This window comes from Pseudomonas piscis, from assembly GCF_009380155.1.
GTDB classification, from domain to species: Bacteria; Pseudomonadota; Gammaproteobacteria; order Pseudomonadales; family Pseudomonadaceae; genus Aquipseudomonas; species Aquipseudomonas piscis.
Genome location: NZ_WHUV01000005.1, coordinates 230687 through 340973 on the forward strand (window position 1 = coordinate 230687; position 110287 = coordinate 340973).

Here is a 110287-nt window from a genome sequence, read left to right on the forward strand (position 1 = left end):
CGATCGCGCGCCTCCAGCAGGCCCCGGGTCCAGGCGCTTTCATAGCCCTTGGCCGCCTCCAGGGCCAACAAGCCCTGGCCGTCGAAACGCAGGCTCTGCCCCGCCGTCGCCACTTGCCGGGTGCCATTGGCCGTCAGCACCTCCACCTGGGAATGCAGCATCACCAACTGGGTCGAGGCTTCGTCGCGACGCACCAGGAAACGGGTCCCCAGGGCACGCATGCGACCATGCTCGGTCTGCACCACGAACGGTCGCGACGGATCCCTGGCCACGTCCACCTGCAACTCCCCACTGCACAGTTCAAGGTGGCGCTGGGCCTGGTCGAAATGCGCCAGCACCCGGGTCTGGGCATCGAGCAGCAGCGCACTGCCGTCGTCGAGGGTCAGGCTGCGACGCTCGCCCACGCCGGTGTACAGTGCGCCGGCGGGCGGCCACCAATCCAGCTGGCGCCCCAGCAGCCCCGTTGCCAACGCCGCGCCCAGCAGGCCCAGGCTGCTGCCGAGGAAGCGCCGCCGGCTCGAGGGGGCATTGAGGCTGTGCAGCAGGCTGTCGCGGCTCAGCTGGCGCAGGGCATTGTGTTGCAGGGCCGCGAACCCGCCGCCCATCAGGCCGATGACCTGCTCATGCTCAGGGTCGGCGCTGCGCCAGGCGGCGAACGCCTCGGCTTGCACCGCGCTCATCTGCCCCGACTGCAACAGGGCCATCCACTGGGCGGCCTCGTCCACCACCGCCGGGTCGATCCGCGAGCGGCTCATGTTTCCACCAATGCCAGGTAGCAACGCTTGAACGCCTCGGCCATGTACTGCTGCACCCGGCTGGTGGACACCTCCAGCAAGGCGCCGATCTGGGCATAGGTCAGGCCGTCCAGTTGGTGATAGAGGAAGGCCGCCTTGGCCTTGGCCGACAGGCCATCGAGCAGACGGTCCACCGCCAGCAACGCCTCGATCAGCAAAGCCCGTTCTTCGGGCGACGGGTGCACCGGCGCAGGCGCCAGCGCCAGGCTTTCCAGGTAGGCGCGCTCCAGGTCCTGACGGCGCCAGCCTTCGTAGACCAGGCGCCGGGCGATGGTGGTCAACAACGCCCGTGGTTCACGAATGGCGCTCGGATCGGGCAACGCCAGGACCCGCACGAAGGTTTCCGAGGCGATGTCCTGGGCGCTGTGGTGACAGCCCAGGGCCCGGGCGACGGAGGCGCACAACCATTGGTAGTCCTTTTTGAACATCTGCCCGATCAGCGGGTAATGAGGGTTCGGATTCGTACCCATGCCTTGCTCCCTCGGCAGGCGCTCGAGCGCCTGGCACACCGATGATTGCGCCGGGCCAGTCCCGGTCCCGGATTGAGGCAGCGACTGTGCAACAGCGTCGACCTTGTTTTGAAGTAATTAAAAATTCTCTGGCGATAACTAAAAAACATAAGCCATCCAGCGGCCTCTGCACCCTGGGTGCCGCTTGATTGATCTCGGTCAGCAGGTGGTTGCCTGTGCCCCCCTACTCTTGCGCCTCCATCACGGCCACGGACGGCTCAACGGGAGCCGCCAGCCCCATCACTCAAGGAAGAGTCTTGTCATGCGATCACTGAAGATCATCCTGCTGTCCACCGCTTTCAATGGCCTCACTCAACGCGCCTGGCTCGACCTGCGCCAGGCCGGGCATCGTCCCAGCGTCGTGTTGTTCACCAGCGAAGAGGAAGTCTGCCGGCAGGTCGAGGACGCCGGCGCCGACCTGGTGATCTGCCCCTTCCTCAAGGACCGGGTGCCGCAGCAGCTGTGGAGCAACCCCAAGCGGCCGGTGGTGATCATCCACCCGGGCATCGTCGGCGATCGGGGTGCCAGCGCCCTGGACTGGGCCATCAGCAAGGAACTCAAGCGCTGGGGCGTCACTGCCCTGCAGGCGGTGGAAGAAATGGACGCCGGGCCGATCTGGGCCACCCACGAATTCAACCTGCCGGCCGGGATGCGCAAGTCCGAGCTGTACAACGGTCCGGTCAGCGATGCGGCGATCCACTGCGTCCGCGATGTGGTGGAAAAATTCCGCAACGGCTACACCCCCGAACCACTGGACTACGACAAGCCCTCGGTGCTCGGCCGCCTGCAACCGAACATGAAGCAGGCGGACCGCACCTTCAGCTGGCATGACTGCGCCCAGTTCATCAAGCGCAGCATCGATGCCGCCGATGGCCAGCCCGGAGTCCTGGCCAGCCTCGCCGGTGGCCAGTACTACGTTTACGACGCGCACCTGGACCCGCGCACCGGTACCCCGGGGGAACTGCTGGCGGTACACGACGACGCGATACTGGTGGCCTGCGGCGACAGCAGCCTGTGGATCGGCTCCCTGCGGCTCAAGCCCCAGCCCGGCGAAGAGACCTTCAAGCGTCCGGCGCGCCATGTGCTCGGCGAACGCCTGGCCGCAGTGCCGGTACTGGACTGGTCGGTGGCCAGCACGCCGTTCAGCGCCGAGGCCTACCAGCCGATCCGTTATCGCGAATCCGGCAAGGTCGGCGAGCTGACCTTCGAGTTCTACAACGGCGCCATGAGCACCGAGCAATGCCAGCGCCTGGTCAGCGCCCTGCAATGGGCCAAGGCCCGCGACACCCAGGTGTTGCTGGTGCGCGGCGGCCGTGGCGCATTCTGCAATGGCGTGCACCTGAACGTGATCCAGGCGGCAGATGAACCGGGCCTGGAGGCCTGGGCCAATATCCAGGCCATCGACGATGTCTGCCGCGAGCTGCTCACCGCCCGCCAGCTGGTGGTCAGCGGCCTGACCGGCAATGCCGGCGCCGGCGGGCTGATGCTGGCCCTGGCCGCCGATGTGGTCCTGGCCCGGGCCGATACCGTGTACAACCCGCATTACAAGAGCATGGGCCTGTTCGGTTCCGAATACTGGACCTACAGCCTGCCCCGCGCCGTGGGCCAGCCCCTGGCCCGCCAGTTGACCGAGGCCTGTCTGCCCATCAGCGCCCTCCAGGCCCTGCAGATGGGCATGGTCCAGGAAGTGGGTCCACGGGATCCCGAAGAGTTCGGCCTGTGGCTGCTGCAACGGGCCAACGCCGTGCCCAGCGACCCGCGCTACCAGCACCTGCGCCAGCGCAAGCTCGACGCCGACCCGCAGTTGATGCAGCACTGCCGCAATGCCGAGCTGGAAGAAATGCACATGGACATGGTGCAGAACCGCAAGGGCTTCGCCGAGAAATGCCGCAATTTCGTGTACAAGCGCAAGACCTGCTGCACCCCCGAGCGCCTGATCGAAAGCTGGGCCAAGCCCCAGGACATCGCCCTGGTGGGTTGAACCGCGTTCCCCTCCTGAGCCGTCGCCCGGCTTGCCGGGCGGCGACTTCAGGCCCCCGGCTGCAACAGCAGCGCCACCAATGCGGTCCAGCCGGTCTGGTGGCTGGCCCCCAGCCCGCGTCCGTTGTCGCCATGAAAGTACTCATGGAACAGCACCAGGTCACGATCCCGGGCATCGGCCTGCAACTGCGGGTAGCCGCTCATGGACGGCCGCCGCCCGTCTTCGTCCAGCATAAACAACCGGGTCAGGCGCTGGCCCAGGCTGTCGGCCACTTCTTGCAGTGACGCCAGGTAACCCGAGCCCCGGGGATATTCCACCGAGAAGTTGACGTCGTAGTAGCGATGGAATTCGCGCAGGGATTCGATCAGCAAGTAATTGATCGGCATCCACAGCGGCCCGCGCCAATTGGAGTTGCCGCCATACAGGCGCGAACCGGACTCGGCCGGCTCGTAACGGGCGCACAGCTGCTTGCCGTCGACCTGCAGGGCGAATGGCTGCTCGAAGACCCTGGACAGCGAACGAATCCCGAACTCCGAGAGGAACTCGTTCTCGTCGAGCATGCGCTTGAGCAAATCCTTGGTTCGTTCCCCGCGCAGCAAGGCCAGCAGCAGGCGGTTGCCCTTGCCCGGCTCGTACCAGCGCGACACCAGGTTGGCCAGGTCCGGCCGATGGTGCAAAAAGCCCAGCAGGCGCTGGGCCAGCCCCGGCAGGCATTCATGTTCGTGCTGTTCCAGCACCTGCACCGCGAACAACGGCAACAGGCCGACGATGGAGCGCAGGCGCAGCGGCTCGCTGCGGCCGTCGGGACGTTGCAGCACATCGTAGAAGAACTGGTCCTGTTCGTCCCACAGGCCCTCGGCGCTGTCGTCCACCCGGTTGATGGCCCCGGCGATGTACAGGAAATGCTCGAAGAACTTCACTGCGATATCCACGTATACCGGGTTGCGCCGGGCCAGTTCCAGGGCGATGCGCATCAGGTCCAGGGCATAGGCCGCGACCCAGGCGGTGCCGTCGGCCTGGTCCAGGCTGTACCCCGGCGGCAAGGGCGCGGAACGATCGAACAGGGCGATGTTGTCCAGGCCGAGAAAACCACCCTGGAACAGGTTGCGGCCCTCCGAGTCCTTGCGATTGACCCACCAGGAGAAGTTCAGCAGCAGCTTGTGCAGGACCCGTTCGAGAAAGTCCATGTCGCCCTCGCCCGTGAGGGCCTTCTCCTGCTGGTAGACCCGCCAGCAGGCCCAGGCATGCACCGGCGGGTTGGCGTCGTCGAAACGCCATTCGTAAGCCGGCAACTGCCCATTGGGGTGCATGAAGCGGTCCTTGACCAGCAACAGCAGTTGCTGCTTGGCGAACCCCGGGTCGATCAGGGCGAACGCCACCGCCTGGAAGCCCAGGTCCCAGGAGGCGTACCAGGGGTATTCCCAGGTGTCGGGCATGCTGACGATGTCGCAGTTGGACAGGTGTCGCCAATGGCTATTGCGCAAGTGCTGGCGCGATTCGGGCGGCGCCGGTTGCCCGGGGTCGCCGTCGAGCCACTGGTTGACGTCGAAGTAGTACAGCTGCTTGGACCACAGCAGCCCGGCCAGGGCCTGGCGCTGCACATTGCGCGCATCGGCGTCGGTGATGCCCTGCTGCAAGGCCCCGTAGAACTGGTCGGCCTCGGCGCGGCGCTGCTCGAACAGGCGACGGGCATTGACCGGCCCGCTGCCCGCCGGGGCGAAGCGCAGGTACAGGCTACGGCTCTGGCCGCCGGCCAGTTCCAGGGCGAAATGCGCGGCGGCCTTGGAGCCGGAGTCGAAGGTCACCGCCGTGGCTTGGCCGTGCACCAGGTAATCGTTGATCCCGTCCTTGAACGGCCCCGGGCAGGCCAGGCCCTCGAGCCGCTGGAAATTGCTCTGGTTGTGGCAGAACAACCACTGGCAGGGCTCGGCTCCCCAGGCGCTGACCTCACGCTCGGGCAGCTTGGGATGCCGGGCCAGCAGTCGCTCACCCTCCAGGCGCAGGCTCGGCCGGGGCTGGTCACCACCCCAGCTCCAGGTGTTGCGCGCCCAGACCTGGGGCAAGACCCGCAGGCGCGCCGGCTGGTGGTAGCGGTTGTGCACCGTGACCCGCATCAACAGGTCGTCTACGGTGTGCTTGGCATACTCCACCGTCACATCGAAGTAGCGGTCGTCCTCGAAGATCCCGGTGTCGAGGATTTCGTACTCGGCATCATCCAGGCCACGGCGGGCGTTTTCCGCGACCAGGTCGGCATAGGGAAAGGCTCCCTGGGGGTACTTGTAGAGCATGCGCATGTAGGCATGGCTGGGCACGCCGTCGAGGTAGAAGTACAGCTCCTTGACGTCCTCGCCATGGTTGCCCTCGGCATTGTCCAGGCCGAACAGGCGTTCCTTGAGAATGCCGTCACGCTCGTTCCACAACGCCAGCCCCAGGCACCAGTGCTGGTCCTTGTCGGAGAACCCGGCCAGGCCATCCTCGCCCCAGCGATAGGCGCGGCTGCGGGCGTGGTCATGGGGGAAGTACTTCCAGGCTTCGCCGTCGGCGCTGTAGTCCTCGCGGACCGTGCCCCATTGCCGTTCGCTCAGGTAAGGCCCCCACTGACGCCAGTGTTCGGCGTCCGGTCCGTGCAGGCGCTGGCCTTCGGGGGTGTCGAGGATGCTGCTCGGGGATCTTGCCGGCATGGGGAATGTCCTTGGCCACGGGAACCCATGGCAGTGTAGAAGCAGACGCACCCGGGGCCGGTGACAAATCCTTCATGTTCGAGCCCGGAGCAAAGCGGTTAATTGCCCGGCGCCTGCTTCGTTATAATCGGCAACCCCTTTTATGGCAGTGCGAAATCGATGATGTTCAGTTGCAAAGCGTTTTTCCCGGGACTGTTGTTGGCGGCGCTGGCTGTCCCGGCCCAGTCCCAAGGGCTCGACCTCAAGTATCCCGAACCGCCACTGGCGGCTCCCAACGCCCGGCCCCAGGCCCCGGAACCGACCGTTCCAGGCCTCAAGCTGTCGGTCAAACCTTCGGTGAGCTACGAATACAAGTGCAGCGGGCAATGCACCTACGAAACCGATATCGACCAGTTGCACGACCGCGAGACCCGCCACAGCACCAGCATCGGCTTCGACTGAGCACCAGTGACTGGCCCGATGCACCGCGCCACGCAATCTTGCGGCCGCTACGCGCCCGGGCGCAGTCTCGACAGCGGCTACGGGTGGGAAGTTCGGCATTGATCTGTGGGGCTCGCGTGCCTACGCTGCTACACAAACCCGCTTGCCCGCCCGAGGATCACCCATGCTCCCCCTGCCCCGCACTGCCCTGCTCATCACGCTCGCCGCCAGCCTGCTCGGCGCCTGTACCAGCGTGACCCGGGAAATCGAAAGCGAACCCACGGTCACCTCCGCCGGGATCCTGGCCTTTCGCGATATCTGCCTGAAATCCGCTCCGTCCTTCAACGGCGCCGCCACCGCTGCTCGCGAGCATGGTATCGGGGAGTTGAACGACGCAGGGTTCGCCAGGATGGGCATGAACCAGGACCAGAGCGTTGGGGTCCAGGTGCGGGCCAACCAGGAATGCGCCGTCACCACCCCGAGCCAGAACGACAGCTCCCTGACCCGGCAATTCCTCAGCGTTGCCGGCAAGTTCTCCAGCACGCCGGTGGCACAGACCCTGCCCGCCAAGCTCACCATCGACGGCAAGGTATTCCTGTTGATGCACGATCGGCGTGGCGGCGAAGCCTATGTGATGCTCAAGGCGCCTTGAGCAAGCCGCCTGGCCCTGGCGTCTCCTGGTGCAATCCCCGAGGGGCCATATCCTCCATGGCCAGCAAGCGCAGCAGGCTGGCGCCATCCATGGGCTTGTGGAACAGGTAGCCTTGGGCCGCGCCAACCCCCAGGCGCCGCAAGTGTGCCCGCTGCCCCGGGGTCTCGACACCTTCGGCCACCAGTTCCAGCTCGAGGGATCGGGCCAGCCTGACCACGGCCTCGATGATCAGGCTTTGCTTGGGCCCCAGGGCATTGCCGATGAGCCCTGCATCGAGCTTGACCTGGCTGAAGGGAATGTCCGCCAGGCGGGTCAGCGAGGAATACCCGCAGCCAAAGTCATCGAGGGACAGGCGTACCCCGCTTTTCACCAGGAGGCTGATGTTCTCGATGCTCTGCATATCCAGGACCAGGGCCCCGCGCTCGGTGATCTCCAGGGTCACCTGGCTGGCCGGCACCGCGGCGGCCTCGATCCGCTGCAGAATCTGCGGGGCGAGTCCTGGCTCGCGTAACTGGCTGGCCTCAAGATTGTAGGAAAACACCAGCCCAACCCCCTGACCAGCCGGCAACCGGCGTTGCAAGTCCAGGCCCTGTTGCAACAGGTCATGGAACAGCTGGAGCTGTTGCTCGGGTCGCTCGAACAGAGCGAGAAAAACACCAGGCCCCAACACGCCCCGGCTCGGATGCAGCCAGCGCACCAGGGTCTCGGCCCCGGTGATGCGTTGGGTCTTGAGGCACACCTGGGGCTGGAAAAAAGCCACGATCTGTCGTTGTTCCAGGGCCAGCAGCGCCTGCTCTTGCGTGAGCGGCTCGCGCGGCGCCAACTGCCAGTAGTCCTGGCCGGCCCTCCTGGACTTGAGAGCCAGGGCCTTGAGCAGCAACTCGCCAAGCTGGGAGGCGTCCGGCTCATCGAAACTGCCCAGGTCGTGCTTGCCCGAATACTCAAGGAAATTCGCCAGGCCCCAGCGGATCGAGGTCTCCAGGTTAGTGCTCGCGACCATCGAGAAGAATGGGTAGTGCTCGCAGAGCCGACGTAGGTAATGGATAGCCCTAGTGGCTGGCAGGGAGTCGCAGATCACCAGGTCCGGGGCCTGCGTACAAGGCGGAAAGCAGGTCCAGTCGTCGTCGCTACAGACCACCTGGAGTTGCACGAAGGCAGCGCTGTCGAGTATCCGGGCAAAGCGCCGGACCCTGAAGGTGTTCGAACACAACAGCAATACGTTCAGGGTCTTCATGGACTGCGGCTCCGGGTAAAAACCCATGCTAGCCAAAGCGCCCTCGAGCTGAATTCAAGATACATCCTGAATAGAAGTAGGAAAAATCTCTGGCCTGGACTACACAGGCAAGCCCCGTAAAGGGCGACGCTAGCTGCCAGGCCCCTGGCTCGCCAGAGCCCCGATCTCGCCACGCAACCATTGCAGCCCCGGCGCATGTTGCTGCTGGCGGTGCCAGATCAGGCTGACCTGCACCGGCGCTGCCAGCAACGGCAAGCTGGCGATGCGGATCGGCAGCAACGCGGCGAAATGTTCCGCCAGGTGCCGTGGCACCGTGCCCAGAAGGTCGGATTGCGCCACGATCAGCGGGATGCTCAGGTAGTTGGGTACGAACAGCTGCACCTGGCGCCTGACCCGCGCCGAGCCCAGCACGATCTCCAGCGGCGAACCACGCCCGCCTCGATCGGGAATCGCCACATGCTGGCAACCCTGGTAGGCCGCCAGGTCCAGCTCGGGAACGAAGGCCGGATGGCCGGCGCGACCGATCACCACCAACTGCTCCTCCAGCAATGGCTGGTAGCACAGGTCCGGGTTGTCGAAATACAGGTAGTCCACCGCCAGGTCGAGCATGCCCGCACTGAGCCAAGCCGCCAGCGAGTCGGCGCTGTCGCTGCGCACCGCCAGCCGTACCCGCGGCGCCACCTCCTGCAAGTGCCGCGATAGCGCCGGCAACAGGCGAGCCTGGGCGTAGTCGTTCATCGACAGGGTGAACAACTGGTCGGCCGCCGCAGGATCGAACTCGGCAGCCGGGTCCAGGCCCTGTTGCAGCAGATGCAGGGCCTGGCGCACCAGCACATGCAGGCCCTGGGCCCGGGAAGTCGGTTGCATGCCCCGGGCCGTGCGGACGAACAACGGCTCGTCCAGGTGCCGGCGCAGGCGCGCCAGGGCATTGCTCACCGCCGGCTGGCTGAGATTGAGCCGCAAGGCGGCCCGGGACAGGTTCTGCTCCTGCATCAAGGCATCGAACACCCGCAGCAGGTTGAGGTCCAGGCGCTGGATATTCAGCTTCATGAATAATGCTCATTCCTACTATCCATTGGCTGGATAATTCTCCCGGAGCTAGGCTGCAGTCAATAAAAACAACAACGGGAGCAGCGCCATGCGCGACACCACCCAGCACTTTCGCCAGCAATACCGGGCCGCTGTCAGCCCGCGCTACAACCCATGGCTGCACGGCGGCTTCGTCCTGGCCTACGGCCTGCTGTGCATCGGCCTGCTGTGGAGCACCCTGGACCGGGTACAGCCGCTGGAATGGCTGGCGATACCGCTGGCGCTGCTGTTCTTCAACCTGTGCATCTATGTGGTGCACCGTTGGCTGGGGCACCACAAGCGGCGCCTGGGACGCCTGTTCTACGCCCGGCATACCGGCGATCACCACAGTTTCTTCACCCCGGGGCTGATGGCCTACGAAGGCTTGCGGGATTGGCGGGTGATCCTGTTCCCAGCCTGGCTGATCGTGCTCCACAGCCTGCTGTTCGCCCTGCCTCTGTGGGGGCTGCTGCGCCTGTGGAACGCCAATGTCGCGGCCTTGTTCGCCAGCTGCACGCTGATCGGCTACCTGGCCTACGAGATCTTCCATGCCTGCGAACACTTGCCGGCCGGCCATCCCCTGGCGCGCCTGCCCTGGATCCGCCAGATGCGGCGCCTGCACGAACTGCATCACCGCCGCGAGCTGATGCAGGAACGCAACTTCAATATCGTCCTGCCCTTGATGGACTGGCTGTTCGGCACCCTGTACTGGCAGCCGGAGCAAACCCCGGCACAGTCCCACAGCGTGCCCAGTTCCACGCCCCTGACCCGCATGCAGCATCAGGTCGACATTCCCCGTAGTAGCGCCAGCACCCTGGCCTATGCCGCCAGCCCAAGGTGCTGGCCGCAATGGCATCCCTCCTCACTGCGGGTCGAGGGCGCCGCAGGCCCCCTGGCCGGCGGCCAGGGCTTCGAGGAGGACATCCACGCCGGCGGGCGCAGCGGCCACCTGAGCTGGCGGGTCGAGGAGTACCTGCCGGGGCAGCGCTGGCGCGCCACGGCCCGGGGCGATCATGGTCTATGGTTGCAGGTCACCTACCAATGCCAGCCCCTGGCAGGCGGACACACCCGTTTCGTGCGCACCCTGGAATATGGCTTCGACAACCTGCTGATGCGCCTGGGTAATCGGTTGCTATTCAAACGACGGATAGAACGGGAGTCCGCGGCCTCGATGCAGGCATTGTGCAAGATGGCCCAACAAACCATCGCAGCGCAGCCCGCCGCGCCGGCTGCCAGCCCGTCCTGAACCGCACACCGACAGGAGTCATTGCATGAACCAGATCGCCCCTCGCCGCTTCGGCCTCGGCCGGATCATCCTGCTGCTGGTAATCGCCATCCTGGCCTTCCTGCTGCTGGCGCCGACCAAGGTCCAGCCAGTGGCCTGGCAGCCCTCGCCTGCGCCATCGATGAGCCAGGGCCCCTACGCCGAGAACCAGAAGCTCAAGGCCGTGCAGGCGGTCGGTGCCCGGGATATCGCCGGCCCCGAGGCGCTACTGCTGGAAAACGACCAGTTGCTCACCGGCCTGCATGATGGCCGGGTGATCCAGACCAGCCTCGACGGCACGGCCCTCAAGGTACTGGCCAATACCGGTGGCCGGCCCCTGGGCCTGGCCCGGCATCCGGACGGCCGCTTGATCATCGCCGACGCCATCAAGGGCCTGCTGGCCCTGGACGGACAGGGCCAGATCCAGGTCTTGAGCGACACGGCCAATGGCCTGAAATTCGGCTTCACCGACGATGTCGCGGTGGATGCCGCCGGTCGCTACGCCTATTTCAGCGACGCCAGCAGCCGTTGGGGTTATGGCCACGACGGCGAGGCGGTGATCGAACATGGTGGCGATGGCCGCCTGTTGCGCTACGACTTCCAGAGTGGCCGGACCGAGGTCCTGCTCGACGGCCTGGAGTTCGCCAATGGCATCGCCCTGGGCCCGGACGAGGCCTTCGTCCTGGTCAACGAGACCGGCGCCTACCGCATCAGCCGCTACTGGCTCAAGGGCGACAAGACCGGCCAGCACGACCTGTTCATCGATAACCTGCCGGGGCTGCCGGACAACCTCAGCTTCAATGGCCGTGATCGTTTCTGGGTGGCCCTGTATGCGCCGCGCAATGCCCTGCTGGACGGCACCGCCGCCTACCCTTTCGTGCGCAAGATGCTGGTGCGGGCCATGCAGGTATTGCCCAAGCCGGTGGAAAAACGCGGCTTCGTGCTGGGCCTGGACACCCAGGGCCGGGTGATCGCCAACCTGCAGGATGGCAGCAGCGGTAACTATTCGCCGATTACCACGGTGCGCGAGTACGGCGATGCGTTGTACCTGGGCTCCTTGAGTGCCCGGCACATGGCGCGCTTGCCATTGCAGCAAGCGTTGGAGCACTGAGGCCTGGAGGCCGCCCCGTGGGGTCAGCCGGACGCGCTGAATTGCGGGTCGCTGAAGGTCCTGCGGGCCTTGGCCCGGCCCCGCAGGCTCAGCGGCTGCAGGCAGGGGCCCTCTCGCCGTTGCCGCAGGGATACAAGGAAATGGAGGTCGGTTATCGGCGGCCTGTGGTCGAACCACAGGCGCCAAGGGCGGGAGGTCAGGAACGGGCGGTGAGTTTCTGGGAGATCTCATCCTTGATCAGCAGGCGTTTTTCCTTGAGCTTCCTTACTTCATCGTCTGCAGCGGCCGCTGCTTCGGCCTTGAGCACCTGGTCGTCGATACTGTTGTACTTGTCGAACAGTGCATTGAGGTGGGGATCCTTGGCCCGACGCTGTTGAATGTCTTCTTTGCTGCAGCTCAGGTCCTGGTAAAGATCGTGGGTCACCGGCATGGAACACCTCCGTGGTTGATCGGCAGCAGGGGCGTCCTCACGCCCCTGCCAGCCATCAGCATGGCCTTGGCTCCCCGGGTCTGTCGACCGCCAATCAGACCAGCGGTAACCGTTCGTCGCCCTCGGCTGCCCTGGATCAATTCCCGCCCAGGGCCGCCGCCAGGAACGGCGCGGTACGGCTTTCACCCTGCCTGGCCACCTGCTGCGCAGTGCCGCAGGCCACCAGGCGACCACCCTGGTCGCCCGCGCCCGGGCCGATATCGATGACCCAGTCGGCCCTCGCCACCACGCGCATTTCATGCTCGACCACCACCACGCTGTGTCCTGCGGCCACCAGCTTGTCCAACTGCTCCAGCAGCCGGTCCACGTCCCTGGGATGCAGGCCCGTAGTGGGCTCGTCCAGCACATAGAGGGTGGCGCCACGGGCATTGCGTTGCAGTTCGGTGGCCAGCTTGATGCGCTGCGCCTCGCCACCGGACAGCTCGGTGGCCGGCTGGCCCAGGCGCAAGTAGTCCAGGCCGATGTCGCTCAGCACCTGCAGGGCCCGCAGGATCGCCGGCTGCTCGGCGAAGACCGGCAAGGCCTGCTCGACGTTCAATTGCAGGACCTGGGCGATGTTCAGGCCCTGCCAGGTCACTTCCAGGGTCTGCGGGTGATAACGCGCGCCATGGCAGGTCGGGCATGGCGCGAAGACGCTAGGCATGAACAGCAGCTCGACGCTGACGAAACCCTCGCCCTCGCAGGCCGGGCAACGGCCCTTGGCGACGTTGAAGGAAAACTGTCCGGCGTCATAACCCCGGGCCCGGGCCTCGGGGGTAGCGGCGAACAGTTTGCGCACCTGGTCGAACAAGCCGGTGTAGGTCGCCAGGTTGGAGCGTGGAGTACGCCCGATGGGCTTCTGGTCCACCTGTACCAGGCGCTTGACCCGCTCCATGCCCGCCACCACCCGCCCGCCGCTGGCAACGGGAACCTCGTCCTCCAGGTCCAACTGCGCGGCCTCCTCAGCGGCAGGCAGCTTGCCCAGCTGGGCGCCGACCAGCTCCAGCAGCGCCTGGCTGACCAGGCTCGACTTGCCGGAACCGGAAACCCCGGTCACGGCGGTGAAGCAGCCCAGGGGAAACTCGACATCCAGGTCCTTGAGGTTATTGCGGGTGATGCCGGCCAGGCGCAACCAGTCCCGGGGCTGGCGCGGGGTATGCGCCACCGGGGCCTGCCCGGCGAACAGGTAGGGCCGGGTTTGCGAAGCCTCGATGGTCGCCAGCCCCGCCGGTGGCCCGCTGTACAGCACCTGGCCACCGCGCTCGCCGGCCGCCGGCCCGACATCCACCAGCCAGTCGGCCCGGCGCATGGTCTGCAGGTCGTGCTCCACCACGAACAATGAGTTGCCCGCAGCCTTGAGGCGCTGCAAGGCCGCGAACAGGGCCTCGGCATCCGCTGGATGCAGGCCCGCGGAGGGCTCGTCCAGCACATAGATCACCCCGAACAGCTGCGAGCCCAGCTGGGTCGCCAGGCGCAAGCGCTGCAACTCGCCGGGGGACAGGGTCGGCGTGCTGCGCTCCAACGCCAGGTAGCCCAGCCCCAGGTCCACCAGGGTGGCGACCCGTTCCAGCAGATCCTGGGCGATGCGCTGCGCCGCCAGGAGCTTCTCCGGCGACAGCTGCACAGCGTCCTGCGCTACCTGCGTGCCGGCGGCCACCGGCGCAAGCACCTCGGCCAGTTGCAGCAGCGGCATGCGCGCCAGCTCGCCGATATCCAGCCCGGCGAAAGTCACCGCGAGCGCCTCGCGCTTGAGCCGCTTGCCGTCGCACAAGGGGCACTGGCTGCCGCGCATGAACTGCGCCACGCGCTTTTTCATCAAGGCGCTCTGGGTATGGGTGAAGGTGTGCAGCACATAGCGCCGGGCGCCGCTGAAAGTGCCCATGTAGCTGGGCTCCTGCTGGCGCGCCAGGGCCTGGCGAGTCTGTTCCGGGGTGAGCCCGGCATACACCGGCACCGTCGGCGTGTCTTCGGTGAACAGGATCCAGTCGCGCTGCTCCCTGGGCAGGTCGCGCCAGGGAATGTCCACGTCGTAGCCCAGGGTCACCAGGATGTCCCGCAGGTTCTGCCCCTGCCAGGCCAGGGGCCAGGAAGCCACCGCGCGCTGGCGGATGGTCAGCGATGGGTCGGGGACCATGCTCGCCTCGTCCACCTCGTACACCCGGCCCAGGCCATGGCATTGCGGGCAGGCGCCCTGGGGGGTGTTGGGCGAGAAGTCCTCGGCATACAGCATCGCTTGCCCGGGCGGGTAGCTGCCGGCCCGGGAGTACAACATGCGTACCAGGCTGGACAAGGTGGTCACGCTGCCCACCGAGGACCGCGTACTGGGGCTGCCGCGCTGTTGTTGCAGGGCTACCGCCGGGGGCAGGCCGTCGATGCGGTCCACGTCCGGCACCCCGACCTGGTCGATCAAACGCCGCGCATAGGGCGCCACCGATTCGAAATAGCGTCGCTGGGCCTCGGCATACAGGGTCGAGAACGCCAGGGACGACTTGCCCGAACCGGACACGCCGCTGAACACCACCAGCGCATCCCGGGGAATGTCGACGTCGACGTTGCGCAGGTTGTGCTCGCGGGCGCCACGCACCCGCACGAATCCGGAACTGTGGGTTGCTGCGGTGCTGTCCGGGGAATCAGCGGAACGATCGGACGAAGAAGTCATGGACCTGCCTTGTCTGGGGAATCATGAAATGCGAGGAGCGCGACCACCGATCATCACATATCCCCCAGGGCCCAGGGCAAGCCCGGTGGCCAGCGGCTACTCAGCGCCGCAGCGGTTGCCCGGTGCCCTGCTCCGCCGCCAGTCCGGTGTGCCGCAGGTCGTAGCGCAGTTCGGTGATCAGCTCGCAGATGGCCCGGGAGCTGGTCAGGGAACGAGTGGAGATACCGGTCACGAACAGGTCGACGCGGCCAGAGGCCGGATCGCAGATACGCACGGTCATGGCGCCGTCATGGCCGATGGTGCATTGGCAGTGCAGGGGCAGGAAGCTGGTTTCGATGATTCTGCGCAGTTCGAGGGTAGAGATCACGGGCAGAGGATCCAAAGAGGTTGAAAGGAAAAAACCGCGCAAGACAAGCATTGTTGTTGTGGGATCAGGCGGTCGGTGCCCCTGTCCTTGGTCATCGGCCAAACAGTACAAGTTCATTCAATTCGGTACAGACTAGAAGCCTGGCGCCAGTTTGTCGTCAGGCCGATTGGATTTTCATGCGCCGCGTCACACTGGCGCCGTCAGGTCCCCAGCAGCGAGCGCACCATGGCGCTCAAGTCCTCGGGTCCGTAGGGCTTGCTCAACAGGTAAGTGTCCGGGCTGAGCAAATGGTCCCGCGAGATCAGGTCGCGAGTGTGCCCGGAGGTGAACAGCACGGCGATCGGCGGGGCCTGGGTCTTGGCCCAGGTGGCAAGTTCGGTGCTCTTGATCAGGCCGGGCATCACCACGTCGGTGAAGATCAGATCCACCTTGAGCCCCTCCAGCAACATCTGCATGGCGGCATCGCCGCTGGCCGCGGTACTGACCCGGTATCCCTCGAGCCTGAGCATCTCCACTGCGGCGCTGCGCACATCGACGTTGTCCTCCACCACCAGGATGCTCTCCTGGCCGCCCGCGCCCTGGCCATGGGGCTTGCGTGCGCTGACCACTTCGCGATCGGGGCAACGGGCGAAATACATCCGGACCCGGGTCCCCTGCTCGGGGCTGCTGAGGATCTCCACATGGCCGCCGCTCTGCTTGACGAAACCGAACACCATGCTCAGGCCCAGGCCGGTGCCATGGCTATCGCTCTTGGTGGTGAAGAACGGCTCGAAGGCCTGCGCCAAGACCTCGGCCGACATGCCTCCACCGCTATCGGCCACGGTCAGGCACAGGTACTGGCCCGGCTCGATGTCCTTGCCCAGGCATTGCTCGCGCTCCAGCACCAGGTTCTCGGCGCGGATCAGGATGCTGCCCTCGCCGCCCATGGCATCCCGGGCATTGAGCACCAGGTTGAGCACCGCATTCTCCAGCTGGTTGCGGTCGACATGGATGCACCAGGGGTCTGCGGGCAACTGCACTTCGATGCTGATGGTTTCCCCCAGGGCGCGTTGCAACAGTTCGCCCAGGTCTTCATACAGGTGGCGCGGATCGTAGACCGCCGGGGACAACGGCTGGCGCCGGGCGAAGGCCAGCAGCTGCGCCGACAGCTTGGCCCCGCGCTCCACCGCCGCCAGCGCGGCCCCGGTCCGTCGTTGCACATTGGCGTTATCCGGCTCGTGGCGGGCCAGCAGGTGCAGGTTGCCGGAGATCACCTGCAACAGGTTGTTGAAGTCATGGGCCACGCCACCGGTGAGCCCGCCGATGGCCTCGAGCTTCTGCGCCTGGCGCAGGCGCTCCTCGGCGCTCAACCGCGCGTCGACCTCCTTGAGCACCCGCTGCTCCAGGTCGCGGGTCAACTGGCGCAAGGCTTCTTCGGCGAGCTTGCGCTCCTGGATATCGATCAGCACCCCGGGAAAGCGCAAGGCCCGGCCCTGGTCGTCGAGCTCACAACGACCGCAGGCCAGCACCCAGCTGTAGCTATCGTCGGCGCGACGTATCCGATATTCCGCGTTGTACGCGCCGCCATGGGTCAGGCTGTAGTCCACCAGTTCGCGAATGCGTGGCAGGTCATCGGGATGGATGCGGCTTTCGGCGACGGCGATCGGCAAATCGTCCAGGGCTTGCCCGGCCGGGTAGGAAAAGGTCCGGGCAAAACGCTCGTCGCTGGAAAACCTGTCGTGCTGGATGTCCCACACGAAGGAACCGAGCAACGCCCCGGCGTTCAAGGCCAGCTGGACTCGCTCGTTCTCGGCGCGGTAGGCCGCCTCGGCAGCCTGCCGGCGCTGCTCGGAAATCACATGGGCGGTGGTTTCCACGACAACGGCGATGACCCCGGCCGGGGCCTGGTCATCATCGGCCACCGGGCTGTAGTAGAGGTCCAGCCAGACACTCTCCGGCGCCCCGTTGCGCAGCAGCACCAGATCCTTGTTGTGGTAGGTCAGGGTGCCGCCGCTCAGGCAGGTGTTCATCACCCCGCGATTGAACTCGGCCACCTCCGGCCAGCCGCGCTCCACCGCGCAACCGAGCAGGTAGGGATGGCGTCCGCCGGCGAAGACCGCATAGGCGTCGTTGTAGATCATGTAGCCCAGGGGGCCCCAGAGCATCACCATCGGCACGGGCGAACCGAGCATCAGTTGCACCGTGCTGCGCAGGCTGTGGCTCCAGTGCTGCAACGGGCCGAGGCTGGTCAGGGACCAGTCGAAGGCGCGGATGCGACTGGCCATCTCGCCTTTCCAGCCCTGACACCCGTGATGATCGGATAAGAACGGCATGAACGGACTCTGTGAAGAACGTGGCACGGCATGGATTGGCAAAGGGCTGCACACCGCCCTCGAGCCTTGGAGGCCTGGCCGGGACAATGGTTTCCGGATTTCACCTGGACCTGCGCACCCGGCAAGACTGAACAGACAGGATAGGCGATGCCGGCCAGTCCAGGCGGACGCTCGCGGCGCCGCCTGGCAGGGGCGGATTGCCCGCCCCGGGTGAATCAGTCGGTGCCGTATTTCGGCGAATGCGGACCGTACAGCAGGCCGTTGTGCTGCCCGGCCGACAGCAGGCGCTGGCTGGTGACACCGGCGATCGGATGGCCGGCGTCGGTGGAGGTGTTGACGATCTGCTTCACCGCGGCGGTGATCAGCATGCCCACCAGGCCCCCGCTGTTGTTGTTGCCTTCCTCGCTCGAAGCCCGGGCGCTGCCGGTCCACAGGGTGGTGCCGGTCTTGAGGTCGACCAGGGTGGCGCTGGCGGTCACCGCGGTCTCGCTGCTGATCAGCATGTAGCTGGTGCCGTACTCCTTGACGGTGATGTACAGGCCGGCATCGGCGCCGAAGATTTCGTTGAGCTTGGTGGGCGGCAGGCCGTGGATATCCGCCGGGTTGGTCAGGCCGTTATGACGGAAGGTTTCGTCCACCACCGCGATCGGCATCACGTAGTAACCGGCTTCGGCCAACGGCAGCGTCACCTGGGACAGCATGCTGTAGGTGGCCTTGACGTCCGGCGACTCGTTGAGCGGCGGCAGCACCAGGATCGACTTCGGCCTGGCTTGTTTGTAGGCCGCGTAGTCCACGGTCTTGGGGGCGGCGCAGCCCACCAGCAGGCTGACCGTCAGCAGGCCCAGGAGGTTGCGCAGGGTCGACAGGTTCATTGCGCGGCCCCCTGCTTGGCGTTCTTGAGCAGGAAGTCCATGTACTTCGCCGACTCCGGAAACAGCGCCTTCTCGGTGTTGAACTGCTGCACCATCTGGTCATCCTTGCCCAGGCCGGCGTAGAGCATGCCCAGGTGTGCGTGGTAACCCGGCGGCACCGCCTTGCCGGTGGACTTGATTTTCTGCAGGTCGCGCTCCAGCGCCTCGACCTGGGCCTCGCGGGCGCCCTCGCCCTTGAAGTACTCGTAGGTCTGGGACTGGTAGCTTTCCCACTGGTACAGCGTCTTCGGCCCGCTGCAGCCGGCCAGCAATACGCTGCCCAGCACGACAGCGGCCAGCGCTGGCCGGGCCATCATGATCTTGAACATATGTGCACTTTCCCTGTTGGCAGTGGTGATCAGCGACCTGGTTTCCAGGCGCCGGCGTCGATGGCCTCGACCATGCGGTTGACCGCCTCGCGCATGGCCAGGTCCAGGACCTTGCCGTTGAGGGTCGAGTCGTAGGAGGCCGTGCCGCCGAAGCCGATCACTTCACGGTTGGACAAGGCGTATTCGCCGGCGCCCTGGGTGGAATAGACCACTTCGGAGGTGCTGATATTGACGATGTTCAAGGCCACCTTGGCGTAGGCCACCTGGGTCTTGCCACGGCCGAGAATGCCGAACAGCTGGTGATCGCCGGTTTCCTTGCGGCCGAACTCGGTAACGTCGCCGGTCACCACGAAATCCGCGCCCTTGAGCTTCTGTGCCTGGCCCTTGATCGCCGCTTCCTGCTGGATCTCGCCCATGTTGTCGCGATCCAGCACGTTGAAGCGGTTGGTCTGCTGCAAGTGAGTGATGAGGATGGTCTTGGCCTGGCCGCCGAGGCGGTCGACACCATCGGAGAAAATCCCGCGCATGTAGCTGGAGCGGTTATCGAACTTGCCCACCGCCATCGGCACCCGGGTACCACTCCAGGCCTGGCTGGCGCTCTGGACCTTTTCCACCGGCAAGGCCCGGGAGCTTTCCGTGGCACAACCGCTCATACCTGCCAGCACCGCCACTGCAGCGCCCGACAACATCAACTTCGAGATCACTCTCACTCTATGTTCCTTTTTGAGTATCCAACTGCTCTTGCACCCACCAACCACCGCGAATCCGTATAGGCACGGGTTCGAAAAAGACGGTTCGGATGTTCTGGATCTTGACGCGGGGGGCGTCACCGGCGGCGATTATGCCAAAGCGCTATCATCGCGAAAAGGAATAAAAAAGCCTTGGCGCCAATGGATTGGCAGAGCATTTCCAGGTATTCAAGCAAGCCCTTGATCGTTCAACGAAAATCCCGGCTGGGCACCTTGATCCCGGCCAGCAGCGGGGTCAGGTCGCTCAGGCGCCCGGCCACCAGGTGGCGTACCTCGCCCTCGGTCTCCAGGGTGCCGTCGACCCGCAGCAACTGCGCGCCCACCAGCACCCGGCGCTGGCGTTCGGCCAGATCGCGCCAGACCACCACGTTGAGATTGCCGAACTCGTCCTCCAGGGTGACGAAGGTCACCCCGCTGGCGGTGCCCGGGCGTTGGCGCCCAGTGACCAGCCCGGCCACGCTCACCGCCCGCCCATGCTCCAGCCCCTGCAAGTCCCGGGAGCTGCGGCAGCGCCGGGCCGTAAGCTGCGGCCGGAGCAAGGCCAGGGGATGCGGCCCCAGGGTAGTGCCCAGGCTGTGGTAATCGGCATACAGGTCCTCGCCGACACTGGGCCGGGGCAGGTTCACCGGCGCCTCCTCCTGGCCTGGCAAGCCGGCGAACAGCCCCAACTGCTGCTGCACCCCGGCCACCTGCCAGCGGGCCTGGAACCTATTACCGGCCAGGCCCTGCAGGGCCCCGGCATCGGCCAGCAATTCCTGGGCCCGCAGATCGAGCCGGGCCCGCTCCCCGAGGTCGGCGATATCGGCAAAGGCCCGCTGGCCCCGGGCCTGCTCGATACGCAGGGCGTCCTCCTGGCGAAAACCCTTGATCATCCGCAGCCCCAGGCGCAGGGCCGGCTGGCCAGGTACACGGTCCTGCGCAGCGCCTGCCGCCCCAGCGCTGGCGCCCTGCTCATCACGCCCGGAGCGGTGGACCGGCTCCAGGCTGCAATCCCAGTTGCTGGTGCGAATATCCACCGGGCGGATCTCCAGGCCATGGCGGCGAGCATCCTGGAGGATCTGGTCCGGACTGTAGAAGCCCATGGGCCAACTGTTGATCAGGGCGCAGGCGAAGGCCGCCGGCTCATGGCACTTAAGCCAGCAGCTGGCATAGGTCAGCAGGGCGAAACTGGCGGCATGGGACTCGGGAAAACCATAGCTGCCAAAGCCCTTGATCTGCTCGAAGATCTGCGCCGCAAATTCCTCGCTGTAGCCCTTGCCCGTCATGCCCTTGAGCAAGCGCTGGCGATGGGGCTCCAGCCCGCCATGGCGCTTCCAGGCCGCCATGGAACGACGCAGCTGGTCGGCCTCGCCCGGGGTGTAGTCGGCCGCCACTACCGCGATCTGCATCACCTGCTCCTGGAACAGCGGCACCCCCAGGGTACGCACCAGCACCTCTTGCAGTGCTGGCGAGGGATAGGTCACTGGTTCCTTCTTATCGCGCCGGCGCAGGTACGGGTGGACCATGCCGCCCTGGATCGGCCCGGGGCGGACGATGGCCACCTCGATCACCAGGTCGTAGAACTTCTTCGGCTTGAGTCGGGGCAGCATCGACATCTGCGCCCGCGACTCGATCTGGAACACGCCGATGGTATCGGCCCGGCCGATCATCGCGTAGGTCGCCGGGTCTTCGCTGGGAATGCTGGTGAGGCTATAGCGCTGGCCGCGATAGTCATGGATCAGATCGAAACAGCGGCGGATGGCGCTGAGCATGCCCAGGGCGAGGATATCCACTTTGAGCAGGCCGACCATGTCCAGGTCGTCCTTGTCCCACTGGATCACCGTGCGCTCGGCCATGCTGGCATTCTCCACCGGCACCAGGCTGTCCAGGGGCTGCTCGGAAATCACGAAGCCACCGGGGTGCTGGGACAGGTGTCGGGGAAAGCCGATCAACTGCCCGGTCAGGCTCAGGACCCGGCGCAGCAGCGGGTTCTCGGGGTCGAAACCGGCTTCGCGCAGGCGCTCAAGATCAGGCGCGCTATCGCTCCAGCGGCCACAGCAGGCGGCCAGGGCATTGACCTGGTCCGGCGGCAGGCCCAGGGCCTTGGCCACGTCGCGCACCGCCCCGGCGCCGTGATAGGTACTGACCACCGCCGTCAACGCCGCACGATGCCGGCCATAGCGCCGGAACACGTACTGCAGCACCTCTTCGCGGCGCTCGTGCTCGAAATCGACGTCGATGTCCGGCGGTTCGTTGCGCTCCCTGGACAGGAACCGCTCGAACAGCATCACCGAACGATCCGGGTCGATCGCGGTGATGCCCAGGACGAAACACACCACCGAGTTGGCCGCCGAGCCGCGCCCCTGGCAGAGAATGTGCCGCTCGCGGGCGAACGCGACGATGTCATGCACCGTGAGGAAGTAGCTCTCGTAGCCCAGCTCGCCGATCACCTGCAACTCGTTCTCGATCTGCGCCAGCACCTCGGGCCGGGCCCCGGCGGGCCAGCGTCGGGCAATCCCCTCGCGGACCAGGACCCGCAGCCAGGAACCGGCGTCGTGGCCCTCGGGCACCAGCTCCCGAGGGTACTGGTAGCGCAACTGGCCAAGGTCGAAGTGGCAGCGCTCGGCAATCACCAGCGACTCATCGAGCAGCGCCTGGGGGTACAGGCCTTGCAGCACCGGCAGCGGCCGCAGGTGGCGCTCGCCATTGGCGAACAGGCGCTGCCCAGCCTCGGCCACCGGCAGGTGGTGGCGGATCGCGGTCATAGTGTCCTGCAGGGCCCGGCGTCCACGCACATGCATGTGCACATCACCGCAGGCCACCGCTGGCAGGCGCAGTTGCCGGGCCAGGGCCAAGCGTTGCTGCAACCGCCGGGCATCGTCCTGGCCGCAATGCAGTTCCACCGCCAGCCACAGCCGCTCGGGGAACACCTGGCGCAACCAGGACGCCGCATCGGGGTCGTCCTTCTCATCGCCTTTCTCATCGACCAGCCACAACGCCAGCAACCCGGGCAAGGGCTCGGCGAAATCCTCCCGCAACAGGCGATAACACCCCTTCTCGGCCCGGCGCCGGGCCCGGGTGATCAGCCGGCACAGGGCCTGGTAACCGGCCAGCTCTTGCACCAGCAGCACCAGGCGCGGGCCCTCCTCGACCTGCATTTCACTGCCGACGATCAGCTTCAAGCCAGTCTCGCGGGCGGCCTGCCAGGCCCGCACGATACCGGCCAGGGTGCATTCGTCGGTGATCGCCAGGGCCTGGTAGCCCAGGGCCTGGCCGCGCTCGAACAACTCCCGGGCACTGGAGGCGCCACGCTGGAAGCTGAAATTGGACAGGCAATGCAGCTCGGCGTAGCCGCTCATGCGAACCAGCCTTGCAGCAACAGCGGCCCGGGTTCGCCTACCTGGCGATAAGCCCAGCCCTGCTGGCCGGCGCGAGTCTGGACCAGGTAATAGTCGCGGCGCACATCGGCACCGTCCCACCAACCGGACTCGATGCGTTCCGGGCCCATGACGATTTGCACCGAACCTTCGCCCAGTGGCTGGGGTTCGGTCAGCAGCCAGCCTGGGCGGCGCAAGCCCGGGTTGGCCGGACACGGACGCGGATCGGCCTGGGGCTGCCAACTGAGCTCCGGGCGGTGGTCGGCGCGATAGCCCAGGCCCTGTACCGCATCGTCCCCCAGGCGCGCCCGCAACCGTTCGCGCAATTGCTCCCAGGGCAGGTTCTGCTGTGGCCGCTCCTCGAACAGCTCCGTATGCCGGGGCACGAACAGTGGCAAGTCCTCGGCCACCAGGCGCAGGTTGCGCACCGCAGCGGGCACCTGGATCTGCTCCAGGCGCCCGCGGGCCAGCTCGAAGAGCAGCGCCGGGTCGCGCTCGGCACCCAGCAGCCCTACCGGGACCAGGGTGTTAGCGCCTTCGGCGTGCTCCAGGTGCAGGACGAAGCGCTGCACGCCACTGTCGCGACCACAGAGAAAAGCCGCCAGGTCGGCGGTCAGGCGACGCAGGGGAAACAGCAGCGCCTGGTGGGACTGCACATCGAAGTTCAGCTCGATGCGCAGGTCGAAACGATCCGGCGGCAGGTAGAAGGCCAGCCCCAGCGCACGTTCGCCAAGCAGGGTATCGAGTTGCTTGAGCAAGCTGGCGTCGAAGCGCCGGGCCAGGCTCTGGCGCGGCAACTGCCGGAGCTGGGCGAAGCTGCGCACGCCCATGCGCGACAAGGCCGTGGCCTGCTCTGCTGCCAACCCCAGGCGCTCGATGGGCATCGGTCCCAGGGCCTGGTGCAGGTCCTGCTCGCCGGCCACCGCCAGGCCATCGTAGGCATTGGCCAGGACCCGGGCCGCCGCCGGGTTCGGAGCCGCGACGATGCGATGGCGAAAGCCCAATGCCTGCAGTTCCTGGCGCAGGCGAGCCTGCAACTGTGGCCAAGGCCCGAACAGGCCCAGGCTCGATTCGATTTCCAGCACCAGGGTGCGTGGATAGGCCACGCTGACCTGGGAGCTGAAGCCATAGGCCCAGGCGGCAAGGAACTGCTGCCAGTGATCGATCTGCTGGGGGTCGTACTCGGCACAGGCGAAATCCTGGGTCAGGGCCTGGGCGGCCGTCAGCGATTGCCCGGGACGCAACCCCAGCTCGCGGGCGGCGTCGTTCACCGCCTGGATCACTCGACGTTGCGGGCTGCCGCTGAGCAGCGCCAGCGGCGCCTGGGGCTCGGCGCGCTGGCGCAGTACCGCGTCCAGCGCCAATTGCGGGAACAGGATGCACACCCAGCGCATGTCGGCCTCAGTGCCCGGCCTGCAGGGCAATCGGTTGTGGATGGGCCAGGCCACCCCGGCACTTGAGAATCCGCAACTGCGCAGGATGGCCCTGCAAGGTCAGGCGCAAGGCCGCTGGCGACGGATTGTGCGCGGCCTCCAGGGGACGGTAGGCGAAGGCCAGGGTCTGGCCGCTTTCGGCCGCCACCTGCAAACGCCGCAGGGCCCGGTCGTCGGCCTGTTGCGGCCAGCACAACACCGCGCCGCAACTGCCCGAACGCAGGCACTGTTCGGCGGCCCACAAGGCATCGCGCTCTGCGGCCTGGATGATCGACAACTGGCGCAGATCCACCCCGGCGTTCTGCCAGGCCAGGGGGAAAGGCACGAACGGCGGCGCCACCAGCACAATGCGCTCCCCCGCCGCCGCCAGCCGCGCCAGGCTCGGCCAGAGCAATTGCAACTCGCCCAGGCCCTGGGCGGCGACAAGGATTTCCGTCAACGCCGCTTCCGGCCAGCCGCCACTGGGCAGCACCGCATCCAGGGCCGCGTGGCCGGTGGCATGCACACTGGCGGGCACGGCCGCCGGGCGGCCCTTCCAGACCCGCCCGGCATTGAACAGCGAGTCCAGTGCGACCACGGCGCCCATCAGCCCTGCCTCACCAGGCCACAGAACACGCCTTCGATGAACAGCTCGTGGTCGGCCGTGACCTCGATCGGCTGGTAGGCCGAGTTGCGTGGCAGCAGGCGAATGCCCTGGCCCTTGCGCTCGAAGCGCTTGATGGTCACCTCGCCATCGAGCCGGGCGATCACCGTCTGGCCATTGCGTGCCTCGGCGCTGCGGCGTACCGCCACCAGGTCGCCGTCGAAAATGCCGTCGTCGATCATCGAGTCGCCCTGGACCCGCAACAGGTAGTCGGGCGTGCGTGAGAACAACCCCGGGTCCAGCAGCAACTGGCCGTGGATCTCGGCATCGACACCGATCGGCGCACCGGCGGCGACCCGGCCCAGCACCGGGATCTCCAGCAGCTCGGGGCGTGGCGCCTGGTTGAGCAGGCGGATACCCCGCGCCTGATGCGGGTTGACCTCGATGAAACCGGCCTCGGTCAAGGCCAGTACATGCTTGCGCGCCACGCTGCGCGAGGCGAAACCGAAGGCCTCGGCGATCTCGGCAAGGCTCGGCGGCTGGCCGCGATCGGCGATGCGTTCGCGGATAAAGGTCAGGATGGCACTGCGCCGGGGAGATAAAGTCGTCATGGAGTACATTTGTACTCCTCTCGGAATTTTCTGACAAGAATCGTACGAAATCTCTGTACGCCACTCGTCCGATCGAGCGCCGGGCAAGCAGCGGCGGCCCTTGGCAAACAGGGCGCTGCGCGAATCCTGGCCAAGCACAAGATGGCACTGCATTTGCTGCCAATACCGACAGCAACCCAGAACACGCGAACGGGGGGATACCCATGCAACTGACCAAGGCGCTGGCGAAGTGGGAAATGGCCGACTGGCACCAGATGCTCGCCAGGTTGCTGGAGAACAGCGCCCACCCGGGGTTCCCGGACTTGCTGTCGTACTCCCTGCAGTCCTTGCTGGCCCATGACAACGTGGTCATCAAGTCCTATCGCGCAGGCTGCCGTCCGCAGATCCTCTACGAGGACTATCCTGCCCAGCACCACGAACGCTACATCGCGCGTTACCTGGACGACATCTACCGCCTGGACCCGGTGTCCTGCTCCATCATCGATGGCCGTACCAGCGGCATCCTGCGCATCAACCAGCGCACCTGCCAACTGCGCGACACCGATTACTACCGGCACTACTACCAGGAGCTGGACCTGGCCGATGAAATCGGTGTGCTGGTGCCCGTCGATGCCCAGACCACCCTGGTCATGTCCATCGGCAGGCGTTCGCGCTGCCTGGCCAGCACCCAGGAGTTGCAAGCACTGCACAACATCTACCCGATCCTCCAGCACCTGTTGCGCAGCTACAGCGACCAGCATCGCGCACCGCCAAGCGCCACCAGCCCCCTGGAGCAGGCTCTGGCGACCTTTGCCGAGCAACTGCTGACCCCACGGGAGCGGCAAGTGGTGCGCCTGATGCTGCAAGGCAACCCCGGCAAGCTCATCGCCCGGCACCTGGGCATCAGCCCCGGTACGGTCAAGGTGCATCGGCGCAATATCTACGCGCGCCTTGCGGTGTCCTCGCAGATGCAGCTGTGCGACCTGTTCCTCAAGCAAGCCTCACTCCCACCTGCCCTGGCGTGACGCTCGCCCCGGCCAAGGCTGTTTCCGAAGGAAACACTTGCCCTGGGGCTCGGCCAAGGATCGCCTGTCGCCCCTACCTCCTCGGGTGTATTTATCGATTGCCCCAGCCTTTCTAACCTCGGCTCGCACCCTCCCCGATAGCATCCCGAGAACCGGCGTACTTCCGTGCGCCAGAGAGGCAATGACTCCATGCAAACGGCACTTGTCTGGCACGAGCTCTACATGTGGCATTCCACCGGCAACCATGCCGGCTTGTTCGCCCCCGGCCTGCAGATCCAACCCGGCCTGCACTTCGAGAACCCGGAAAGCAAGCGGCGGCTGAAGAACCTGCTGGATATCAGCGGCATCACCGAACAACTGCTGCCGATCAAGCCCAGGCCCGCTACCGATGAACAACTGCTGCGCGTGCATGGCGCCGACTACCTGCAATACCTGCAAGGCCTCAGCGACCGGCAAGGTGGCGACGCTGGCGACAATACTCCGTTCGGCAGCGGCAGCTTCGAGATCGCCAAGCTTGCCGCCGGCGGGGTGATCGAGGCCGTCAAGCAGGTGCTGCGTGGCGATGCGCGCAATGCCTACGCATTGGTCCGACCACCTGGACACCATGCCGAAGCCGACCGTGGACGTGGCTTCTGCCTGCTGGCCAATGCCGCGCTCGCCGCCCATGAAGCACTGGCGGTGCATGGCCTGGAACGGATCGCGGTGGTGGATTGGGACGTGCACCACGGCAATGGCACCCAGAGTATTTTCTGGGACGATCCGCGGGTGCTGACCATCTCCCTGCACCAGGACGGCAACTATCCGCAGGATTCGGGCAAGGTCGAGGAACAAGGGGCAGGGGCCGGCCTGGGTTTCAATATCAATATCCCGCTCCCCCCGGGCTCAGGGGAAGGCGCCTACCTGCATGCCTTCGACGAAATAGTGCTGCCGGCCCTGGCCGCCCACCGTCCGCAACTGATCCTGGTGCCCTGCGGGTTCGATGCCGGGGCCCACGACCCGTTGGGCCGCATGCTGCTGCACAGCGAGGCCTACCGCAAACTGACGGCCCGGCTGATGCTCGCCGCCCAGCGCCTGTGCGATGGGCGCCTGGTGCTGTGCCACGAAGGCGGCTACGAGGCCAACTCGGTGCCGTACTTCGGCCTGGCGGTGATCGAGACCCTCAGCGGCCTGCAAAGCGGCATCGCCGATCCCCACCTGAGCGCCATGCGCGCCCTGCCGGGCCAGGAACTGGCCGAACACCAGCGGCAGTGGATCGCCCAGCTCAAGGCCAGCCTGCATTCACCGCTGCTGGAGCAGCCGGAGCGCTACTCATGAGCGTGCCATCCGCTCCAGCCCTCGACATGGCGCAAAGCCGCTACAGCCTGCGCCTGCTGGCGGTGATCCTGTTCTCCGCCATCGGGCCGCTGGTGCTGCTGACGGCACCGGCCCTGGTCAGCCGCTACATCGTCGAACTGGGCATGGATAACCGCCAGGTCGGCTGGCTGTTCAGCCTGGAGTTGGGCGCCATGGCCATCTCCACCCTGCCGACCTACCTGTGGATGCGCCGCTACGACTGGCGCTGGATCGCCGGCCTGGCCGGCAGCCTGTTCCTGTTGGGCAACCTGTTCAGCGCCTGGCTGATGAGCGAGCCGAGCCCCGGCTTCGGTCTCCTGGCCGCCCTGCGTTTTCTCACGGCCTTCAGCGAAGCCGCGCTGGTGCTGGTGTGCCTGGGCACCGCCGGAACCTTGCCCAACGCCACCCGCGCGTTCGGCCTGTGGGTCACCGGCCAGCTGGTACTGGCGGCGCTGTGCCTGCAGTTCATGCCATGGCTGTTCGAGCACTGGGGCGTTTCCAGCTTCTTCCTGCTGATCGCGCTGTTCACCGCCTTGATCCTGCCGCTGGTGCTTTCCCTGCCCACCGGGAGTCACGACGATAACCGCCCGCTGCCGCCACGCGAGGCCCAGGCGATGCGGCTCAAGGTCTGCCTGGGCATGCTGGCGATCTTTCTTTTCTACTTGAGCCTCAGCGGCATCTGGACCTTCGCCGGCGAACTGGCACGCCTGCGCGGCATCAGCACCGGCGACAGTGCCAGCGCCCTGGCGACGGCTTCATTGATGGGCGGGCCAGCTGGATCGGAGCCCGGGGCCGGCGTGCCTGGCTGCTGGCCCTGGGTTACCTGGCCATGACCGCGGGCTTGTGCGGCCTGCTCGGCGAGATCTCCACCTGGCGCTACCTGCTGGCGGCCTGCGCCTTCAAGTTCGCCTGGACCTTCGCCCTGCCCTTCCTGCTCTCGGCGATCAGCGACTACGACCGCCAGGGCGGCAAGCTGGTGGTGCTGGCCAACCTGGCCATTTGTGGCGGCCTGGCCGTGGGCCCGTCCCTCGCCGCCTGGCTGCTGGGCGACACCCTGGATTTTGGCCTGCTACTGCTGGCCTCCATGGCGATCTGCGCGCTGTCGTTCCTGGCCATCCTGCCGCTGGCCGGCAATCGGCGTTAGCTGCCATGCGCCCCTGGGCGGCGGGGTGGAGTGCCGGTCAGGCCGCTTGCAGGGCGCGCAGGTCGAGCTTGCCGTCCAGCAACGGCGGGCACCAGTAGTAGCCACCGGTGATCGGCCGGCTCATGCGGTACAGGCCATCGGTGATGCCGTCTTCCAGGCCGCTCATGCGCCGCAGCTGGGCTTCGAAGGCACTGAAGGAGTGGCCGAAGGCGAGGAACATCAGGCCGCCCTTGTCACCTTCCAGCCACGGCATCGAACGCCGGACGAGGAAGGCTTCAGGGGCGAAGCTTTCCTGGGCCGTGCGCTTGACGTGGGCCGAGACCGGAGCGTCGTCCAGTTCCTCGTTGTCGCTCAGGCGCCGGCCCATGATGTTGTCACGCTCTTCGGGCTGCATCGCGGCAAACCCCTTGAAATCATGCTGCCACTGCTGGATCGCGGCGAAGCTGCCACCGCGCAGCCCGGCCTCGCCAACGGCCAGGGCCGCCGTGGCTGCTGCCTCGTCCTGGGGGTTCTCGGTGCCGTCTTCGTAGCCGGTCAGGTCATGGCCGGTCTTGTGGCGGAAGGCCTCGTTCATCTGCACCAGGCGAAAGGCCGGGGCCAGCGCGGCCTCCAGTTCATTGCTGCGGTGCATCAGCTCGCCTCGCTCGTCGCCATGCAACCAGACCCACAGGGCGTGCTGGGTCGAAGGGTTATCGACGCCGACCCCGGTCAGTCCGGGGAAGGCCTTCAGTCCTTGCACACGAGCCCCCAGGGCCTTGACCAGCGAGGCACCGAACCCGGCCACGGCGCTGGCGCCATCGATCCGCGCCAGCAATTGGTCGAGCGCCTGGGGCAACGCCGCGATGGACTCGAGGGCGAAAAACAGGTGGCGGGCCTGGGACGGAACGGGGGCAGCGAGGATGCCGGACTGGTAGTAACTCATGGGAACTCCTGAATGAAAGCGCGGAGTTTACCGCCGCCGCAGGCCGTGCGCGACCCGCAGGATCACCTGGATCTTGCGATTGCTGAAGGGCCTGTGGCCCTTGACGCAGCCTCGCCATGGCTCGACAACGGCTACACCGGATTCGCGTAGCCGCTGCCGCAGGCTGCGTACGGGCGCGCAGCGTCCACAGGAAAACGCCAAGCCTGCTCAATGCAGCGCGGCGTCTCCGCGAAAAGCGCTGGGGCTCAGGCCGGTCCAGCGCTTGAAGGCCCGGCGGAAGCTGCGCACGTCGCTGTAGCCCACCTCTTCGGTGATGCGCTCGATGGACAGCTCGGGGTTGCCCAGCAGGTTCAGGGTCCGCGCCTGGCGCACCCGCTCCAGTAGGGTCTCGAAGGTCAGGCCGTGCTCGGTCAGACGCCGACGCAAGGTGCGCCCGCTCATGTTCAGGTCCCCCGCCACCTGCTCGATATGGCTGCCGGAGCGCAAATCCCGGGACAAGGCCCGCTCCACCGCCTGGATCAGGTCCATCTTCTGGTGCACCTGGGCGCTTTCCAGCTCCAGCAGCTTGAGGGCCTGGCGCAGCGCCACCGGATGGTGGTTGGGCAACCGCGCCTGCAACCAGCGGGCCTCGATCACCATGCGCGCGTGCAGGCAACCGAAGTGCACGTTCGGTCCCAGCAACTGGGTGTAGAGCCCGGCATAGGCCGGCGCGGCATGCATGAACTCCACCCGCAACGCCTGGAAGTCGGCGCTCAACAGCGCCCGGCCATAGATCAGCAAGCTGGCGAAGAACTCCTCGGCGGCGAAGATCTGCACCTCGCCGTAGGGCAACCGGCATTGCAGCTCGACGAAGAACTCCTCGCCCTGGCGCCCGATATCGGCACTGACGATGGTGCCCGAGGTGTGCTGGTGGCGGATGCCCAGTTCGAAGGCGTCGCCCAGGGTCCGGCACAGGGACAGGGCATGGCCCAGCAGGCCCAGGGTGCCCAGCACGTTGCGGCTGCCGACCCACAGCCCCAGCCCTTGCTGGGGCAACGCGTCCAGGGCCCGTTCGATCATCGCCACCGCCTGGCGGTAGGAGATGCGCAGGGTCGGGTCCTGCAGGTCGTCCAGGGTGAAGCCCAGGCCACGGCACAGGCGCTCGGCGCTGATGCCCTTGTCGTTGGCGACATCGGCCAGGGTCTGCAACAGAAAAGGAGACACCAGTGCCAGCTGGTCATGGGGATCGACGGCTTTGTTCATGGAGGCGATTCCGGGCCGCTAGGGCGGCTGTTCTTATTGTCGGGACAACACCGCTGCCAAGGCTGCACCGGCCAGGCCAAGCATATCCCTTCCCACAGGCTTTGGCGGAGGAATGTAACAAGGCATTGCAAAGTGTCCGACAAAGTCCCCCTGAGTGGCCGCCAATACCCTGCCCCGCGGGCCGGCCAGGGCTTATTTCTATGGGGCGGCCGGTGCCCCCGCCGCAGCCCTCCTACTAACAATAAGAATGAGCCCAACCATGCACCCGACCCGTCCCAGTTTTCCCCTGCGCCCAGGCCTGGCCCTGGTCCTGGCCACTTGCTGCGTGAGCGCCCAGGCCACCGAGTCCGGCGTCGACAACATAGGTCCCGGCACCGACGGTTTCTACGTCCTGCCGCTAGGGTCCGACCAGCTTCCGGACCACATGTTCTCCTTCAACCTCTACTACAACCACTACCAGGCGAAGAAGCTCGACATCAGCTCCATGGGCGGCAAGGTCCCGGGGGTCAAGATCACCTCCGACGCGATCATCCCGCGCCTGGACTACCTCAGCCCGATACGCATCTTCGGCGGGCGCCTGGGCGGCTACGCGGCCCAGCCCTACCTGCGCCAGCAAGTGGCGATGTTCGGCCAGAGCGACCGCCGCGAGAGCATGGGCGACACCACCCTGGCGCCGATCATCCTCTGGGACATGGGCCCCGACCTGACCCTGGCCGCAGCCGTGGAGGTGACCCTGCCCACGGGGGAATACGACAAGGAGCGGATGGCCAACACCAGCAACAACTTCACCACCTACAAGCCGCTGTTCTCCATGACCTGGCTGCCCACCGAGCGCACCGAGCTGTCGCTCAAGAGCACCTACAGCTTCAACAAGGAGAACCACGCCACCCACTACCGCTCCGGGCAGATCTTCCACTTCGACTACTCGGCCAGCTACCGGGTGACCGATGACCTGAGCCTGGGGCTCAACGGCTACTACCTGAAGCAGACCACCGACGACAAGCAGTTCGGCAAGACCGTGACCTTCATGGGCGAGGACGTCAGCGACGGCGTGCGCGGCCAGGTATTCGCCATCGGCCCGGCGCTGCACCTGCGGTTTCTCAAGTACGCCAGCGCCGAGATCCGCTGGGCCAAGGAGTTCGACGTGCAGAACCGCCCCGAGGGCGACATGTTGTGGGCCAAGCTGACCATTCCTTTCGCCTTGTAAACCCGCGGGCGGCTACAGGTTTCGTGTAGCCGCTGCCGCAGGCTGCGCATGGCCCGCAGGGCCACGGCGGTCTTGGCATCGCTGAAGGTCCTGCGGACCTTGGCGCAGCCTCGCCGTGGCTCGATAGCGGCTACAGGCTTTGTGTAGCCGCGCCATGGGGGTCAGGCGTAGACCGGCCAGCGCTCGACGATGCGCCCGCCGCGCAGGGCCAGCAGGTCGCCGAACTGCAGCAGCACCGCTTCGCTCTGGTGCGGGCGCAGGAAGATATGGTCGTCCACCGCCAGGCCCACGGAGCTTGAGCCATTGACCATTTCCTGGTTGGAGCTGCGACCGAACAGGCCGTTGCTCTGCAACCCCGCTGGCGATTCGAAATCCGCCAGCCAGTGCCCGCCGTAGATGAAGAAGGTCTCGCGCTGGTTACTGTCCCACCAGGACAACAGCCGTGACTTGTCATCCAGGGCCGGGATCCGCACCGGCCCGGTGCTCTTGAGCACCGGGGTGGCGATGAACGCCGCCGGCTGGTGCTGCTCCAGGGATGGCAGGTCGTAATGGCTGGGTTTGAGCATCGCCGTGCCCACCGAGACCTCGGTGCTCAGGGATTCCTGCTCGTGCCGCCGATAGCTGGGGCTACCGGCAGTGTTCAGGGTCAGGCCCGCGTGCCATAGCGCCGGATACTGCTGGCGAGTGAAATCGACGAAGCCTGTGTAGATCGCCATGACCTTGGCGAACAGACTTTCCGGCGAGCCGAGAATCCCCGGCACGCCCATGTCGACGAACGGGTCGTACCCCATGAACCCGGCGAATTCCAGGTGCTGCGGGTGAGCGGCGATCAACGCCAGCATCCGCCCCAGGGCCGCGTTGTCCGCCACCCCGCCACGGTGCAGGCCCACATCCAGCTCGATATTGATGCGCATCCTGGTGCCCAGGCCCTGGGCCAGCGCCAGGTATTGCTGCAGGCGTTCGGGAGTATCCAGCAGCCATTGCAGTTGCCGGGCCGGATCGAACGGGCCCTGGTGCTGCTGGTAGAACAATTCGGCGGCGCGCACCGGCAGCGGCTTGCCCAGGAGGATGTCGGCGTCGGCGAAGACCTGGGCATCGTGGTTGAGGAACGGCTGGTGGAACGACATCAAGCGCCGGGTCCCGGCACGCTGGGCGATATAGGCCAGCAGCCCGGGCGACGGCAGTGATTTCTCCACCAGGCGCAGTTGCTTGCCGCCGCGCTGCACCGATTGCATGACCACGTCGATGTTGTGGTCCAGGCGATCGAGGTCGATCAGCATCACCGGCTGCATCGGCCCGTTGGCCTTGAGCTCGCGATTGAGCCCGGCGAAATAGGCATCGTAGGGCGCGCCCCGCTCGCCCGGCCGCAGCCAGGCGCCGACACCCGCCAACAAGACGCCGGCACCCAGGGTGCCGGCCATGAAACGACGACGGTTCATGGTTCTGATCTCCGCTTCATGCCACCCCCAGCACCGAGGCCAGGTGGGCGTTGATGAATGTGCCGCGTGGGTCCAGCTCCTGGCGCACCTTGGCGAAAGCCTGCCATTGCGGGTACAGCGCCTGGAGGTTGCGGGCGTTGAGGCTGTGGTGCTTGCCCCAGTGTGGGCGCCCCTGGTACTTCCAGAAGATCGGCTCCACCGCGGCGAAGAAGTTGTGGTGGTCCATGCTGTAGTGCTGGTGCACCGAGATCGAGCAACTGTCGCGACCCTCGAACATGCTCAGGGGAATGTCGTCGGCCTTGACGTAGCGGTACTCGATGGGAAACCAGGTGCGCAGGTCTTTGTCATGGATCAGCGCGAGGATCTCGCGCAGGCAGGCCGGCCCCAGGTGCGCAGGCACCGAGTACTCCATCTCGTTGAAGCGCACGCTGCGCACGTTGGCGTAGACCTGGTAGGAATCGCCCACCCGTTCGTCGAAGCTCGCCAGCCAGCGCAGGCTGTTGAGCAGGTGGCGCCGGGTGTCGGGAAAATCGCTGACGTACTTGTCCAGGTTCTCGATCAGGCTGACGAACTCGTTGCCGCCCTCCTCGGCCGGATCGCGAGGCGGGGTGGCCGGGTCCGTGGTTTCGTTCAGCGCCACCGCCAGGGCGTAGTCGGAATGGGTGACCACGAGCATTTCCCAGTGCTGGTTGCTGCGGGTCAGGTGGTCCATGTCCTCCAGCAGTTCGTCGGTCTTGGCGATCCACTGCTTCTCCCGCAGGCGATAGGCCTCGCGGTTCTGCAAGCGCACCCGGGTCGTCACCCCCAGCGCCCCCAGGGACGCCCGCGCGGCATGGAACACCTCGGCGTTACGCTGGCGATCGCAGTCCAGCACCTGGCCAGCGGCGGTCACCAGTTGCAACCCGCAGACCTGGCTCGAATAGGAACCGAAGCCGACCCCGGTGCCATGGGTCGAGGTGGCAATCGCCCCGGCCAGGGTCTGGTAATCGATATCGGCCATGTTCCACAGGGCCTGCCCCACCTCCTTGAGCGCCGGCCCCATGAGCGACATCGGCGTACCGCCGGCGAACTCCGCCTGCAGGGTCTTGGGATCGTGCTCCAGCAGGCCGTTGAAATAGGCCAGGGACAGCAAGGTGCCGTCAGTGGGCACCAGGGCGCTGAAGGAGTGCCCCGAGCCCACCGGGCGGATCTTGCCCGGGGCCTTGCGGATCACCTGGACCAGCTCGTCCAGGTCCTTGGGCGCCAGGCGTGCCTCGGGCAGGCAGCTTTGCGCGCCGGACCAGTTGCGCCAGGGAATCAGCCGCGGGGCGCGGACCAGTTCGGCCATCAGCGGGTTGCTGCACAGCGCGGTGAATGCGCCGAGGGCGCCGGCCCCTTGCAACAGGCGACGGCGAGAGAGGTGCATGACCATGGAAGGTGACCTTGTATTTTTATTGGAATGAATGGCCGGACATAAAGCTGATCAGCGCCAGGAACTGCTCTTCGGAACACTGCATGCACTGGCCCATGGGCGGCATGCCCTGGTAACCGTTGATGCTGTGGTCCAGCAGGGTATCGGCGCCCTGGGCCAGCCGCGGGGCCCAGGCCTTGGCATCGCCGGCCAGCGGCGCACCGGAAGCCGGGTTCGCATGGCACAGCTTGCAACTGCTGTCGTAGATCCGCGCCAGATCCGAGTCGGCCGGGCTCTGGCGGGCCGCGTCAAGGCGCCCGGGCGCCGGCGGCTCGGCATCGCCGCAAGCGCCCAGGGACAAGCCCAGGGCCAGTACCAGGGCGCCGCGACAGGCCGGGGCGAGCAAGCGCCGCAACGGGGGGGAAAACGCAAGGGTGACGCTAGGCATAGGCAGTCCTCGGGGCAGCCGGGCAAAGGGTCGATCCCGGCCACGGGACCCACCTCACAGGGCAACACTAAGGCACCGGCGTCCCCGGGTTGAGGGCATTGGCGGCCAGCCAAGGGGACTTGGCCGGACAGCCGGCCAGAGCGTCCGGCCTGTGCTCGGACAGCCTGAGGCCAAGGCTTGGCGCAGGCCGCCGAGAACAGTTGCCGGGCATTCGCTGAAACGTTTAATCTCGAACCATGACCGCCTGCCGGCCGAGCGCAGAAACTGCTGAAGAACCCGGCCGTTCAGGCGTATAACAGACCGTTGAAAAACCTAGGCGAGGCAGCCAGCGCAAGGCGAAAACAGGCGAAAAAGCGCAGTTCACCCGTGGTAAATGAGCATTTTGACCGGGCTGGCGCACCAGACTGTTTTCAACGCAGCGATGGCAACGCAGGTAGTTTTTCAACGGCCTGATAAACCCAGGAACGACGAATCGCCCGTCATCCGCGCCAGAGCCATTTCCAACACGGGGTAGAGTCATGACCACAGCCAAAGTCCTCAGCAATCTGTTTCCTGCCGCCAGCGACATCCCCGAAGCTTATCGCCTGCCCGACCCGGTGGAGCAGCGCGACTACCTGGTGGATGGCCAGCTGCGCATCTGGAACGGCCCCCTGGCCCAGGTCCGCAGCCCGATCTACCTCACAGGCGCCGACGGCGACCAGCAGGTGATCCTCGGCAGTACCCCGTTGCTGGATGCCGACACCGCACTGCAGGCCCTGGACGCCGCTGTGCGCGCCTACGACCGGGGCCAGGGCGCCTGGCCTACGATGCGCGTGGCCGAGCGCATCCAGCATGTGGAAGCCTTCCTGGCGCGCATGCGCGAGCAGCGCACCGCGGTGGTCAAGCTGTTGATGTGGGAGATCGGCAAGAACCTCAAGGATTCGGAGAAAGAATTCGACCGCACCTGCGACTACATCGTCGACACCATCGGCGCGCTCAAGGAACTGGACCGGCGTTCCAGCCGCTTCGAACTGGAACAGGACACCCTCGGCCAGATCCGCCGCGTGCCCCTGGGCGTGGCCTTGTGCATGGGGCCCTACAACTACCCGCTCAACGAGACCTTCACCACCCTGATCCCAGCGCTGATCATGGGCAACACCGTGGTGTTCAAGCCGGCCAAGCTCGGCGTGCTGCTGATCCGCCCATTGCTGGAGGCGTTCCGCGACAGCTTCCCGGCCGGGGTGATCAACGTCATCTACGGCAGCGGCCGCGAGACCGTCAGCGCCCTGATGGCCAGCGGCAAGGTGGACATCTTCGCCTTCATCGGCACCAACAAGGCCGCCAGCGACCTGAAGAAACTCCACCCCAAGCCGCACCGCCTGCGCGCGGCCCTGGGCCTGGACGCGAAGAACCCGGGGATCGTGCTGCCCGATGCCGACCTGGACAACGCCGTCAGCGAAGCCCTGACCGGCGCCTTGTCGTTCAACGGCCAGCGCTGCACCGCGTTGAAGATCCTGTTCGTCCACGAAGCGGTGGTGCAGCGCTTCATCGAGCAATTCAATGCCAAGCTGCAAAGCCTCAAGCCGGGCATGCCCTGGGAGCCCGGCGTCGCCCTGACCCCACTGCCGGAGAACACCAAGGTCGACTACCTGCAGGGCCTGGTGGCCGATGCCCAGGCCCATGGCGCGCAGGTGGTGAACCCCGATGGCGGCGTGTCCCGGGCCTCGTTCTTCTACCCGGCGGTGCTGTACCCGGTGAACCCGCAGATGCGCGTGTACCACGAGGAGCAGTTCGGCCCGGTGGTGCCCATCGTGCCCTATCGCGACCTGGAGACGGTGATCGACTACGTGCTGGAGTCGGACTTCGGCCAGCAACTGAGCCTGTTCGGCAGTGACCCGGCGCAGATCGGCAAGCTGGTGGACGCCTTCGCCAACCAGGTGGGGCGGATCAATATCAACGCCCAATGCCAGCGCGGCCCGGACACCTTCCCCTTCAACGGGCGCAAGAACTCCGCCGAGGGCACGCTATCGGTCCATGACGCGCTGCGCACCTTCTCGATCCGCACCCTGGTGGCCACCAAGTTCCAGGCGCGCAACAAGGAGCTGATCAGCGACATCATCCGCAACCGTGACTCCAGCTTCCTGACCACCGACTACATTTTCTAGCAAGGCCCGGGGGCCTGCCTGGCAGGCTCCCCCCACTCGCTGCCTTTCACCCACCACAGGAGAAACCGGTCTGGGCCCGTTCAAACACCTGCGGGGCACACGCCTGCCCTCCTGGCTGCGCCATCTGCTACGGCCAGTGCTCGACCCGTACCGGCGCTATCGCCATGCGCGGCTGATCCACGCGGTGCGGGTGGTCCTCGGGCTGATCGCCACGATCCTCCTGACCACCGGCCTGAACCTGCCCCACGGCGAATGGGCTTCGGTGACCATGCTGGTGGTGATCGGCGGCCTGCAGCACCACGGTAATATCGGCAAGAAAGCCACCGAACGGGCGATCGGCACCCTGGTAGGCGCCGGGGTCGGCCTGTTGCTGATCGTGCAGCAGGCGTACTTCGGCCAGCCCTGGCTGACTTACCTGGGCATGTCGGCGGTCTGCGGTTATTTTTCCTACCACGCCATCGGCAAGGGCGGCTACACCGCGCTGCTGGCGGCGATCACCGTGTTCATCGTCGCCGGCCATGGCGACAACCAGGTCAGCGACGGCCTGTGGCGGGCGGTGGATATCCTGATCGGCATCGCCCTGGCCCTGGCGTTTTCCTTCGCCATCCCGCTGTACGCGGTGTACTCCTGGCGCTACAACCTGGCCGGCGCCCTGCGCGACTGCGCGCAGTTGTACGGACGGATCATCAAGGGCCAATCGGTGACCGACGACGAGCACCTGAGGCTGCTCGGGCGGGTCAACAGCGCCATGCTGCAACTGCGCTCGCTGATGCCTTCGGTGTCCAAGGAAGTGCGGATTTCCATGACCGAGCTGGACGCCATCCAGCGCAACCTGCGCATGTGCATCAGCACCCTGGAGATCCTCGGCAATACCCGCCCCGATGCTGGCGACCGCCAGGCCATGGCGCAGATGCAACTGGGCCTCAAGGCCGAGCACCGGCAGATCCGCATGCACCTGGTGGGCATGGCCCGGGCCCTGCAGTCAGGCATTACCCAACGCCTGGAAAAACCCCTGGAGGCCAGCCCGGGCAATGCCCTGGAAGCACCGGCGCACTCGGCACCGGATGGCTACCGGCTGCTGACCCGGCAGTTGGTGACGACCCTCGCCGAGATGCGCCAGCGCCTGGCCAAGAGCGCCCGGCACTGGAAGATCTAGAACAGCTCGCTGAACGGAATGAAGCGCGCCAGATCCCCGGACTGCAGGGTCCGCCCTTCGGGGATCTCCACCAGGCCATCGGCCCAGCAGGCACCCAGCAGCACCCCGGAGCTCTGGTTCGGATAGAGCACCGCGCGCCCCTGCTCCAGGCGCGCGCGCAGGTACTCTCGACGACTGCCGGCCCGGGCCCAGTCGAAGGCCACCGGCACCATGACGCCCAAAGGCTCGACCTCGCCCATGCCCTGGATGCGCAGCAGGTAGGCACGGGCCAGCAGGCCGAAGGTCACCAGGGCCGAGGCCGGGTTGCCCGGCAGGCCGATCACCGGCACCTGGCCGAAGTAGCCCACGGTCAACGGTTTGCCAGGCTTGATCGCCAGTTTCCAGAACAGCGGCCGGCCACTGTCGCGCAGCACCTGGCCCAGGCAGTCGGCATCGCCCGCGGACACTCCGCCCGTGGTGAGGATCAGGTCGGCCCCGTGCTGCAGTTGCTCGAGCCGTAGCCGGGTCTGCTGCGGCTGGTCCGGCAGGATCCCGGCATCGATCACCTCGCAGCCCAGGGCATCGAGCCAATGCCGGAGCAAGGTGCGGTTGCTGTTGTAGATGCAGCCTTCGCGCAGCGCCATGCCCGGCTCCAGCAGCTCGTCACCGGTGGACAGCAGCGCCACCCGGGGCTTGCGCACCACCGGCAACCGGGTACAGCCCTGGGCGGCGGCCACCGCCAGCTCGAAGGGCCCAAGGCGCGTGCCGGCCTCGAGCAACACCTGGCCGGCGCGGTTCTCCTGGCCCTGGGGGCGGATGTTCTGCCCCGGCTTGAGCGCCTGGGTAAAACGCACCCGGCCATCATCCAGCAGCTCGACGTTTTCCTGCATCTCGACGCAGTCGGCGCCGGCGGGCACCGGGGCGCCGGTGAAGATCCGCGCGCAGGTGCCCGGCTGCAACGGCGTACCGGGCCGGCCGGCGAACACCGTCTGTGCTACCAGCAGTGGCTGGCCGTCCCAGTGGGCAAGGTCCAGGGCGTAGCCGTCCATGGCGCTGTTGGGCCAGGGCGGCAAATCCAGGGTCGCCACCAGGTCGCAGGCCAGGACCCGCTGCCGGGCCTCGTCCAGGGCCAGCTCCTGGCTCTGGTCCAGTTGCCGGGTATCGGCCATGGCCAGCAGGCTGGCCAGCGCCTCCTCTACCGGCATCAGCTTGCCCTGGCTCATCCGCGGGACTCGCAGGCCTGCACCGGCTTGAGGTGGGGGACGAAGTTGCACGGCCGGTGCCGGGCATCCAGCTGCTCGGCGAGGATGCCTTCCCAGGCGGTCCGGCAAGCACCGGTGGAGCCCGGCAGGCAGCACACCAGGGTGCCGTTGGACAGCCCGGCCAGGGCCCGGCTCTGCACCGTGGAGGTGCCGATATCGAGGATCGAGATCGCGCGGAACAACTCGCCGAAACCATCGATGCGCTTGTCCAGCAGGCAGCCCACGGCTTCCGGGGTGCTGTCGCGGCCGGTGAAGCCGGTGCCGCCGGTGATCAGCACCACCTGGATGCGCTCGTCGGCGATCCAGGTCGCGACCTGGGCACGGATCTTGTACAGATCGTCCTTGAGCAGGTTGCGCTCGCTCAGGGTATGCCCGGCTTCGAGCAAGCGGCTGACCAGCAACTGCCCGGAGGTATCGGTGGCATATTCCCGGGTATCGCTGACCGTCAGCACGGCAATATTCAAAGGTACAAACAACGCATCCGCCTTCACGCTCATGTCACTCTCCGACCGCCAAGATAAAAATCATGAACCCAGGCTAAAGGCCGCAAAGCGCGGCTGTCTAATCGTTCTGGCTGACCGGATTATCGACCCGCTCTATCGTCGCCAGGCCCGTGCCAGGGCCTGATAAGCCTGATCGATCAGCCATTCGAATGTTCCGATTGGACGTCGCGGACAGACAATGAGATCGTGCCCGCCATCGACCTGACATGCCCGTGACCAATGACCCCGACCCGACCTGCCATCGCCACTCCCCTGCCCTGCTCGATCCTGCTGCTGGCAGGCGGCCGCGGATTGCGCATGGGCGGCCGGGACAAGGGCCTGGTGCCCTGGCGCGGCCGGCCGCTGATTGCCCATGTGCACGACGTGGTGCGGCCCTTGAGCGACGACCTGATCATTTCCTGCAACCGCAACGCCGAGCAGTACCGGCCCTACGCCGATCAGTTGGTGGCCGATGCCCAGCAGGATTTTCCCGGCCCGCTGGCCGGTGTCCTGGCCGGCCTGGCCCAGGCCCGGCACCCCTGGCTGCTGGTGCTGGCCTGCGATGCACCATGCATCGATGGCGCCTTGATCGAGGCCCTGTGGCAAGCCCGCTGCGCTGGCGAACAACCGGTGATGGTGCAGCAGGACGGCCAATGGCAACCCATGTTCAGCCTGTTGCCGACGCGACTGCTGGGCGATCTGCGCCAGGCCTGGGACCAGGGCGAACGCAGCCTGCTGCGGGCCCTGCGCGTACAGGGCCTGACGCCCCTGCACTGTGCTGCCGACGATCCCCGGCTGAGCAATTTCAACAGCCCTGAACTACTGTCTGAAACGCCCCCCGGCTCCCCGGCCTGAAGGCTGGCGGAACAGCCCGGGACGATCTTCGGGTCTTCCCACAGCTTGAACCTCTGCGTTAATACTGACGACGACCCTCCCACGACAGGTGCCATTGTGGACATCAAGCAACTGAAGTTTCTGATCGCGCTGGAACAGACCCGCCACTTCGGCCAGGCTGCCGCGCGCTGCCACATCACCCAGCCGACCTTGTCCATGCGCCTGCGCAACCTGGAGGACGAGCTGGACCTGATCCTGGTGACCCGGGGCCAGCGTTTCGAGGGTTTCACCGAGGCCGGCGAACGGGTGCTGGCCTGGGCCAAGACCCTGCTCGCCGCCCATGATGGGCTGTTCGCCGAAGCCGCCGCCTGCCGCGGGCAACTGGTGGGTAACCTGCGCCTGGGCCTGGTGCCCCTGAGCGGCTTCAACCCCATCGGCTACGTGCAGAAGCTATCGGCGAGTTTTCCCGAGCTCAAGTTCAGCCTGTCGTCCGGAAGCTCCGACCGCATCATCGAGGAGATCGGCAACAACCAGCTGGACCTGGGGGTCTGCTACCTGGACCACGTCAATCCCAACTACCTGGACTTCTTCGAGATCGGCGAGACCCGGGTCGGCCTGCTGTACGACACCCGGCACTTTCATTTCGAAGGCAACGAGATGAGCTGGGAAGATGCCGCTGAACTGCCGCTGGGCATGCTCAGCACCGGCATGCACTATCGCAAGTCCATCGACTTGAGTTTCCGCAGCCGCGGCCTCAACCCACAGCCGATCCTGGAAAGCGATTCGACCTACCAGCTGTTCCAGGCCATCCACGAAGGCTTCTGCTGCTCGATCATGCCCCTGGACAGCGGCCTGGATTCTCCGATCGAGAACCTGGCCTTCATCAACTTGCCCGACGCCAGCGTGCTGGCGCCCCTGGGCATGGTGATGCGCAAGACCGAACCACGTTCGGCGATTGCCGAGAAGTGTTTCGCCGAAGCTCGCAAGCTGTTCGCGATCAAGGGCGAATGACCGTTTAGCGCGCCTGCGGGCGCACCAGTAGCAAGAGGTGGATGCATGGTTTGCCGGATCGAACAAGCGGATCAACAGCCCGAGGCCAACGCACCGGCCCCGGCGCCGCAAAGCGTGGCTTATCGCGAATACGGCTCGCCGCAAGAGGCCCACGCGCCCCTGGCCGCCGAGACCGCCCTGGCCATCACCTACAACGGCCTGAGCCAGGCAGTGATGATGGTGTCTCCGGGCAACCTGGAGGATTTCATCCGTGGCTTCAGCATCACCAACGATATCGTCACCGGCCTGGACGAGATCTACGACATCCGCCTGAGCCATTTCCCCCAGGCCTGCCAGGCCGACGTGCAGATTTCCAGCCGGGCCTTCTGGGCCCTCAAGGACCATCGCCGGCAACTGGCCGGGACCAGCGGCTGCGGCTTGTGCGGGGTCGAGGCCCTGGAGCAGGCCCTGCCGCAGCTACAGGTGCTGGAACCGACGCCACTGCCGCCGGTGGAACACCTGCAGGGCCTGCGCGAGCGCATCGAGCAAGCCCAGCTCATGGGTCGCAGCAGCGGCGCCCTGCATGCGGCGCTGTACTTCGATGAACAGGGAGAGGTGCGCCTGTGCCAGGAAGACATCGGCCGCCATAACGCCCTGGACAAGCTGATCGGCGCCCTGCTCCATGCCGGGATCGATACGCGCCTGGGCTTTACCGTGGTCACCAGCCGCTGCAGCCTGGAGCTGATCCACAAGGCCGTGCGGGCACGCCTGGGCACCCTGGTCAGCCTCTCGGCGCCCACCGCCCTGACCGTGCAGTGGGCCAACAAGCACCACCTCAACCTGATCCACGTCCCCCACCGCAGCCCGCCACGGATCTACAGCCCGGTGTGATCGCTGGCCATTGTCGTGGCGCGAGAAGTTGCTCGCACTGCAAGGCGCAGCCTTGCCATCCGCTTGGGCAGGCGCTCGATCAGGTATAGCGAGGATTCGGGTTTACGGCTTGCGCTGCCGGGCGGCAGCGAGCGCTCTCGCCACCCAAAGTCGGTTCCAGATCTACCGCAGGTGATCAGGGTTGCTACCAGCGACTGGCGGCCTGCTGGTCGCTCGCACGGCCTTCGACCCAATGTTCGCCGCTGTCGGTGACTTCGCGCTTCCAGAACGGCGCGCGGGTCTTCAGGTAATCCATGATGAAGTCACAGGCCTCGAAGGCGGCCTGGCGATGGGCGCTGGCCACACCGACGAAGACGATGGGCTCGCCAACCCGCAGCAGTCCGACCCGATGCACCAGCTCGACCCGCAGCAGCGGCCAGCGCTGCTCGGCCTGTGCCACGATGCCTCGCAAGGAGCGCTCGGTCATGCCCGGGTAATGCTCGAGGAACAGGCTCTGCACCGCCTGCCCCAGGTTCAGGTCGCGGACGTAGCCGACGAAGGTCACCACCGCCCCCACCGCCGGATCGCCAGCCTGCAGGGCGGTATTCAAGGCATCGAGGCTGAAGGCCTGTTGCTGGACCTGGACACCCATGCCTCAGCCCCCCGTCACTTGCGGAAAGAAGGCGATCTCGTCGAAGTCCTCGATGGGCGCGTCGAGCTTGCACAGGTCCTGGTTCAGCGCGCACATCAGGCTGTTCTCCCCCAGTACCCGGGCCCAGTTCTCGTCCCGGGCCATGAGCAACCGGCGCACATCGCCGACCGTGCGCAGCTCGGCATGCAGCGCCAGCTTCTCGCCGCCGCTGCCCAGCTGTTCGCGGTAGCGGGCAAAGTAGTTGATGAGGATCATGGCTGTTCTCCTGCGATGAATGAGCCGGACTTGCCGCCGTGCTTCTCCAGTAGCCGCACGCCCTCGATGACCATGCCGCGATCCACCGCCTTGCACATGTCGTAGACAGTCAGGGCGGCGACGCTGGCGGCGGTCATCGCTTCCAGCTCGACCCCGGTGGCACCGTTGAGGCGGCAACGGGTGGTGATTCGCACCCGGTCCGGCGGCGCCGCGGCGAGCTCGACGCTGACCCTGGTGAGCAGCAAGGGGTGGCACAGGGGGATCAGCTCGTGGGCCTTCTTCGCCGCCATGATCCCGGCGATCCGGGCCACGGCGAACACGTCGCCCTTGGGATGGCCGTTGTCCTCCAGCAATTGCAGGGTGGCCGGGTGCATCCGCACCCAGGCCTCGGCCAGGGCCTCACGGTCAGTGGCGGGCTTGGCAGTGACATCCACCATGTTGGCCCGGCCCTGGGCGTCCAGGTGGGTCAACGCGGGACTGGCGACAGCGTCGTTCATGTTCAACCTCAGGCAAGGGAAAGCCTGGCGACCCGGGGGGCGGGTCAGCTCAGGACGTAGTCCACCGGTTCGAGTACCGGCGGCAGTTCGGTGACTCCCAGGGCATCGAGGATCTCGCGCTCGATGTTGCGCACGATGGCGTCCAGGGGCAGGTCGTTTTCGTCACGACCGAAAGGGTCTTCCAGCTCGTCGCCGATGGCGTCCAGGCCAAAGAAGGTGTAGCTGACGATGGCGGTGAAGATCGGTGTCAGCCAGCCCAGGGGCTCGGCCATGGCAAAGGGCAGCAGGATGCAGAACATGTAGCTGGTGCGGTGCAGCAGCAAGGTGTAGGGAAACGGCAACGGCGTGGCCTTGATCCGCTCGCAGGTGGTCTGCGCCGTGGTCATGCCCGCCAGCAGGTTGGCGATCAGCATGTAGCGCCACTCGCTCAGGCGGCCCGATTCGGCCAGGCCCGAACATTGGCGCGAGACCAGGCGCAATACGTTGTCGCTGACGTTCGGGGTCGCCGCCGGCGGCCGCTGGCTGAGCCAGGTGCCCGCGGCCCCCAGCTCGTCCTCCTGGCGCAGCCGGGCCTTGAGGGCATGGGCGAAACCGCACAGGTTGCGCAGGATCGCCCCGCGCTCCTGGGCATCGCCGATCACCTGGGTCTCGCGGATCAGCGAGCGCACGTCCGTGACGATACTGCCCAGGGCCTTGCGCGCCTCGTACCAGCGGTCATAGCAGGCGTTGTTGCGAAAGCTCATGAAGATCGACAGCGACAGCCCGAGCAAGGTGAAGGGCGTGGCGTTGACCTTGGAAAAAAACGCCGGGTGCAGGGTCTCGATCAACACGATGGCGGCGGCCAGCAGGGTCACCAGCAGGCTGCGCAGGGCGATGCGCTTGGCGATCGAGCCCTTGAGCGAAAACAGCACGCCGAGCAGGTTGGGTTTGGATCTGACGATCATCGAAGGACGGCCTCTGGACGATTCGGGCAAGCAAGGGATGGGGCCGGTCAGCCGCCGGTCATGTTCATGAAGCGCACTACCTGCACCTCATCGTTGAGCTCGAAGTGATGGCGATAGGGCTTGAGCTTCATGGCCTCGACGATGGCCTGTTCCTGGCGCTGGGTATCGCCCGGGTGGGCACGCAGCACGGCCTTGAGGTCCATCGAATGTTCGTTGCCCAGGCACAGCAGCAAGCGCCCTTCCACGGTCAGCCGTACGCGGTTGCAGGTGCCGCAGAAGTTGTGGCTGTGGGGCGAGATGAAGCCCAGGCGGATCTGCGGTGCCTCGGCCAGGCGCCAGTAGCGCGACGGCCCCTGGGTCGATTCCGCCGACTCCATCAAGGTGTAGCGCTCGGCGATGCGCTCGCGCACCTGGGCGCTGGAGAAGAAGGCATCGCTGCGGCTGTGTTCGCTGATGGCGCCCAGGGGCATTTCCTCGATGAAGGAGATGTCCAGGCCACGGTCGATGGCGAAGGCCACCAGGTCGTTGATCTGATGGTCGTTGCGCCCCTTCATCACCACGCAGTTGAGTTTGGTGCGGGTAAAACCAGCGGCGTTCGCCGCATCGATCCCGGCCAGCACCTGGGACAGCTCGCCGGTGCGGGTCAGTTGGCGGAACAGCTGCGGGTCGAGGCTGTCCAGGCTGATGTTCAGGCGCTTGACTCCGGCATCGAACAAGGGCGCGGCCAGCTTGCCCAGTTGCGAGCCGTTGGTGGTCATGCACAGCTCGCGCAGGCCCGGCAGCCGCGCAATGCGCCGGCACAGCTCGACCACCCCGGAACGCACCAGCGGCTCGCCACCGGTCAGGCGGATCTTGCGGGTGCCCAGGGCGACGAAACGCTCGGCCAGCTGGTACAGCTCTTCCAGGGTCAGGATGCGCTGGCGCGGCAGGAACTGCATGTCCTCGGCCATGCAATACACGCAACGAAAATCGCAACGGTCAGTCACCGACATGCGCAGATAGTCGACCCGGCGAGCAAAGCCATCCACCAATACTTGATCTGCCATCACAGCCTCTGTCGCCGATGCGAACTCATTGAATATTAGTTGAACTCCGACAGTGCAGCCGCGCTTGTCGCGAGTTATTGGCGGCAAGATTAAGAGCCATTCAAAAGGCCGTCCAATCGCTATTAACAACTGGTTGATCAAAAACATCTATCAAGCGAAAAACCATCAAGACAACTCATTCAACACATTGATTTTCAATGAATTAATACCCTGATAGAGGTTCTCGATCAACTGGTCATTAATTGCGATTAGACAGCCTGCACGGACGCCGAATAGGCTTTATTCGTGGCCCAAAAAAGGTCGCGAAAGTTACTCCACGCAAACAAACAGAACGGGGCTTATAACCAGTCCCAGCAAAATCGCATTTAGCCTGAGCAGTAAGAAACTATCGACATCCATTGAATGTCGGGCGGTTCCCTGCGTGCGATGTATTGGAGAAATATCATGAGCGAAGTTGATCGATACAAACCCTACAAGGGCGCGGCCGCCGGTTGGGGAGCACTGATGGCGGTGACCCGCAACTGGCTGGGCAGCGAGAACGCCTTCAAGAACATCCGCGCCATGCTCAAGACCAACCAGAATGGCGGTTTCGACTGCCCGGGCTGCGCCTGGGGCGAGTCGCCGGAAAACGGCATGGTCAAGTTCTGCGAGAACGGCGCCAAGGCGGTCAACTGGGAAGCCACCGGGCGCCTGGTGAACCCGGCATTCTTCAATAAGTACACGGTCTCGGCCCTGGCCGCGCAAAGCGACTACTGGCTCGAATACCAGGGCCGCCTGACCCATCCGATGCGCTACGACGCCACCCAGGACCGCTATGTGGAAACTACCTGGGACGAGGCCTTCGACCTGATCGCCAGCCACCTCAAGGGCCTGGACTCGCCGAACCAGGCCGAGTTCTACACCTCGGGCCGGGCCAGCAACGAAGCGGCCTACCTGTACCAGCTGTTCGTACGCGCCTACGGCACCAACAACTTCCCCGACTGCTCGAACATGTGCCATGAAGCCAGCGCCGTGGGCATGTTCGAGAGCGTCGGGGTGGGCAAGGGCACCGTGGTGTTCCACGACCTGGAGCAGGCCGACGCGATCTTCGTCATCGGCCAGAACCCCGGCACCAACCATCCGCGGATGCTCGAACCGCTGCGCGAGGCGGTCAAGCGCGGTGCCCAGGTTATCTGCTTCAACCCGCTCAAGGAGCGTGGCCTGGAACGCTTCCAGCATCCGCAGCACCCGCTGGAGATGCTCACCAACGGCTCCGAGCCCACCTCCTCGGCCTATTTCCGTCCGGCCCTGGGCGGCGACATGGCGGCCTTTCGCGGCATCGCCAAATTCCTCCTGCGCTGGGAGCGTGAAGCCCTGGCCAGCAATGGCGAAGCGGTGTTCGACCGGGCCTTCATCGCCGAACACACCTCGGGCCTGGACAGCTACCTGGCCGAGGTCGACGCCACGTCCTGGAGCCACATCGTCGAGCAGTCCGGCCTGTCCCTGGCCGATATCGAACTGGCCGCCCGCATGTATCGCAAGGCCAAGCGCGTGATCATGTGCTGGGCCATGGGCCTGACCCAGCACACCCATTCGGTGCCGACCATCCAGGAAGTGATCAACGTGCTGTTGCTGCGCGGCAACATCGGCCGCCCGGGCGCCGGCCTGTCGCCGGTGCGCGGCCACAGTAATGTGCAGGGCGATCGCACCATGGGCATCAACGAACTGGCGCCCACCGAGTTGCTGGACGCCCTGGAGGCGCGCTTCGGCTTCAAGCCGCCACGGGAGCACGGCCACAACACGGTGATGGCGATCTCGGCCATGGAGCAAGGCAAGGCCAAGGTGTTCATCGGCCTGGGCGGCAACTTCGCCCAGGCGACCCCGGACACCCCACGCACCCACGCCGCCCTGCGCAACTGCGAGCTCACCGTGCACATCGCCACCAAGCTCAACCGCAGCCACCTGGTGACCGGTCGCGAGGCGCTGATCCTGCCGTGCCTGGGCCGTACCGATATCGATATCCAGGCCAACGGCCCCCAGGGCGTCACCGTGGAGGACACCTTCAGCATGGTGCACATCTCCCATGGCCAGCTGCGACCCAAGTCGGCGCATCTGCGCTCGGAACCGGCGATCATCGCCGGCATCGCCAACGCCACCCTGGGCCCGCGCCCCATCGACTGGCTGTGGGTGATCGAGGACTACGGGCGCATCCGCGACCTGATCGCCGATACCATCCCGGGCTTCAGCGACTTCAACCTCAAGCTGCTCCACCCCGGCGGTTTCCACCTGGGCAACGCCGCGGCCGACCGGCGCTGGAACACCGCCACCGGCAAGGCGCAGTTCACCCCCAGCGAACTGCCCGCGGACCTGGTCAACCCCGGGGTGCGCAAGCTCAAGGAGCAGCCGCAGCTGATCCTGCAGACCATGCGTTCCCACGACCAGTACAACACCACCCTGTACGGCCTGGACGATCGCTATCGCGGGGTCTACGGCATGCGCGAGGTGCTGTTCGCCAACGAACAGGACATCCGCAAGCTGGGCTACGAGCCGGGGCAGAAGGTGGACATCGTGTCCCTGTGGGAAGACGGCCGCGAACGCCGGGTCAGCGGTTTCACCCTGATCGCCTATGACATCCCCGCCGGCCAGGCTGCCGCCTATTACCCGGAGACCAACCCCCTGGTGCCACTGGAGAGCTACGGCGACCGCACCTATACGCCGACTTCCAAGTTCATCGCCATCCGCCTGGAGGCGGCCCAGGCCAGCAACCTGATCCAGTCCGTCGGCGTCTGACCGGGCCCAGGCTCGGCACACCGCCCCGGCCTCCACTCGCAGCCCCCGCCCCCGTAGCGCGAACCCTTGCGATTCGCGGCGAACGGGCGGCGGCTGCACGGCATCCAGCCTTTACGAGGGTATCGTCATGTTTGATCTACAGGCACTGGACCTGGCGCGCATCCAGTTCGCGTTCACGGTCTCGTTCCACATCATTTTCCCGGCCATCACTATCGGCCTGGCCAGTTTCCTGGCCGTGCTCGAAGGGCTTTGGCTCAAGACCCACAACAACACCTACAAGGACCTGTATCACTTCTGGTCGAAGATCTTCGCCGTCAACTTCGGCATGGGCGTGGTCTCCGGACTGGTCATGGCCTATGAGTTCGGCACCAACTGGAGTCGTTTCTCGGACTTCGCCGGCAGCATCACCGGCCCCCTGCTGACCTACGAGGTACTCACCGCGTTCTTCCTCGAAGCGGGTTTCCTCGGGGTCATGCTGTTCGGCTGGAACCGGGTCGGCCGCGGGCTGCACTTCTTTTCCACGGTGATGGTGGCCATCGGCACCCTGATCTCGACCTTCTGGATCCTGGCCTCCAACAGCTGGATGCAGACGCCCCAGGGCTTCTCCATCGTCGATGGGCGGATCATGCCCATGGACTGGCTGGCGATCGTCTTCAACCCGTCGTTCCCCTTCCGCCTGGCGCACATGGCCATCGCCGCATTCGTCTCCACGGCGTTCTTCGTCGGGGCCTCCGGCGCCTGGCACCTGCTGCGTGGCAACGACACGCCGCAAGTGCGCAAGATGCTATCGATGGCGCTGTGGATGGCGCTGATCGTCGCGCCGATCCAGGCAGTGGTCGGCGATGCCCACGGCCTCAACACCCTCGAACACCAGCCGGCGAAGATCGCCGCCATCGAAGGGCACTGGGAAAACCACGGTGACGAGCCCTCGCCCCTGGTGCTGTTCGGCCTGCCCAACATGGACAGCGAGAAGACCGATTACGCTCTGGAGGTGCCGTACCTGGGCAGCCTGATCCTGACCCACAGCCTGGACAAGCAGATCCCCGCGCTCAAGAGCTTCCCCAAGGAAGACCGACCCAACTCGGCCATCGTGTTCTTCAGTTTCCGCATCATGGCCGGGCTCGGCATGCTGATGATCCTCACCGGGGTGCTGGGCCTGCTACTGCGGCGCAGCGGCGCGCTGTACCGCAACCGCTGGTTCCTGCGCCTGGTCCTGCTGATGGGCCCCACCGGGCTGATCGCCATGCTGGCGGGCTGGATCACCACCGAAGTCGGACGCCAGCCCTGGGTGGTCTACGGCCTGCTGCGTACCAGCGATGCCGCGTCCAACCACAGCGTGATGCAGCTGAGCGTGTCCCTGGCGTTGTTCGTGCTGATCTACTTCTCGGTATTCGCCGTGGGCATCGGCTACATGATGAAGCTGGTGCGCAAGGGCCCGCAGCCCCACCACGAGCACCTGCCCGAAGCCACACAGGCCCAGGAACCGACCCCGCGTCGTCCGCTGTCCGCCATCTCCGAGACGTTCGCGTCCGGCGATCACCACAACTGAAACAAGGGAAACGATCATGGCTATTCAAGGCATAGATCTATCGTTGATCTGGGGCGTCATCATTGCCTTCGGGGTGATGATGTACGTGATCATGGACGGCTTCGACCTGGGGCTCGGCATTCTCTTCCCGCTGATCCCCGATGCCCGGGAACGGGACGTGATGATGAACACCGTGGCTCCGGTCTGGGACGGTAACGAGACCTGGCTGGTGCTCGGCGGCGCGGCGCTGTACGGCGCCTTCCCGCTGGCCTATTCGGTGATCCTCGAGGCGTTGTACCTGCCGCTGGTGTTCATGCTGGCGGGGCTGATCTTCCGTGGCGTGGCCTTCGAGTTCCGCTTCAAGGCCAGCCCCGAGAAGCGGCATATCTGGGACCTGGCCTTCATCGGCGGCTCGCTGCTGGCGACCCTGTGCCAGGGCATCGTGATCGGCACCTATATCAGCGGCATCCCGGTGGTCGATCGCCAGTTCGCCGGCGGCGCCCTGGACTGGCTGGCGCCCTTCCCGCTGTTCTGCGGCCTGGGCCTGGTGGTGGCCTATGCGCTGCTGGGCAGCACCTGGCTGCTGGTCAAGACCGAAGGCATGCTCGAAGCACGCATGCGCCACTACACCCGGCCACTGGCGTTCGCCCTGACGGCGGTGATCGCGGTGCTGTGCGTGTGGACGCCCATGCTGCATCCGGAGATCGCCACCCGCTGGTTCGGCCACGCCCATATCGTGATCTTCGGCGCGCTGCTGGTGCTGGGCCTGCTGGCGTTCTGGGGCTTGCTCGGAACCTTGCGCCAGCATCATTCGCATTGGCCGTTCGTGTTCACCCTAGTGCTGGTGTTCCTGGGCTACATCGGCCTGGCCTTCAGTATCTGGCCGAACATCGTGCCGCCGTCCATCAGCCTGTGGGAAGCGGCCTCGCCCCTGACCAGCCAGTTGTTCATCCTGATCGGCACGCTGTTCATCCTGCCGATCATCCTGATGTACACCTGCTGGAGCTACTACGTGTTCCGCGGCAAAGTGAGGATCGGCGATGGCTACCACTGAACACCCAACCCTGCACGAACCCCTGGCCCGCCTGCCCTTGCACCGCCAGGTGGCACAACTGAGCCTGCTGTACCTGGGGGCGATACTGACACTGGCCTGCACCACGGCCCTGGTCCTGGAGCTGGCCCATGGATAAGACACAAGTCACACGCCCCGTTCCGGGGTGGCGGCAACTGTTGTGGATGGCCGGCATCTGGTTGGCCAGCGTGGTCAGCCTGGGGCTGGTGGCCGGGTTGTTGCGGCTGCTGATGCAAGCCGCGGGCATGCGCAGCCACTGATCGAGGCCCATTACCCACAAGCCCCCGGCACGCACTTGCGTGTCGGGGGCGTGTGCGTTCAGAGGGGCGTTGGCTCGCGTTCGGCCAAGTCTTCGAACAGCTCGGCCGAAGGCACGAAGAACAAGCCGCCGGTCACTGCCGTGCTGTAGTCCAGCAGGCGATCGTAGTTGCCCGCCGGCCGCCCGACGAACATGTTTTCCAGCATTTGCTCCACCGGCTGTGGCGAGCGCGCGTAGCCGATGAAGTAGGTGCCGAACTCCCCGGCCCCCGGCCGCCCGAACGGCATGTTGTCGCGCAGGATCTTCACCTCTTCGCCGTTCTCCTCGAGGGTGGTCAGGGAGCTGTGGGAACAGCTGGGCTTGACCCCATCGGCCAACTCGATGTCGTCCAGCTTGGTCCGGCCGATGATGCGTTCCTGGGCCTCAACGGTCAGTTCGTTCCAGGCGCTCATGTTGTGCAGGTACTTCTGCACCAGGACGTAGCTGCCATTGGCGAACTGCGGGTCCTCGTCGCCCACCAGGGTGAAGTCCACGGCTTCGCGGCCCACCGGATTCTCGGTGCCGTCGACGAAACCCACCATGCTGCGCATGTCGAAGTAGCGAAAGCCCTGGACCTCGTCCACCACTTCGATCGCAGCACCCAACGGCTTGAGCAACTGGGTGGCGAGTTCGAAGCACAGGTCCATCTGTTCGGCGCGAATATGCAGCAGCAGGTCGCCAGGGGTGGACGGTGCCAGCCGCCCCGCTACCCCCACTTCACGAAACGGATGCAGCGCGGCCGGGCGCGGCCCGCCGAACAACCGATCCCAGGCGGCGGAGCCGAAACCACAGACGCAGGTCAGGTTGCCCGCCGGTACCCGCTTGCCCACCGAGCGCACTCGCCCGGCGACATCGGCGCACCACTCGCGCAGGGTTTGCGCCGCTTCGGCACCGGGCGCCAGGGTGGCGACGATGAAGATCGCGCTGCGGGTAATGGGGCTGCAGACAGCTTGGGGCTCGGGCAGGCGCCCGGCCGAGGATGAAGGTGTCGTCATGTTGGATTCCACAGGCTACGGTCAAAAAATCACCCACGGAAATTAGCAGATTGTGCCGCCGTAGCCACCCATTCCTGTGGTCGCTGTCGAGCCTGCGCAGTTGCGCCTGGATTCGCAGGACCTTCTGGGGGATCGGATGGCCAATCCAGGGGCGACCGCTGCGCGCCCGGGCGCAGCCTGCGGCAGCGGCTACACGAAGCACCTGTAGCCGCTGCTGAGCTTGCGAAGCTGCGCCAAGCTCCGCAGGACCTTCCAGGGGATCGGCTGCCCAACCTGGCGGCTAAACGCCCGCGCGCAGCACCCGCACCGGTACCGACTTGTAGGACGGCGTGCCGCTGTCGACGTCCAGGTAGTCCAGCGGCACCAGGCGGTTGGCCTCGGGGTAATAGGCGCCGACGGTGCCCGGGGCGATCTTGTACTCGATGGCGGTGATGTTCTCGTAGCGCAGGCGCCGGCCGTCGGTCACCGTCTCGATGTCCACCAGGTCGCCATGGGCCAGGCCCCGGGCCGCGAGGTCCGCCGGGCTGATGAACAGCACGTCGCGACGACCGAAGACCCCACGATAGCGATCGTCCAGGGCATAGATGGTGGTGTTGTACTGGTCGTGGCTGCGCAGGGTCACCAGGCGCAGGACGTCGGCGCCATCCACTTCCTTGTCTTCGTGCAAGCCGGGGAAGACGAAGAACTCGGCCTTGCCCGAGGGTGTCAGCCATTGGCGCTCGGCCGCCGCCAGGGGCATGCGGAAGCCTCCGGGAACGCGGATCCTGGCGTTGTAGTCGTCGAAGCCAGGGACGGTCTTCTCGATCAGGTCGCGGATCTTGTCGTAGTCGGTCACCAGTTCCAGCCACGGCACCTTGCTCGCGGTCAGCGTCGCCTTGGCCATGCCGGCGACGATCGCCGGTTCCGACATCAGGGCTTGCGAGGCCGGGGCCAGCTTGCCGGCTGAGGCATGGACCATGGACATCGAATCCTCGACGGTGATCGCCTGGCGCATGCCGTCCTGCACGTCCATTTCAGTGCGGCCCAGGCAGGGAAAAACGTAGGTTTCCTTAGCTACAAGCAGATGGCTGCGGTTGAGCTTGGTGGCGATGTGCACGCTCAGGTCGAGCTGGGCCATGGCCGGGAAACACTGGCCCGGGTCCGGCAGGGCCACAGCGAAGTTGCCCCCCAGGCACAGCAAGGCCTTGGACTGGCCGGCGATGATCGCCTGCATCGCTTGCACCGCGTCATGGCCATGGCTGGCCGGTGGCTTGAAGCCGAACACTTGCTCGAGCTTGTCGAGGAACGCTTGCGCGGGTTTTTCGGTGATGCCCACGGTGCGGTTGCCTTGCACGTTGGAGTGGCCACGCAGCGGGCAGATTCCGGCCCCGGGCTTGCCCAGGTTGCCTCGCAGCATCAAGAGGTCGCAGATCAGCCGCACATTGGCGGTGCCTTCGTTGTGCTGGGTGATGCCCATGCCATAGGTGACGATGGTGGCATTGGACTTGGCATAGGCCGCGGCGACCATTTCCAGGTCGCTCTGCTTGAGGCCACTGGCCTGTTCGATATCCACCCATTGGGTGGCGTGCAGGTCGGCCTCCAGGGCGGCGAAGCCCAGGGTGTGCTGGGCGATGAAGTCGCGGTCCAGCACCTGCCCGAGGCTTTGCTCCAGGGCCAGCAAGGCCTTCATGATGCCCTTGACCGCCGCGGCGTCACCGCCGGCCTTGACCTGGAAGTACGAGGAGGCGATGCGCGTGGAGCCATAGGTGGCCATTTCCACCATGTTCTGCGGATCGGCGAAGCGCTCCAGGGCCCGCTCGCGCAGGGGGTTGAAGACCATGATCGGCACCTTGCGCCGTGACGCCTCATGCAGGGTGCCCATCATTCGTGGGTGGTTGGTGCCGGGGTTGTGGCCGATGGAGATGATCAGCTCGCAAACATCGAAATCCTCCAGCGATACCGTGCCCTTGCCGATCCCGATGGACCTGGGCAAACCGACGCTGGTGGGTTCATGGCACATGTTCGAGCAGTCGGGAAAGTTGTTGCAGCCATATTCCCGGGCAAACAGCTGGTACAGGTAGGCCGCCTCGTTGGAGGCCCTGCCCGAGGTGTAGAACTCCACCTGCTCGGGCTTCAGGCCACGCAGGACCTGGCCAATGCGCTCGAAGGCGGCCTGCCAGGGCACCGGTTTGAAGGTGTCGCTGGCACGGTCGTAGACCAGGGGCTCGGTGAGGCGACCGAGGTCCTCCAACTGATAGTCCGAGCGCTGCAGCAGCGAGGCCACCGGATGGCTGGCCAGGAACTCGGGCGTCACCCGTTTGTTGGTGGCCTCCCAGGTCACCGCCTTGGCGCCGTTCTCGCAGAACTGGAAGGTCGACTTGTGCTCCTTGTCCGGCCAGGCGCAACCCGGGCAATCGAAACCGTCGGGCTGGTTGGTGCGCATCAGGGTCAGGGGGGCCTTGAGGGTGTCCATCTGCTCGCGTACGGCCGTGGCCGTGGCCTTGAGCGCGCCCCAGCCACCGGCGGGACCATCGTAGTTGCGGATTCCGGGAACCTTGCGTCGAGTGCTCATGATCGCTCCAGGGCCAACCGGCCCTGTACGGCGCGAGTCGGCAATGACAGGTCATCGACCACCGGGGCGGCGTCAGGCAGCGCCAGGCACCCGGCAATGATCCAGGCACGGATGGCCGGATCGCCAGGCGGCTGGATCAAGAGGAAATGCGGCGCAAACTTTGCGGCGCATGCTGAAATCTAGCGCCGCACCCCGGGCTGTCAAGGCCAGGTGCCGACCGGTGCAGGCCGGCTCACTGCACGGCGCTGCGGCGCAACCTAGGGCTCCAGCCCTGCTGCATGCCGGCGGCGGCGAGCAGGATCGCGCCGACCCCGAACCACTGCAGCCAGCCCAAGCGGTGACCGAACGCCAGCCAATCGACGAAGATCGCCGCGATCGGATAGATGAAGGACAAGGCCCCGGTCAACGCCGTGGGCAGCTTCTGGATCGCACCGTACAGCAGCACGTACATCAGTCCCGTATGGATGATGCCCAGCGCCAGCAGGCTGGCCCAGGCGCTGGCCTCCCGGGGTGGCGTGCCGAAGTTGGCCCAGGGCGCCAGCAGCAACACACCGGTGCAGACCTGGATCAGGGCGATCAGGTGCGGCGGGGTTCCGCTCAAGCGCTTGATCAGCAGAGCGGCGAAGGCGTACAACAAGGCAGCGCCCAGGGCCAGGCCGATCCCCAGCAGGTAATCGCCGCCCGCCTCCCCCTGCCCTTCATGGGCACTGACGATGGCCAGCATTCCGCCGAACGACAGGCACAGCCAGAATAATTTCTGCGCAGTGATTTTTTCTCCCAGGAACAACGCCCCCAGGCCCACCAGGAGGAACGGCTGGACGTTGTACACCGCGGTGCCGATGGCGATCGAGGCCCGGGAATAGGAGCCGAACAACAACACCCAGTTGCCGACGATGGCCGCACCGCTGACCACCGCCAGCAGCAGGACCCGTTGCGTGAGAATGTCCTTGCGCAGCAAGCCCAGGGCAGCGCAGACCAGCAGCAAGGTCGCGGCGCCGAACAGGCAACGCCAGAACACCACATCCAGCACCGGTTGCCCCGAGACCAGGACGAACCAGCCAATGGTTCCGGAAATCAGCATGGCGGCGCTCATTTCCAGCGATCCGCGACGAATCATTGCATCCATCATCAGGCTCCTTTATCGGTCGCCAGATTATCCGTAACTCAACTACAGCCTCACCAGAGAAAATCCTAGGCTAGACTCAGTCTTCGCCTTTTTTATCAAGGCAAGAAAGCCCATCTACCTAACGAGACTGCCATGCTGGATGCCATCGACCAGACGCTGATCAGCGCCCTGATGCAAGACTCCCGACGTTCACTCAAGGCCCTGGGGCAGATCAGCGGGCTGTCCGCTCCCAGCGTCGCCGAGCGCCTGCGCCGACTAGAGGAACGAGGGGTGATCAGCGCCTACACCCTGGAGGTCGACCCCCGGTTCCTGGGGTATCAATTGCAGGCCATCGTGCGCATCCGCCCCTTGCCGGGAAAACTGCAGGAAGTCGAACGGCAGATCCTGGCGATCCCCGAGTTCACCGAGTGCGACAAGGTCACCGGCGACGACTGCTTTTTCGCACGCCTGCAGGTGCGCTCCATGGAACAACTGGACAGCTTGCTGGACCGCCTCAATCAGTACGCCGAGACCAACACCTCGATCGTCAAGAAGTCACCGATCAAGCGTCGCCTGCCACCCATGGAGTGAACATCTGCCCTGCTCCGGCCAAGAAAATCCGGGCAATAAAAAAGCCCGCCGAAGCGGGCTTTTTCAAGGCTTGAAGCTGAGGATCAGTCGTCGCGGCTCATGATGCCGAACAGCTGCAGCAGGCTGACGAACAGGTTGTAGATCGATACATACAGGCTGATGGTAGCCATGATGTAGTTGCGCTCGCCGCCGTGGATGATGGCGCTGGTCTGGAACAGGATGCACACCGAGGAGAACAGCACGAAGCCGGCGCTGATTGCCAGTTGCAGGCCGCTGATCTGGAAGAACAGGCTGGCCAGCACAGCGCCCATCAGGACGAAGAAACCGGCGGTGATGAAACCACCCAGGAAGCTCATGTCCTTGCGGGTGATCAGCACGTAGGCCGACAGGCCGCCGAACACCAGTGCGGTCATGGCGAAGGCCGAGCTGACCACTTCAGCGCCGCCCTGCATGCCCAGGTAACGGTTGAGGATCGGGCCCAGCAAAAAGCCCATGAAACCGGTCAGGGCGAAAGTCGAGACCAGGCCCCAGACCGAGTCACGGAGTTTGCTGGTGAGGAAGAACAGACCGTAGAAACCGATCAGTACGACGAAGACGTTCGGGTAACCGACGCGCATCTGTTGTGCGACGTAGGCCATGATTCCGCTGAAAGCGAGGGTCAGGGCCAGCAAGCCATAAGTGTTGCGCAGGACGCGGCTAACCTCTAGCTGCTCGGCCTGCACGCCGTTGTTAACTGCGTAATCCTGTTCGCGCATGGCGACACTCCTGTTGGTTGAAACATTTAGTGGCAAGGATGATAACAGAGGCGCTGTAGCGCGCGACGCAGAGAGTTTGACAGTGTGTTTCATTCGGGTATTATGGCGCCCGCAATGCGATCTGGAGGTGTGGCCGAGTGGTTTAAGGCAGCGGTCTTGAAAACCGCCGACTGTAACAGGTCCTAGAGTTCGAATCTCTACGCCTCCGCCAAATCTCTACGATAAAGCCCTGATTATTCAGGGCTTTTTTGTTTCTGGCATTCAGCCTTGGCGTCATGCCACACAAAGAACTCCATAACTGGCCCTCTTTCTCCTCCTATTACCCAGGCCGTCATAGGCCTGCTCACACATACACCCTGCCCCGGCTTTGATCAGCAAGCGCCCCCTCACAAGACGTAAAAAAGAAAAGGCACCCGAAGGTGCCCTCTTACGCCATTCACGGCTGGAATCGAGTGCCGCAAGCGTGGCATAGCCAAGTGCGGCGCCACTCTTCGTATTCATCATATTGCTTAATGTTGTATCGACAGTGCCGGACGAACCCGATCACACCAATGGCTATGAACGTCACGCCGATGAAGAACCTGGTCCAGTCCACTTCCCATGATAGTTTCAGACCGTCGTACAAGATGATAGCGCCCACCCCAGTAAGGATTACCGGACCAAGCAGGCGTTTAGCCCCTGGAGGGGCGACGCTTGCAGCCAAATGGGTCTGATGACGGCCTGTGGTTTCTACAGTCACGCTGGGGCCGAATCCGGATTGGGATTGCGCCTGATGGGTCGCTTGTATGTGAGAGGTGCCAGCAGCATGGATGACGGACAGAAGCTGGACGTTTTGACCTTGGCATTGCGGACAGCAGATGGCGTTGGTGCTCACCACGTAATCATTCCTTTGAAAGGCGGGAAAGGGCCATCCTAAGGCAATGTGAATCTTCTATGTATCTGAAATCCAAGAGACATTTGGCATGCTCCAGATGCCAAAAGCCCAGCGCGGGGCCGGGCTTCTACGTCACTGCCGACGGGCATCTAGTATGGTTGCGCCTGGATACTTCTCCAGGATCTTGCGTTCCGCATCCCGCTGGTCGCTACCATTCTGGAGCACATTACTCATGCCACTGCCGCTCTTGGTCTTAAGCTTGAACACGAACGTTACCACAGCCATATCGCAACTCCTTTGCTAGTAAACGCACGGAATCTACCATCCACCTTGTGCACCCATCCATCCTGGACGCAAAGCCCTCCCCCATTCAGCAAGAGCCTGTAATGTCCACAATGATCACAATTAAGATGGGGGTCATCTCCATGTTGAATGAAGACCTGGATAAGGCTACCAACCCCGCAGGCACCACAGCCATTACGGTATCTAGTAACGCAGCAAAGGCAGAGTTCAGGGCTTTACTGACTCAACGGGATGAATTCAAGGCGCGAACATCGACCCTGATCGGAGAACTGCAGTGACATCGGGATGGTATAGGCATCTAGTTCACGTCCAAGCCCGGCCAAACGCCGGTTTTTTTCATGTCCAGGAGCAACGATGTTTGCCCACAGGAACAGCTGGCAATGATTGAGTTTCCAACCCTTCTTACAAAACGCCTACACCTGCGAGAGCTGACAAAAAACGATGCACCGACCTTGCTAGAAATCCATAGTGATGCAGATGCCATGAAGTGGTTCGGCTCTGATCCCATCGCTCACATTGAGCAAGCAGAGCAGCTTGTTGAGCTATTCAATAGCTGGCGTGCAGCACCCAACCCGGGCATTCGCTGGGGCCTGGAGGACCTCTCCCAGGGGAAGCTGATTGGGACCTGCGGACTGTTCAAGTGGAACCGCTCATGGAGGAGCTGTTCGATCGGCTTTGAACTGGCTCAATCAGCTCAGGGGAAAGGCTTCATGAGTGAAGCGATCAGACCATGCATTGATTGGGGTATCGCACACATGGATCTGAACAGGATAGAGGCGCTCGCTCATCCCAAGAACGTACCGTCATTGAATCTGCTTGAGCGCATGGGTTTCGTGCGTGAAGGCGTTCTTCGCAAAGCCGGGTACTGGGGAAGTACATATCACGATCTAGTGCAGTATTCGCTGTTGAGAGAGGACCTCATGGACCCATCCTGATCGTCACAGCCTTGCAGCTCGCGCGCACTCATCCCTAAGCTTCCCATGTGGTTGCCCCTACACTCTCCAACCCCCCACATCAAGGGTGCGGAGATTCGCCGAGGCGATTGCCCAGGTCGGGAAGCTGGAGAAAGCACACCTGAGGCGAGCGTTCCACTCCAGCGCGCCAGGGGTCCGCATGCCCACAAGCACCGCAGCCAGCGGCGAACGCCAGATGCACAAAGCCCAGTGCAGTGCTGGTCTTTGTGTTGCTGTAAACCTGATGCTAAATGGATACTTGCCTCCCTCTGTATACGCAAAGGAATTGCCGTCATGCCCTCACTGAGCCGAGGAGTTCTTGCTCTCATCTTTCTGCTGGCGTCAGCTTCTGGCGCTGCCAATGACGAAATCTCCCAGGAATGGGCACATCTGATAAAAGCAGATTTCCAAGACGGTTGTGTGAATCGATTGGATCAGTACCTAACCACCTTTGGAAGCAACGGCGTACGCTTCGGCGCATGGCTTGTGCAGACCTGCGAAGGCAACTTTGAGTATGGCGCGAGTTACTATCCACTCAACGTGCGTACCGAAAATAAACGAATAGGGGTCAGGCAGACACAGAAGCTGCCCCCGCTGACACCGGTGCAGTTGCAAGGAATGTACTCTTTGAAGGGATAACGCGGCTTGAAGGAAGATTTCTCTCCCAGCTTGAGATGGCCATTTTTCCAGCGGCCTCCGCTACGCCATGTTTGCCGAGTAGCTTGCCAGCTGCCGCCAGTAGCTCACGATGACTTCCGGCCAGTAGCCACCATAGGTGTCGCGTTCGCTGGCATGGCCATAAAGATGGTGCAGGATGGAGCCAGGCGCAGGGTAATGTTCCGGCTCGCTCTTGAGCACGCCATCGGCCAGATAGACTCCCGTGTAGTTGGGCAGCGGCGAGCGAACCGGCAACATCACATCGCCCTGGCGCAGGTCCCCTACCCGCTCGAAACCGGCCTGGGGCAAGTACTCCAGGTAGAGTTTGCCACCCCTGCCCCAGCTATCTCGAATCCCCAATAAGTAGAGTGAAGGTCAAGTATGAGGTTCTTGTTTTTTGTGATGATTTCTCTTGCAGCTGCAGTTTCATCGGGCTGTGCAAGCAAACAGAGCGAGGAGTATCAAAAAGAAGTCGATGCGGTGCCGATGCCCAGAACCGAAACGGAACGTTTGGAGCAATGCAGGTACTTCAATTCAAGAATATTGTCGGTTTCGCTTGAATCCGCTCGCAAGCAACAAGAACAGCTAATGCCATCCATGCAGGGCTTTTCCCAAATGCCCTTTGCTAAACGAATAGCGGCAATGAACTGTTCCAAGAAGGACACAGCACTTTACCCCGAGGGCTTTTGAACCACCCTGGGCCTACTGAAATATGCCCTTCTCACAACAACGGCCCCAAGCAACAAAAAAGCCCGGTACGCAACCGGGCTTTCCTCAAGATGCCGCGCTGAAGCCACTGAACCAGCCATCACCAAGACTGCATATGCCAGCGTTCGGACATCGGCTCGGGCGCTGCCCCTGAACGATGGTCCTGCTGGGGTTAGCCTTCGATCCTGATGTACGGATCAAACCTGATCGCACTCTTCTCATCCAGCAACAACTCGACCTTTCCGGTCCCTGTTCTGCCACTGGATATCAATATGCCCCAGGGAAACGGGCTTGCAATTCAGCATAGGCTTCTTCGAGAGCGCCTGCGGAGTAGTTGAAGAAGTTCACGAAACCCTCTTCTGAAAATACAAAGGACTCCATGCTGAACAACAAGGAAGGTTTCTCACTGTAGAAGCACTTCAAGACCCTGTAGTCATGATTGAAGTGATTCAACACGGCAATGCGCTGCGCATCGTCCACCGTCCGCCCGGCGGCTACGGCGAAGTTGATCGCGACATAACCATCGTCGAGGGTACTGAGATTGACGCCATAGACAATCTTGTTAGCGCCCTCAAAGAAAACCGATCGCTCATTCTCATTGACCAGTGCATAGCCCAGTTCCTGCACAACCTCCTTTACAAACTGCTTCCTGCTTTGCAGATCAACCGTCATGAACCGATCAGACATAAGACCATCCCTTGAAAAAGGCCGCAGCCTAGCAAAATACCGATCTTGTTGCGTTGCTCTAGCAGTCTCGGCACCTGGCTATGCGCCTCCTTCAAAACACTTGCTGGTGAAGCCGGATCAGGTTGACTCGTTGGAACAGGCGGTCCGCCTTACGCATCTGGCTCACTCAAATGGAGGTGTGCGGCGCGGCACAGCAGCTGCTTGAGCCGATCACGATGGGTGTCCAGCAACTGCAACAGCCAGGTTTCCTGCTCCGGCTCGGATGCGTCGATCCACCGATCCAGCTCCGCCATCGAAGCCTCGTCGGCCCAGTGATCCATGCCAAAGACATAGCGCTCCCGCCAGCAATCGCAATCCAGCGCCAGCAGGTTGTCACGCATCGCTTGCTGCCGAGGATGTGGCGTCGCTTCAAAATAGGTCCAGGCACCGGAACGAACCGATTGGGCGAACCAGGTCAGGGCTTCCAGATAGACGAACAGCGGCGCCGGCAGACCCAGATCCGGCTGGTCGGGAGCCGGTGCGGCCGCCTCCATATGCGCACCGAGCATGGCCATCGCCTCGTAGCTGCGGCTGTCGATCAACTGGTCGACATAGGCCGTGCCATAAACAGCTGTCACCGGGTTGCTCCTTGCTTTGGCGGGGGAAAATCGAAGGGCGCTATTGTCGCTGAACGCTGGGTGGCCTTCCAGCAACCGTGATTGGCCGGGATCTCTCGCAACCCACCACAGTCTTCCCGGCGTGCGGGCCCGGCACCGGCCGGACCCGCCAGGCAAGTTACCTCATGGGCACTCGCAGGTAGACGGGCCAAATACCGGGCCGCTGCATGGATCCTTGGACGGACCGAACACCGGGCACGAAGCTTGGGCAGTCAGGGAGAAACCGCATAGCAGCAATGCCGCCAACAACATTTTCTTCATTCAAGACCTCCTGGTCAGTCACACAAGATTCCACCGTCCTGGTCGGAGTGCGATTCAGTCATGGGCATTCGCACAGTGTAGGAGTCGGACCGAGCACGGCTTTCGAGCACGGATCATCCCAGGGTCCCAATACCGCGCAACCCGCTTGCGCGGTCATCGAGAACATCCAGAGCAGCAGCGAAGCCGCCAGAAATTTCATTTTCAACATGACCTCCTTGGTCGAGACATCGATAACGGTCCGTGTCCTTTTGCGTAGTTGAACGCCCCTCTACCTGGGGCAGGACACCTGCTCCCACATGACGTGAAGTGGACCACCCGGCACGGCGCCAGGCCCGACACAGCAAAGACCAGGCTCATCCATCACGCCAGTGCGACACACTGTCGCGCCACCCTGGAATGTTCCAGCACTGCTGGCGCCAGCCGCTCTGGCGTCGGCATCCACGGCCAGGTGATGCGGCCCAGCAGGCGAAGCGCTTTTCCCGGGGCAAAAGAAAACCGGCGATCGCTCGCCGGTCTGGTGCGGAACCTGGACAGCCAGGGCAGCAGTCGATCGCTGCCCTGGCCCTGTGCATCAATGCGGCGCGTTCAGGGTCAGGCGCATCTGGCGGTTCACATCCTTGTACAGCAGGTAGCGGAAACGACCCGGGCCGCCGGAGTAGCAGGCCTGCGGGCAGAACGCACGCAACCACATGAAATCACCAGCCTCGACCTCGACCCAATCCTGGTTCAGGCGATACACCGCCTTGCCTTCCAGCACATAGAGACCGTGTTCCATGACATGGGTCTCGGCGAACGGAATCACGCCGCCCGGCTCGAAGTTGACGATGTTGACGTGCATGTCATGGCGCATGTCGCTCATGTCGACGAAGCGGGTGGTGCTCCAGCGACCTTCGGTGTCGGGCATCACCCGTGGCTCGATGTCTTGCTCGTTGGTGACGAAAGCCTCCGGGTACGGCACGCCATCGACCTTCTGGTAATGCTTGCGAATCCAGTGGAAACGCGCTTCGGTGCCGCTGGTGTTGCGCAGCTTCCAATCGGCGGCCGGCGGAATGAAGGCATAGCCCCCTGGCGTGAGCACGTGTTGCTGGCCTTGCAGGGTCAGGTTCACCTCACCCTCGACGACGAACAGCACCGCCTCGGCGTTGGGGTCCTGCTCGGGCTTGTCGCTGCCGCCGTTGGGGCCGACTTCGACGATGTACTGAGAGAAGGTTTCAGCGAAACCCGACAGCGGGCGGGCGATGACCCACATGCGCATGTTGTCCCAGTGGGGCAAGTGGCTGGTGACGATATCGCGCATCACGCCCTTGGGGATCACCGCGTAGGCTTCAGTGAACATCGCACGGTCGGTGAGCAGCTCGGTCTGGGCCGGGTGCCCGCCATGCGGCGCGTAGTAAGTGGACTTGGACATGGAGACTCTCCTCATTGTTGTTTTGCTGCCCCGCCCGTCACGGCAGGCAGGGTGAACAAAGCCTGGGCCCGGTACGTCAACGGCGTGGCGTGGGCCGCCATGGGCACCACGATATCCAGCCGCCTCTTCATGCACAAATTAAATACTGAAATAGGTGACATTCATTTATCGAATATCTAACAAGCTTATCCGCGCGTGTCCTGGGCCAGTACCCGGGACAGCACCCGAGCCAGCTCCTTGACCATGGGATCGGCCGCCGGGCGGTGCAGCAATGCCACCTCGAACACATCCACCGCCGGTAGTCCGCTGGCCTTGGCCAGCACCTGGTGCTCCGCCGTCACCGCCCGCAGCGGCAGCAGGCCGATGCCCATGCCATCGGCGATGGCCGATTGCAGGCCACTGAGGCTGGAACTGGTGAAACTGATATGCCAACGCCGACCGATGCCTTCCAGGGCGCTGATCATTTCATCGCGGTACACCCCCCTGGGCGGGAAAGTCACGATGGGCAGCGGGTCCAGGTCGATACAGGGGTTCCTGGCGCTGTCCACCCAACGGGTCTTTTCCGGCCAGCAGGCCTGCGCCTCGCGGCTGCTCCGGCGTTGCTTGAGCAACACCAGGTCGAGCTCGCCACGGTCGTAACTGGCGCTCAAGTCACGACTCATGCCGCTGGTGACCTCCAGCTTGACCTGCGGATAGCGCCGATTGAAGGCCGCCAGCTGTTCGGTGGTCCGCCCGGTGGCGAAGTCATCCGGCACGCCGATACGCACCGTCAGCGCCACCGTGGCCCCGGACAGCGCCTCGAGCATTTCGTCGTTCAGCGCCAGCAGGCGCCGGGCATAACCCAGCAGCGTCTCGCCGGCATCGGTGGGCAGCACATCGCGGTTGCCGCGCTCGAGCAAGCGATGCCCGGCCATTTCTTCCAGGCGGCGAATCTTCTGGCTGACGGTGGACTGGGTGGAATGCAGGCGCGTGGCCGCGGTGGTGAAACTACCGCAGTCGGCCACCGTGACTATGGCTCGCAGCAGGTCGAGGTCGAACAGGCGGCTAGTGGATTTCTCGATGTCGCTCATGGGCTCATCTGTTTTCTGAATGCGTGGGCTCTTTCTACCGGTTCCCGCATCAGGAAACAAACGCCCTGGCACCTGGCGAACACCCCCCCGGCTATCGCAAAAGCAGAACATGTATCAATATGTGACAGCGCTAGATGAAGCGCCAGCCCATTCGATCCCCGGTCCGGACCTGGAGTTGCTGAACATGAAGTTGAACTGCATCAGAGTGCTATTGATTGGCGCCGCCTTGCTGCTCGGTGCCTGCTCCAGCGCCACCCACCATTCCTGCTACTCGGATGCCTGCCGGCTCGGCGGCGGCATGGCCAGGCTCAACGTCAATGGCAACGCGGCCCTGGGCAACAGCTTCAACCAGTACGGCGCCAGCCTGCTACACGACTGAAGCAGCCGGGCCTTGGCCTATCAGCCTGGGCCCATTCCCTATGGCCGGTGCCCAGGCATGAGGCTCACCAGCTGCCCGAAGCCCCGCCACCACCACTGGAGCCCCCTCCCCCGGAAAATCCCCCGCCCGAGCCAGATGATCCCCCACCGCTGCTGCCGGAGCCGCTGCTCCAACGCACGCTCAGGCCGTTGACGAACAACATGACCCCCAGGAAATAACCGAACGGCAGCGCCTTCCACCAGTGTTCCAGCGCCTCCCAGGCCCCCACGGTCGAGCCCAGCAAGAACGTCAGCGACAACAGCACCGCCACGCGCCAGGCAAAGCCCCTGGGGCTCTTCTTCCAGCGGGCATGCATCATGGCGCAGAGCAGCCAGTGCAGGCCGATCACCAGCAGCGCCGCCCCAGGCCAGGCCAGGCCGTAGAGGAAGGTCGAACTGCCCAGGTACTGACTGACGAGGGTCAGCAGCGCGATGTACAACAACAGCCCCAGTACACCGTAGAACACCCGCCGCGCCTGCCACAGCCCGGCGAACGTGGCGCCCCCCACCAACATGCACAGCGGCACCATCAGCAGTTGCACCGGCCATTGCGTGCCACCGGCAGCCCCCACCAATAACGCCGTGAGCAACACCAGGCCCGCCAGCACGCGGCGCCAGGCCCAGCCGGCAGCCAGCATCACCCCGGCTACCGAGCCACAGACGAACGCCAGCAGCAACGCGTAGGCCTCGGGCGGAATGCTCAAGGGTTCGGGCTCGGACGGCTCGTCGTCGACCATCGGCATCTGCCCTCCGTCCACCAGCACGATCAGGTCATCCAGGGCGCGCTCGATCCCGCCGGCAAAGTCGCCCCGGGCGAAGGCCGGGACCAGGTCGCGGGCGATGATCTGCCCGGCCAGCAAGTCAGTGACCTGCCCCTCCAGGCCATACCCGACCTCGATGCGCACCTGGCGATCGTTCTTGGCCACCAACAGCAAGATGCCGTCGTCCTGCCCCTTGCGCCCCAGCTTCCAGGCACGGAACAGCTGGTTGCCCAGGGCCTCGATGCTCTGCTGGCCGAGATTGGGCACCAGCATCAGCGCGACCTGTGCTCCCCGGCGCTGCTCCAGGGCAGCCAGCTTGCGCTCCAGGCGTTGCTGGGTCGCGGCATCCAGGGTAGCCGCAAGATCGATGACCCGGCGGTCCAGGGCCACCTTTACCAGGCCCGGAACGCCAGGTTCGGCGAACACCGTCGACGGCAAGCAAGCCAACAGCAATGCCAGCCAGAAGATCCGTCCATGTCGCTGGAACAGCTCGACCATCCTTTTCCACCACTTGTAATGCCCTGCGAAGGGACGGACTTTAACACCCCGAGCGCCGGTCCTTGCCTCAGGGCCGGCAGCCTTGCCAAGCTGTCCCGTGCCTGATGAAAACAAGGAGCGGCCATGAACCGTATCGAACACCTGGGCCTGATGGCCCGCTACAACCAGTGGATGAATGCCAATCTGTACCAGGCCGCCATGGGCCTTGCCGACGAACAACTCGTCCTGGACCGGCAAGCCTTCTTCGGCTCGATCCTCGGCACCCTCAATCACCTGCTGGCTGGCGATACTATCTGGCTCAAGCGCTTTGCCCGGCACCCAGGCCAGCATCCGGCCCTGGCACCACTGCAGCAGGTGGCGACCCCGCAAGACCTCAAGAGCCTGCTGTATCCGGATATCCGCGCGCTCTGGCAGCAACGCCAGTGGCTGGACCAGCTCATCCTCGACTTCAGCCAGTCCCTGGTCGAGACCGACCTGGATCACGACCTGCCCTACAGCAACACCCGGGGCATCGCCGCCGAACGCAACTTCCATGCCTTGCTGGTACATTTTTTCAATCACCAGACCCACCACCGTGGCCAGGCCACCACCCTGCTGACCCAGGCCGGGGTGGATGTGGGCGCCACCGACCTGCTGATGCTGATTCCCGAGGCGAGCTGATCAGGCAGCAGCCCAGCGTTGGCGTAGCCGCGGCAAGCCCTTTTCGCGCCAGAACTGCGGGGAAATCCCCCCGCTGGACATGCCGCCATGGGCGAAGGCCTCGACGAAGAAATGCTCCTGGGCATCCAGGCCCCTGCCGGTCAGTCGCTCGAAGGCCTGGGCGAGGACGAGGTCCAGGTGCTCCAGGCTGTCGGGCCAGGGGGTGCGGCCCAGCTCTACCGCCATCGCCCGCCACAGATACGGGTCGCCACGCAGCCCCCAGGTCCGTGGTTCTTCGGCGAACAGCAGGTCAAGGGTACGGGGCTGCGGCATGGAAACTCCTGGGGGCGATGATTTATCCGCGCCCAATCTAGCGCCCGCAGCGGGCTTCTGCGACCATGCGCGCGCAAAAAATCCCCGGCTAAGGAATGGCGCCATCAAACTCTTCAAACCCGCGCTCGTGTTCGCCCTGCTGGCATTGACCGGTTGTGGCACCCTCATCGCCCGCACCCCCGATGCCCATAGCGGCTACGACTACTACAAGGGCACCCAGGCCAACGTCGAGCTGCTGACCATGCGCGGCGCCACTGGCTACGACGGCTACACCACGCTGTTCTGCTGGATGAGCATCGTCTGCCCGGTGGTCGCCATCGTCAGCCTGCCGGTGGACCTGGTGGCCGACACCGCCCTGTTGCCCTACGACGCGCTGAACGACTGACCCTGTTCCAGCTTTCCCTCAAGCCCCCTTGTGGACTCACTATCATCCGAATCCTCAGTTCCCTGTTATTGCTCAATACCCTGCTGCTATCCGGCTGCGGCACCTACATGGCCCGCGGCGGCAGCCTGGACTGGCGCGACGATCGCTACTACCGCAGCACCCGGACCAGCGCCCAGGTACTCACCGGCTACGACATGGATGGCTACGGCCGCATGCTCACCGGCGGCTGCTGGGTCATGGTGGTATGCCCGATCGCAATCGTCGCCACCCTGCCGGCAGACGCCTTGCTCGACACCCTGTTGCTGCCCTATGACGCCGTGCAGCCGGAGCGCCCCAAGCGCAACATGAATTCGTCCAGCAAACACCCGAACATTGAAGATTCCCCACCCCTGGGCGAGCCCTTCCTGGACGTTGGCCAGCGCTGCGTGCCGCTGGCCTGAGCAGCGGCCTTGGCGGCTTGGCTGGCGTGACGAGGCGAAAGCGGATCAGGCCTGGTCCGGCACACACAGCTCAGGCATGGCCCGTTGCAACCGACAGGCACGCCCCAGGCGCTCCACCTGGGGCCGGCCAAACAGGTAGCCCTGCCCCCACTCGCCACCGCAGGCGCTGGCCAGGCTCTGGTCGGCAGCGCTTTCCACGCCCTCGACGATCACGCACGGAGCCAGGGTCTTGCACAACTGCACCAGGTGCCCAAGGGTCTGCACGCTGTTGGCCTCGCTGCGGGCACGCTGGATATAACCCTTGTCGATCTTGACGATATCCGGCCGGGTCTGGCGGATGAACTCCAGGGTACCCAGGCCCGCGCCAAAGTCGTCGATGGCCACTCGGCAGCCCAGCTCGCGCAGGCACAGGACGAATTCACTGGCTGCCTCGATGCTCGGGGGCGTGGCGCTCTCGGTGATCTCGATCACCAGCCGCGAAGCCAGCGACGGCGCCTCGCGCAGCAGGTCGAGGATGGCGAACCAGAACGAGTCGATGATGGCGCTGCGGGCCGAGATGTTGCAGCCCAGGCGCAGGCGCTCGTCCCGGCGCAGGCAGTCGATCACCGCGAGTACCACGGCCCGGTCCAGCTCACGCATCAGCGGCTGCGCCTCCAGCAGCGCCAGGGGATAGGCCTCGCCACCCTGGGCAGCGCCATGGCGCAGCAGCCCTTCGTAATACAGCACCCGATTGTGGTCCGGCAGCCAGACCACCGGCTGGAACGCCAGCATCAGGTGCCCTTCGGCCAGTTCGCGATAAAACTCTTTGCTGCTGTGCATGACAGATCCCTCGACAAGGCAACGGCACACCCTGGCAAGAGTGGCGCGGCAAAGCGCTTGCCGCGGTCACCCAAGGGTCCCTGCCCGAGCATGATCGACCCTCACTCAGGCCCGGAGGAAGTGTTCCCGGACACCTTTCGCTTGTCCTCGGAAACCTGCCTCCCTGCTTAATCGTCTGCGGCCTTTTGTTTATTGCAATCATGCCCGAGGCCGCATCGGCATCGTTTAGCCACCAGTCCAGGAAGACCTATGCACAGAATGACCAGCGCCAGCTTTCGGGTGCTCGCCGATGTCATGAGAGAGGGCGGCGCCAATGTCGACGCCCTGCTCAGGCAGTTCGGCAGCAGCCCCCAGGACGTTGATGAGAACCCCAAGGGCGTCAGGCTGGAACTGGTCTACCAGATGATGGGCGAGGCCTGTCGCCGTACCGGCAACCCGGACCTGGGCCTGCTGGCCTACGACAAGGCCCACCCGGCCAATCTCAAGGCGCTGGGGTATGCGGTGATGTCCTGCGCGACCCTGGGCACGGCGCTGCAACGCCTGGTGGACTACCACGCGCTGATCAGCAACGGTTTCTGCATGTGCCTGGAACGCAAGCCGCAGGCCATGCAATTGATCGGCTTCGATGTCACCGCCGAGCCTTCGTCGATCCCCCGGGCAGTGATTGATGCCGGGGCAGCCCAGACCCTGGGCCTGCTGCACTGGTTGCTGCCCCAGCACAAGCCACGCCCCCTGGCGGCGGCCTTCACCTACGCCGAGCCTGCGGATACCCGCGCCCTGCGCCGTCTGCTGGGGGACAACCTGCAGTTCTGCGCCCCGCACAACAGCCTGACCTTCAGCAGCCAGGACTGCGCCATCGAGCTACCCAGCGCCGACCCGGCCCTGGACGTGCTGCACACCGAATACGCCCGCACCCGGCTCAACGTGCTGCTCAGCGGTTCCATGACCGCAAGGGTGCGTCGGGCCCTTTCCGAATGCCTGGCCCGCGGCGCGCCCAGCGACCTGCCGCACATCGCCGAGATGGTCGGCGTCAGCGCCCGTGGCCTGCAGCGCCGCCTGGGCCACGAAGACGTGCATTTCTCGGCGCTACAAGACGAAGCCCGGTTGATGCTGGCCCACAGCTTCCTGCGCAATTCCATGCGCAGCGTGAAGTACATCGGCGCATTGTTGGGGTTTCGCGACCAGAGCAGTTTCCACAAGGCCTGCATCCGCTGGTTCGGCATGACCCCGGGGCGCTATCGCGAACAGTGAATGGGCCACCGGATACTGCCGGGGGTAGCCGCTGCCGCAGGCTGCGCACGGCTCGTGCCGAGTCGCCGGACGATGGCGCGGTTGCTGGTTCAGCCAAAGAATTCGCCCGGGGTCGCATCGAACTGTTGACGGAAGGCGGCAATGAAGGCCGAGGTGGAATCGTAGCCGCACGCCAGCGCCACGTCGGTGACCCGCTCGCCCTGCTCCAGCGGCGTCAAAGCGCCCAACAGGCGCAGGCGCTGGCGCCAGGCGCGGAAGGTCAACCCGGTGTCCTTGAGAAACAAGCGGCTGAGGGTCTTCTCGGTGACGCCGAGTTTCTGCCCCCACTGGCCCAGGGTGGTCTGCTGTTCGGGACGGGCCTGCAGGCTGCGGTAGATCGAACGCAAGCGCACGTCATGGGGCAGCGGCAGCATCAGGTCCAGCTGCGGCGCGGCGGCCAGCTGGTCCAGCAGCACCTGGGCCAGACGACCGTCGGCGCTGTCCTGCACGTACTCCACCGGCAGCTCGCTGAAGGCGCGGATCAGCTCGCGCAACAGGTCGCTGACCGCCAGTACCTGGCAGTTGTCGGTATCGGCCCAGGCGGTGACGCTGCAATCCAGGTACAGGCTGCGCATTTCGGTACGCGGCGAACTGAACACCCGATGCGGCACTCCGGCGGGAATCCACACCGCCCGTTGTGGCGGCGCGATGAAGCGCCCAGCGCTGGTCTGGATCTCCAGCACCCCGGCGATGGCATAGGACAACTGCACCCAGGGATGGCTGTGACGCCGGGTCAGGGCCCGGTTGGGCAAGGATTCAGTACGTCCGTACACCGGTCTCGGCAAGCTGGGAAGACCGGGAATACTGCGCCTGACGATCTTTTCATGTCCTTTAGGCGGCATTAACTGGCTCTTTGGCGTTAGTCGGTAGATGACAGGCACGTTAGAGTCGCCCCATCGCTCTTGGCAACCCCCCGGATGATCCTGCTCATGTCCCGCTCCCGCCTGTTACCCGACAACTTCACCCTGACCCTGATCGGCGTCGTCTTGCTGGCCAGCTTCCTGCCCGCCAGCGGCCAGGTGGCCACGGGCTTCGCCTGGCTGACCAACCTCGCCATCGGCCTGCTGTTCTTCCTCCACGGCGCCAAGCTCTCACGCGAGGCGATCATCGCCGGGGCTGGCCACTGGCGCCTGCACTTGCTGGTCATCGGCCTGACCTTCGTGCTGTTCCCGCTGCTGGGCCTGGCGCTCAAGCCGCTGCTCTCGCCCATGGTGGGCAAGGACCTGTACCTGGGCATGCTCTACCTCTGTGCTCTGCCGGCCACGGTGCAGTCGGCGATCGCCTTCACGTCCCTGGCCCGGGGCAATATCCCGGCGGCCATCTGCAGCGCCGCGGCCTCGAGCCTGTTCGGGATCTTCCTCACACCGCTGCTGGTGACCCTGCTGCTCAACGTCCACGGTGACAGCGGCTCGACCCTGGACGCGATCGTCAAGATCAGCGTGCAACTGTTGCTGCCGTTCATTGCCGGGCAGATCGCCCGGCGCTGGATCGGCGCCTGGGTCGGGCGCAACAAGGACTGGCTGAAGTTCGTCGACCAGGGCTCGATCCTGCTGGTGGTCTACGGGGCCTTCAGCGAGGCGGTGAACGAAGGCATCTGGCAGCAGATCCCGCTGTGGGACCTGGCCGGCCTGGTGGTGGCCTGCTGCATCCTCCTGGGCCTGGTGCTGCTGGCCTCCAGCTTCCTGGGCAAGCTGCTGGGCTTCGACCAGGAAGATCGCATCACCATCTTGTTCTGCGGCTCGAAGAAGAGCCTGGCCACCGGCGTACCCATGGCCCAGGTGCTGTTCGCCGGCAGCACCATGGGTGTACTGATCCTGCCGTTGATGCTGTTCCACCAGATCCAGCTGATGGTTTGCGCGGTATTGGCCCAGCGCTACGCCAAGCGCCCGGAATCGGTGAGCGAGCTGATGGGCCAGGTCGACCCATGAGCCACCAGGCGCCGGCCTTGTAGCCGCAACCGAGCCAGAGGCTGCGCCCCCGGGGCGCAGCCCTCGCCAATTGCTCGAGCGCGATACCCCAAGCCCCCATCGATGGCATGATGCTGCGCGCCAATCATCAAGGACCGTTGATGTTTTCCCATCGTATTCAAGCTCCCAGCCAGGCCGACCTGGACTTGCAGGTCTCTACCCACCTGGATGCCAGCCCCCAGGCCCGGCTCATCGTCCAGTTCGCCAGCCTCCAGCAATACGATCGCGCACTGCTTGCCCGGCTCGATGCGCTTTGCGCCCGCTATGGCGATCGGCTAATGGTTCGTTTCTACAGCCACCACCCGGGCAGCGCCTTCGATAGCCGGACCCTGCTGGCCTTGCCCAACGCCCACGCCCTGAGCCTGGACTGCCTCGATACCCTGGAGCATTTCGAGGCCATCGCCAGCCTGTCCAGGCTGCGACACTTCGAGCTGCAAGTGATCAGCGCCGATCTGCCCGGCCTGCTGGCCCTGCCCAATCTCAGGCACCTGCAAACCCTGCGGATCTCCCTGGACAAAGGCCCGCCCCTGGATCTGGCGCCCATTGGCCAGATGCGTGAGCTGCACCGGCTGTCCATCAGCGTGCAGGACCACAACCTGGATGTACTGGGCCAGTGCCCGGGCATCCACAGCCTGAGCCTGCATCGCATGTCGGCCAAGACGCCCCTGGGCATGGTGGCCGGCATGGCTGGCCTGCATAGCCTGTCGGTTAGTTTCGGCAGCCGCGAAACCATGCCGGAACTGCATCACGAGCAGCTGCGGGAGCTGGATATCCTGCGGGTGCGCGGCCTGAGTCAACTGGACCTGGGCGGTTTCCCGCAACTGCAAGTGCTGAAGATCGAGGATCAGGCGCAGTTGGGCCGCCTGGATCTGCGAGGCTGCCCGCAACTGCAGCTGCTGCACCTGGCCAACCTCAAGGCCCTGGGTGAGATCAAGGGCCTGGAAAGCTCGCAGGTCAGCGATTTGCGCCTGATCAGGACTCCGGCCCTGGATATGCTGGCGTTGCTCGCAGGACAACTGCCGCCCACCGTGCAGTACCTCAAGTTGTTCAGTGGCAAGCGCGCCGTGGACAAACAGATCGAAGCCAGGCAACAGCAACTGGGCATCCCCGCACCTCGCGGCTCCTTCTGAGCCGGCGCCCCCTCCTCATACGCTTGATGGGGAAATCACGATGTTCCTGCTCCCGATTTCGAACCCGACAAGGGCGCTGGGCTCTATCTGGCGCTGGTCCGCTGCAAGGCCTGAGCAGCACCAGCGCCCTCACAATGCCCGCAGCAATCCTGCGGCGACTATGCCGGCGGCAATCGCCGGCAGGGGTTTCTTCAACAGCAGCATGATCACCGCGGTGGTCAGCAAGGCCAGCCGCGCGCCGCTGTCGCCGGTGACCGCCAGCGGGGCCAGGACCGCCACCAGGACCGAGCCGGACATGGCCCCGATGAACTGCCGCACTCGCTGGTTGATCGGCACGCAGGACATCACCAATACGCCGCCCCAGCGTGTGGCCAGGGTCACCACGGCCATGATCGACACAATGAGCAACAAGCCCGAACCGCTGGTTTCAATGTGCATGCTGCTCCATCCATAACGCTCCGACGATACCCCCGCACAAGGCTCCGGCCACCACATGGGTGTTCTCCGGCAGGTAGCGGTAGGCCAACAGCGCTGAACCGGCGGCGACACTCCAGATGACCAGCAGGCGCAGGCTCTTCTGGCCGCCGATCACCATGGCCAGCAGGAAGCAGCCCATTACCATGTCCAGGCCCAGACTCACCGGATCGTGCAGCGAACTACCCAGGTACAGGCCCAGCCAACTGCCAGCGACCCAGGTCGACCACAGCGCGAGACCTCCCCCGAACAACAGGCCCAATCCCGGCTTGCCGGCATCGAAGGCCTGCATCGACATGGCCCAGTTGGCATCGGAGACCACCAGCATCACCCCATAGCGCTGGCCGCGCGGCAGCTCCTTGAGCCAGGGATACAGGGTCGCGCCCATCAGCAGGTGCCGAGCGTTGATGGCGAAGACCGTCAGCACCAGGGGCAGCAGCGGCACCTGGGCTCCCCACAGGTCGAGTACCGCGAACTGCGCCGCCCCGGCGAACACCAGGGTGCTCATCAGCACTATGGTTGAGCGATCCAGGCCCGCCTGCACCGCTGCCAGGCCGAAGGCGGCACCGAAGATCATCACGAACAGGGAAATGGGTAGCAGGCGCCTGAAGCCATCCAGCACCTCATGGAACTGCAGCGCGGGGACGGTTTTATCGATGCTCAGCACAATCAGGCTTCCTTTGGCTGGCGGCACCGCAGTCGGGTGCACGCAGGGTTCGACAGGCGCGGCGCGAGGCCCGCGCAACGGACAGGCGGGCACTATCTACCAGACGTAATGCAGCGAAAAGCGCATAATTCGCCTGCATAGCATTCGCTTATCGAATACGAGAGTCGCCCCATGAAACAACAGGATCTGCAGCTCGACTGGCTCAAGTGCTTTGTCGCGGTGGTGGATAACGGGTCGTTGTCCGGTGCCGCGCCACAGGTTCATCGCTCGCAATCGGCCATCAGCATGCAGTTGAAAAAACTCGAAGCCGCGGTCGGCCGCCAGTTGCTGCTGCGCGATGCCCGGCACCTGCAACTGACCGCCGATGGCCAGGTGCTGCTGGGTTACGCCCGGCGCCTGCTCGACCTGCATGCCGATGCGCAAACGGCCTTCCACGGTGCTGAGCTGGCGGGGCGGGTGCGCCTCGGGGTGCCGGACGACTACGCGGCCAAATACCTGACCCCGGCGCTCAAGCGCTTCGCTCCGCGCCACGGAGCGGTGGAAATCGAGCTGGACTGCGAGCAGTCGACATCGCTGATCCCCCGGGTGGAGCAAGGCGAGCTCGACCTGGCGCTGATCTCCCGCGATCACTCGCGACGCGGCACCCTGCTGTTCCATGAACCCATGGTCTGGGTCGGCTCTCCGCAGTTCGATGTCTGGCGCCGCGACCCGCTGCCGATCGCCGTGTACGAAAGCGTCAGCCTGGCCAGGCGCAGTGCGATCAACTCACTGGCCCTGCAGGGCCGCGAGTACCGGGTGGTCTACAACAGTTCCAGCCTGGCCGGGCAGATCGCCGCGGTGGAGAGCGGCCTGGCGGTGGCGGCCCTGACCCGTTGCAGTGTCCCGGAACATTTGCAGATACTCGGCGACCAGGAGCGCTTGGGCCCGCTGGAACCGATGCAGGTGGCGGTGTATCGCAGCCGTGCCAGCAAAGGCTCCAGGCCTGTCGACCACCTGCAGCAGCTGTTGATCAAGACCTTGCGGATCTCGACCTTCCAGCAGGCCTGAGATTGCCCGACCTACCCTGCCCGCCTGCCAAGGTGGGCCCCAATACCACTTGCAGAGCCCATGCCCATGACCGTCGCCGACAACCTCCTGGCCTTCACCCTGGCCGCCACCCTGCTGACCCTGACCCCAGGGCTGGATACCGCCCTGGTACTGCGCACCGCCACGGTGGAGGGCAAGCGCCAGGCACTGCGGGCGGCCCTGGGCATCAACGCCGGCTGCCTGTTGTGGGGCGCTGCGGTGGCGTTCGGCCTAGGAGCCCTGATCGCGGTGTCGGAACTGGCCTTCAACCTGCTCAAGTACTGCGGCGCCGCCTACCTGGCCTGGCTCGGGGTGCACATGCTGCTGCGTCCGCGCCGCACCTTTGCCCCCGCAGGCACCGACGCCAAGCCCGGTGCCAACTGGTTTCTCAAGGGCATGCTGGGCAATGTGCTCAATCCCAAGGTGGGGATTTTCTATGTGTCCTTTCTGCCGCAGTTCATTCCCCAGGGGCAGCCGCTGGTGGCCTGGACCTTCGCCCTGGTGAGCATCCATGTGATGCTCGGGCTGATCTGGTCACTGCTGCTGATTGGCGCTACTCGCTCCCTGAGCGGGGTGCTGCGACGGGAAAAGGTGATTCAGTGGATGGATCGCACCACCGGCATGATCTTCGTGCTGTTCGCGGCGCGCCTGGCCTTGAGCAGGCGCTGAGAAACCGCTCCCGGCCACTGCCCGGCGCTCTCGAAACCCACCGCTGGCGCGCCGAGACGGCCTCTCAGGCTCGGCTTTCGCGCCGATACTGCTGCCATTGCGCCCAGCAGTCCTCGGCCACCAGATCGCGATAGCCCCGCTCGTTTTCCATGCTCAGTGCCACCTCCACCGGCACCGCGATGCAGGCGGCGCTGTGACGAATCTCCAGCACTTCGGCTTCGGTCAGGGGCGTGCCCTTGGTGGTCTCGGCATTGAGCAACACCGCCACCAACGCCGGCACGAACACAAGGCAAAGCTGATCGGTCATGACTCATCTCCAGGTGCGGGGCAAAGGCCGCAAGCCTACACAAATCGCACCGACGCAGCCATCGAGCGAGGGCCGGGCAACCCCATTCATCCCTCAGCCAGCACGGCCCCCCGCTCCTCCAGCAACTTCACAAAACGGCTCAAGCTCTGGGACACCGTGCCGCGCCGCCAGACCAGCCAGGTCTGCAGGTAACGAAAGCGCGCAGACAAGGGCCAGACGCTGACCGTGGCCGCCCCGGGCATGCTTTCCAACATGCTGCGCGGCATCAGCGCCAACCCGGCGCCGGCGCTGACACACGCCAGCATGCCGTGGTAGGACTCCATCTCGTGGATCTTGCCCGGCACCGCGGCGTCCTGGGTGAACCAGCTCTCGAAATGGTGGCGATAGGAGCAGTTGGCGCGAAAGGCGTAGATGCTTTCACCGTTGACCTCCCGCGCCCGGGTGATGGGGACATGGCCCAGGGGCGCGATCAGGACCATTTCCTCCTCGAACACCGGCAGCCCTTCCAGGGTCGGATGGCGCAACGGGCCATCGACGAACGCCGCCACCAATCGGCCGGACAACACGCCTTCGAGCATGGTCCCCGAGGGGCCGGTGGACAGGTCCAGCTCGACCTTGGCGTATTGCTGGTTGTAGGCCGCCAGCAACGCCGGGATGCGCACCGCCGCGGTACTTTCCAGGGAGCCCAGGGCAAAGGGCCCCTGGGGTTCTTCGCCAGCCACGGTCAGGCGCGCCTCGGCCACCAGGTCGAGGATGCGCCGGGCATAGTCGAGGAAGTTCCAGCCAGCGGGCGACAAGCGCATGCGGCTCTTCTCGCGGATGAACAGCTCCACGCCCAAGTCCTGCTCCAGCTGCTTGATGCGCGTGGTCAGGTTCGACGGCACTCGATGGATCAACTGCGCCGCGGCGCTGATGCTGCCTTGCTCGGCAACGGCCTTGAAAATCTCCAGCTGGACCAGATCCACTGCATTCTCCAATCGTGAACGACTTGCTCAATATTATTCAGTTTTCAGCAAAGAACCAGCCCCGTAACCTGCTGCCATTCCCACCTTGCAGGACGGTGCCATGACCTCTGTTTCCAGCCATACCCATGCCCTGTCGATCAACCCCGCCACCGGCGAGCGGATCGGCGCCTACCCCTATCAGTCGGATGTCGCCCTGGACGCCGCCCTGGAACGGGCCCGCCATGGTTTCGGCCAGTGGAGGCGCCTGGACGTCGCCAACCGCGCCGGCTACCTGGTGGCCCTGGCCCAGGTCCTGCGCGACAGCAGCGAAACCCTGGCCCGCATGATCACCCAGGAAATGGGCAAGCCCCTGGCCCAGGCCCGGGGCGAAATCGAGAAATGCGCCCAGCTGTGCCTGTGGTACGCCGAGCACGGCCCGGCCATGCTGGCCCCGGAAGCGACCCTGGTGGAACACCACAAGGCCCGCATCGAGTACCGGCCGCTGGGGCCGATCCTGGCGGTGATGCCGTGGAACTTCCCCATCTGGCAAGTGCTGCGCGGCGCAGTACCGGCGCTGCTGGCCGGCAACACCTACGTGCTCAAGCACGCGCCGAACGTCATGGGCAGCGCCTACCTGCTGCTGGAAGCCATGCACAAGGCCGGCTTCCCCGAGGGGGTCTTCGAGCTGGTCAACGTCACCCCGGACGGCGTGTCCCGGGCCATCGCCGACCCACGCATCGCCGCCGTGACCCTGACCGGCAGCGTGCGCGCCGGCATCGCCATTGGTGCCCAGGCCGGTGCCGCACTGAAGAAATGCGTGCTGGAACTGGGCGGCTCCGACCCCTTCATCGTGCTCGACGACGCCGACCTGGACGAAGCGGTCAAGGCCGCGGTGGTCGGCCGTTACCAGAATACCGGGCAGGTCTGCGCCGCCGCCAAGCGCCTGATCATCGAGCAAGGCGTGGTGGAGGAGTTCACCCGGCGCTTCGTCGAGGCCACCCGCGCCCTGGTGATGGGCGACCCGCTAGCCGGCGACACCTACATCGGCCCCATGGCCCGCTTCGACCTGCGCGACGAACTGCACCAGCAGGTCGAGGCGACCCTGGCCGAAGGCGCCAGCCTGTTGCTGGGCGGCGTCAAGCCCGCAGGCGCGGGCAACTATTACCCGCCCACGGTGCTGGCCGGCGTCACCGACCAGATGACCTCGTTCAAAGAGGAGCTGTTCGGTCCGGTGGCCTCGATCATCACCGCTCGCGACGCCCAACACGCCCTGGAACTGGCCAACGACAGCGAGTTCGGCCTGACCGCAACCCTGTTCACCGCCGACCTGGAGCGCGCCCGGCAAATGACCGACGAACTGGAAACCGGTGGTGTGTTCATCAACGGCTATAGCGCCAGCGACCCGCGGGTGACTTTCGGCGGCGTGAAGAAAAGCGGCTTCGGCCGTGAACTCTCGCACTTTGGCGTGCGTGAATTCTGCAACGCCCAGACCGTGTGGCTGGATCGGCGCTGAGCCCGCCGCTACATAGCCCGGCCGGCCCCACAAGGGCCGGGCCGCAGGCTCAGACCGTATCCAGCACGAAGTACAACACCAGGATCCCGAGGATCACCAGGCCTTCATGGTCATGGCTGAAGCCCCACCAGGCCCCATAGGTCGCCAGGCCGACCAACACCGCCAAGCCCAGGGCGAAACCGGACATCTTCAGGCGGAACCAGAACGAAGGCCGATGGCACAGGTCGGCGCCCGTGGGTTCCGGCAGCAGCGGATCGGTGGTGGCAGGAGCCAACAGGTACTCGACGATCTTCGGCTGGTTGGGACGCTGCAAGGGTTTGCCATGATCCCCCTTGAACCACAGGGTCTGGGCCTGGGGCAGAGAGTTTTCGAGCTCGTCGAACCCATCGACGCCGCCGGTGCCGACATCGCGAAAACCGATCAGGTGCAGGCCCCTGCACAACCCGCCTACCGGCCAGTCCTCGGAACTGCACTGGTTCGCCACGGTACACACCTGGCGCGCCAGCATCCGCTGCCAGGGAAACTCCCGGGGCAGGACGCTGCCGGCCAGGTACACCCGGTCGAACATCAGGGATGACACCTCCAGCAAGCTCGTCCCCAGGATGTAGGTGCCATTACTGTGGCCAATGAAATGGAATCTCACGTCCGGATTGCGCGCCACGTGGTAGCTGTAGCGGTCGAGGAACCAGGACAGGTTGCGCCGGCGAATCCAGGGCAAGGCGAACTTGATCGCGGAAAACCAGCCATAGGTAGAACGATCCACCAGCACCGCCGGCTCTCTTTGGGCAACCGCGCAGCTTGCCCCGGCGGCTGGCGGCGAGCCGTCCTGATCGGCCTTGCAGCGTTGCTCGATGGCCTCGGCCAGGTCGGTGACCCAGCCGGCGTTACCGTCGCGGATACCATGCAGCACGAACACCACGCGTCCTGGCCCGCTGGCCTCCGCCTCCTCTGCCTGGCTGGGGTCATGTGCCAGGGGGTCGGGGTTCTGGAAGACCGCCAGGATCTGGGTGAAGCCGGCGGCGCCAGGGGGCGCCGCCGGATCGAACAGGTTGCTGTGGTCAGCCCCGGCGATAGTCAGCGTATAGGAGTTGGCGAACGCCTCGGTGTCACGAACGTCCTCGCGGGCCACCACGCCATCGATATCCCCGAGGAACTGCACCACGAAAGGCCGGTGCTCATCGCCCCGCTCATGGAAATGACGCATCCAGGACAGGCGCAGGTCAGTTACGAAGAACGAGCCCTTTTCCAGTTCCATCAACCAGCCCAGGCTGAACCAGGACGGCGGCTTGAGCAGCAACCACTGCAGCGAGACCAGCTTCATCAACGCCAGCCCCAGGGCCCAGCTGGCGGTGGCATAGGGGCGAAACCCGCGATTGATGGAGGCGAACAACAGTACCGACTCGACCTTTTCCCACCACCCATGCTTCTGCGGATAATCCGGGTAGGCACCTGCCGCCAGCAGGTAGGCGTCGCGCACGATCATGCCGCCGGCGCTGTGCCCGACCAGGATGATCCGCGGGTATGCCTTGGCCAACCGCTCGATCTGCTCCAGCAGCTGGTTGCTCAGGTCACGCACCCGGGCCTTGCGGAAGATGTTTCCCGGCCCCCGGGTATCGTGGTAATGCCAATCTCCGGTGATGCCGTGCTCCTGCAACCGGGCCTCGAGTCGCTTCCAGCCGCCATGATGATTGCCAAGGCCACCAACCACGATGATGAGCGGGTGTTCATGCATGGAATGTCTCCCTGAAAGCAGCAGCCAGTCATAGCGTTGCGCCACCCTAGGTATAGGTGGTTTTCCGCAAACCGCTACCGGTGTTTCGCCAGGTCCTGGGAGCTCGGCCCTGGGAAGCTTGCGCTTCGGGCTGGCCTGTTTCGACCCAAGCGTGGATGGAACGATTGGGGCTGAACGGGCTGCGATATGTACCTGAACGCTAGGCAGGTGGTCAGGACCAGCCCCGGTGTTGGGGCTCGATGATTGCCTACTGCTTGCCCAGCACAATCAGCACTTCTTTCAGAATTTTCCTGAAGCCACCCCGCCCATGGCCTTTTTATGATGCGATTTTTTAACCGCTCGGAAATACGCTATGCGCGCACAGGTCCAGAAATTCATCGTCCGTCTTCCCGATGACTTGCATGCGCAGGTCAAGCGCGTCGCCAGGCAGGAAAACCGCAGCATGAACCACGAAATCGTCGACCGCCTGGAGAAGTCCCTGGCCAACGACGATGCCCGCAACATAGACGACAAGCTGGTGGCCCTGCTGCTGCGCCGGGTCGAGTTCCTGGAAAGACAGATCGAAACCCTGCAGAAGGCCAGCGAGGAGTCCAAGCGCTGACCCCACCCTCGTCGGTGACAATCACCGCTCTGTCGCCCTGCTTCATCGCCTCTTCCGCCTTTACCCCATCACCGCACCTTGTATGATGGCGCCAGCCCGAAAACCGCGCACCGATCGTCGCCCAAACCGACTCGCCAGCCTGCGGTTTCCCCTGCCCGCACAGCTCACCGAACACCAGCTCCAGGAATGCCCTGGCGCCTGCCACGGAACAGGCTGGCCCTCAAGGAACGCCCATGAACCGCATCCACCCGACCGCCCCAGCGCCAGCGCGCACCGCCGGGCACACCCTCAATCGCCTGACCCTCGGCCTGTTGCTGGCCGCCAGCACCAGCGCTGCAGGTGCTGCCACCGAACTACCGACCCAGACTGTCAGCGCTACCCAGGCCTACGGCTACCGCAGCGACAGTGCCTCGGTGGGCAGCTTCGACGAAGCGCCGCTGCTGGACACTCCGGCATCCATCAGCGTGATCAACGAGGACATGATCAAGGACCAGCAGGCACGGCTGCTCAGCGAAGTGCTGCGTAACGATGCCTCGGTAGGCCAGAGCTACGCACCGGTGGGCTACTACGAGAACTTCGAGGTACGTGGCTTTGCCCTGAATGCCGCCAGCAGCTACAAGATCAACGGCCGCACCATCACTGGCGAGCAGAACGTGGCCCTGGAAAACAAGCAGCGGGTGGAGTTGCTCAAGGGCCTGTCCGGCCTGCAGAGCGGCGTCAGCGAACCCGGCGGGCTGATCAACTACGTGACCAAACGACCCACGGATATTCGCTCGGTCACCGTCTCCACCGACGATCGCGGCAGCGGCTACCTGGCCACCGATGTCGGCGGCTGGTTCGGCAGCGAGCAGCAGTTCGGCCTGCGGGCCAACCTGGCCCACGAAGACCTGCATTCCTATGTCGAACACGCCAACGGCCAACGGGATTTCGCCTCACTGGCCTTCGACTGGAACATCAGCCCCAATGCCCTGCTGCAACTGGACATCGAATACCAGAACAAGGAGCAGCGCTCGGCCCCTGGCTACCAGCTGCTGGGCGGGTCGGCGCTGCCGCACCACGCCTCGCCGAAGAAGCTGCTGGCCCACCAGAGCGGCTCGAAACCGGTGACCAACGAATCGCTGAACATCAGCGGCAACTTCGAGTACCGCTTCAACGACGACTGGAAAGGCAACTTGAGCGCCTCGCGTAGCCGGGTGGTGATCGATGACTACAGCTCGTTTGCGTGGGGGTGCTACAAATCCACCAGTTGCTCTGATATCGCAGTGCCTAATTTTTTCAGCCCGGAAGGCAACTACGATATCTACGATTTCCGTAGCCCCGACGACACCCGTCGCAACGATGAAATCCAGGCAGTGCTCAATGGTCGTTTCGATGCAGGAGGACTGGGGCATGAGCTGAGCCTGGGCACCAGCGCGTTCCGCCGAGTGGTAGATCGACGTGAACCTATCAACGAATCGTTCGACAGCGGCAATATCAATAGCGAACCCGATACCCTCCGCCGCTACGCTGGGGCCCTCAACGACTCCCACAAACGCCTGGACAGTCGCCAGTACGGCCTGTTCTTCAGCGACCGCATCAGTTTCAACGAGCAATGGCAGACCGTTCTGGGTGGGCGTGAAGTGCGCCTGGATGAAGAAAGCTTCGACACCAATGGCATGCGTGAACGCCATACCCAGCGCTACATGTTCCTGCCCCAGGCGGCGCTGATCTACAAGCCGGTGGCCAACCTGTCGCTCTACACCCAGTACGGCAAGGGCCTGTCCCTGGGCGGGCAAGCCCCCTGGTACGCCAGAACCGATGGTGGTGGCAGCACCCTAGCCCCCACCGTATCGCGGCAGATCGAGACCGGGGTCAAGTACGACTGGCAGCGCATGAGCTTCACCGCCGCGTTGTTCCAGATGCGCCAGGCCTACCAGTACGCGCGCCCGGACGGCGATGGCCAGTTCACCTATATCCAGCAAGGTCAGCAAAAGAACACCGGTCTGGAACTCTCGGCCAATGGCTGGGCCACCCAGCGCTTGCAGATCGCCGCCAGCGTCGCGGCGATTCGCGCGCGGGTCGAAGGCACCGGCACCCCGGCCTACGAAGGCCATCAGGCCCTCAACGTGCCGCGCCTGCGGGCCAGCCTCCAGGGCGACTACGCCCTGCCCTGGCTCGACGGCCTGGCCCTGCTGGGCGGGATGCAATACAGCGCCAGCAAGTACGCCGACCGCACGGGCAACGTCAGCGCCGGCAGCTACGCGATCTTCAACATCGGCAGCCGCTACAGCACCCGCATCGATGGTTACGACACGGTGTTCCGCCTGACCGTGGACAACCTGTTCGACAAGCGCTACTGGCGTGACGTCGGCGAGTACCTGGGCGACGACTACCTGTTCCAGGGCGCACCGCTGAGCGCACGCCTGAGCGCCTCGATCAACTTCTGACCCCGCGCCTCGTCCCAAAGCCTGCGGCAGCGGCCACACAAAACACCTGTAGCCGCTGCCAAGCCCGCGAGGCTGCGACCGGGCGCGCAGCGCCCGCAAACCCTGGCGACACGATTTACCGGCCCCGCGCCTCGTCCCGAGGCGTGCGCAGCCTGCGCCAGCGCCTACACGAAGCCTTGGCCGCCATCTGCCCTCGCGATAAGGCCATCTCCAATCTGCATGACCGATGCCTCGTTCATGCAGTTAGGATATGGGCAACTCCCCACCCTGGCCCGGCCAGCGGTGCGCACAATAAACCGGAGATCGCCCGATGCTGCCCCCTGCCTTCGCTACCCCCGACGTCCCGCCGCTGCCCGCCGCCCTGGTGGACGAACTCACCAACCTCTTGGGCTCGCGCCTGAGCCTTGCCGCCAGCGTGCGCGAACACCACGGCCAGGACATCTCGGCGCTGGATCCCATGCCGCCCCAGGCCGTGGCCTTCGTCAATCATCTCGACGAAATCATCGCCGTGCAGCAGGCCTGCCACCGCCATCGGGTGCCGATCATTCCCTACGGCAGCGGCAGCTCCCTGGAAGGTTGGGTCCATGCCCTGCATGGCGGGGTCTGCATCGACCTGTCGGGCATGAACCAGATCCTCGAGATCCGCGTCGACGACATGGACGCCACCGTGCAACCGGGGGTGACTCGCAAGCAGCTCAACGCCGCGCTGCACGGCACCGGCTTGTTCTTCCCCATCGACCCTGGTGCCGACGCCTCCCTGGGCGGCATGGCGGCAACCCGCGCCTCAGGCACCAACGCCGTGCGCTACGGCACCATGCGCGAAAACGTCCTGGCCCTGAACGCGGTGCTGGCCGATGGTCGGGTCCTGCAAGCCGGCGGCCGGGCGCGTAAATCCTCTTCGGGTTATGACCTCACCCACCTGCTGGTGGGCTCCGGCGGCACCCTGGCCACGGTGGCCGAACTGACGGTGAAACTGCACCCGATCCCCGAAGCGATTTGCGCCGCGATATGCAACTTCCCCAGCGTCGACCAAGCAGTGCGCACGGTGATCCAGGCCATCCAGCTGGGGGTGCCGATCGCCCGCATCGAACTGATCGACGCCCTCACCGTGCGCGCCCTGAATGCCTACAGCAAAACCCAATTGAACGAGGCACCGGGGCTGTTCTTCGAACTGCATGGCTCGCAGTCCTCGGTCAAGGAACAGGTGGAGACCATCCGCCTGCTGGCCGACGAACACGGCGGCCAGGATTTCGAGTGGGCGGTGCACCCGGAAGACCGCAGCCGCCTGTGGCAGGCCCGGCACGACGGCTATTTCGCCGCCCTGGCCCTGCGCCCCGGCTGTCGCGCCCTGACCACCGACGCCGTGGTGCCGATCTCGCGCCTGGCCGAATGCATCGAGGCCACCGCTGCCGACCTGCGAGAACAAGAGTTGTTGGCGCCGATCTTCGGCCATGTCGGTGACGGCAATTTCCATGCGGTGATCCTGGTGGATCCAGACAGCCCCGACGAACTGCAACGGGCCGAGGCCGTGGCCCAGCGCCTTGCGCAAAGGGCCATCGCCATGCAGGGCTCCTGCACTGGCGAGCACGGAGTCGGGCTGACCAAGCAAGGCTTCATGGGCCTGGAACACGGGCAACACGCCATGGACGCCATGGCGGCGATCAAGGCCGCCCTCGATCCGCTGCAACTGATGAACCCGGGCAAGATCTTCCCCCGGGGCCCCGTGGCCAACTAGGGCCTGGCCCGCAAGGAGCTGCGATGGAAATCCGCCAGCTGAAGTACTTCGTCGCCGTGGTCGATGCCGGCAGCCTGTCCCGGGCCGCACGGGAAGTGCACGTGGCGCAATCGGCCCTGAGCAAGCAGATGGCGGCCCTGGAGGCCGACCTCGGCGTGCAGCTGTTCCAGCGCAGCAACAGCGGCATCAGCGTCAATGAGTCCGGCAGGCTGTTCTACGAACATGTCCAGGGCCTGCTCAAGCACCTGCGCGCTGCCCGTGCGGCCATCAGCAGCGAGCCCGGAGCGCTCACCGGCAGCATCGTCGTGGCCCTGCCCCAGAGCGTGGCCAGCATCGTCGCCCTGCCGCTGATCCAGGCCGTGGCCCGGCGCCATCCCAAGGTCGAGCTGCAACTGAACGAAGAACTCACCGGCAACCTGGTGGAGCAACTGGTCCGGGGCCGGGTCGACATCGCCCTGTTCAGTCCCTTCGGCCTGCCCCCGCAGGTGCGCTTCAGCCCGCTGCTCGAAGAGGACTTCTACCTGATCCATCGCGCCGACGATCCCCATGCCCCGCCATCCGGGGCCGTGACCCTGGCCCAGGCCGTGGCCCGGCCGCTGGTGTTTCCCAGCCGCGCCCACAGCCACAGCACCCGGGCCTGCGTCGACCAGGCCCTGGAGCGCTTGCAGCTACCGCCCGCCACGGTGGCCATGGAGGTCAACTCGGTGCACATCCTCAAGAGCGCGGTGGAGGCCGGCGTCGGCCCCAGCATCATGCCGCTGAACCTGGCCCTGCGCGAAGTCGCCGAAGGCCGGCTGGTGGCCCATGCCATCAGCCCCAGGGAGGTGTTTCGAACCCTGGGCATCTGCGTCTGCGCCGCCCTGCCCGAGAGCAACCTGCGCAGCACCATCGCCGACCTGATTGCGCAGTTGGTCCGCGACATGTGTCGATCCGGCGAATGGCCGGCCACCCGCCTGCTGCCCGAACCCTGAGGCACGTTTTTCATCAGCCGCTCACACAACAAAAATAAAGAGGCCCACCATGAACCAGTCCCAACAGCCGCCCACGGCCCTCGACGATGCCGCCTTGCAGTTGGCCTATAGCAAGACCGCCTGGCGTATCATCCCCTTGCTGATCCTGTGTTACCTGGTGGCGTACCTGGACCGGGTCAACGTCGGTTTCGCCAAGCTGCAGATGCTCGACGACCTCAAGTTCAGCGAAGCGGTGTATGGCCTGGGCGCCGGGATCTTCTTCGTCGGCTACCTGCTGTTCGAGATCCCCAGCAACGTCGCCCTGCACCGCTTCGGCGCCCGGCGCTGGATCGCCCGCATCATGGTCACCTGGGGCCTGTTGTCGGCGGCCATGATGTTCATCCAGACACCGCTGGCCTTCTACGTCCTGCGCCTGCTGATCGGCATCGCCGAGGCGGGTTTCTTTCCCGGCATCATCTTCTACCTCACCATCTGGTTTCCCAGCCGTCGCCGGGGCGTGATGACGGCCCTGTTCATCATGGCCCTGCCGATTTCCAGCCTGTTCGGCTCGCTGATCTCCGGGCTGATCCTGCAACACCTCGACGGTGTGTCCGGCTACGCCGGCTGGCAATGGCTGTTCGTGATCGAAGGCCTGCCCGCCGTGGCCCTCGGCGCCGCGGTGTTCTTCCTCCTGCGCGACCGCATCGCCGATGCCCACTGGCTCACCGTAGAGGAGCGCCAGGGCATGCAAGCCGCCATCGACCGCGAAGCCGCGCAAAAGCACAGCCACCGCCTGCGTGACGGCCTGTTCCATCCGCAGATCTGGCTGCTGGGCGGCGTGTACTTCTGCCTGGTGCTGGGCCAATACGTCATCAGCTTCTGGTTGCCCACCATCATTCGCAACAGCGGTGTACAACAGCCCTGGGTCATTGGCGCACTCACCGCCCTGCCCTATGCCGCCGCCGCGATCAGCATGGTGCTGGTGGGCCGCAGCTCCGACCGCCATGGCGAGTACCGCTGGCACCTGGCGATCTGCGCCGGCATCGGCGCCCTGGGCGTGGCGTTCGGCACTTTCTTTGGCGACAACCTGATGCTGGCCATGTTCGGCTTGATCATCGGTACCGCTGCCATGATCAGCAGCCTGCCGGTGTTCTGGGGCCTGCCCACGGCGGTGGTGGGTGGCGCGGCAGCCGCCGCGGGCGTGGCGCTGATCAACACCCTGGGCAACGTGGCGGGATTCTTCAGCACCATCGTGGTGGGCTGGCTGACCCAGGTGACGGGCAATACCCAGGCCGCGATGTACTTCATGGCGGCGATCCTGCTGATCGGTGGAGGGCTGGGGCTGATGGTCAAGCCCGTACGCAAGCGTGCCGCGCTACAACCGGTCAGGTTCCAACCCACGAAATCCTGAGGGGCAGGAGCCAGCTGGCCGGGGCAGGCGAACGGTGGATCGCCTGCCCCGGCCGCGACCTTTTTCAGCGCGGCCGCGAACGGTGGCTCAAGGCTGCGCTTGGAAACGCCCACTGTTGGGGTTCCACTGGAATCCCGGCAACTTGCAGTCCTTGAAGCCAATTCGCAATTGCTCCCCCTCGACCCGCAACTGCAAGGTATCCACTCCCAGGTTCGGGCACCCCGGTGCACTGACCGCCAAGGTCTGCAAGGGTTTGCCAGTGGACTTGCGCATGACCTCCACCGTCGTGATCCGTCGATCGCTGCCCTGCATCGGCACCTGGAAATACCAAAGCTTGGTGGAAGCGCTCTGCAACAGCGTGGTGACCGGCTGCGGCCAGGAGCGGTCCGAATCCACCAGGCCCACCAGTTGCAGCGCAATCGGCAAGGTCTTGCCCGTGCGATAACTGGTCCAGGTGCCGCGCACCTGCTCCTGCTGGCGGGAGTTCATCAGGTCATCGAACTGCAGGCGCGCCACCGGCAAACCCTGCTCGTCCAACTCATCCATGGCCAGCGTCTTGTTGCTGAAGCTGAAGCTCGGCTTGAGACGGATCGGCGTGCGATAGCGCTGGTAGGCATAGGTGCCCTGGTAGACCGCATTCTGATTGCCCAGGGTCAAGACAATGGCCTGTTTGCCCAGCGTCCCCGTATACACCCCATGGGCCGCCTGCACGGGCATCATCCAGGCCAACAGCAACACCACTGCCAGCCCACGAAAAACAGCGACCGCCCCCATCAGAAACGCTCCTCGCCAGATGACCGGTACTCCAGCCGATCAGGGCTGATCACTCGGTAGTAATCCCAACGCCGGATGCGTTTGTCGTAGTCGATGAAGTCCTGTTTGCTGAACTCCATCTGGCCACCGGGCGCAAAACGCAGGGTGCCATCCACCGCGAACTGCTCCAGCAATGGATGGCGCAGGTAGGCCTTGGTCGCCGGGTGATACAGGTAATATTGCGCCGGCGCGCACGACGCCCCGCCACCTTGGCCGCTCACGCCATAACCCTGCACCTGGAAGTCCACCGTGCCATCCCCATCGAAATCCGCAAAACCCAGGGTTCGCGTTCCGATAGCGGCCAGGCACCACTGCCCGGCCACCTCCTGCACCACCTGGCCGGTGGCGCGGCTCAGCATCCGGATATTGTCCACGCGGCCCGTGTCTTCCCCGGCATGGCGCAGGGCATGCACGCGGAAATAGAAATCCTTGTCCTGCGCCGGCTGCAACAGCTCCCCGTCGAATGCCTCGCGCCGGCTACCGGCAAAGCGCATCACCCGCTGCAACTGCAACGGCTGCTGCCCACCGGTGCGCAGATCGATAAAAGAACCCTGCAGGGAATCAGCCCCTTCGCTGAAGGACTGCAACGACACGGCAGCGGCCGGCAGGGTCGGGTTGTCCATGATATTGATCAACAGCTCCTCGCCCTGGCGAAACGGCGTCAGCTCCAGGGGAATGGGCAACCGATCGGCTTCGCTGAACCAGTAGCCGGACATGCCGCCGCCGTATTGGGAGTCGTAGGTCAGGGCCAGTTCGACCGGGGTGTCGCCGAGGGTGCCCCGGTAGGTGGTGGTGGGGTCGGCGCTGGCACCAGGGCTGCTGAGCGCCAGGCCCAGCAGGAGCGCTGAGGCGAGGCCGCGAAGCAATTGCCGCGGATCTGGCCGGCAACGCCACCGGTCAACACATGTTCGCGTGGCGCTAGCCCAGGACTGGCTCATGCTTGCGTTCCTTGCACTCGGGAAAAAGGCGCGCAGGATAACAAATCGGCTCAAGGACGTAGCTCATTGTTGCCGCACCCGGATCATTGCCCGGCAGGCAGCCAAAGAACCCTCCGGCAGTTCATTCGCGAGAAACAATCGGGAGATAAGGCCAGGGGCGCCCTCCTTCCCTTATCGCCTGAACTGACAAGCCACATCAGCCGGACAACTTCACCGCACATTGCGATACAACATCAACCGCGCGCCCTCATGCATCCCCCGCGTCAATTCCAGCAACCGTTCAAATTCCTGCGGATGCTCTTGCGCCACATTTTCACGGGGGGTGCTCGAGGCCAGGTCATGCAAGGTCGCACCGGTACCGTCGTGCTGCATCTGCAACAGAAAATCCTGGGTCACGCCGCCGATCACCGGGAAGGTCCCTTCTCTCAATACCAGCGGTACCACGCGTTCCCCTTCCGGCGCAGGCTGCTGGATATCCCGCCCCATGGCGCCATTGGTGAACGCTATCCCTGCCATCCCGGCCACTGTGGGCAGCAGGTCGGCCAGGCCGACGGCTTCTTCGATCACTCGGGGTTGCAACATTTTCGGCGCATGGATCAGCAGCGGCACGTTGTTGCTCTCCAGCCCCAGCTGTTCAAACGCCGGGGCCATGTGGGGGATCTGGCTGATGCGAGTGTTGTGGTCGCCGAAGAACACAAAGATGGTGTTGTCGTAATAACCACCTGCCTTGGCGATCTCCATCAGCCGGCCGATGTTGAAGTCCAAGAGGCGCACGGCGTTGTATTGCGCAAGGCTGCGCGAGCCCGCGGCTTGCACCTGTTCCAGGGGCAGGTCCTGGGCTTGGAAGCCGTCGTTGTCCTTGGGGATGGTGAACGGGCGATGGTTACCGGAGGTTTGCAGGTAGGCGAAGAACGGCTGGTCCCTGGGGATGGCGCGCAGCAGGCGGTCGCTTTCCTTGAACAGGTCGAGGTCGGAGATACCCCAGACGTCCACCAATGGCGATTGCCAGTGGCCTTCATCGTACAGGCGCACGTTGTCGATGCTCTGGCGGATCAGGCCGTTGATGTTGGCCCAACCGGCGTTGCCGCCGATCAGGTAGAGCTTCTGATAGTCGCTGAAGGCATTGATCAGGCTGTGTTGGCGGGTGATCAGCGGGTGACGGGTAGCGGTCTCCTGGCGAGTGACATCGGGCACCCCGGTGATGCTGGCCCACACGGTCTTGGCGGTGCCGGTGACCGGAACGTAGAAGTGCCTGAAGAACCAGCTCTGGCTGGCCAGGCGGTCGAGGTTGGGGGTGGGATTGAGCGGGTTGCCATAGGCACCCACGGCGCTGGTGCCGAGGGATTCGAGCATGACGAAGATGACATTGGGCGCTCGCGCGCTGTCGATGCGATACGGCTGCACGCCTTGCCGGCGGGTGAAGTCCAGGCTTTGCGGGTCCGGGTGGTCGACGCCGAGATAGCGGGCCAGGACCGGGTAGTGTTGGCGCACTTGGGCCTCATCGTACTGGGCCTGGCCGGCCTTGAGGGTGTCGTAGAAAAACAGCACGGGGTTCAGGCCCAGGGCGGCGATCTGGCTGTTGCCGGAGAAGTAGGCATCGCTCCAGCGCAGGGGCACGGGGTTTTCCAGGTTGAGGTTTTCCACCCGGCCCAGTAAGGCGAGGAACACGGCAGCGATGCCCAGGGTGCAGACGCCGACCAGGGGCAGACGACCAATGGCTTGGGCCGCGCGGTCGAGGGTCAGGCGCTCCAGGCGCAGCAAGGCGTAGCACCACAGGGCCAGGACGGCGCCCCAGGCGAGGAGGATCCACAAGACCGGGTAGCTTTCCCAGAGCATTTGCCGGGAAATCTGCGCGTCGTCCAGGTAGCGCAGCACCGTGGCGTTGATGCGTACGCCCAGGTAGGCGTAGTGGCCGAAGTCGATGATGTACAGCAGCCCTACTCCGCCTAGCGCCAGCAGCAGGTAGGCCCGGGCCAGCCAGCGCAGGGCCGGCAGGCGCAGCAGGTTCCAGCGCGGCAGCCAGGCCAGCAGCGCCAGGGGCAGCAGGATCAGCAGGGTCAGGCGCAGGTCGAAACGCAGGCCGATGCCAAGAGTCTGGAGGATCGCCTCGCGCTCGTTGGCGGCGCTCAGGTCCACCCCGGAAAACCCCACGGCGAACAGCAGCCGCAGCAGTGCCAGCAAGCCGAATACCAGACCTATTGCGCCCACGCCGTAGCGCAGGCGGCGTGATTGCAACCCGCCCATCATTGACCTCGGTGTTGTGTTGTCGAAGGCCGCAGCGCGGCCTGTTGGTTTACCCGGCAAGGGGCTGCCCGCGACGGCGGTGGGCGAAGCGGCGCCACAGCCACAGCAGCAGCCCGCCGCTGCCGGCAATCAGGCAGTAGCCCGCCAGCAGCGGGTCGATCAGGTAGTCCCAGTAGTTCTGGGAAGCCTTCAGCCGCAAGGCGAAGGCCAAGGTGCCAGCCGCCAGCATCACCACTGCCAGCAGGTTGCGTTGCCACAACAGCCACAACGCCGCGCAGCCCAGCAGGGCGATCATCGGTCGAGGGTTGTAGCCCCAGCGGTATGGATCGAAGTAGGTCAGGCCCAGCGTCGCGGGATACAAGCTCAGGGTCAGGCCGATAAACAGCAGCAGGAGCTGGACCCGGTGCCGGTGCGATAGCGCCGGCACCAATCCGAGCCGAAGCAGGCTGACCCAGGCCAGCAGCACCAGGGTACTGAGGGCCAGGTCGTCGGTGTAACTGCGCACATAGGCCGCCAACGGCAGTTGGCCGAGCGGGATAAAGCTGGCCAGGGCCAGCAGCGGCAACAGCCAGGGTCGCCAGGGCACAGTGCCCCGCAGGCTGCTCAGCAGTACGAAGCCCAGCAGGATGAAACTCAGGTGGGCCTGCCACAGGGACATCATCACAGGCGCTCCGCCAGCCACGCCGCATTGAAGCTGACGTGCTTGATAAAGGTGTTGTTCCACGAATAGACCAGGTGATACATGCCATCCGCCCCGCGGCTGAAGTAAGGGTATTCGTACTCGAAGTCACAGCCCTGGGGCTTGCACACCCGGTAGTCGAGGTTACTCAGGAAGCGCTGCTCCAGGGGCAGGCGCCGGGCGCCACTGGAGGCGCGGAAACCTTCGCCGATGATTTCCTTGTAGGCCTCATGGGAAAACGGCTGGCCCAGGGGGTCGGGGGACTGATCCAGTTCCACCAGGGGCCGCCATTGGCTGAGGCCGGCGTCGGTGCCGTACAAGCTGAGTTTGAAACGCCCATCCTGCAGGTCGTTGAGGGCCACCAGCAGGCCCTGGTCATCGGTGCCCACCGCCGCCAGGGACGAGTTGGGATTGGACGGTTGCAGCGGATAGGGTTCGCTCCAAGTCTGCCCGGCATCATCGGTGCGACTGGCCAGGACCTTGTGGTGGGTGTCGCCGGCGTAGCGCAACATGGCCACCGCGCGCCACTCGTCCAGCGGCACGATGGTCGGCTGCAGGGAGTGCTTGCCACGGCTGATGCGGATTTTATCGATCACCTCGCCGTCGGCGCTCAGATACAGGTACTCGGCGAACTTGCCCATGAACTCGTGGTACACCGGCAGGCCGATGGCACCATCGGCATGGAATACCGGCGCGGCGCGGACCAGGGTGCTGACGTTGAAGAATGGCGACGTGACCAGCTGGCGTGGCGCCGACCAGCTGCGCCCCAGGTCATCGGAGACCATGGCGTTGATCGCGCTGGTGGCCCAGCCGCCCACCGACACCGAGACGTAGAACATCCACAGGCGCTGGTCCGGGGCCAGGGCAATGACCGGATTGCCCAGCTTGCGGATATAGCGCCCAGTGCCGGAGCGGGTCGATTCGCGGGTGGCCAGCACCTGCTCGGCGCCCCACTCGCCGCTCTTGGCGTCAAAGCGTGCGCTGCGCACCTGGACATCGGCCGCGCCTTCGCGGGAGCCGGCGAACCACACGGCCATCAGGTCACCCCCCGGCAAGGCGGTGACCGACGAAGAATGCACGAAGTCATCCAGTTCCGAGGAGACGAAACGGCTCTGGTACTGCGGTCCGGCATTATCGCTGCTGGCCTGGCCGGCCGTGACAACCTGGGCGAACGGCGCCAATTGATGGGGCGGATGGCTGCGCCAGGCGGCGATGAAAATCGCCGCCAGCAGCAAACTGCCGCAGATGAAGATCAAGCGAGAGGACAGCGCACGCATTCAGGAGTCCGTTGCAGATTCAAGTTACAAGCCGGGGAAGGCGTCAGTGCCGCGGCGGTTTCGGCAAGGGTCGGCGGCGGCCGGTGAGCATCGACAACGGCAGGTTGTCGCGTACCTGGAAGCTTTCAAAAATCGCCGCACACACGTGCAGCAACACCAGCCCCAGCAACATATCGGCGCTGGTCTCGTGCACCAGCAAGGGCCAGTCGGCGCCCCACAGGGCATCGACTTCCTGCATCAAGAAACCGCTGATGCCGATCAGCACCAGGGCCAGCAGCATCAGCAGCATCACCAAGGCTCCAAGGGGGGAGTGCCCCAGGCGATGCTCGGGGCGCCCAGCCAGCAGCGAACGCAAATGCCCCGCCAGCCGCGCCCGAGTCGGCCAGAAGTCGGACCAGCGCGCACTGCGCGGCCCGACGAATCCCCACAAGGTGCGCAACAGCAGCCAGGCCATGGCGTAGTAGCCAAGCCAGACATGCCAGTCGTCACCGGCCTCATTGAAGAAGTAGTTGCCGATGAAGACCCCGGCGATGGACAGGTGGAACAGCCTCACAAAAGGGTCCCACAGTGCTAGGGAAGCCGTTGGCATCAGCCCTTGATCTCGGTCTTCACCGCCTTGCCGGTGACCGGATCGTGGTAGATCTCGACCTTGCGCTTGTCCTTGTCGAAGCCATAGATCTCGTAGCAGTTGCCGTCGGTGACCTTGAATTTGCTGATCTGGTAACCCTGGGCCTTGAGCTGCTCCTGGAAGGCCTTCTGGTCTTGCCATTGCGAGCGTTCGGCGGTGGTGCATTGCGGGCCGGCGACAGCCAGGGGGCTGGCGATGAGCAGGGACAACAGCAGGATCTTGCGCATGGGAAACCACTCCGGGGATCAGGGAGCGGCCACTGTGCAAGGCCAAGCTTAATGAAAGCTTAGGTCGCAATGCGCCGTAACATTTCCCCCGGTCAAAGCCCTGACGCCGCCGTGCGCCGGGCGTCATCATGCCGCCACTTGCACCCCGCCGCCCAACCCCACCAGCCCACCGAGGACCGCCCATGCGCCTGCTGCTTGTCGAAGATGATCGCGCCCTCGGCCAGGGCATCCGCACCGCCCTGGGCGCCGAAGGCTACACCCTGGACTGGCTGCAGGATGGCATCAGCGCCCTGCATGCGCTGCGCAGCGAAAGCTTCGACCTGTTGCTGCTGGACCTGGGCCTGCCACGCCTGGATGGCCTGGAACTGTTGCAGCGACTGCGCGCGGCCCAGCAGGACCTGCCAGTGCTGATCCTCACCGCCCGCGACGGCACGGCCGAGCGGATTGCCGGTCTGGATGCAGGCGCCGACGACTATCTGGTCAAGCCCTTCGACGTCGATGAATTGAAGGCTAGGGTCCGCGCCCTGTTGCGTCGCAGCCAGGGACGAGCCCAGCCATTGCTGGAGCACGCCGGCATTCGCCTGGACCCGGCGAGCCAACAAGTGCACTACCAGGCAACGGAGATCGTGCTGACGCCCATGGAGTACCAACTGCTGCACCAGTTGATGGCCCGGCCGGGCAAGGTGGTGACCCGCGAGCGCCTGTCCCGGGCGCTGTACGGCTGGCAGGACCGGGTCGAGAGCAACACCCTGGAGGTGCTGATCCACAACCTGCGCAAGAAACTGTGCGCCGAGCTGATCCGCACCGTGCGCGGCATCGGCTACGTGCTGGAGCTCAAGCCATGAACTCGGTACGCACTCGAATCCTGCTGCCGTTGCTGGTGCTGGTGCTGCTGGGGGATGTGCTGATCAGCTGGCTGGTGCTGCGTGACAGCCATCATGAAATCGAAGAGGTCTACGACGCCCAGCTGGCCCAGAGCGCGCGACTGCTGCAAGGGGTCTTGCGCTCGCAAGAGCCGGGCAATGCCGACTGGGAACGCCTGTACCAGGCCTTCGACCAGGCCATGAGCCGGGTCGGCGTGGATGGCGCCGCCCACCCTTATGAAACCCGCCTGACCTTCCAGGTCTGGCGCGACGACGGCCAGTTGCTGGTGCGCTCCGCCGAAGCCCCGGTACTGGCCGCTCCCCCTGAGGCCTTGGGCGGTCATGACCTCCAGGAGAACGGCAAGGACTGGTGCGCCTTTCTCCTGGCCGACCCGCAGCAGGGCCTGCTGATCTGGGTCGGCGAACGCGACGATATCCGCCAGGACCTGATCCAGCGCATCGTCCGTCATACCCTGTGGCCAACCCTGATCGGCGTGCCGCTGCTGGTCTTGCTGACCTGGCTGGCCATCGGCTGGGGCCTGGCGCCACTGCGGGCCATGGCCCAGGCCATTCGCGGGCGCAACGCCGAAACCCTCCAGCCCCTGGCGCTCAACCCCCTGCCCCAGGACCTGGAACCGATGCAGACGGCCCTGAACCAGCTACTGGCACAGATCGATAGCCTGCTGGAGCGCGAGCGGCGCTTTATCGCCGACGCCGCCCATGAGCTGCGCACGCCCTTGGCGGTCCTGCGGATTCATGCGCAAAACGCTCAGCAAGCCAGCAGCCCGCAACAGCAAGGCGAGGCTTTGGACTTCCTCGTCAGTGGCGTGGATCGAGCCACCCGCATCGCCAGCCAGTTGCTGACCATGGCCCGCATCGAACCGCACCTGCTCAGCCCACGCATGAGCCGGATCGACCTCTGTGCGCTGGTTCGCGAGGAACTCGCGGAGCTGGCGCCCCTGGCCCTGGAGAAGGAGGTCGAACTGGTACTCGAAGGCTCCGAGGATTGCCAGCTAGAAACCGACCCGGCGGCCCTGGCCATTGCCTTGCAGAACCTTTTGACCAACGCCTTGAACTTCTCCCCCGTGGGCAGCGAGGTACGGGTCGGCGTACATCTCCAGGCCGATGGCGCTATCCAGCTGAGCGTCGAGGACGCCGGCCCCGGCATCGACGAGCAACATCGCGAACGACTGCTGGAGCGTTTCTACAGCCAGGGCAACGCCCAGGGGGCCGGGCTGGGGTTGGCCATCGTGCAGATGATCGCCGGCAAGATCGGCTGTCGCCTGGACCTGCATAACCGCCCCGAAGGCGGGCTGCGCGCATTGCTGCAATTCAAGCCAGCGCTTCAGCCAGCAGCCTGAAGCGCTTATCCTGCGGCACCACCCGGAGCGGGTGGCGAACATGCCTGACAGGAGCAAGACATGGCCATGCCGGACCGGCTCAAACCAATACCAGCGACACCAAAGATCCGCGCGCTGATGAAGGATCTGCTCAAGCAGATCCTCGACAGGATCTGGGACAACCAGGAACGGGAAAACGCCGATATCGGTGCGTTGATCCAGCAATGGAACGGCTATGCCAGCCGGGCTTTCGAGTTTCACGAGTTCCGCGATATGCACAGCCATACCAGCGAGGCGAACTTCCTGCGTACGGCCTTTCACCAGGAAAAGTACGTAGACGACTTGAGCTTCGAAGAGGCCTGCGCGCTGGCGGATTTCATCTGCCAGTGCTCAGGCACGGAGTCTGATACGGACTACGCCCTGGTCCTCTTGGAAACCAACTTCCCCGAGGCCAATGCCTCGGACCTGATCTTCTGGCCCAACGAGTGGTTCGGGGATGAGGGGATGCTGCATATCGAGCTGAGCTCGGCGCAGATCGTCGGTTACCTGATGTTGGCGTCCTCGCGCCAACTGCCGGATGCACCGCCGATCGACCTGCCCTATGCCATTGCCCAGGACAGGCCCTGACGCCGCCCTGGTTGTTCTGCTGCCGAGCCGGCGACCCGGGTCCCGGTTCGGCTGCCTCGCCCCGGCGGTGCCTGTCCAGTGCAACCGCAAAGCCGCTGCTGCGATCATGCCTCGCTTGCGCCCCTGGGTTTGTTCTTCGGCCGCCCCGCCCGCCCGTCATACTCCGGACGACCAGACACCACCAGCCCGAAGAAGTAGGGTTGGGCACCGGGATCTTCCAGCTGCCCCGCGGATTTGTTGTGCACTTCTATCAGCGAGAACAGCTCGACCAGGCGGTCCTGGATCTGTTCGATCTCCGCATCCCTGAGCGTCACCATCGAGCTGTACTTGAACGACCCGGACACATCGAAATATTCGCTTTGCTCGGGCTTGGACAACGAGCGATCGATCTCGGCGCGCAGGAAGCGGTCCTTGAGCGCCAGGGCCTCGGCCGTCCTTGGCATCCTCAGCGTGGGGGCGTGCCGCACGAAGGGCGCCTGCGGGGTGCTGCGCTCCTTGGCGACCAGGGCCAGGAAGGCTTCGGTTCGCTGATCGTAAGCAAGGCCCAGCTGCTGGCAGACCAACCGGACTTCAGCTACCGAGGCGCTGTCCACCATGTACAGATAGGTCATCAACGGCAGCAGTTCGAACTGCTCGTTGAACGCCGCGATGATTTCCTGGGTCACGATGAATTCGCGCTCGTAGCGGCTCAAGCTCAAGGCGCGGCGCAAGATCCTCGAATCATGCTCGCGCAGCTCCAGCCGGGCAGGCAGGTCCGTGACCTCCACACCCTTGCCGAACAGCATCTCGTGCACCTGGACCGGCAACAGGTCGCGAAAGTAGTGCCAGTAGTAATCGAAGCTCGACTTGCTGGCTGGATCGATGCCAAGACAGTCATGCAGCTCGACGGCGGCGTCATTGCTCAGGTGCTTTCTTCCCGACTCGACATCACGGTAGTAATTGGCGGAAAAAGGGAGATTCACTTCTGCAAGAAAAGTGGAAATCTTCAGGTGGCCCCTTTCGATGCGCAATTGGCTGAGGAATGCCCCGAAGGCCTGTTTGTGCTGCGTCAACTATCGAACCTCCGCGGATAGGATAACCGCCACTCGAGTGGTGTTTTTCCGGACTTTCATACTGGCGGACGCCTCGCCTATCTCCTGGGTATTGCCGACATGCACGCCACCACAGGGGATCGACCACTGCCCGCATCGCCACCAACGATATCCCTGACCTTGGCTGGCGTCGGCTTGCGTTGTTATTTCATGACCCGCAGCACAGAACGCGTTCAAGGCATCGGCTGCCCGCTGCAGGCTCGCTTCATCGAACTCGTCGACGAATTCATATTGATTTTCCCCACCCTCGTCACTCAAGGGCGAACGGATCGGGGGTGACAAGGAACGCCCAAGGGTTCGCTCGAGCATGCAGTGCATCAGGTGCATTGCCGAATGGATACGCATCTGCCGATAGCGCAGCGGCCAGGTCAGGGTCGCGACGGCCGCCGCTCCGCTCAGGCATTGCTGCAACAGTTCGAACGCCTGGTCATCGATGTCCAGGTAATGGCGGATCTGCCGATCCTTCTTCCGGGTGCCGACCACTTGCAGCACCCGCTCGACACCATCCACCTCCTGACCCGCCACATGCAGCAGCCCCCGATCGCCCAGTTGCCCACCACCCTGGGGGTAGAAAACCGTTGCGCTGAGCACCGCAAAAGGCAAGCCCGAATCGTCGCGTTCGAGCCGCTCGACAGTACATTGCGCTTGCTTGAGGTAGGGGTCTTGGTGGAACAGGGGAAGCGTTTCGTCCATGTTTGCCTCGAGCACCTGGCTGCGGCCAGTTCATTGGGTTGAGCGAGAAACCCGCTTGTCCAACGCCCGCGGGTGAGCCTCGGTGGATTTTGTAACAGCGGTCAGCCATAAATTCAACAAACAGAATTATTTTTCTTTCACAAGATTAATTAAATGCGCCACGGCAGCGCTGGCGATCCGCGCCGCACCACTGAACCAAGCGGTCGATATGACAGGAAAATGATCAGCCAGGCAGGCATCCAAGGTGCATGCCAAGCCCAACGCGTGCATCCGTTATGATGCGCTCCTGTCAGACAACTGGAAGTCCGCCCCCATGCTCAAACCCCTCGCCATCCTGGCCCTGACCGGTGCTTCTGCCTACGCCGGCGCCGCCTCCACCGACCTTGCCGGAGTCTGGAAAGGCACCCTGGGGAAGCACTCGATTACCGCCTGCTTCAACGCGGCTCCCAATAGCAACGGCAGCTACTACTACCAGCGTTTCGTCACGCCGATCCAGCTGACCCAGGCACAGGCCGGCGAGCCCTGGATCGAAGACGGCCAGACCGGGTATTGGCAGCTCGACGCGCCCCAGGGCGATCGCCTGAGCGGCACCTGGAGCAAGGCCCCGGGCGACACGCCATTGCCTCTGGCACTGACGCGCACCAGCACCGAAGGCTGTGGCGGCGATGCCTACAACGGGCCGCTGGAGGCCGCGCCGCTACCGGTGAAGGTGCAGAGGAAAGAATTCGAAGGACACCGCTATCAGCTCAGGACCCAGGGCGCCCAGGTCAGCCTCAGGCTGGAGGGCGATGCCCCGGCGTTGAAGAAGATCAATCAACAGCTGGAACGTCTGGCCATCAGCCCCGAAGGCCAGGAGGAGTTCTTCAGCGAGCGCCGCGAGTACCTGGGGCGCAACGGCTCCGGCTACACCAGCGAAATCAGCGTCGAGCCCCAGTACTGGTCGTCGCAATGGATCACCGTCAAGTTCTATCGCTGGACCGCCGGCATGGGACGCAACGGTATCAGTTGGGGCCTGCACAGCTGGAACCTGAAGACGGGCGAACGCATCGACCCCTGGACCTGGGTAGGCGGGCGCCAGCAGTGGCACGACCCCTACTCCGGCCAGGTGAAGCTGGCGCCGGGGTTCGCCGCCTGGCTGGAGAAACAGACCTCCGTGGACGAAGGCTGCCCGGCCGTCAGCAGCTACTCGACCTTCGATCTGAGCTTCGACACCCAGGGCTTGCAGCTCTCGACGCCCGCCTATGGTGATGGTTGCGACAATGAGCTGAGCTTCACCTGGGAACAGTTGGCGCCGATGCTATCGGCCCAGGGCAAGGCGGCATTGCCGAGTTTGCGCTTGCCTTAGTAGCGCTCACCGCCAGGTGTGAACAGCATCCAACAGCCGGACGGCCGTGCCGCCCTCATGCTCAAGCCTGGCCAACACACCCGCGGCTCAGCCAGCCGACTCAGCCCAGGTCGCCGCCGCCCACCGGCAGCACCGTGCCAGTGATGTAGGAGGCTTCGTCGCTGGCCAGGAACAGAATCGCCGCCGCCTGTTCATCGACGCTGCCGTAGCGGTGCATCAGGCTGCTGTCGAGGGTCTGCTCGACGATCTGCTGGTACCAGGCCTGCTCCTCGGGGCTCGGCTCGGCGCTGTTGCGCGGGATACGTCGTGGCGGCGCCTCGGTGCCCCCCGGCGCGGTGGCGTTGACCCGCACACCACGGCCGGCGCTTTCGAAGGCCAGGCATGCGGTGAGTGCGTTGATCCCGCCCTTGGCCGCGCCGTAGGGCACGCGGTTGAGGCTACGGGTGGCGATGGACGAAACGTTGACGATGGCGCCACGCCCCTGTTCCAGCATCTGCGGCAAGGCAGCGTGGCAGCACCACAGGGTCGGGAACAATGAGCGACGCACCTCAGCCTCGATCTCCTGCGGCTGGTAGTGCTCGAAGGGCTTGGCCCAGATCGTGCCGCCGACGTTGTTGACCAGCACATCGAGGCGACCGAAGTGGGCGATGGCGGCGGCCATGATCCGGCTGCATTCGGCGTATTGCTCCAGATCGGCGGTCAGGGCCAGGACCGGGTAGCGGGGGCTGAGTTCGGCGGCCAGTTCGAAGACCAGCTCCGAGCGATCCACCAGCACCACGCGGGCGCCCTCCTCGGCCAGGCGTTCGGCGACACGACGACCGATGCCCTGGGCGGCGCCGGTGACCAGGGCAACTTGGTTGTGAAAGCGGTTCATGGGGACCTCGACAGCAGCGTAGGAATGAAGGTGATGGGGGCTCACGCCACACTGGCGGCGAATTTCTCATAATAGAAATTCGCCGGGGCAATGCCTTGTTCGCGAATGAACTGGCTCACCGCCTCGACCATCGGTGGCGGCCCGCACAGGTACACGTCCACATCCCCCTGGTTCAGGTGCGCCGGCTGGATATGCTGGGTCACGTAGCCCTTGTGCGGGTACTGGCTCTGGGGATTGGCCACGCAGGCGCTGAAGCTGAACTGGGGGATGCGCCTGGCAAAGTCCTCCAGGCGATCCAGCGCCACCAGGTCCAAATCATTGGTCACCCCATAAATCAGGTGCAAAGGGTACTCACTGCCCTGCTCGGCGATCTTCTCCAGCATCGCGGTGAACGGCGCCAGCCCGGTGCCACCGGCCAGCAACAACAAGGGCCGGCGGATGTCCCGCAGGTAGAAGCTGCCCAGGGGCCCGGCCAGGGTCATGCTGTCGCCGGATTTGGCGAGGCTGGTGAGGAAGCTGCTCATCAGGCCACCGGGCACATTGCGGATCAGGAAGCTGACCTCGCCATCGCGCTGCAGGGAGCTGAAGGAATAGGCCCGGGTCTGCTGGCTCCCGGGCACCCCGAGGTTGACGTACTGCCCCGGCAGGAACGCCAGCTGGCTCAAGGACTCGCCCTTGATCGACAGAGCGATGGTGCTATCGGACAGCTGGCGCACCGCGCTGATGCTGGCCTGGAAGGTGGCCTGCGCGGCGCGGCAGACCTGGGACGAGGCCGGCACCCGCACCACGCAGTCGCCCAGCGCGCGCATCTGGCAGGTGAGGACAAAACCCTGCTCGGCCTCGGCGGCGCTCAGGGCATCGTCGATGTAGTCCTCCCCCAATTCATAGCGCCCGGCTTCGGCCAGGCACTTGCAGGTGCCGCAGGCGCCGTCGCGGCAGTCCAGGGGAATATTGATGCCCTGGCGGTAGGCGGCATCGGCCACGGTCTCATTGGCATGGGCAGTGATAAAACGGGTCACGCCGTCTTCGAAATTGAGTGCGATTTGATGGCTCATGGCAGTCGCCTCAGAGGTGGTAGATATCGACGACCTGGCGAACGTAGTCGTTCTTCAGGATGACTTTCTTGGTCTGGATAAGCGGGTTCTCCCCTCGCAGGTCGAGGGTGTAGAAGCTGCTGCCGAAGTAGCTGTCCACGGTCTTGTAGCGAAAGCTCAGGGTGTGCCAGTTGAAGCGCAGCTGGCACTGGCCGGCGCCCTGCTCCAGCAGCTCGATATTGCTCAGGTTGTGGGAGGTGCGGGTGTCGGGAATGCTGGCGCTGGAGCGCTCGGTCTTGATGCGGAACACCCGGTCTTCCAGGCCGCTGCGGTTGCCGTACCAGATCAGCGAGATTTCCCGTTGCGGGTCTTCGGTCAACTGGTCGCTGTCATCCCAGGACGGCATCCAGAAGGTGGCGTCCGGGGCGTAGAGCTCCAGCCAGCGGTCCCAGTCCTTGTCGTCCAGGTAGCGGGCTTCGCGGTACAGGAAATCGCGCACGGCGTCGTAGGAAATAGTCATTGCAGCGCCTCCACGTCGATCTGCCGTGACGCCTCACGCTCAAGGACCGCCAGCAGGGTCTGCTGCCAATACTTGTGCTGCATCACGAACAGCCCTTCGTCCTCGGTGCGCACGCCACTGAGAATCGGTTGCAGGTCGATTTCTTTGGCTGCGTCGTCCGCGCCCCGGACCCAATGCTCGGCGCCGCGAGACATGTCGTTCCAGGCCGTGGTGCTGCCCTGGTAGCCCAGTTGGCAGGAGCGGAACTCCTCCAGATCGTCCGGGGTGGCCATGCCGCTGACATTGAAGAAGTCCTCGTACTGGCGGATGCGCCGGGCCCGGGCTTCGTCGCTCTCACCCCTGGGAGCAATGCAGTAGATGGTGATTTCGGTGCGGTCCACGCAGATCGGCCGGGCAATGCGGATCTGCGAGCTGAACTGGTCCATCAGGTAGACGTTGGGGTACAGGCACAGGTTGCGCGAATTCTCGATCATCCAGTCGGCCCGGGCCTGGCCGAAATCCCGGGCCAGCTCATCGCGACGTTCGTACAACGGACGATCCTCGGGGTTGGACCAGCGGGTCCAGAGCAGCATGTGGCCTTTGTCGAAGGAGTAGAAACCCCCGCCCTGCCTGGCCCAGGTGCCGGCACTCATGGTGCGGATGTCTTCCCCGGCCTCGCGCTGCTTGCGCTGGTTCTGGGTGGCGGCGTAGTTCCAGTGCACCGAACTGACGTGGTAGCCGTCGGCGCCGTTCTCGGCGGTGAGCTTCCAATTGCCTTCATAGATATAGCTGGAGGAGCCGCGCAGCACTTCCAGGCCATCGGCGGACTGGTCGACGATCATGTCGATGATCTTCGCCGACTCCCCCAGGTGTTCGACCAGGGGCAGCACGTCGGGGTTGAGGCTGGCGAACAGGAAGCCGCGATAGGACTCGAAGCGCGCGACCTGGGTCAGGTCGTGGGAGCCTTCGCAGTTGAAGCTGGCCGGATAACCCGCGGCGGCCGGATCCTTGACCTTGAGCAACTTGCCGGAGTTGTTGAACGTCCAGCCGTGGAACGGACAGGTGAAGGACGCCTTGTTGCCGGTCTTGTGTCGGCAGAGCATGGCCCCGCGATGACTGCAGGCGTTGAGGAAGGCATTGAGTTCGCCGTGTTTGTTGCGGGCGATGAACACCGATTGCCGGCCCATGGTGGTGCTGTAGTAGTCGTTGGGGTTGGGAATCTGGCTCTCGTGGGCCAGGTACAGCCAGTTGCCTTCGAAGAGGTGCTGCATCTCCAGGTCGAACAGCCGGGGGTCAGTGAACATCTCCCGCTTGCAGCGGTAGACGCCCTGGTCGGGGTCCTCTTCAAGCAGGGAATGCAGGTATTCGGGTCGCAGGGACATGGCTGGTGCCTCCATTGTTTTTATTCAGGCAGGGCCATGCTAGGGCGCAGTTGCCGTGGGCAATATCCATTGCCTGCAGACCTGTATCCGTTTTCTGCAAAGGCCCTGGAGCGGCTGCGACCTTGAGGCTGGTGCTGGTTCGGCTGGAGATCGCCAGGCAAGGTCCTGCGGACCTTTGCGCAGCCCCGCAGGCTCGGCAGCGGCTAGAGCCGATGGGCCGAGAGGCGGAGGCTCAGTGGCGACGCTTGAGGGTATCGGAGGGCAATTCGCCGTATTGCTGGCGGTAGCTTTGGGCGAAGCGCCCCAGGTGCAGGAAGCCGAAATCCAGGGCCAGCTCGGTGACGTTGCGCACCGGACTTTGCGGGTCGCTGAGGCAGGCGTGTATCCGTTGCAGCTTCTGCTGGCGGATGTAGTTCTTCGGCGTGGTGCGGGCGTTACGCTCGAACAGGCCATACAGCGAGCGCAGGCTCATGCGCGCCTGTTGCGCCAGTTCCTCGCAGCCGATGTCGTGCTTGAGGTTGCGCTCGATATAGTCGGCAATCCGCTCGAAGGTCGCCGCCGAGGCGCCCAGGGCATCACGCTGCACGTTGGTCTGCATCAGCCCCAGCAGTTTGCCCGCCAGGATCTGTGCGTAATGCGCCTGGACCTTGGGCAGGGTTTGCCGGGCTTCGGCCTCCTGGCACAACAGGCTCAGCAAGGGCACGAAGCCCTCCAGGTCCTGCAGCCGATGACGCGACTGGAGAAAGCGCACGCCCTGCCTTGGGTACTGCCAACGCTGCTCCTGGCAGGCGTTTTCCAGCAGGCGGGTGGGAATCTTGATGATGAATTTTTCGCAGTCCTCGGAATAGGTCAGGTCCACCGGGTCATCGGGGTTGATCAGCAGCAGTTCCCCCGGGGCGAAGCAATGCTCCTGGCCTGGACCGCGCCACAGGCAATGGCCGTGAAGCAACACTTGCAGGTGGTAGATGCTTTCCAGGGCCGGCGAGGTGACGCGCACACTGCCGCCATAGCTAATGCTGCACAGATCCAGGCTGGCCAGGGTCCGGTGCTGGAGGCTGGCCTGGGGATGGCCGGCCCGGGGCAGGCGGATGCAATGGCTGCCCACGTGCTGGTTGACGTAACCGGATACGGCATAAGGATCGGCTTGAACAAACACGCTGCTGCACTGGCTCAACAGAGGCATCTGCATGATCGACTCACTCTGATGGTTCTTCTCGGGCCTGCGTTCAGGCCCGTCACCCAGGCACATCGGGCAGGCACAACGGCAAAGGTCACGGGCACCTGGGTCGGTGCTCCGTGGCCAGACCAGGCATGGCCGGCGGTTCAATCCTCCAGGGCGCGGACCCGCTCGTTGCGCTGCTGTTCCTCAGGCTGGGCCGAGGATTGCAGGGTGAAGTCGAAGTCGATCTCGGCGAAGCGCCCACTGACACCCAGCGCCTTGGCTCGGGCCTGGTCTTCGCTGAAGGTGATCTGGGCGATCAGCTCGTCGCGGGTGGCGTAGGCGAAATCGTCGTGCAGGTACTGGTCGCCATCCAGGTTGATCTGGGTGGTCAGGTGGCGATGATCGTCTGCGCTGATGAAGAAGTGGATATGCGCCGGACGCTGGCCATGGCGCCCCAACTGATCCAGCAGTTGTTGGGTCGGGCCATCCGGCGGACAACCGTAGCCCGACGGCACGATGCTGCGAAAACGATAGCGGCCCTCGGCATCGGTGACGATGCGCCGGCGCAGGTTGAATTCCGACTGGCTGCCGTCGAAGTAGGAATAGGTGCCGCCGGTGTTGGCATGCCAGACGTCGACGACGGCGCCGGCCAACGGTTGGCCGGCGGTGTTGCGGACCTGGCCCCGCATGAACAGCACGACGCCAGGATCGATGCCATCGTCCAGCCGCGCCTCGCCCTGGCTCAGGGGCGCGCCAGCCACGTACAGCGGGCCTTCGATGGTCCGTGGAGTACCGCCGCTCTTGCCGGCCTGCTCGTCGGCGGCATCCATCAGCAAGTCCAGGTAATGCTCCAGGCCCAGGCCCGCGGCCAGCAGGCCGGCCTCCTGGCGAGCACCCAGGACATTGAGGTAGTTGACCGCCTTCCAGAACTCCTCGGGGGTCACTTGCAGGTCTTCGATGATGCTCACCGTATCCCGCAGGATGCGGTGCATGAGGGCCTTGGCCCGCGGGCTACCGCCTTCGGTGAACTGGCCGCTGGCTTCCTCGAGGAACTGCTGGGCGCTGGCGGTATGGGAAATCCTGACGTTCATGATCGATCCTCATCTTGTACTTATTAGAGTGGTGAACGGGCTGGCACGGACTCAGCGGTCATCCTCATGAATGGACGAAGGATGCCTGCACATGGCGTCGACTTCGATGGCCATGTACGGATACAGCGGTAATTGCATCAGCGTGTCGTGCAGTTCCTGCACGCTGTCGACATCGAACACGCTGTAGTTGGCGTACAGCCCGGCGATGCGCCACAGGTGGCGCCATTTGCCTGCGGCTTGCAGGCGCTGGGCCAGGGCTTTCTCATCGGCCTTGAGTTGCGCGGCGCGCTCGGGATTCATATCGACCGGCAGGTTCACGGTCATCTTGACGTGGAATAGCATGCAGCCCTCCTCAGGCGTGGTGCAGCACGGGGGTGGTCTTGTCGCGGCGGAAGAACGCCAGCCGCTCCTCGTCCAGACTCAGGCCCAGGCCCGGGGCCATCGATACATGCAGCTGGAAGTCGCGATACAGCGGCGGCTCGGCGAGGATGTCCTCGGTCAGCAGCAATGGGCCGAACAACTCGGTATCCCAGGCCAGCTTGCCCAGGGTCAGGAAGGCATGAGCCGAGGCCAGGGTACCGACGCCGCCTTCGAGCATGGTCCCGCCGTAGAGGCCGATACCCGCTGCTTCAGCGATGGAGGCAGTACGCAGGACGGCCCGGGGGCCACCGTTCTTGGCGATCTTCAAGGCGAAAATCGACGCCGCGCCCTCCCGGGCCAGGTTGAAGGCGTCTTCCACGCATTCAATGGATTCATCGGCCATGATCGGCGCCGGGCTGCTGGCGTTCAGGCGCACCATGCCGGCGCGGTTGTTGCGCGAAATGGGCTGCTCGATCAGGTCGATGCCGTTGTCGCCCAGGATCCGGCAGGCACGCAGGGCCACAGCTTCGTCCCAGGCCTGGTTGACGTCGACCCGCACGCTGGCGCGTTCCCCCAGGGCCTGCTTGATGGCGATCACATGGGCCAGGTCGCGCCGTACCTCGCCGGCGCCGATCTTCAACTTGAAGATCCGATGGCGGCGCAGCTCGAGCATCTTCTCGGCCTCGGCGATGTCCTTGGCGGTATCGCCGCTGGCCAGGGTCCAGGCCACCGGCAAGGCATCGCGCACCCGACCGCCCAGCAACTCGCTGACCGGCAGGCCGAGGCGCTTGCCCTGGGCATCGAGCAGGGCCGTCTCGATACCGGATTTGGCAAAGGTGTTGCCACGGATGCCCTGCTCCAGGCGCAACATGGCGGCGTTGATATTGCTGGCGTCCTGGCCGACCAGCAGTGGCGTGAAGAAGCGATCGATGTTGGTCTTGATGCTGTCCGGGCTTTCGTTGCCATAGGCCAGGCCCCCGATGGTAGTGGCTTCCCCCAGGCCCTCGATACCATCGACGCAGCGCAGGCGGATCAGCACCAGGGTCTGGTTCTGCATGGTGTGCATGGCCAGCTTGTGCGGGCGGATGGTCGGCAGATCGACGATGATCGTTTCGATCGATTCAATGGCAGAAGCGTGCATTTCCATACCCGTCAGGTTCTTGAAGTTCTGCCGGCGATTCTGTCCCGGCTTTTTACGGGGTTCCAATATAGAATTGGTCTGGCTTGATACCTGTAAGGTATGAAGACCACCAAGGAGGAATCATGGAACTGCGTCATCTGCGCTATTTCCAGGTGCTGGGGGAAACCCTGAATTTCACCCGCGCCGCCGAACGCCTGCACATCGCCCAACCGCCCCTGAGCCGGCAGATCCAGCAGTTGGAAGACGAGCTGGGGGTACTGCTGCTGGAGCGTGGCCGGCCACTGCGCCTGACCACCGCCGGACGCTTTTTCTACGAGCACTCCAACCGGGTGCTGGAGCAGCTAGGCAAGGTCTGTGACAACACCCGGCGCATCGGCCTGGGACACAAGACCTGGCTGGGCATCGGTTTCGCGCCCTCGACCCTGTACGGCGTACTGCCGCAGTTGATTCGCCGGCTACGCAGCAACGAGACCCTGGAGCTGGAACTGGGGCTCTCGGAAATGACCACCTTGCAACAGGTTGAAGCCTTGAAGGCCGGGCGCATCGATATCGGTTTCGGTCGGATCCATATCGACGACCCGGCCATCGTGCAGAAGGTGTTGACCGAAGATCGCCTGGTGGTCGCCCTGCCCGCCGGGCATCCGCTGCTGGGACAACCGGTGAGCCTTGCGCAATTAGCGCAGGAGCCCTTCGTGCTGTACCCGGCCAACCCGCGACCGAGCTACGCCGACCATGTGATCGCGCTGTTCAATGCCCGGGGCCTGAACCTGAAGATCGCCCAGTGGACCAACGAATTGCAGACCGCCATCGGCCTGGTGGGCGCCGGCATCGGC

At 64.8% G+C, this 110287-nt stretch carries 114 protein-coding genes and 1 tRNA gene (2 of these 115 cut by a window edge); 47 read left to right on the forward strand and 68 right to left on the reverse strand.

Annotation, left to right across the window (positions count from 1 at the left end; translation table 11 throughout):
* Both GDH07_RS25775 and GDH07_RS25780 read right to left on the reverse strand, forming a co-directional pair.
* On the reverse strand, positions 1-755 hold the 5' portion of the coding sequence (locus GDH07_RS25775; protein ID WP_152899321.1) for a FecR domain-containing protein. It extends 211 nt beyond the left edge of the window; 755 of the gene's 966 nt are visible here — the first part of the coding sequence; its start codon is at positions 753-755; the stop codon falls past the left edge of the window.
* Positions 752-1264 (reverse strand): sigma-70 family RNA polymerase sigma factor, encoded by a 513-nt coding sequence (locus GDH07_RS25780; RefSeq protein ID WP_022639416.1) that lies wholly within the window; start codon positions 1262-1264, stop codon positions 752-754. The genes GDH07_RS25775 and GDH07_RS25780 overlap by 4 nt, the downstream gene beginning before the upstream one ends.
* A 301-nt stretch (positions 1265-1565) precedes the next feature.
* Between GDH07_RS25780 and GDH07_RS25785 the strand changes: the two genes are divergently transcribed.
* A complete protein-coding gene (locus tag GDH07_RS25785) occupies positions 1566-3284 on the forward strand; it encodes a hydrogenase maturation protein (protein WP_152899322.1) in 1719 nt (572 codons plus the stop codon).
* Between the two features lie 47 nt (positions 3285-3331).
* Here the strand turns inward: GDH07_RS25785 and GDH07_RS25790 are convergent, their stop codons facing one another.
* Complete coding sequence (locus GDH07_RS25790) at positions 3332-5965, reverse strand: MGH1-like glycoside hydrolase domain-containing protein (protein WP_152899323.1); 2634 nt, start codon at positions 5963-5965, stop codon at positions 3332-3334.
* 162 nt (positions 5966-6127) lie between these two features.
* On the opposite strand from GDH07_RS25790, the gene GDH07_RS25795 reads away from it, so the two are divergent.
* Together GDH07_RS25795 and GDH07_RS25800 are read left to right on the forward strand one after the other, a co-directional pair.
* Positions 6128-6406 carry a hypothetical protein gene (locus GDH07_RS25795; protein WP_174435359.1) on the forward strand — a complete coding sequence of 93 codons (279 nt, stop codon included), beginning with the start codon at positions 6128-6130 and terminating at the stop codon, positions 6404-6406.
* A gap of 163 nt (positions 6407-6569) precedes the next feature.
* On the forward strand, positions 6570-7037 hold the full coding sequence (locus tag GDH07_RS25800) for a hypothetical protein (protein WP_152899324.1): 468 nt from the start codon (positions 6570-6572) through the stop codon (positions 7035-7037).
* On the opposite strand, the gene GDH07_RS25805 is transcribed toward GDH07_RS25800, so the two are convergent.
* Positions 7024-8271 (reverse strand): EAL domain-containing protein, encoded by a 1248-nt coding sequence (locus tag GDH07_RS25805; RefSeq protein WP_152899325.1) that lies wholly within the window; start codon positions 8269-8271, stop codon positions 7024-7026. The genes GDH07_RS25800 and GDH07_RS25805 overlap by 14 nt on opposite strands.
* 129 nt (positions 8272-8400) lie before the next feature.
* Positions 8401-9321, reverse strand: coding sequence for a LysR family transcriptional regulator BsrA (bsrA, locus tag GDH07_RS25810; RefSeq protein WP_053131202.1), 921 nt, complete (start codon positions 9319-9321; stop codon positions 8401-8403).
* An 88-nt stretch (positions 9322-9409) separates the two neighbouring features.
* Between bsrA and GDH07_RS25815 the strand changes: the two genes are divergently transcribed.
* Together GDH07_RS25815 and GDH07_RS25820 are read left to right on the forward strand one after the other, a co-directional pair.
* A complete protein-coding gene (locus GDH07_RS25815) occupies positions 9410-10585 on the forward strand; it encodes an SRPBCC family protein (RefSeq protein ID WP_152899326.1) in 1176 nt (391 codons plus the stop codon).
* Between the two features lie 25 nt (positions 10586-10610).
* Positions 10611-11714, forward strand: a complete 1104-nt coding sequence (locus GDH07_RS25820; RefSeq protein WP_152899327.1) for an SMP-30/gluconolactonase/LRE family protein — start codon at positions 10611-10613, stop codon at positions 11712-11714.
* A 196-nt stretch (positions 11715-11910) separates the two neighbouring features.
* Here GDH07_RS25820 and GDH07_RS25825 read toward each other — a convergent pair whose 3' ends face one another.
* The 11 genes from GDH07_RS25825 to lexA all read right to left on the reverse strand — a co-directional run bounded on the left by GDH07_RS25825 (position 11911) and on the right by lexA (position 25502).
* Complete coding sequence (locus tag GDH07_RS25825) at positions 11911-12144, reverse strand: DUF465 domain-containing protein (RefSeq protein ID WP_022639428.1); 234 nt, start codon at positions 12142-12144, stop codon at positions 11911-11913.
* A gap of 136 nt (positions 12145-12280) precedes the next feature.
* The gene (locus tag GDH07_RS25830; RefSeq protein ID WP_152899328.1) at positions 12281-14842 is read right to left on the reverse strand and encodes an excinuclease ABC subunit UvrA; all 2562 of its coding nucleotides are present in this window, start codon (positions 14840-14842) and stop codon (positions 12281-12283) included.
* A gap of 100 nt (positions 14843-14942) precedes the next feature.
* Entirely contained in the window at positions 14943-15209 is a 267-nt protein-coding gene (locus GDH07_RS25835; protein WP_022639430.1) for a DUF1652 domain-containing protein, read from the reverse strand.
* A gap of 200 nt (positions 15210-15409) precedes the next feature.
* On the reverse strand, positions 15410-17521 hold the full coding sequence (locus GDH07_RS25840; protein ID WP_152899330.1) for a hybrid sensor histidine kinase/response regulator: 2112 nt from the start codon (positions 17519-17521) through the stop codon (positions 15410-15412).
* 215 nt (positions 17522-17736) lie between these two features.
* Positions 17737-18393 (reverse strand): DUF799 domain-containing protein, encoded by a 657-nt coding sequence (locus tag GDH07_RS25845; RefSeq protein WP_022639432.1) that lies wholly within the window; start codon positions 18391-18393, stop codon positions 17737-17739.
* Positions 18390-18761 (reverse strand): DUF4810 domain-containing protein, encoded by a 372-nt coding sequence (locus tag GDH07_RS25850; protein ID WP_022639433.1) that lies wholly within the window; start codon positions 18759-18761, stop codon positions 18390-18392. The genes GDH07_RS25845 and GDH07_RS25850 overlap by 4 nt, the downstream gene beginning before the upstream one ends.
* Positions 18762-18790: 29 nt before the next feature.
* Positions 18791-19450 carry a CsgG/HfaB family protein gene (locus GDH07_RS25855; RefSeq protein WP_152899490.1) on the reverse strand — a complete coding sequence of 220 codons (660 nt, stop codon included), beginning with the start codon at positions 19448-19450 and terminating at the stop codon, positions 18791-18793.
* Between the two features lie 248 nt (positions 19451-19698).
* The gene (locus tag GDH07_RS25860) at positions 19699-22848 is read right to left on the reverse strand and encodes an error-prone DNA polymerase (RefSeq protein WP_152899331.1); all 3150 of its coding nucleotides are present in this window, start codon (positions 22846-22848) and stop codon (positions 19699-19701) included.
* Positions 22845-24260: a Y-family DNA polymerase gene (locus tag GDH07_RS25865; protein ID WP_152899332.1), complete on the reverse strand. Its 1416-nt coding sequence runs from the start codon at positions 24258-24260 to the stop codon at positions 22845-22847. Before GDH07_RS25865 ends, GDH07_RS25860 begins: the two co-directional genes overlap by 4 nt.
* 7 nt (positions 24261-24267) lie before the next feature.
* The gene (gene imuA, locus GDH07_RS25870; RefSeq protein ID WP_022639437.1) at positions 24268-24885 is read right to left on the reverse strand and encodes a translesion DNA synthesis-associated protein ImuA; all 618 of its coding nucleotides are present in this window, start codon (positions 24883-24885) and stop codon (positions 24268-24270) included.
* On the reverse strand, positions 24885-25502 hold the full coding sequence (gene lexA, locus GDH07_RS25875; protein WP_152899333.1) for a transcriptional repressor LexA: 618 nt from the start codon (positions 25500-25502) through the stop codon (positions 24885-24887). Before lexA ends, imuA begins: the two co-directional genes overlap by 1 nt.
* Positions 25503-25696: 194 nt before the next feature.
* On the opposite strand from lexA, the gene GDH07_RS25880 reads away from it, so the two are divergent.
* The 4 genes from GDH07_RS25880 to GDH07_RS25895 all read left to right on the forward strand — a co-directional run bounded on the left by GDH07_RS25880 (position 25697) and on the right by GDH07_RS25895 (position 28973).
* Complete coding sequence (locus tag GDH07_RS25880; RefSeq protein WP_152899334.1) at positions 25697-26497, forward strand: helix-turn-helix transcriptional regulator; 801 nt, start codon at positions 25697-25699, stop codon at positions 26495-26497.
* 189 nt (positions 26498-26686) lie between these two features.
* Entirely contained in the window at positions 26687-27811 is a 1125-nt protein-coding gene (locus GDH07_RS25885) for a class II histone deacetylase (protein WP_218584751.1), read from the forward strand.
* Positions 27808-28662, forward strand: coding sequence for an MFS transporter (locus tag GDH07_RS25890; RefSeq protein WP_152899335.1), 855 nt, complete (start codon positions 27808-27810; stop codon positions 28660-28662). The genes GDH07_RS25885 and GDH07_RS25890 overlap by 4 nt, the downstream gene beginning before the upstream one ends.
* A complete protein-coding gene (locus tag GDH07_RS25895; protein ID WP_152899336.1) occupies positions 28659-28973 on the forward strand; it encodes a hypothetical protein in 315 nt (104 codons plus the stop codon). The genes GDH07_RS25890 and GDH07_RS25895 overlap by 4 nt, the downstream gene beginning before the upstream one ends.
* A 37-nt stretch (positions 28974-29010) precedes the next feature.
* Here the strand turns inward: GDH07_RS25895 and GDH07_RS25900 are convergent, their stop codons facing one another.
* Positions 29011-29895 (reverse strand): Dyp-type peroxidase, encoded by an 885-nt coding sequence (locus GDH07_RS25900; RefSeq protein WP_152899337.1) that lies wholly within the window; start codon positions 29893-29895, stop codon positions 29011-29013.
* Positions 29896-30102: 207 nt separating this feature from the next.
* Positions 30103-31137 carry an AraC family transcriptional regulator gene (locus tag GDH07_RS25905; protein ID WP_152899338.1) on the reverse strand — a complete coding sequence of 345 codons (1035 nt, stop codon included), beginning with the start codon at positions 31135-31137 and terminating at the stop codon, positions 30103-30105.
* Positions 31138-31396: 259 nt separating this feature from the next.
* Between GDH07_RS25905 and GDH07_RS25910 the strand changes: the two genes are divergently transcribed.
* Entirely contained in the window at positions 31397-32344 is a 948-nt protein-coding gene (locus GDH07_RS25910; protein WP_053131229.1) for a SphA family protein, read from the forward strand.
* A gap of 161 nt (positions 32345-32505) precedes the next feature.
* Here the strand turns inward: GDH07_RS25910 and GDH07_RS25915 are convergent, their stop codons facing one another.
* The 3 genes from GDH07_RS25915 to GDH07_RS25925 all read right to left on the reverse strand — a co-directional run bounded on the left by GDH07_RS25915 (position 32506) and on the right by GDH07_RS25925 (position 35621).
* The gene (locus tag GDH07_RS25915; RefSeq protein WP_178124127.1) at positions 32506-33714 is read right to left on the reverse strand and encodes a DSD1 family PLP-dependent enzyme; all 1209 of its coding nucleotides are present in this window, start codon (positions 33712-33714) and stop codon (positions 32506-32508) included.
* Positions 33715-33799: 85 nt separating this feature from the next.
* Positions 33800-35110, reverse strand: coding sequence for a D-arabinono-1,4-lactone oxidase (locus tag GDH07_RS25920; RefSeq protein WP_371263423.1), 1311 nt, complete (start codon positions 35108-35110; stop codon positions 33800-33802).
* Between the two features lie 103 nt (positions 35111-35213).
* Complete coding sequence (locus GDH07_RS25925; RefSeq protein ID WP_152899340.1) at positions 35214-35621, reverse strand: c-type cytochrome; 408 nt, start codon at positions 35619-35621, stop codon at positions 35214-35216.
* A gap of 518 nt (positions 35622-36139) precedes the next feature.
* Here GDH07_RS25925 and GDH07_RS25930 point away from each other — a divergent pair.
* Positions 36140-37765, forward strand: a complete 1626-nt coding sequence (locus GDH07_RS25930) for an NADP-dependent glyceraldehyde-3-phosphate dehydrogenase (protein WP_053131239.1) — start codon at positions 36140-36142, stop codon at positions 37763-37765.
* 115 nt (positions 37766-37880) lie between these two features.
* Entirely contained in the window at positions 37881-38921 is a 1041-nt protein-coding gene (locus GDH07_RS25935; protein WP_031320073.1) for an FUSC family protein, read from the forward strand.
* Here GDH07_RS25935 and GDH07_RS25940 read toward each other — a convergent pair.
* Positions 38918-40123 (reverse strand): molybdopterin molybdotransferase MoeA, encoded by a 1206-nt coding sequence (locus GDH07_RS25940; protein ID WP_152899341.1) that lies wholly within the window; start codon positions 40121-40123, stop codon positions 38918-38920. The genes GDH07_RS25935 and GDH07_RS25940 overlap by 4 nt on opposite strands.
* Positions 40120-40659 carry a molybdenum cofactor biosynthesis protein B gene (gene moaB, locus GDH07_RS25945; RefSeq protein WP_022639460.1) on the reverse strand — a complete coding sequence of 180 codons (540 nt, stop codon included), beginning with the start codon at positions 40657-40659 and terminating at the stop codon, positions 40120-40122. Before moaB ends, GDH07_RS25940 begins: the two co-directional genes overlap by 4 nt.
* Positions 40660-40884: 225 nt before the next feature.
* Between moaB and mobA the strand changes: the two genes are divergently transcribed.
* From mobA to fdhD, 3 genes are all read left to right on the forward strand, one after another.
* Positions 40885-41499 carry a molybdenum cofactor guanylyltransferase MobA gene (gene mobA / locus GDH07_RS25950; RefSeq protein WP_152899342.1) on the forward strand — a complete coding sequence of 205 codons (615 nt, stop codon included), beginning with the start codon at positions 40885-40887 and terminating at the stop codon, positions 41497-41499.
* Between the two features lie 96 nt (positions 41500-41595).
* Positions 41596-42489: a LysR family transcriptional regulator gene (locus GDH07_RS25955; RefSeq protein WP_022639462.1), complete on the forward strand. Its 894-nt coding sequence runs from the start codon at positions 41596-41598 to the stop codon at positions 42487-42489.
* A gap of 45 nt (positions 42490-42534) precedes the next feature.
* On the forward strand, positions 42535-43359 hold the full coding sequence (gene fdhD, locus GDH07_RS25960) for a formate dehydrogenase accessory sulfurtransferase FdhD (RefSeq protein WP_053131256.1): 825 nt from the start codon (positions 42535-42537) through the stop codon (positions 43357-43359).
* A 184-nt stretch (positions 43360-43543) separates the two neighbouring features.
* On the opposite strand, the gene moaE is transcribed toward fdhD, so the two are convergent.
* Genes moaE through moaA form a run of 5 tightly spaced genes read right to left on the reverse strand, consistent with a single transcriptional unit; the run spans position 43544 to position 46732 of the window.
* Positions 43544-43990 (reverse strand): molybdopterin synthase catalytic subunit MoaE, encoded by a 447-nt coding sequence (gene moaE, locus GDH07_RS25965; RefSeq protein ID WP_053131259.1) that lies wholly within the window; start codon positions 43988-43990, stop codon positions 43544-43546.
* 3 nt (positions 43991-43993) lie between these two features.
* The gene (locus tag GDH07_RS25970; protein ID WP_022639465.1) at positions 43994-44245 is read right to left on the reverse strand and encodes a MoaD/ThiS family protein; all 252 of its coding nucleotides are present in this window, start codon (positions 44243-44245) and stop codon (positions 43994-43996) included.
* Positions 44242-44742, reverse strand: coding sequence for a cyclic pyranopterin monophosphate synthase MoaC (gene moaC / locus GDH07_RS25975; protein ID WP_053131262.1), 501 nt, complete (start codon positions 44740-44742; stop codon positions 44242-44244). Before moaC ends, GDH07_RS25970 begins: the two co-directional genes overlap by 4 nt.
* Positions 44743-44786: 44 nt before the next feature.
* Positions 44787-45686, reverse strand: a complete 900-nt coding sequence (locus tag GDH07_RS25980; protein WP_152899344.1) for a bestrophin family protein — start codon at positions 45684-45686, stop codon at positions 44787-44789.
* 47 nt (positions 45687-45733) lie between these two features.
* Positions 45734-46732: a GTP 3',8-cyclase MoaA gene (moaA, locus tag GDH07_RS25985; protein WP_152899345.1), complete on the reverse strand. Its 999-nt coding sequence runs from the start codon at positions 46730-46732 to the stop codon at positions 45734-45736.
* Positions 46733-47176: 444 nt separating this feature from the next.
* On the opposite strand from moaA, the gene GDH07_RS25990 reads away from it, so the two are divergent.
* The 5 genes from GDH07_RS25990 to GDH07_RS26005 all read left to right on the forward strand — a co-directional run bounded on the left by GDH07_RS25990 (position 47177) and on the right by GDH07_RS26005 (position 52361).
* Complete coding sequence (locus GDH07_RS25990) at positions 47177-49501, forward strand: FdhF/YdeP family oxidoreductase (RefSeq protein ID WP_022639469.1); 2325 nt, start codon at positions 47177-47179, stop codon at positions 49499-49501.
* A gap of 127 nt (positions 49502-49628) precedes the next feature.
* Positions 49629-51050, forward strand: coding sequence for a cytochrome ubiquinol oxidase subunit I (locus tag GDH07_RS25995; RefSeq protein ID WP_068581098.1), 1422 nt, complete (start codon positions 49629-49631; stop codon positions 51048-51050).
* Positions 51051-51066: 16 nt separating this feature from the next.
* Positions 51067-52083, forward strand: a complete 1017-nt coding sequence (gene cydB, locus GDH07_RS26000) for a cytochrome d ubiquinol oxidase subunit II (protein ID WP_068581087.1) — start codon at positions 51067-51069, stop codon at positions 52081-52083.
* Complete coding sequence (locus tag GDH07_RS32385; protein WP_178124118.1) at positions 52070-52219, forward strand: hypothetical protein; 150 nt, start codon at positions 52070-52072, stop codon at positions 52217-52219. The genes cydB and GDH07_RS32385 overlap by 14 nt, the downstream gene beginning before the upstream one ends.
* A complete protein-coding gene (locus GDH07_RS26005; RefSeq protein ID WP_083235762.1) occupies positions 52212-52361 on the forward strand; it encodes a DUF2474 domain-containing protein in 150 nt (49 codons plus the stop codon). The genes GDH07_RS32385 and GDH07_RS26005 overlap by 8 nt, the downstream gene beginning before the upstream one ends.
* 58 nt (positions 52362-52419) lie before the next feature.
* On the opposite strand, the gene GDH07_RS26010 is transcribed toward GDH07_RS26005, so the two are convergent.
* From GDH07_RS26010 to GDH07_RS26020, 4 genes are all read right to left on the reverse strand, one after another.
* The gene (locus GDH07_RS26010; protein WP_031320076.1) at positions 52420-53394 is read right to left on the reverse strand and encodes a Dyp-type peroxidase; all 975 of its coding nucleotides are present in this window, start codon (positions 53392-53394) and stop codon (positions 52420-52422) included.
* Between the two features lie 280 nt (positions 53395-53674).
* On the reverse strand, positions 53675-55945 hold the full coding sequence (locus GDH07_RS26015; RefSeq protein ID WP_053131274.1) for an FdhF/YdeP family oxidoreductase: 2271 nt from the start codon (positions 55943-55945) through the stop codon (positions 53675-53677).
* Complete coding sequence (locus GDH07_RS32390; protein ID WP_178124119.1) at positions 55942-56085, reverse strand: hypothetical protein; 144 nt, start codon at positions 56083-56085, stop codon at positions 55942-55944. Before GDH07_RS32390 ends, GDH07_RS26015 begins: the two co-directional genes overlap by 4 nt.
* A gap of 92 nt (positions 56086-56177) precedes the next feature.
* Positions 56178-57071, reverse strand: a complete 894-nt coding sequence (locus tag GDH07_RS26020; protein ID WP_152899346.1) for a DMT family transporter — start codon at positions 57069-57071, stop codon at positions 56178-56180.
* Between the two features lie 132 nt (positions 57072-57203).
* On the opposite strand from GDH07_RS26020, the gene GDH07_RS26025 reads away from it, so the two are divergent.
* The gene (locus tag GDH07_RS26025; protein ID WP_152899347.1) at positions 57204-57641 is read left to right on the forward strand and encodes an Lrp/AsnC family transcriptional regulator; all 438 of its coding nucleotides are present in this window, start codon (positions 57204-57206) and stop codon (positions 57639-57641) included.
* Between the two features lie 83 nt (positions 57642-57724).
* On the opposite strand, the gene GDH07_RS26030 is transcribed toward GDH07_RS26025, so the two are convergent.
* Positions 57725-58396, reverse strand: coding sequence for a Bax inhibitor-1/YccA family protein (locus GDH07_RS26030; RefSeq protein ID WP_022639478.1), 672 nt, complete (start codon positions 58394-58396; stop codon positions 57725-57727).
* A 123-nt stretch (positions 58397-58519) separates the two neighbouring features.
* On the opposite strand from GDH07_RS26030, the gene GDH07_RS26035 reads away from it, so the two are divergent.
* Positions 58520-58607: transfer RNA gene (locus GDH07_RS26035), tRNA-Ser, on the forward strand.
* A 225-nt stretch (positions 58608-58832) separates the two neighbouring features.
* On the opposite strand, the gene GDH07_RS26040 is transcribed toward GDH07_RS26035, so the two are convergent.
* Complete coding sequence (locus GDH07_RS26040; protein ID WP_152899348.1) at positions 58833-59270, reverse strand: hypothetical protein; 438 nt, start codon at positions 59268-59270, stop codon at positions 58833-58835.
* 132 nt (positions 59271-59402) lie between these two features.
* Positions 59403-59555: a hypothetical protein gene (locus tag GDH07_RS32395; protein WP_178124120.1), complete on the reverse strand. Its 153-nt coding sequence runs from the start codon at positions 59553-59555 to the stop codon at positions 59403-59405.
* A gap of 101 nt (positions 59556-59656) precedes the next feature.
* Here GDH07_RS32395 and GDH07_RS26045 point away from each other — a divergent pair, with 101 nt between their 5' ends.
* The 3 genes from GDH07_RS26045 to GDH07_RS26055 all read left to right on the forward strand — a co-directional run bounded on the left by GDH07_RS26045 (position 59657) and on the right by GDH07_RS26055 (position 61165).
* On the forward strand, positions 59657-59851 hold the full coding sequence (locus tag GDH07_RS26045; protein WP_152899349.1) for a hypothetical protein: 195 nt from the start codon (positions 59657-59659) through the stop codon (positions 59849-59851).
* A 102-nt stretch (positions 59852-59953) separates the two neighbouring features.
* Positions 59954-60508 (forward strand): GNAT family N-acetyltransferase, encoded by a 555-nt coding sequence (locus tag GDH07_RS26050; RefSeq protein WP_152899350.1) that lies wholly within the window; start codon positions 59954-59956, stop codon positions 60506-60508.
* A gap of 312 nt (positions 60509-60820) precedes the next feature.
* Positions 60821-61165, forward strand: a complete 345-nt coding sequence (locus GDH07_RS26055; protein ID WP_085600293.1) for a hypothetical protein — start codon at positions 60821-60823, stop codon at positions 61163-61165.
* Positions 61166-61225: 60 nt separating this feature from the next.
* Here the strand turns inward: GDH07_RS26055 and GDH07_RS26060 are convergent, their stop codons facing one another.
* The gene (locus GDH07_RS26060; RefSeq protein WP_246196040.1) at positions 61226-61492 is read right to left on the reverse strand and encodes a hypothetical protein; all 267 of its coding nucleotides are present in this window, start codon (positions 61490-61492) and stop codon (positions 61226-61228) included.
* A 72-nt stretch (positions 61493-61564) separates the two neighbouring features.
* Here GDH07_RS26060 and GDH07_RS26065 point away from each other — a divergent pair, with 72 nt between their 5' ends.
* Positions 61565-61873: a hypothetical protein gene (locus tag GDH07_RS26065; protein ID WP_152899351.1), complete on the forward strand. Its 309-nt coding sequence runs from the start codon at positions 61565-61567 to the stop codon at positions 61871-61873.
* A gap of 285 nt (positions 61874-62158) precedes the next feature.
* On the opposite strand, the gene GDH07_RS26070 is transcribed toward GDH07_RS26065, so the two are convergent.
* The 6 genes from GDH07_RS26070 to GDH07_RS26090 form a co-directional block, all read right to left on the reverse strand.
* Positions 62159-62578 carry a hypothetical protein gene (locus GDH07_RS26070; RefSeq protein ID WP_053136495.1) on the reverse strand — a complete coding sequence of 140 codons (420 nt, stop codon included), beginning with the start codon at positions 62576-62578 and terminating at the stop codon, positions 62159-62161.
* Between the two features lie 149 nt (positions 62579-62727).
* Complete coding sequence (locus tag GDH07_RS26075) at positions 62728-63195, reverse strand: hypothetical protein (RefSeq protein WP_085600285.1); 468 nt, start codon at positions 63193-63195, stop codon at positions 62728-62730.
* 162 nt (positions 63196-63357) lie between these two features.
* On the reverse strand, positions 63358-63495 hold the full coding sequence (locus tag GDH07_RS32595; RefSeq protein WP_167334584.1) for a PA0050 family protein: 138 nt from the start codon (positions 63493-63495) through the stop codon (positions 63358-63360).
* 58 nt (positions 63496-63553) lie between these two features.
* Positions 63554-63700, reverse strand: coding sequence for a PA0050 family protein (locus tag GDH07_RS26080; RefSeq protein ID WP_124421344.1), 147 nt, complete (start codon positions 63698-63700; stop codon positions 63554-63556).
* Between the two features lie 366 nt (positions 63701-64066).
* Positions 64067-64903 carry a bifunctional allantoicase/(S)-ureidoglycine aminohydrolase gene (locus tag GDH07_RS26085; protein ID WP_022639570.1) on the reverse strand — a complete coding sequence of 279 codons (837 nt, stop codon included), beginning with the start codon at positions 64901-64903 and terminating at the stop codon, positions 64067-64069.
* A gap of 185 nt (positions 64904-65088) precedes the next feature.
* On the reverse strand, positions 65089-65973 hold the full coding sequence (locus GDH07_RS26090) for a LysR family transcriptional regulator (RefSeq protein ID WP_022639572.1): 885 nt from the start codon (positions 65971-65973) through the stop codon (positions 65089-65091).
* 121 nt (positions 65974-66094) lie between these two features.
* On the opposite strand from GDH07_RS26090, the gene GDH07_RS26095 reads away from it, so the two are divergent.
* Positions 66095-66352 carry a hypothetical protein gene (locus GDH07_RS26095; protein WP_343038340.1) on the forward strand — a complete coding sequence of 86 codons (258 nt, stop codon included), beginning with the start codon at positions 66095-66097 and terminating at the stop codon, positions 66350-66352.
* Positions 66353-66416: 64 nt separating this feature from the next.
* Here GDH07_RS26095 and GDH07_RS26100 read toward each other — a convergent pair whose 3' ends face one another.
* Positions 66417-67649, reverse strand: coding sequence for a TPM domain-containing protein (locus GDH07_RS26100; protein WP_152899352.1), 1233 nt, complete (start codon positions 67647-67649; stop codon positions 66417-66419).
* A 123-nt stretch (positions 67650-67772) separates the two neighbouring features.
* On the opposite strand from GDH07_RS26100, the gene GDH07_RS26105 reads away from it, so the two are divergent.
* A complete protein-coding gene (locus GDH07_RS26105; RefSeq protein WP_152899353.1) occupies positions 67773-68309 on the forward strand; it encodes a DinB family protein in 537 nt (178 codons plus the stop codon).
* Here GDH07_RS26105 and GDH07_RS26110 read toward each other — a convergent pair whose 3' ends face one another.
* On the reverse strand, positions 68310-68621 hold the full coding sequence (locus GDH07_RS26110) for a hypothetical protein (RefSeq protein ID WP_053136512.1): 312 nt from the start codon (positions 68619-68621) through the stop codon (positions 68310-68312).
* A gap of 127 nt (positions 68622-68748) precedes the next feature.
* Between GDH07_RS26110 and GDH07_RS32600 the strand changes: the two genes are divergently transcribed.
* Both GDH07_RS32600 and GDH07_RS26120 read left to right on the forward strand, forming a co-directional pair.
* Positions 68749-69006, forward strand: coding sequence for a YceK/YidQ family lipoprotein (locus GDH07_RS32600; RefSeq protein ID WP_022639577.1), 258 nt, complete (start codon positions 68749-68751; stop codon positions 69004-69006).
* A gap of 68 nt (positions 69007-69074) precedes the next feature.
* On the forward strand, positions 69075-69446 hold the full coding sequence (locus tag GDH07_RS26120) for a YceK/YidQ family lipoprotein (protein ID WP_152899354.1): 372 nt from the start codon (positions 69075-69077) through the stop codon (positions 69444-69446).
* A 45-nt stretch (positions 69447-69491) separates the two neighbouring features.
* On the opposite strand, the gene GDH07_RS26125 is transcribed toward GDH07_RS26120, so the two are convergent.
* Positions 69492-70265 (reverse strand): EAL domain-containing protein, encoded by a 774-nt coding sequence (locus GDH07_RS26125; protein WP_152899355.1) that lies wholly within the window; start codon positions 70263-70265, stop codon positions 69492-69494.
* Positions 70266-70514: 249 nt separating this feature from the next.
* Between GDH07_RS26125 and GDH07_RS26130 the strand changes: the two genes are divergently transcribed.
* A complete protein-coding gene (locus tag GDH07_RS26130) occupies positions 70515-71516 on the forward strand; it encodes an AraC family transcriptional regulator (protein ID WP_031320123.1) in 1002 nt (333 codons plus the stop codon).
* A gap of 89 nt (positions 71517-71605) precedes the next feature.
* Here the strand turns inward: GDH07_RS26130 and GDH07_RS26135 are convergent, their stop codons facing one another.
* Positions 71606-72397 (reverse strand): AraC family transcriptional regulator, encoded by a 792-nt coding sequence (locus tag GDH07_RS26135; RefSeq protein ID WP_031320125.1) that lies wholly within the window; start codon positions 72395-72397, stop codon positions 71606-71608.
* An 87-nt stretch (positions 72398-72484) separates the two neighbouring features.
* Between GDH07_RS26135 and GDH07_RS26140 the strand changes: the two genes are divergently transcribed.
* Positions 72485-73483, forward strand: a complete 999-nt coding sequence (locus tag GDH07_RS26140; protein ID WP_152899356.1) for a bile acid:sodium symporter family protein — start codon at positions 72485-72487, stop codon at positions 73481-73483.
* 140 nt (positions 73484-73623) lie between these two features.
* Positions 73624-74652 (forward strand): leucine-rich repeat domain-containing protein, encoded by a 1029-nt coding sequence (locus tag GDH07_RS26145; protein ID WP_152899357.1) that lies wholly within the window; start codon positions 73624-73626, stop codon positions 74650-74652.
* A 129-nt stretch (positions 74653-74781) separates the two neighbouring features.
* Here GDH07_RS26145 and GDH07_RS26150 read toward each other — a convergent pair whose 3' ends face one another.
* A complete protein-coding gene (locus tag GDH07_RS26150) occupies positions 74782-75090 on the reverse strand; it encodes an AzlD family protein (protein ID WP_152899358.1) in 309 nt (102 codons plus the stop codon).
* Entirely contained in the window at positions 75080-75793 is a 714-nt protein-coding gene (locus GDH07_RS26155; RefSeq protein WP_343038341.1) for an AzlC family ABC transporter permease, read from the reverse strand. The genes GDH07_RS26150 and GDH07_RS26155 overlap by 11 nt, the downstream gene beginning before the upstream one ends.
* A 171-nt stretch (positions 75794-75964) precedes the next feature.
* Here GDH07_RS26155 and GDH07_RS26160 point away from each other — a divergent pair, with 171 nt between their 5' ends.
* Together GDH07_RS26160 and GDH07_RS26165 are read left to right on the forward strand one after the other, a co-directional pair.
* The gene (locus tag GDH07_RS26160) at positions 75965-76840 is read left to right on the forward strand and encodes a LysR family transcriptional regulator (protein WP_152899359.1); all 876 of its coding nucleotides are present in this window, start codon (positions 75965-75967) and stop codon (positions 76838-76840) included.
* A 66-nt stretch (positions 76841-76906) separates the two neighbouring features.
* Positions 76907-77527: a LysE family translocator gene (locus GDH07_RS26165; protein ID WP_085598643.1), complete on the forward strand. Its 621-nt coding sequence runs from the start codon at positions 76907-76909 to the stop codon at positions 77525-77527.
* A 64-nt stretch (positions 77528-77591) separates the two neighbouring features.
* Here the strand turns inward: GDH07_RS26165 and GDH07_RS26170 are convergent, their stop codons facing one another.
* Both GDH07_RS26170 and ptrR read right to left on the reverse strand, forming a co-directional pair.
* Positions 77592-77834 carry a hypothetical protein gene (locus GDH07_RS26170; protein ID WP_152899360.1) on the reverse strand — a complete coding sequence of 81 codons (243 nt, stop codon included), beginning with the start codon at positions 77832-77834 and terminating at the stop codon, positions 77592-77594.
* An 86-nt stretch (positions 77835-77920) separates the two neighbouring features.
* Positions 77921-78799 (reverse strand): putrescine utilization regulator PtrR, encoded by an 879-nt coding sequence (gene ptrR, locus GDH07_RS26175; RefSeq protein ID WP_343038342.1) that lies wholly within the window; start codon positions 78797-78799, stop codon positions 77921-77923.
* 100 nt (positions 78800-78899) lie between these two features.
* Here ptrR and GDH07_RS26180 point away from each other — a divergent pair, with 100 nt between their 5' ends.
* Positions 78900-80291: an aldehyde dehydrogenase family protein gene (locus GDH07_RS26180; protein WP_022639590.1), complete on the forward strand. Its 1392-nt coding sequence runs from the start codon at positions 78900-78902 to the stop codon at positions 80289-80291.
* 49 nt (positions 80292-80340) lie between these two features.
* On the opposite strand, the gene GDH07_RS26185 is transcribed toward GDH07_RS26180, so the two are convergent.
* The gene (locus tag GDH07_RS26185) at positions 80341-82023 is read right to left on the reverse strand and encodes an alpha/beta hydrolase (protein WP_152899362.1); all 1683 of its coding nucleotides are present in this window, start codon (positions 82021-82023) and stop codon (positions 80341-80343) included.
* Positions 82024-82375: 352 nt separating this feature from the next.
* Here GDH07_RS26185 and GDH07_RS26190 point away from each other — a divergent pair, with 352 nt between their 5' ends.
* The 5 genes from GDH07_RS26190 to GDH07_RS26210 all read left to right on the forward strand — a co-directional run bounded on the left by GDH07_RS26190 (position 82376) and on the right by GDH07_RS26210 (position 89146).
* Positions 82376-82624 (forward strand): Arc family DNA-binding protein, encoded by a 249-nt coding sequence (locus GDH07_RS26190; protein ID WP_022639593.1) that lies wholly within the window; start codon positions 82376-82378, stop codon positions 82622-82624.
* A 233-nt stretch (positions 82625-82857) separates the two neighbouring features.
* The gene (locus GDH07_RS26195) at positions 82858-85050 is read left to right on the forward strand and encodes a TonB-dependent siderophore receptor (protein WP_152899363.1); all 2193 of its coding nucleotides are present in this window, start codon (positions 82858-82860) and stop codon (positions 85048-85050) included.
* A gap of 310 nt (positions 85051-85360) precedes the next feature.
* Complete coding sequence (locus GDH07_RS26200) at positions 85361-86785, forward strand: FAD-binding oxidoreductase (protein WP_022639595.1); 1425 nt, start codon at positions 85361-85363, stop codon at positions 86783-86785.
* Between the two features lie 23 nt (positions 86786-86808).
* A complete protein-coding gene (locus tag GDH07_RS26205; protein ID WP_152899364.1) occupies positions 86809-87756 on the forward strand; it encodes a LysR family transcriptional regulator in 948 nt (315 codons plus the stop codon).
* 49 nt (positions 87757-87805) lie between these two features.
* Positions 87806-89146 (forward strand): MFS transporter, encoded by a 1341-nt coding sequence (locus GDH07_RS26210; protein ID WP_152899365.1) that lies wholly within the window; start codon positions 87806-87808, stop codon positions 89144-89146.
* Positions 89147-89233: 87 nt separating this feature from the next.
* Here GDH07_RS26210 and GDH07_RS26215 read toward each other — a convergent pair whose 3' ends face one another.
* The 7 genes from GDH07_RS26215 to GDH07_RS26245 all read right to left on the reverse strand — a co-directional run bounded on the left by GDH07_RS26215 (position 89234) and on the right by GDH07_RS26245 (position 95952).
* On the reverse strand, positions 89234-89920 hold the full coding sequence (locus GDH07_RS26215) for a hypothetical protein (RefSeq protein WP_152899366.1): 687 nt from the start codon (positions 89918-89920) through the stop codon (positions 89234-89236).
* Positions 89920-90825: a hypothetical protein gene (locus GDH07_RS26220; RefSeq protein WP_425502156.1), complete on the reverse strand. Its 906-nt coding sequence runs from the start codon at positions 90823-90825 to the stop codon at positions 89920-89922. The genes GDH07_RS26215 and GDH07_RS26220 overlap by 1 nt, the downstream gene beginning before the upstream one ends.
* Before the next feature lie 282 nt (positions 90826-91107).
* Positions 91108-93141: an LTA synthase family protein gene (locus tag GDH07_RS26225; protein WP_152899368.1), complete on the reverse strand. Its 2034-nt coding sequence runs from the start codon at positions 93139-93141 to the stop codon at positions 91108-91110.
* Between the two features lie 49 nt (positions 93142-93190).
* The gene (locus GDH07_RS26230) at positions 93191-93802 is read right to left on the reverse strand and encodes a hypothetical protein (RefSeq protein WP_152899369.1); all 612 of its coding nucleotides are present in this window, start codon (positions 93800-93802) and stop codon (positions 93191-93193) included.
* On the reverse strand, positions 93802-95097 hold the full coding sequence (locus GDH07_RS26235) for a sialidase family protein (protein WP_152899370.1): 1296 nt from the start codon (positions 95095-95097) through the stop codon (positions 93802-93804). Before GDH07_RS26235 ends, GDH07_RS26230 begins: the two co-directional genes overlap by 1 nt.
* Before the next feature lie 43 nt (positions 95098-95140).
* Positions 95141-95686, reverse strand: coding sequence for a cytochrome b/b6 domain-containing protein (locus GDH07_RS26240; RefSeq protein WP_152899371.1), 546 nt, complete (start codon positions 95684-95686; stop codon positions 95141-95143).
* On the reverse strand, positions 95686-95952 hold the full coding sequence (locus GDH07_RS26245) for a PepSY domain-containing protein (RefSeq protein WP_152899372.1): 267 nt from the start codon (positions 95950-95952) through the stop codon (positions 95686-95688). Before GDH07_RS26245 ends, GDH07_RS26240 begins: the two co-directional genes overlap by 1 nt.
* A gap of 182 nt (positions 95953-96134) precedes the next feature.
* Here GDH07_RS26245 and GDH07_RS26250 point away from each other — a divergent pair, with 182 nt between their 5' ends.
* Genes GDH07_RS26250 through GDH07_RS26260 form a run of 3 tightly spaced genes read left to right on the forward strand, consistent with a single transcriptional unit; the run spans position 96135 to position 98782 of the window.
* Positions 96135-96797 (forward strand): response regulator, encoded by a 663-nt coding sequence (locus GDH07_RS26250; RefSeq protein ID WP_152899373.1) that lies wholly within the window; start codon positions 96135-96137, stop codon positions 96795-96797.
* Entirely contained in the window at positions 96794-98176 is a 1383-nt protein-coding gene (locus GDH07_RS26255; RefSeq protein WP_152899374.1) for an ATP-binding protein, read from the forward strand. The genes GDH07_RS26250 and GDH07_RS26255 overlap by 4 nt, the downstream gene beginning before the upstream one ends.
* Before the next feature lie 60 nt (positions 98177-98236).
* On the forward strand, positions 98237-98782 hold the full coding sequence (locus GDH07_RS26260) for a hypothetical protein (RefSeq protein WP_152899375.1): 546 nt from the start codon (positions 98237-98239) through the stop codon (positions 98780-98782).
* A gap of 104 nt (positions 98783-98886) precedes the next feature.
* Here GDH07_RS26260 and GDH07_RS26265 read toward each other — a convergent pair whose 3' ends face one another.
* Both GDH07_RS26265 and GDH07_RS26270 read right to left on the reverse strand, forming a co-directional pair.
* Positions 98887-99834, reverse strand: coding sequence for a hypothetical protein (locus GDH07_RS26265; protein ID WP_152899376.1), 948 nt, complete (start codon positions 99832-99834; stop codon positions 98887-98889).
* The gene (locus tag GDH07_RS26270; RefSeq protein WP_152899377.1) at positions 99835-100566 is read right to left on the reverse strand and encodes an alanyl-tRNA editing protein; all 732 of its coding nucleotides are present in this window, start codon (positions 100564-100566) and stop codon (positions 99835-99837) included. It abuts the gene before it with no gap.
* Positions 100567-100648: 82 nt separating this feature from the next.
* Between GDH07_RS26270 and GDH07_RS32400 the strand changes: the two genes are divergently transcribed.
* Positions 100649-100789, forward strand: coding sequence for a hypothetical protein (locus tag GDH07_RS32400; protein ID WP_178124121.1), 141 nt, complete (start codon positions 100649-100651; stop codon positions 100787-100789).
* Between the two features lie 90 nt (positions 100790-100879).
* Complete coding sequence (locus tag GDH07_RS26275; RefSeq protein WP_152899378.1) at positions 100880-101911, forward strand: hypothetical protein; 1032 nt, start codon at positions 100880-100882, stop codon at positions 101909-101911.
* Positions 101912-102011: 100 nt separating this feature from the next.
* On the opposite strand, the gene GDH07_RS26280 is transcribed toward GDH07_RS26275, so the two are convergent.
* The 8 genes from GDH07_RS26280 to GDH07_RS26315 form a co-directional block, all read right to left on the reverse strand.
* On the reverse strand, positions 102012-102785 hold the full coding sequence (locus GDH07_RS26280; protein WP_053136564.1) for a 1,6-dihydroxycyclohexa-2,4-diene-1-carboxylate dehydrogenase: 774 nt from the start codon (positions 102783-102785) through the stop codon (positions 102012-102014).
* Positions 102786-102826: 41 nt separating this feature from the next.
* Positions 102827-103840, reverse strand: coding sequence for a benzoate 1,2-dioxygenase electron transfer component BenC (benC, locus tag GDH07_RS26285; protein ID WP_053136567.1), 1014 nt, complete (start codon positions 103838-103840; stop codon positions 102827-102829).
* 10 nt (positions 103841-103850) lie between these two features.
* Positions 103851-104339 (reverse strand): benzoate 1,2-dioxygenase small subunit, encoded by a 489-nt coding sequence (benB, locus tag GDH07_RS26290; RefSeq protein ID WP_053136570.1) that lies wholly within the window; start codon positions 104337-104339, stop codon positions 103851-103853.
* Positions 104336-105700 carry a benzoate 1,2-dioxygenase large subunit gene (benA, locus tag GDH07_RS26295; RefSeq protein WP_152899379.1) on the reverse strand — a complete coding sequence of 455 codons (1365 nt, stop codon included), beginning with the start codon at positions 105698-105700 and terminating at the stop codon, positions 104336-104338. Before benA ends, benB begins: the two co-directional genes overlap by 4 nt.
* Positions 105701-105932: 232 nt before the next feature.
* On the reverse strand, positions 105933-106889 hold the full coding sequence (locus tag GDH07_RS26300) for an AraC family transcriptional regulator (protein ID WP_152899380.1): 957 nt from the start codon (positions 106887-106889) through the stop codon (positions 105933-105935).
* Positions 106890-107023: 134 nt separating this feature from the next.
* Positions 107024-107953, reverse strand: a complete 930-nt coding sequence (gene catA, locus GDH07_RS26305) for a catechol 1,2-dioxygenase (protein ID WP_152899381.1) — start codon at positions 107951-107953, stop codon at positions 107024-107026.
* A gap of 51 nt (positions 107954-108004) precedes the next feature.
* On the reverse strand, positions 108005-108295 hold the full coding sequence (gene catC / locus GDH07_RS26310; RefSeq protein WP_022639610.1) for a muconolactone Delta-isomerase: 291 nt from the start codon (positions 108293-108295) through the stop codon (positions 108005-108007).
* A 10-nt stretch (positions 108296-108305) separates the two neighbouring features.
* Complete coding sequence (locus GDH07_RS26315) at positions 108306-109454, reverse strand: muconate cycloisomerase family protein (RefSeq protein ID WP_178124122.1); 1149 nt, start codon at positions 109452-109454, stop codon at positions 108306-108308.
* Positions 109455-109576: 122 nt separating this feature from the next.
* On the opposite strand from GDH07_RS26315, the gene GDH07_RS26320 reads away from it, so the two are divergent.
* Positions 109577-110287 carry the 5' portion of a LysR family transcriptional regulator gene (locus GDH07_RS26320; RefSeq protein ID WP_152899383.1) on the forward strand. 198 nt of this gene lie beyond the right edge of the window, so the window shows 711 of its 909 coding nt (coding positions 1-711); its start codon is at positions 109577-109579; its stop codon lies beyond the right edge, outside the window.

Bases quoted from the DNA above. Each gene is read 5' to 3' on its own strand.
- GDH07_RS26205 (WP_152899364.1), top strand. From the start codon at position 86,809: ATGGAAATCCGCCAGCTGAAGTACTTCGTCGCCGTGGTCGATGCCGGC.
- GDH07_RS25785 (WP_152899322.1), top strand. From the start codon at position 1,566: ATGCGATCACTGAAGATCATCCTGCTGTCCACCGCTTTCAATGGCCTC.
- GDH07_RS25830 (WP_152899328.1), bottom strand. From the start codon at position 14,842: ATGACTTCTTCGTCCGATCGTTCCGCTGATTCCCCGGACAGCACCGCA.
- GDH07_RS26135 (WP_031320125.1), bottom strand. From the start codon at position 72,397: ATGCCGCCTAAAGGACATGAAAAGATCGTCAGGCGCAGTATTCCCGGT.
- GDH07_RS25890 (WP_152899335.1), top strand. From the start codon at position 27,808: ATGAGCGTGCCATCCGCTCCAGCCCTCGACATGGCGCAAAGCCGCTAC.
- moaE (WP_053131259.1), bottom strand. From the start codon at position 43,990: ATGGGTGTCCAGGTCCAGCAACAGGCCTTCAGCCTCGATGCCTTGAAT.
- GDH07_RS25825 (WP_022639428.1), bottom strand. From the start codon at position 12,144: ATGCCGGTGACCCACGATCTTTACCAGGACCTGAGCTGCAGCAAAGAA.
- GDH07_RS25855 (WP_152899490.1), bottom strand. From the start codon at position 19,450: ATGTTGTCGGGCGCTGCAGTGGCGGTGCTGGCAGGTATGAGCGGTTGT.
- GDH07_RS25885 (WP_218584751.1), top strand. From the start codon at position 26,687: ATGCAAACGGCACTTGTCTGGCACGAGCTCTACATGTGGCATTCCACC.
- GDH07_RS25850 (WP_022639433.1), bottom strand. From the start codon at position 18,761: ATGTTCAAGATCATGATGGCCCGGCCAGCGCTGGCCGCTGTCGTGCTG.
- GDH07_RS25910 (WP_053131229.1), top strand. From the start codon at position 31,397: ATGCACCCGACCCGTCCCAGTTTTCCCCTGCGCCCAGGCCTGGCCCTG.
- GDH07_RS25805 (WP_152899325.1), bottom strand. From the start codon at position 8,271: ATGAAGACCCTGAACGTATTGCTGTTGTGTTCGAACACCTTCAGGGTC.
- GDH07_RS26300 (WP_152899380.1), bottom strand. From the start codon at position 106,889: ATGCAGATGCCTCTGTTGAGCCAGTGCAGCAGCGTGTTTGTTCAAGCC.
- GDH07_RS26200 (WP_022639595.1), top strand. From the start codon at position 85,361: ATGCTGCCCCCTGCCTTCGCTACCCCCGACGTCCCGCCGCTGCCCGCC.
- GDH07_RS25905 (WP_152899338.1), bottom strand. From the start codon at position 31,137: ATGAACAAAGCCGTCGATCCCCATGACCAGCTGGCACTGGTGTCTCCT.
- cydB (WP_068581087.1), top strand. From the start codon at position 51,067: ATGGCTATTCAAGGCATAGATCTATCGTTGATCTGGGGCGTCATCATT.
- mobA (WP_152899342.1), top strand. From the start codon at position 40,885: ATGACCCCGACCCGACCTGCCATCGCCACTCCCCTGCCCTGCTCGATC.
- GDH07_RS26015 (WP_053131274.1), bottom strand. From the start codon at position 55,945: ATGAGCACTCGACGCAAGGTTCCCGGAATCCGCAACTACGATGGTCCC.
- GDH07_RS26225 (WP_152899368.1), bottom strand. From the start codon at position 93,141: ATGGGCGGGTTGCAATCACGCCGCCTGCGCTACGGCGTGGGCGCAATA.
- moaC (WP_053131262.1), bottom strand. From the start codon at position 44,742: ATGAACGACGCTGTCGCCAGTCCCGCGTTGACCCACCTGGACGCCCAG.
- GDH07_RS26210 (WP_152899365.1), top strand. From the start codon at position 87,806: ATGAACCAGTCCCAACAGCCGCCCACGGCCCTCGACGATGCCGCCTTG.
- GDH07_RS26010 (WP_031320076.1), bottom strand. From the start codon at position 53,394: ATGACGACACCTTCATCCTCGGCCGGGCGCCTGCCCGAGCCCCAAGCT.
- GDH07_RS25900 (WP_152899337.1), bottom strand. From the start codon at position 29,895: ATGAGTTACTACCAGTCCGGCATCCTCGCTGCCCCCGTTCCGTCCCAG.
- GDH07_RS25820 (WP_152899327.1), top strand. From the start codon at position 10,611: ATGAACCAGATCGCCCCTCGCCGCTTCGGCCTCGGCCGGATCATCCTG.
- GDH07_RS26180 (WP_022639590.1), top strand. From the start codon at position 78,900: ATGACCTCTGTTTCCAGCCATACCCATGCCCTGTCGATCAACCCCGCC.
- GDH07_RS25800 (WP_152899324.1), top strand. From the start codon at position 6,570: ATGCTCCCCCTGCCCCGCACTGCCCTGCTCATCACGCTCGCCGCCAGC.
- GDH07_RS26005 (WP_083235762.1), top strand. From the start codon at position 52,212: ATGGATAAGACACAAGTCACACGCCCCGTTCCGGGGTGGCGGCAACTG.
- GDH07_RS26105 (WP_152899353.1), top strand. From the start codon at position 67,773: ATGAACCGTATCGAACACCTGGGCCTGATGGCCCGCTACAACCAGTGG.
- GDH07_RS26215 (WP_152899366.1), bottom strand. From the start codon at position 89,920: ATGGGGGCGGTCGCTGTTTTTCGTGGGCTGGCAGTGGTGTTGCTGTTG.
- GDH07_RS26085 (WP_022639570.1), bottom strand. From the start codon at position 64,903: ATGTCCAAGTCCACTTACTACGCGCCGCATGGCGGGCACCCGGCCCAG.
- GDH07_RS26100 (WP_152899352.1), bottom strand. From the start codon at position 67,649: ATGGTCGAGCTGTTCCAGCGACATGGACGGATCTTCTGGCTGGCATTG.
- GDH07_RS26145 (WP_152899357.1), top strand. From the start codon at position 73,624: ATGTTTTCCCATCGTATTCAAGCTCCCAGCCAGGCCGACCTGGACTTG.
- GDH07_RS26315 (WP_178124122.1), bottom strand. From the start codon at position 109,454: ATGCACGCTTCTGCCATTGAATCGATCGAAACGATCATCGTCGATCTG.
- GDH07_RS25845 (WP_022639432.1), bottom strand. From the start codon at position 18,393: ATGAACCTGTCGACCCTGCGCAACCTCCTGGGCCTGCTGACGGTCAGC.
- GDH07_RS25790 (WP_152899323.1), bottom strand. From the start codon at position 5,965: ATGCCGGCAAGATCCCCGAGCAGCATCCTCGACACCCCCGAAGGCCAG.
- GDH07_RS26150 (WP_152899358.1), bottom strand. From the start codon at position 75,090: ATGCACATTGAAACCAGCGGTTCGGGCTTGTTGCTCATTGTGTCGATC.
- GDH07_RS26125 (WP_152899355.1), bottom strand. From the start codon at position 70,265: ATGCACAGCAGCAAAGAGTTTTATCGCGAACTGGCCGAAGGGCACCTG.
- GDH07_RS25860 (WP_152899331.1), bottom strand. From the start codon at position 22,848: ATGAGCGGCTACGCCGAGCTGCATTGCCTGTCCAATTTCAGCTTCCAG.
- GDH07_RS26255 (WP_152899374.1), top strand. From the start codon at position 96,794: ATGAACTCGGTACGCACTCGAATCCTGCTGCCGTTGCTGGTGCTGGTG.
- fdhD (WP_053131256.1), top strand. From the start codon at position 42,535: ATGGTTTGCCGGATCGAACAAGCGGATCAACAGCCCGAGGCCAACGCA.
- lexA (WP_152899333.1), bottom strand. From the start codon at position 25,502: ATGTACTCCATGACGACTTTATCTCCCCGGCGCAGTGCCATCCTGACC.
- GDH07_RS25895 (WP_152899336.1), top strand. From the start codon at position 28,659: ATGACCGCGGGCTTGTGCGGCCTGCTCGGCGAGATCTCCACCTGGCGC.
- GDH07_RS32595 (WP_167334584.1), bottom strand. From the start codon at position 63,495: ATGAAGAAAATGTTGTTGGCGGCATTGCTGCTATGCGGTTTCTCCCTG.
- GDH07_RS26025 (WP_152899347.1), top strand. From the start codon at position 57,204: ATGCTGGATGCCATCGACCAGACGCTGATCAGCGCCCTGATGCAAGAC.
- GDH07_RS26275 (WP_152899378.1), top strand. From the start codon at position 100,880: ATGCTCAAACCCCTCGCCATCCTGGCCCTGACCGGTGCTTCTGCCTAC.
- catA (WP_152899381.1), bottom strand. From the start codon at position 107,953: ATGAACGTCAGGATTTCCCATACCGCCAGCGCCCAGCAGTTCCTCGAG.
- benB (WP_053136570.1), bottom strand. From the start codon at position 104,339: ATGACTATTTCCTACGACGCCGTGCGCGATTTCCTGTACCGCGAAGCC.
- GDH07_RS26065 (WP_152899351.1), top strand. From the start codon at position 61,565: ATGAGGTTCTTGTTTTTTGTGATGATTTCTCTTGCAGCTGCAGTTTCA.
- benC (WP_053136567.1), bottom strand. From the start codon at position 103,840: ATGAGCCATCAAATCGCACTCAATTTCGAAGACGGCGTGACCCGTTTT.
- GDH07_RS25815 (WP_152899326.1), top strand. From the start codon at position 9,410: ATGCGCGACACCACCCAGCACTTTCGCCAGCAATACCGGGCCGCTGTC.
- GDH07_RS26185 (WP_152899362.1), bottom strand. From the start codon at position 82,023: ATGCATGAACACCCGCTCATCATCGTGGTTGGTGGCCTTGGCAATCAT.
- GDH07_RS26250 (WP_152899373.1), top strand. From the start codon at position 96,135: ATGCGCCTGCTGCTTGTCGAAGATGATCGCGCCCTCGGCCAGGGCATC.
- GDH07_RS26070 (WP_053136495.1), bottom strand. From the start codon at position 62,578: ATGTCTGATCGGTTCATGACGGTTGATCTGCAAAGCAGGAAGCAGTTT.
- GDH07_RS25780 (WP_022639416.1), bottom strand. From the start codon at position 1,264: ATGGGTACGAATCCGAACCCTCATTACCCGCTGATCGGGCAGATGTTC.
- GDH07_RS26270 (WP_152899377.1), bottom strand. From the start codon at position 100,566: ATGGACGAAACGCTTCCCCTGTTCCACCAAGACCCCTACCTCAAGCAA.
- GDH07_RS26190 (WP_022639593.1), top strand. From the start codon at position 82,376: ATGCGCGCACAGGTCCAGAAATTCATCGTCCGTCTTCCCGATGACTTG.
- GDH07_RS25795 (WP_174435359.1), top strand. From the start codon at position 6,128: ATGTTCAGTTGCAAAGCGTTTTTCCCGGGACTGTTGTTGGCGGCGCTG.
- GDH07_RS26020 (WP_152899346.1), bottom strand. From the start codon at position 57,071: ATGGATGCAATGATTCGTCGCGGATCGCTGGAAATGAGCGCCGCCATG.
- moaA (WP_152899345.1), bottom strand. From the start codon at position 46,732: ATGGCAGATCAAGTATTGGTGGATGGCTTTGCTCGCCGGGTCGACTAT.
- GDH07_RS25940 (WP_152899341.1), bottom strand. From the start codon at position 40,123: ATGAGCCAGGGCAAGCTGATGCCGGTAGAGGAGGCGCTGGCCAGCCTG.
- GDH07_RS25840 (WP_152899330.1), bottom strand. From the start codon at position 17,521: ATGCCGTTCTTATCCGATCATCACGGGTGTCAGGGCTGGAAAGGCGAG.
- GDH07_RS26170 (WP_152899360.1), bottom strand. From the start codon at position 77,834: ATGACCGATCAGCTTTGCCTTGTGTTCGTGCCGGCGTTGGTGGCGGTG.
- GDH07_RS26235 (WP_152899370.1), bottom strand. From the start codon at position 95,097: ATGCGTGCGCTGTCCTCTCGCTTGATCTTCATCTGCGGCAGTTTGCTG.
- GDH07_RS25880 (WP_152899334.1), top strand. From the start codon at position 25,697: ATGCAACTGACCAAGGCGCTGGCGAAGTGGGAAATGGCCGACTGGCAC.
- GDH07_RS26045 (WP_152899349.1), top strand. From the start codon at position 59,657: ATGTCCACAATGATCACAATTAAGATGGGGGTCATCTCCATGTTGAAT.
- GDH07_RS26240 (WP_152899371.1), bottom strand. From the start codon at position 95,686: ATGCCAACGGCTTCCCTAGCACTGTGGGACCCTTTTGTGAGGCTGTTC.
- GDH07_RS26055 (WP_085600293.1), top strand. From the start codon at position 60,821: ATGCCCTCACTGAGCCGAGGAGTTCTTGCTCTCATCTTTCTGCTGGCG.
- GDH07_RS25980 (WP_152899344.1), bottom strand. From the start codon at position 45,686: ATGATCGTCAGATCCAAACCCAACCTGCTCGGCGTGCTGTTTTCGCTC.
- GDH07_RS32395 (WP_178124120.1), bottom strand. From the start codon at position 59,555: ATGGCTGTGGTAACGTTCGTGTTCAAGCTTAAGACCAAGAGCGGCAGT.
- GDH07_RS26280 (WP_053136564.1), bottom strand. From the start codon at position 102,785: ATGAACCGCTTTCACAACCAAGTTGCCCTGGTCACCGGCGCCGCCCAG.
- bsrA (WP_053131202.1), bottom strand. From the start codon at position 9,321: ATGAAGCTGAATATCCAGCGCCTGGACCTCAACCTGCTGCGGGTGTTC.
- GDH07_RS25925 (WP_152899340.1), bottom strand. From the start codon at position 35,621: ATGCCTAGCGTCACCCTTGCGTTTTCCCCCCCGTTGCGGCGCTTGCTC.
- imuA (WP_022639437.1), bottom strand. From the start codon at position 24,885: ATGGGCGCCGTGGTCGCACTGGACTCGCTGTTCAATGCCGGGCGGGTC.
- GDH07_RS26050 (WP_152899350.1), top strand. From the start codon at position 59,954: ATGATTGAGTTTCCAACCCTTCTTACAAAACGCCTACACCTGCGAGAG.
- GDH07_RS26230 (WP_152899369.1), bottom strand. From the start codon at position 93,802: ATGATGTCCCTGTGGCAGGCCCACCTGAGTTTCATCCTGCTGGGCTTC.
- GDH07_RS25990 (WP_022639469.1), top strand. From the start codon at position 47,177: ATGAGCGAAGTTGATCGATACAAACCCTACAAGGGCGCGGCCGCCGGT.
- moaB (WP_022639460.1), bottom strand. From the start codon at position 40,659: ATGAGCGTGAAGGCGGATGCGTTGTTTGTACCTTTGAATATTGCCGTG.
- benA (WP_152899379.1), bottom strand. From the start codon at position 105,700: ATGTCCCTGCGACCCGAATACCTGCATTCCCTGCTTGAAGAGGACCCC.
- GDH07_RS26110 (WP_053136512.1), bottom strand. From the start codon at position 68,621: ATGCCGCAGCCCCGTACCCTTGACCTGCTGTTCGCCGAAGAACCACGG.
- GDH07_RS26160 (WP_152899359.1), top strand. From the start codon at position 75,965: ATGAAACAACAGGATCTGCAGCTCGACTGGCTCAAGTGCTTTGTCGCG.
- GDH07_RS26165 (WP_085598643.1), top strand. From the start codon at position 76,907: ATGACCGTCGCCGACAACCTCCTGGCCTTCACCCTGGCCGCCACCCTG.
- GDH07_RS26245 (WP_152899372.1), bottom strand. From the start codon at position 95,952: ATGCGCAAGATCCTGCTGTTGTCCCTGCTCATCGCCAGCCCCCTGGCT.
- GDH07_RS25970 (WP_022639465.1), bottom strand. From the start codon at position 44,245: ATGATCCTCATCAACTACTTTGCCCGCTACCGCGAACAGCTGGGCAGC.
- GDH07_RS25920 (WP_371263423.1), bottom strand. From the start codon at position 35,110: ATGGCCGAACTGGTCCGCGCCCCGCGGCTGATTCCCTGGCGCAACTGG.
- GDH07_RS25995 (WP_068581098.1), top strand. From the start codon at position 49,629: ATGTTTGATCTACAGGCACTGGACCTGGCGCGCATCCAGTTCGCGTTC.
- GDH07_RS26140 (WP_152899356.1), top strand. From the start codon at position 72,485: ATGTCCCGCTCCCGCCTGTTACCCGACAACTTCACCCTGACCCTGATC.
- GDH07_RS25865 (WP_152899332.1), bottom strand. From the start codon at position 24,260: ATGCGCTGGGTGTGCATCCTGTTCCCGCAATTGGCGCTGGACGCGGTA.
- GDH07_RS26030 (WP_022639478.1), bottom strand. From the start codon at position 58,396: ATGCGCGAACAGGATTACGCAGTTAACAACGGCGTGCAGGCCGAGCAG.
- GDH07_RS26090 (WP_022639572.1), bottom strand. From the start codon at position 65,973: ATGAGCGACATCGAGAAATCCACTAGCCGCCTGTTCGACCTCGACCTG.
- GDH07_RS26260 (WP_152899375.1), top strand. From the start codon at position 98,237: ATGGCCATGCCGGACCGGCTCAAACCAATACCAGCGACACCAAAGATC.
- GDH07_RS25930 (WP_053131239.1), top strand. From the start codon at position 36,140: ATGACCACAGCCAAAGTCCTCAGCAATCTGTTTCCTGCCGCCAGCGAC.
- GDH07_RS26195 (WP_152899363.1), top strand. From the start codon at position 82,858: ATGAACCGCATCCACCCGACCGCCCCAGCGCCAGCGCGCACCGCCGGG.
- catC (WP_022639610.1), bottom strand. From the start codon at position 108,295: ATGCTATTCCACGTCAAGATGACCGTGAACCTGCCGGTCGATATGAAT.
- GDH07_RS26130 (WP_031320123.1), top strand. From the start codon at position 70,515: ATGCACAGAATGACCAGCGCCAGCTTTCGGGTGCTCGCCGATGTCATG.
- GDH07_RS32385 (WP_178124118.1), top strand. From the start codon at position 52,070: ATGGCTACCACTGAACACCCAACCCTGCACGAACCCCTGGCCCGCCTG.